This window comes from Proteus sp. MB838 (genome assembly GCF_054767435.1).
The window spans coordinates 57,672-173,014 of record NZ_BAABMO010000002.1 but is presented as its reverse complement, the minus strand read 5'-3'; the positions used below and the strand labels follow the sequence as shown (position 1 = coordinate 173,014).

Genomic DNA, 115,343 nt, shown 5'->3' with positions numbered 1-115,343 from the left:
TCGGCTCGATTAAATGACTGTCCAATCAATTCAGAGCCAATCAGTTTATCGTCCTGATAAACCAGTGAACCATTTGCTTGCCAAGGAAAAAACAATTGAGCTAATCCGGTTATAAATAAAGGATAGGCTAATCCAGTGATAAGTGTCAGTAATACTAACATCACTAAAGATGAACGAAAAAGATGCATAGTATTCTCCTTAAAGCCCAATAATAGCTAAAATCATATCGATGAGTTTAATGCCTAAAAAAGGAACAATTAACCCACTTATTCCGTATAAAGAGAGATTACGGCGTAATAATGAATGAGCAGAAACAGGACGATAATGCACACCTTTCAACGCTAAAGGGATCAAAAAGACGATGATCAAAGCATTAAAAATAACGGCTGATAACATCGCGGATGCCGGGGAGTGTAATCCCATAATATTGAGCATATTCAATTGCGGATATGTCACCGCAAAAGCTGCGGGAATAATGGCAAAATATTTTGCGATATCATTGGCAATACTAAAGGTGGTTAGGGCGCCACGGGTCATAAGCATTTGTTTACCAATATGAACGACTTCAATTAATTTGGTGGGATTTGAGTCCAAATCAACCATATTGCCTGCTTCTTTAGCGGCTTGCGTTCCTGAATTCATGGCCACAGCAACATCGGCTTGCGCTAAAGCCGGCGCATCATTAGTACCATCTCTGGTCATAGCGACAAGTCGACCTTCTGATTGATATTGACGGATCAACGCCAGTTTAGCCTCTGGAGTGGCTTGCGCAAGAAAATCATCTACACCGGACTCGGCAGCAATGGCCGCCGCAGTAAGATGGTTATCACCGGTGATCATCACGGTTTTAATGCCCATTTGGCGAAGTTGAGCAAAGCGCTCTTTGATACCCCCTTTGACGATATCTTTAAGTTCAACTACACCAAGGATATTTTGATTTTCAACGACGACTAATGGCGTAGCACCAGCTCTTGCGACTTGCTCGACTATGGTGTTGACTTCTTCGGGAAAATGACTATGACTAACTTCGATATGGCGACGAATAGCATCAACCGAGCCTTTACGTATAATACGCTCGCCAATATTTACGCCACTCATTCTGGTCATCGCTGAGAATGGAACAAAAGAGGCTCCCATCGAAGTTAAATCTCGTTCACGTAAATTAAAGCGCTGTTTGGCTAATATAACGATGCTACGACCCTCAGGTGTTTCATCTGCTAAAGAGCTTAATTGCGCCGCATCTGCCAATTGTTTTTCAGTTATTCCTGATAGAGGAATAAAACGAGAAGCTTGGCGATTACCTAAAGTAATTGTCCCTGTTTTATCGAGTAATAAAACATCAACGTCTCCTGCGGCTTCTACTGCACGTCCACTCGTCGCGATCACATTAGCGTCTAACATCCGGCTCATACCTGCCACACCAATAGAAGAGAGTAGTCCGCCGATGGTTGTAGGGATCAGACAAACTAATAATGCGATTAACGTTACAACAGAAATAACCTCACCATGCTCTTGGAATTGCACGGCAAACACACTAAAAGGATAGAGTGTGGTACAAGCGAATAAAAAGATCAGCGTTAGGGCCGTTAATAAAATAGTTAATGCAATTTCATTCGGCGTTTTTCTGCGTTTAGCCCCTTCCACCATACCAATCATACGATCGAGGAAAGAATTACCTGCTTCAGCACTACAACGAATAATCAACCAGTCAGATAACACACGAGTCCCTCCAGTAACAGAAGAAAAATCGCCACCTGACTCACGAATAACGGGAGCTGATTCACCGGTGATCGCACTTTCATCAACAGAAGCGCCACCTTCAATCACTTCACCATCACAAGGAATTACCTCGCCAGCATTGACCAAAACAATATCGCCTTTATGTAATAAAAGTGAATCAATGATTTCTTGGGGAGCGTGAAGATCAGCATGCTGTAAGCGCACCGCTTTAGATTGTTGTTTCGCACCTCGTAAGCTTGCCGCCTGTGCTTTACTACGACTTTCTGCTAAAGATTCAGCAAAATTGGCAAATAGTAGGGTTATCCATAACCAAAGCATGACTTGAAAAGTAAAATGATTATCTGGTGGTAGATACCCCAGTAAAACGGCAAACCAAATACCCGTAGTGAATAGTGCACCAACATAAACAATAAACATCACCGGATTATGCCATTGGGCTTGAGGGGTGCATTTTTTGATAGCATCCAAGAAAGCTGACATCATTGTTTTTCTATTAAAAAGAGGTGTTTTTTTCATGATGAGTGTCCTTATTTAGCCCATAACAACTGTAAATGCTCAGCAATAGGGCCTAGTGCTAATGCCGGAACAAAGGTGAGTGCACCAATCATTATTACTGTGAGGAACAATAGAAAAATAAATAGCGGTGAAGTAGTGGACAATGTGGCTAAACTTTCGGCTTGGCGTTTTTTTATTGCCAAACTACCGGCGATAGCTAAGACAGGCAACATGACACCAAAACGTCCGACAAGCATAGTGATACCTAATAACAGATTATAAAAAACAGAATTAGCATTCAGTCCGGCGAAAGCACTGCCATTGTTATTGGCAGCTGAAGTAAAAGCGTATAAAACTTCACTAAAACCATGAGGACCAGGATTTAAAATCGCTTCGCGACCTACTTCGCTAAAGAGGGCAAGTGTTGTACCTAATAAGGTGATTGCTGGTGATATTAAAATAGCGACAGCAACCCATTTCATTTCTGCTACACCAATTTTTTTGCCGAGATATTCAGGTGCTCGACCCACCATTAATCCAGCGATAAAAACAGCTAACAAAACATACAAGATCATGCCATAAAAACCAGAACCAACACCGCCGAAGATGACTTCTCCAGTTTGCATTAACCACATAGGAACCATACCTCCTAATGCAGTTAATGAATCATGCATGGCATTTACTGCACCACAAGAAGCAGCTGTAGTGACGGCAACAAATAACGCACTGCCTATTAAACCAAAGCGACTCTCTTTACCTTCCATATTTAATGAACTATCCGCACCCATTAACGTAAATTGTGGGTTACCTCGCCATTCAGCCCAAACAATCACGCTAACCGCAACAATAAAAATCAATGTCATTACCCAAAGTAAGGTATAGCCTTGCCGTTGTGTGCCACTCAGTCGGCCAAAGGCGAAGCATAGCGCGGTAGGTAACAGGAATATGGCAAGTATTTGCAAAAAGTTACTGAAAGAGGTTGGGTTTTCATAAGGATGAGCAGAGTTTGCTGCAAAATAGCCTCCTCCATTGGTTCCTAACAGTTTAATTGCCTCTTGAGAAGCAACGGGGCCCATTGGTAACCATTGCTGATTTTCAAGTCCTTGGCTTAATAGCGCGGGATGGAAATTTTGGATCACGCCTTGGCTAACAAATAACAGTGACCAAATAATGGCTAAAGGTAGTAACAGATATAGGGTAATACGACCGATATCTACCCAAGCATTACCAATGGAATGGCAAGAAGATTGTGTTAATGCTCTGATCAATACAAAGGCAACAGCGATCCCCGTTGTTGCTGATAAGAAATTTTGTACTGTAAGCCCCATCATTTGGCTTAAATAGCTGACGGCTGTTTCACCGCTATAGGCCTGCCAATTGGTATTAGTAATAAAACTAATGGTGGTATTTAATGCTAAATCCCAACTCATATTAGGTGCAAACTGTGGATTTAAAGGTAAATAACCTTGATTAAGTAAAATTACCAATAATAAAAGTGCTCCCATTGAGTTAAAAATTAACAGGGCGAACATATAGTGATACCAACTCATAGGCTGAATTGCTTTGCCGGCAGGTTTAAAACCACAGCTACGCCAAATAACCTGTTCTGTTTTTGTTACCCAATGAGGTAAATCACCTTCTATGAGACGAGCAAGATAATTGCCAATCACTTTTCCCATAATCAGTAAGACGGTGAGAAAAACGGCAATATAGATCAACGTTGTTGTTGCCATTTTTAAAATGCCTCTGCATGAAACAACACATAAATAAGATAAGCAGTGAGCACAATAACTAATGCCACAGCACCGAATATCAACATTTGAACTATCCTTTTGCGATTTAGATTGAGTAAAGCTACTGAAAGAGGTGTAAAGATGTTGATAAAAGCGCTCTGACGGATGTAAAAAAAGTATAAAAATGCTGACCAAACCTAAATCAAGGCTTAATGGTGGAATATTTTATTCCTCAATGGGTTGAAATAATGCCATCCCTTTGTTAGATGTAATAAATAGTCGAATAATCTGCTGATTAAGCAGGCTGAAAATACCCCTTCACGAGGAGAGATTGAATGAATGCTATCTATTTAAAGACCAAGTGGTTTTTCTACTTCTTAGGCCTATTAATGGTTTCATCTATCTTTATGGTAAAAGCAATGGCAAATTCTGATAAAGCAGATCTAGTAACACTGGCACAAGAGGGAAACTTGCCAGAATTAAAGCGCCAGATAGCGCAAGGAGAGAATATTGAACAACGAGATATCAAATTGCGTACACCGCTAATGGCGGCTACTCATGCGAATCAAATTGAGGTGGCAAAATACCTGATTGAACAAGGGGCTAACGTCAATGCCCGCGATGCTATCTATGATTCACCTTATCTTTATGCTGGAGCGAGAGGATTGCAGGAAATTTTAGCTTTAACCTTAGCCCATGGCGCAGATCTGAATAGCATCAACCGTTATGGTGGTACGGCATTGATTCCTGCGGCGGAGCGCGGCCATGTTGCCACAGTAAAAACCTTGATTGATGCCGGTGTAGATGTCAATCATGTTAATCGCCTTGGTTGGACTGCGTTAATTGAAGCCATTATTTTAGGTGATGGAAGTCAAAAATATGCAGATATCGTGACGTTGCTGATCGATGGTGGGGCGGATGTTAATTTGGCTGATGGATCTGGACGTACACCATTAACCTTAGCGAAAGATAAAGGCTATACCAATATCATCAATATTCTTCAACAAGCAGGGGCAAAATAATGTCAGATAAGCAATTTATACAGCAAGCCATTTCGCTTGCCACAGAGAATGTGAAAGTTGGTGGGCGTCCCTTTGGCGCGGTGATCGTGAAAAATGGCCAAGTGATTGCTCATGCTGTTAATCAAATTACAGCGACAAATGATCCAACTGCACATGCAGAATTATTAGCATTACGAGAAGCCGGAAAAGTGTTAGGACGAGCAAAATTGGATGATTGTGTGGTTTATGCCAGTGGTCAACCTTGTCCAATGTGTTTGGCGGCTATGCGTATGGCGGGGATCTCACAAATATTTTATGCTTACTCTAATGATGATGCCCAGCCTTATGGATTATCGACAGCCAATATTGCTAAGGCATTAAGAGTCGCTCCGGAGCAACAAGAAGGGTTGCAATTTGTGCAAATAAAACCTGAAGACGAAAAACAACCGGCACTTTATCAGCTGTGGTCTCAACAATCTTAACTAAAAATAACAGCCCAATTAGGGCTGTTCTTCTTTTGATCAAATCAGTCGATTAGCAAAATAGCTGTTTTTTAACAGGAGTAATCGAGAGTAGGGATTGCCAGCTTTTAAGCGTTAACGTTGCTAACATGGCAAGACCTTCATAATAAGGGAATGCCCCTTGTAATGACAATTTCTCTAGATAGCGATAAGCCCAAGGTAATAAATGTTCAGCAAGTAGTTCAGTTAATTTTTCAGGGCGTGTTTCTGCAACCCATGCCACCATCATCACCATTAAACCAAAGTGATCTTCAGGTTCATTTTGAGTCAAGGCAATATCAATACCATTCTCCAGCATCCATTCACGTAAATCTAAGGTTGAATCACCAAATAAGACATTCTCATGATCAAGATACACCGATCCCCAAGGTGGTGCAGGTAGCGCATAAGGCCCAATAAATAAACGTTGATAGGCTTGTGCTAATGTTTCATCTTGATAGGTAGTTTGCGCCAATAATGAGGCAATGCGTTGTTTTTCTTCTTCAGAGCCATAAGGCCATTCAGTTAACCATTTGCCGCTTGAGAGTAACTCAACAATGTCACTTTTTTCAGTTGGTGGGTAATAGAAAGCAGCCCCAATAATACGGGCAGAGAGAGAAATATCTGTAATAACTTGTTGTTCCATAATATTTTTATTATCCGCTGAAATGTATATTATCTATAATAGGTTATTCCCTATATAAACATAATGACTAAGATTAAAAAAGGGTAACACAGTAAAAGAAAACCGCCATTACGGCGGTTTTTAAGGATAAATAGGTTGATTAACCTACAACAGCCATTCCTACTGTCATATGTAAGCCATAGAATACGCCACGACCAATAAATTCACCAACAAACACCAAAATAAAACCTAACACCATTAAAGAAACAGAAGGATTATTTTTGCGTAATAACGGTGCTATCCAACAAGCTAACCCTAATGTCAGTGCAATCAATTTAATGCCCATTAAAAAACCGTAATCAGGAACTAAATCAACCGCTTTTTGTACGGAGGTTTGAATTGAACCCAATTCAAAGCCTTGAGAGGTAGCCACAATAGCACTGATAATAATGGCGATGACACTTAATAGCGGTAATGCACTAATACAATTTAAGTTAAAACCGGCAATACGCATTAACAGTGCCGCTAAAATAGGGCCACCAATAAATGCGGTTAGTACGAAGTTAACTGTGGTATAGCCATTATACCAAGTAGGTACAGTATCAATTTGATAAACTCGCGAAATAGCCGTGATAAATAGCACCGCAAGTATCATGACAACCACTAGCCACAATTTACCTAATGCAGCGGGCATTTTATTTAACACACTAATTAGCCAATATAAGCCACCTAAAGCAAAGAATGTGGCACCACTGGCAATTTCATTACTTAATGATGAATGACCAAAACGGATAAAAGAGTTAAAGGCACGCATTGGGGTTCCCATATGGATCATGGAGAGTAAAAAACCAATCCCCATTAATAACCACAAACCAAACATGCTGTAATGCACTTTGCGATTTAACGCTTCAGGCAGTTTGCCTGAAAGAATGGCGCAACCCATAATAATAAAGGCGCCAGCCACACTTTGACCAATAACGGTAAAGAACATCAGTGGCCATTCATGTAATCCCATGCCCATCTTAAACCTCCTCTGGGTTAGCCAGATGCCCGGTGGTGTCACCTACAGGTCGGCTATTGGCATTTAATTTAAGAACAATATTCGGTTTAGTGTATTTCGCAGATGGAAGAGGGGCTATTTCAGCAAGATCACCATATTTAGCGCGTAACTCTTCAATCGGTGCCATATCTAATGCACGCAATGGGCAAGATCCGACACAAATTGGCTTTTTACCTTCAGCAACACGCTCATAACAACCATCACATTTGGTCATGTGGCCTTTGACTTCATCAAACTGCGGTGCACCATAAGGACATGCCATATGGCAATAACGACAGCCTATACACACTTCTTCATTCACCACCACAAAACCATCTTCGCGTTTGTGCATGGCACCACTTGGACAGACTTTTACGCAAGCCGGATCGTCACAGTGGTTACATGAAATAGATAAGTAGTAAGCAAAAACGTTTTGCGTATACACACCATCTTGCTCGGTCCAATCACCACCGGCATATTCATAAATACGGCGGAAATTGACCTCAGGGGATAAATTTTTAAAATCCTTGCACGCGAGTTCGCAGGTTTTGCAGCCGGTGCAACGACTTGAATCGATATAAAAACCATATTGCGTTGACATAACCAGACTCCTTACGCCTTGACGACTTCAACAAGATTACTGTGAGAAGGATTACCCTTAGCAAGTGGTGAAGGGCGTTGGGTCGTTAACACGTTAATGCAACCTGCATGATCAATACGGTTACTGTCTGGGTTATACCAAGCCCCTTCACTTAATCCCACAACGCCCGGCAAAATACGTGGTGTCACTTTAGCCTTGATACGTACTTCACCGCGATCGTTATAAATACGAACTAAATCGCCGTGTTTGATACCACGTTTTGTAGCATCAACAGGGTTTATCCAAATTTCTTGTGGACAAGCCGCTTTTAATACATCTACGTTGCCATAAGTTGAGTGGGTACGAGCTTTATAGTGAAAACCCGTCATTTGTAATGGGTATTTATCCATAGCAGGGTCGCCATAGCTTTCAAAACCTGCGGAGTAGATTGGCAGTGGATCAATCACATCGTCTGCCGCTAATTCCCATGTCGCTTTAATTTCTGCTAATTGCGAAGAATAAATTTCAATTTTTCCTGACGGCGTTGTCAGTGGATTGTTGAGTGGATCAGCGCGAAATTCACGGTAAGCCACATGATGGCCTTGTGGATCACGTTTTTTAAAGATACCTTGTGCCCGAAATTCTTCAAAGGTAGGCAGTTCTGGTAAATTTTGACGAGATTGCTCATAAAGATGGCGTAACCACTCTTCTTGGGTACGATTTTCGGTAAATTTCTCACCCACCCCCATACGTTTAGCAATTTCGCTGGTCATCTCATAGATATTGCGACTTTCAAAACGTGGCTTAATCGCTTGGTCAGCGAAAATCACGTAAGCCATATTCCCCGCAGAAGCATCCATACAGAAATCCATTTGCTCTGATGCCGTGCAATCTGGCAGTAAGATATCTGCATATTTTGCCGATGCGGTCATATGATTATCGATAACCACAATCATTTCGCATTTTTTATCATCTTGTAGGATTTCATGAGTACGGTTTATTTCTGAATGTTGGTTAACTAAGCAGTTCCCTGCATAGTTCCAGACCATTTTAATAGGTACATCCAGTTTATCTTTACCTCGCACGCCATCACGTGTTGCGGTCATTTCAGGGCCACGTAAAATGGCATCTGTCCACATAAACATAGAAATACTGGTCGTGACAGGGTTAGTTAAGGTTGGCATACGGACAAAAGGAATGCTGTAAGAGCCTTCACGGGCACCGGTATTGCCCCCATTTATTCCCACATTACCTGTTAAGATAGCGAGCATTGCAATAGCGCGAGAGGCTAATTCGCCATTTGAACGGCGTTGTGGGCCCCAACCTTGAGTAATATAAGCCGGCTTAGCACCGGCGATTTCACGGGCTAATTTAACAATACGTGCCGCGGGAATGCCGGTAATTTGTGCTGCCCATTCTGGGGTTTTGGGTTGACCATCTGCGCCATCACCTAAAATATAGGCTTTATAGTGGGCGTTTTTAGGTGCCCCTTCTGGCATCGTGGTTTCGTCGTAACCTACGCAGTATTTATCTAAGAAGGGTTTATCGACTAAATCTTCTTTGATCATGACATAAGCTAACGCATTAACTAAGGCTGCATCAGTACCTGGACGAATGGGGATCCACTCATCCTCACGACCTGCACCCGTATCAGTATAGCGAGGATCAATAATTATCATGCGAGCATCTGATTTTTCACGAGCTTGCTCAACATAATAAGTTACACCACCGCCACTCATACGTGTTTCGCCGGGATTATTACCAAACATAACAACCAATTTAGTATTTTCGATGTCTGAAGGACTATTGCCGTCAGCCCATCCCCCGTAGGTGTAATTTAAGCCTGCAGCGATCTGCGCAGTACTATAATCGCCATAATGGTTGAGATAACCACCACAGCAATTCATTAAACGGGCAATAAGGGTTGCTCCTGGTGGCCAAGATTTTGTCATGGTGCCACCGAGGGTACCTGTACCGTAATTTAGATAAATAGATTCATTGCCATAGTCTTTTATCAAGCGTTTCATGGTGTCGGAAATAGTATCAAAGGCTTCATCCCAAGAGATACGTTCAAATTTACCTTCACCACGTTTACCTACGCGTTTCATGGGATAACGTAAGCGATCTGGATTATAAACACGTCGACGCATAGAGCGACCACGTAAGCAAGCTCGTACTTGATGGAACTCGTCGTAAACGTCATTGCCGGTATTGTCTGTTTCAACGTACTTAATTTCGCCATCAACGACATGCATACGCAATGGACAACGACTACCGCAATTGACGGTACATGCACTCCAGACGACTTTTTCTTTATTGGTAGATGTCGGCGCTGTTTGCTCCGAAGCCATGGCTTGGCTAAAGGGGAGAGATAATCCACCCGCCGTTGCAACTAATCCACCAGCAGCTCCCACTTTGACAAAGCGTCGGCGAGATAGGGGGGTGGAAAGTAACGCCATCTCTTTGATGTTTTTCATACATTACTCACTTAATTATATTTTTAAGAAGAAAAATAAAGAGCTTATATAGAAATTATTGTTATCATTTTTGTTAATAAATAAGCATGCTAACGTAAGATAATAAAACCCAACTGTTAATGTGGATATTACTTACTTATAAAAAGTGGTAGTTGCTTTACATCAAAGAAAGATGATTTATTACGAAGGTTATCAGTTGTCGCTGTTTTCTTAACCCTATGTATTATTTAAAATTAATCAATTGATTAACATTGGTATATAATTTAATACATATCGATTAATAAGAAAAAATAAACTAAATAACTAAAATAGCCTAATAAAGTCCAATTTATAATGTGTAATATACAGAATCATTAACTCATTATTTTTATCAATGATTACATCTGTGTTTTTTTTATTATTGTTATTTAACAAGTGTCATTTGATATCGAGTAAACATTAAAAAATGTCGGGTAGCTTGAACTGCGTATCAATAATCTCTTATGTAATAAAACAAATAAACCTTCATTTAACATGGTATTTACAAAATCAGCTGGTTCTAAAATAGAACATTGAAAATCAATGCACTTATAATAGACTGATTTTTCTTACGCTTAACAAACTGCTCATCAGATAAAGATTCGTTTCATCTCTCATTTTCCAGCTATCACAATTGAATTACTGTTAAAAAAATGTGATCTAAGTTGTTCGGATTTGGTTTTGCTTCCGTTTTTGGTTTTTTGTTTTGAATGTTATCGCAAAATCATCGGCTGGATATCCTTATTCTCGTATTAATGATACGGAGGCACTTTATATGTTTTCAGAAGAAAGACGACAGGAAATCTATAGCATTATTAGGGAACAGAAAAAAGTTAAAGTGGCTCAGCTAGCGGAAAGATTCAACGTCACATTAGAAACGATCCGCAGTGATTTGAAATACCTCGAAAATGAAGGGTTGATCAAACGTTGTCATGGTGGCGCCATACTAGGGAAACAAGAAATAAAAAAGATCAGTAAATTTAGTGATAGTTTTGATATCTCATGTTTACTACACGATTTATTGATCGTCAAAGAACATAAAAAGAAAACACCAGAAGGTAAAGTGTGTGTATTAGGCTCTTTTGTGGTGGACATTATTGCTAATGTTGATGCATTTCCTCGTGTAGGGGAATTGGTAAATTCAAAAGGAAACTCAATAGGTCCGGGTGGAAAAGGGACGAATCAAGCCATTTCTGCCAGTTTTTCTGATGCAAAAGTACATTTAATTACCAAAGTCGGTGAAGATCATTTTAGTAAGTACGCTTATAAATATTTGCAAGAGAGTGGTATTGATTCATTTACTATTTTTCAAACAGAAATAGAGCCAACAGGTAGCTCAATTAGCTATTTAGCAGATAAAACCCAAAATAATATTACGGCTACCTATTTAGGCGCAAATAACACTTTTACCCTGCAAGAGGTCGATATATCACTGCCTTATATTAGTGAAGCTGACGTGTTATTACTACAAGGGGAAATTAATATTGATGCTAATGTGAAAGCCGCTTCTTTTGCTCATTCTATTAATAAAACCGTCATACTTAATGTCGCTCCGTATAGCGATGATTTAAAACAACTTTATTTATATGTAGATTTTATTACGTTAAACGCTTACCAAGCTTCAGATTGGTCAGGTATTGAAATTAATACGATTAATGATGCCAAGCAAGCCGTAGAGATTATTGCCGGTAACGAAAAGAAAAAAGTGATTATCTACATAGATGAATTAGGCGTGGTGTATTTTGATGGGAGGAATACTTTTCATATTCCGCCACTACCTTCTCTACGTGTTGATACGATGGCAGCAACAGATGCTTTTAATGGTGCATTTGCCTCAAAAATAGCCGCAGGAGGCACAATGCCAGAAAGTGTTTTATTTGCTAGTGCTTTCTTGTCTGCATTTATAGAACAAAAAGGGGTGACTTCAATGCCTTCACTATCACAAGTACAAGCCCGTCTTAAATTAAGAATTGAAGATATTCGACCACAAGTAATCTGCAATGAGAAAAGGTGCATATAATGAAAAAAACTCTCTTAGCTCTGACCCTATGCAGTTCTGTTTTTACTGTTCCTGCTTTTGCACAATGGCCTGAAAAACCTATTACGATTATTGTTCCTTGGGCTGCTGGTGGCAATACCGATACCGTTGCTCGTTTAGCAGCAAAAGGATTACAAGAAGAATTAGGTGTGACGGTTAATGTCGTTAATAAGACCGGAGGAAGTGGCGTTGTTGGACATGATGCTATTAAAAATGCCAAGCCAGATGGTTACACATTAGGTATTGCCACGGTTGAAATTGCGATGATGCATCATCAGGGGATGACTAATTTAACCTATCAAGATTATACCCCGATCACACGTTTAGCGGTAATCTACGGTGGATTACAAGTTGCAAAATCATCGCCTTTTAATAATGCACAAGAAATTATTGATTATGCCAAAGCCAACCCAGGGAAATTAAAAGCGTCAGGGAGTGGATTAAACTCTATCTGGCATCTTAATAATATTGGTATGTTACGTGCAGCAGGTTTACCTGATAACGCAATCCGCTTTATTCCTTCCCAAGGAGCCAGTGCGGCATTACAAGAGTTAGCTTCAGGGGGCGTTGATATTGTAACGTCTTCATTAGGTGAGGCTGACAGTATGGTCAAAGCCGGATTAGTCAAACATATGGCCATTATGTCTAATGAAAAATCGGCATTTTATCCTGATGTTCCTCTCTTTAAAGAAGCAACAGGTTATGATTGGGATTTACAAGCATGGAATATGTTAGTTGCCCCTAAAGGACTTGATAAAGAAGCACAAGATAAGCTTACCGCAGCAATGAAGAAAGTTTATGCTTCAGGTGAATTAGCAGAGTTTGCTAATAAACAAGGATTTGAAGTCATTGAATTGTATGGTGATGATGCGACACAATTTATGGCCAATGAAGATAAAAAGTTTGGCGAAATTATAAAAAAATAACTGAGGAAACGGCTGATAATAGCCGTTTTTATGCCTATGCTAAATCGTCATATATTATCATTTATATTTTGCCTATTTGGATTATTTCTTATTATTTATAGCGCCTATTCATTAGGTGATTTTAGTGAATATGGTGCGGCTTTTATGCCTTCACTAATTGGTGGAGGAATGATTGTTTTTTCATTATTAGATATTTTTGCAAAAAAGCAGCAAATGGATACACCTTTGGTGACATGGCATGAAATAAAATTTGTGTTATTAATTATTGGTATCATTCTATTTTATGTGTTTTTTGCTGAATACCTTGGTTTTATTGTTACGGGATTTATTGTTATTGCACCATTAATGATGAAATACGCAAAAGTAAAACCGATATTTAGTTTTATTATTTCTGCTGGAATTGTATTAGGCGTTTACTATTTATTTACTGCTGTACTGTTAGTACCGCTACCTCAATTATTTTAATAAATAGAGAAAAACAGTATGGATATATTTATTAGCGCATTAGCTTATATTGATTACACGACAATACTTGTTGTCATAGGCGCTTGCTTATTTGGTTTATTTGTTGGAGCAATTCCGGGGTTAACATCAACCATGGCAATTGCTTTAATGGTGCCTTTTACTTTCTTTCTTGATCCAATTCCTGCATTAGCACTGATGATCTCCGTAGGTGCATCCTCGATATTTGCCGGCGATATTCCAGGGGCATTATTAAATATTCCCGGAACACCCGCCTCTGCAGCTTATACTAACGATGCCCATACATTGGTTAAAGAAGGTAAAACTAATCGTGTATTAGGGATGTCATTAACAAGCTCCGTTATTGGTGGGGTGATCGGCACAATTATTTTAGCGTCAACCGCTCCGTTGTTAGCTGAGTTTGCACTTAAATTTAGCTCTTACGAATATATGTGGCTTACTTTAATTGGATTAAGCTGCGCCACTATTGTTTCTGGCGCTCAAATTAGAAAAAGTTTGCTAGCACTGTTTTTCGGTATTGCTTTAGCCACTATTGGCTACGATGAATTTACAGGACAAGCCCGTTTTACCTTTGGTGAAGTCTCTTTAATGCAAGGTGTCAGTTTTATTCCCGCCATGATAGGGCTATTTGCTATCTCTGGTGCGATTAAATATTACGTCGATCGCTGGAAAGAAAAGCAAATTAAATTAGCAGTTAATACAGATAATAGCTCATATAATATTTTTAAAGGGGTGGGAAAGGTTGTTTGCCAACGTAAAGGGGGCATTTTCCGTAGTGGTATTATTGGTACATTGATAGGTGCTTTACCCGGTGCTGGTGCCGATATCGCTGCGTGGATCTCTTATGCAGTATCTAAAAAATTATCAAAAAAACCGCAAAAGTATGGGCAAGGCTCAGAAGAAGGTATTGTTGATGCATCAGCAAGTAATAATGCTAGTTTAGCAGGAAGTTGGATACCTTCATTGGTTTTTGGTATTCCCGGTGATTCTGCGGCAGCTATTATCATTGGTGTATTGTATATGAAAGATATGCAACCTGGACCAACTCTCTTTTTATTTAATCCAGATAAACTGTACGCCGTTTTTATCATTTTCTTTATTGCGAATTTAATCTTATTACCTATAGCTTTTATTGTTGTTAATTTTTTAAAGAAAATTGTTGCTATTGATAATGCAATTCTTTATCCAGCAATTATTTTATTTAGTATTGTCGGTTCATTTGCTATTACTAATACGATGTCATCCATTGTGGTTATGATGGTGATGGGAGTTATCGGCTATTTTCTTCAACAGCGTAACTTTCCAATCTCACCGATTATATTAGGGATGATTTTAGGACCGATGCTAGAGAAGAATTTACTTTCTTCGTTGATGAAATCGGACGGAGAGCTAATTAATTTTGTTAATAGACCTATTTCAATTGTATTAGCCAGTGTTTTCCTATTAATTGTCGCTATGCAAATTAGGAGCGCATTTAAAACCAAATAACTAATAAGCTATTTATTATTTTCAAAAATATACACATATTCTATCCAATACCAGGGAAAATGCTTCTTAAATAATTAATTTTTAATTTAAGAGGGCAATATCCGTAGATAAATAAAAATATCGGGTGTTTTTATGAAAAAGATATTAAATAAACCAGAAAATTATGTTGATGAAACATTAGCTGGCTTATGCCTTGCACATAATGATATTTATCGTCAACCACAACCACGTTTAATTACGCGAGCTAACAGCTCAGATAAAGCTAAAGTGGGAATTGTTACTGGCGGAGGATCAGGGCACCTTCCCGTTTTCACCGGATATGTAGGTGAAGGTTTATTAGATGCCGCCGCAGTCGGTGATGTATTTGCCTCACCGTCAGCAGATCTAATGGCTGATGCGATACGCGCTGCGGATAATGGGCAGGGGGTATTACTGCTCTATGGTAATTATGGTGGCGATATTATGAATTTTGATATGGCCTCTGAAACGGTAGATTTTGAAGATAATATTCGATGTACAACGGTGTTAGCGACAGATGATATTGCTTCTGCAACACCAGAAGAAGCGCATAAACGTCGTGGTGTGGCTGGAATGATTTATGGTTTTAAAATAGCAGGGGCCAAAGCTCAAGAAGGGGCATCTCTTGATGAGGTGACCCGCATTGCTCAAAAAACCATGGAAAACACGCGAACAATAGGCTGTGCCTTAACATCTTGCACCTTACCCGCTGTTGGACATCCTACTTTTGAAATAGCTGACGATGAAATGGAAATGGGAATGGGGATCCACGGTGAACCAGGAATTTGGCGCGATAAATTACGTAGTGCAGATGATATTGCTGAAGAAATGTTTCAACGTTTACAAACCGAATTATCACTAAAAAAGGGTGATAAAGTCTCAGTACTAGTCAACTCGTTAGGTGCAACGCCTTTAGAAGAACTCTATATTTTATATAATAAAGTTGTTCAACTTATTGATAATACAGGGGCGACTATCATTCATCCATTAGTCGGACGTTATGCAACATCAATGGAAATGACCGGTGCTAGCTTAACTTTTTGTAAACTTGATGATGAGCTTGAAGCTTTATTGAATGCACCTGCTCACTGTGCATTTTGGAGAGTGTGATGATGACTAATATTACACTCGATAATATAAAACTTGCTGTACAACGTATCGCGATTGCCTGTGAACAGTCTCAAAATAGACTATGTGAAGCAGATAGCCAACTTGGTGACGGTGATTTAGGGGTAACCATGCAAAAAGGATGGCGACAAATTGCTAACGATGCCCAAGATTGGCCTGACGATTTAAGTAAAGCGCTTTTTCAATGCAGCAAATCATTACAAAAAGCCTGTGCGTCTTCTTTTGGTACTTTGCAAGCAACGGCTTTTATGGCAATAGCCAAATATTGCAAAGAAAACCACCTGCAAGAAATAGCGCTTACTGATATTTCCCCACTATTGACGGTCGCATACCAAAGCATGATGGCGAGAGGAAAAGGGGAATTAGGGCAAAAGTCAGTATTAGATATTCTTTATCATTTATCTGAAGATCTAGCGTCAATCTCATCTCTGACTGAACTAAAACCCACTGCTTTAAAAAGTATTAATAATACGCTAAATGAATTTCGCCCTAAGCCTAATTTATTGGGACGTGCCCGTATGTTCCCAGAAAAATCGATAGGATTAGACGATCCCGGAATGTTAGCGATTAACGTTATTGTTGAAGCAATTTGATTGAATAAATAAAAGGCTCTTACATGAAAAAATTATTTGGCGTTACAGTGGCGATGGTTACTCCGTTTGATTCAAATGATCATGTGGACATCAACGCGTTGTCTGCATTAACTAATATGTTGATCACTAAAGGTGTTGATTGTCTTTATCCTTGTGGCACGACCGGAGAAATGTTGCGTTTATCTGCATCAGAGCGTAAAAGTGTGGCACAAACCGTAGTAGAGACGGCAAATAAACGTTTACCTGTTTTTATTCATGTTGGCGCAATGACGGTAACAGAAACCATTGAACTCGCCAAACATGCTGTAGAAATTGGTGCCGATGGTATTGGTGTAGTGACGCCACAATTTTTTGCTGCCACAGACAGAGAATTAGAGCACTATTTTGTGACTATCGCCAATAGCGTACCAGAGAATTTCCCAATCTATCTTTATAACATTCCACAATGTGCGGCTAATAATATCAAGCCTGAATTAGCGGCTAAAATTCAGCAACAATGCAAAAATGTGATTGGTATAAAATACAGTTTTGCCGATAACAATACGACACTTGGCTATTTAGCGGTTACAGATAATTTTTCAGTACTTCATGGCTACGATAAATTATTCCTTGGTTTATTAGATGCAGGCTGTGATGGCACAGTTTCAGGATGTGCCTGTGTTTTCCCTGAGCCATTTGTGAATATGTATCAAGCCTATATTACGGGTAATTATCAAGAAGCGAAGCACTGGCAACAATTTTGTGTGAAATTTAGTGATGCTTTGAAATCAGGCGCGAACATGGCGATATTTAAGTCAGCATTAACTATGCGTGGCTTAAATGGTGGTCATATGCGTTTACCTCAACTTGATTTATTACCTGAAGAAAACCAACAATTGAAAGAAGATCTAACGCAATTATGCAAAGAAGCGGGGATCGCTTTTTCAATTAATTAACAGAGACTCAGCTTCAAAATATCTTTATTATATTAAGCAGTATAAAAAACAAGCTATACTGCTTTTTTATAATAAATAACATCTATTTATTCAATTATTTTTGTGATAAAAAATGACCATATTGCATAATATCGACATTGCCACCACTGATAATAATGCCAATTTTTTTGCCTTTTAACTTATCACCAAATTGACGAGCTGCAGCTAAACTTAAACAGCCTGTAGGCTCTACAATGATTTTCATTCTCTGAGCATAAAATTGCATAGCAGAAATTAGTTCTTCATCTGTTGCTGTTAAAATATCGTCTACGTTGTTGCGAATGATCTCAAAAGTATAATCGCCTAAATGCTGAGTTTGTGCGCCATCTGCAATAGTTTTTGGCGTATCAATATAAATTATCTCACCTTTGCGTAATGATTGTTGTCCGTCATTTCCCGCTAAAGGCTCAACACCAAAAATTCTACAATGTGGCGAAAGGGCTTTGGTTGATAATAATGAACCTGAAAGTAAACCACCTCCCCCTAAGGGAACAAACAGCATATCTAACTCACCAACTTCCTCGAATAACTCTTTAGCTGCAGTACCTTGACCGGCAATAACGTGAGGATGATCGTAAGGTGGTATTAAAGTTAATCCTTCTTCTTGAGCAAGCTTTTGTCCTATCTCTTCGCGATCTTGTGTATAACGGTTATATAGAATGACTCTGCCACCATAACCTTTTGTTGCTTGCATTTTAGCTGTGGGGGCATCTTCAGGCATGATAATTGTAGCTGGAATACCTAATAATTTTGCCGATAGAGCAATAGCTTGAGCATGATTACCTGATGAAAAAGTTATCACACCATTTTTGCGTTGTTCGCCCGTAAATTGTGATAATGCATTCATTGCTCCGCGAAATTTAAAAGCGCCTATGCGCTGAAAGTTTTCGCATTTAAAATAGAATTGAGCACCCGTTAACTCATTAATAGTGCGAGAGGTTAAGATAGGTGTTTTATTAAGATATGGCAAAATACGTTGATGTGCTTCAACCACATCTGGGTAAGTAGGAAGCGCTAATTTATTCATAAAGTTTGCTCCTTGATCACCATGGCTTCAATTTCAATTTTACTGCCAAAATGAAGCTCTTTTACACCCGCGACTAATCTGGCCGGTTTATGTTTACCAATCCATTTTGCATATAACTCATTGACAACAGGCCATTCGTTAATGTCTGTAATATACATCTTAACTTGGGCAATATCGGTTTTTTGTGCTTTTATTCCTATAAGGCAAGCGTTTAAATTTTCAAGCACTTGATTAATTTGAAATTCAATAGGTTTATCCGTTAATGGCACGCCGTTTTTATCTAAAGGTAATAGGCCTGAAATAAAGGACATATTATTGGCTGTAACAACATGAGAGTAGTGCCCCCCTGGCGATGAAAGAGCTTCAATATTTTGCATCACAAGATGTGAACTCATAGTATTTTCCTATTTCACTCTGGTTAGATTAAATGTATAACAACTTATACATTATGTCTAACTCTAGATCAATAGTGTAGTTTTAGCTAGTAAATCAAATAATAAATACGAGGAAATTGACGATAGCTATGATAGCTATATAGAAAGTAGTTATTAGCAAGGTAAAATTAATCGCCACTGTTTGGAGGGAAAGTAATGGCTTAATGGTGTTATTTTAACATAGATAACATAGCGTTAGCATTTGCTTTGTCGTAGGCCTTTTAAAGGTTGAAAAGAAGGTTCAATAACTTGATTGAGCCTTCTTAATGTAGGCGGTTATTCGTTAATAAAGCTTAAATAGTTAAAAAGTGGCTTAAAACCAAATTTACGGTATAGCGCTAGACCATCCGCTGACGCATCTAAGAAACAACGCTCGACACCTTGCTCTCGACAAAACTCTAATACGTGAGTAATTAAATGTGTGGCATAACCATTGCCTTGATAGGCAATATCCGTCCCAATATCGTCAAATCTTGCTAGTTTATCATGTAATGTCAGCGTTAATGATGATACAGGCTGCCCTGCAACTAATAATGCATAATGAAGGATCGTCGCACCATTATCTAACGCTTTTTGGTGATAACGAATATATTCATTAGTTATCGTATCGTCACCAACAGGAAAGGCGGTTTTCAATGGTTGCGCCCACTGTTTAAGATCATGGTTAGTTAAAATAATATCGCACGGGTTATTTTTATAGGGGGGATAAGTCGCATCAGACAATGAGAGATACATAGCGGTTGTCATACCGTCACCCGTATAACCTGCTTTTTTTATTATCTCTTCAAATTCAGGCAACAGAGATTCCGGCAGAACCAGCATGTGACCTTTTTTTTGCGAGGAGAACAGCGTACTTGCTTGTTGGAAAGTATTTTCGCTAGCGCCTTGACGAAGATAGATAAAATTAAAAATAGGCGCGTCCATCGGTGTCATAAAGCAGTGGGTATGATCACCAATACGAATATTGTTTTCACATATCTCTGACCAAAACGCTTTTTCTATAATTTTAAACTCTTTATACAGTTGTGCATCCATAATGGTTCTCTAGATAAATCATGATAAGCGATAAGAGGCTAACAGAGGATCCGCTTGTGTAGATTAATTTGGTTCAACTTACTCACCTAATAAAAGTGACAGTGTCACCAATGTGTCTGTTGCTACATGTAAATCTTTTAGCAAATAGGGCATCGGGCTATAATCGATGTTCCATCTTTAGTAGTCGTTGCTGAGCAATTATAGCCTTTTTATCATACGTTTTCCGGTATCACTAAAGTTACCATAAAAAGTCATCTTAGTGGCTTAGCATTTGCTCAGGGTGATGTATATCACTAATTTCAATGTAATATGTGTAAGATTACGTTATCGGTAATCTACAATAGGGATAGATCTACTAAAGAATAATCACTTTGGTAAATCCTTGTGAATATTATACTCACTTTATGTGCTAAAAAATGCAAAATTTATAAAAAATAATTATTTTTCATAAAGATATATGGTTATTTCTATATAAAAAATGGCTTATAACAGTGATTCTCATCACAAAGAGATAAATGGACTATAACATTAACGATACAATAGGTTGTTCTCCCCATAAATAACCAAAAAACCAGTCAATAATTCTTATTAAAATGCTTTATTAAGAATTTTATCTATATAAAAAAAGCAATTTCAGCACCATACTATTACCCGCATTCAAACCAGTCATATAATCCAAACATAAATGAAAAAATGAATCATTAGACTATATTTAAGCTCTAAAACCAGTTTAATTTACTTATTTATCTTTAAATATAAGTTTATTGTTTTACAAAAAAAATAATATCGATATGATAGCCCACATATACAGCATATTATTTTTTTAAAAAAGGCGTCATATGTTAGAAAGTATTGGTATTTCAAATATTTGGACATACCTTTTAGGCGTTATTTTTATTACACTAGTACCAGGTCCAAATTCAATTTTCGTCCTAACTTCGAGTGCGAAGCATGGCGTGAAAGGGGGGTATAAAGCCGCTCTTGGTGTTTTTACGGGTGATGCATTATTAATCTTTTTGGCATTTTTGGGGGTTGCTTCATTAGTCAATGACTTCACCCGTTTTCTTTATTGTGATCAAGTATGCCGGTGCACTTTATTTAACCTATTTAGGTTTAAAAACACTCTATGCGACATTCCATAAGAAAAAAGAGCAGCCGGAACAGGTTGCAGTAGAGGTTGTAAAAGCGAAAAACGGCTTATATATCAAAGCGCTTTTCTTAAGTTTGTTAAATCCAAAAATGATCATCTTTTATGTGTCATTTTTTATTCAATTTATTGATCCTAAATATGAAAATGCAGGGGTTCCCTTTTTTGTATTAGGTGTAATATTAGAAATATGTAGTATGCTTTACTTATCTGTACTTATTTTTGGTGGCGTTGCTATTACTAATAAGGTTAAGCATAACAAACGATTAGCATCATTATCGAATAGTTGCATTGGTGCTGTATTCTTATTATTTGGTGCTAAACTCGCTTTAACGGCTTAATAGATTGATAAGATTGATGAAAAGGTCACATTTTATGGTGACCTTTTTTTTATACGAAATTTGTATATGATGAAGAATGAGCTAAATGATAACAAGGCCACCTTATGAAAAATACCATTGTAAAAGATCTGAAAACACTGGAAGAGATTTATGGTCAACCTGCCGAACCATCGGTCTTAAAAGAAGTGGATTTTATTCACCCCCTTTATCGCCCTTATATTGAAGCTACACCATTTGTTGCATTAGCCACTTATAGTGCTGATGGTATGGATGTTTCTCCTCGTGGCGATGAGCCCGGTTTTATTCATATTGAAGACGATCATACTTTATTATTACCCGATAGACGTGGTAATAACCGCATTGATAGCATGCGCAATTTGTTAATTAATCCCGCGATTGCTTTATTAGTCCTAGTCCCCGGCATTAATGAAACATTACGAATTAATGGTCATGCGGAAATTTTAATAGATGAAGAAACACTCGCACGCTTTAAATATAACAATGCACTACCTCGCTCTGTCTTGCGCATCCATGTTGAGCGCGTATTTTTCCAATGTGGTAGGGCACTTATTCGTTCAGGTTTGTGGGAAAACAAATATTTAGCTGATAAATCAACTATTCCAGCACCGGGACAAATATTGAAATCCATTTCTCATCAACAATTTGATGGTGATAAATATGATGCACAATTGCCTGAACGTATTATGAAAACATTATATTAATCATATAGTTTGCTCTTTTTATATTAACATTTGCTAAAAAGAGCAAGAAACAGAGTGCATAATGGGGGGGAAGTGCACGCTATACTGTTTTAATAAATACCTTAATTAGTAGCGTGATTTTATGTATTTTCAGTATGGTGAAAAAGAGATCACTTTTTTAAAACAAAAAGATAAGCGTCTAGCCGCGGTAATGGAAAGAATAGGGGAAATTAAACGTCCACTTACTCCTGATTTATTTACCGCATTAATTAAAAATATTATTGAACAGCAAATTTCTGTTGCGGCTGCTACCACGGTTCAGCAACGCTTACTTACCCTATGTGATGGTATTTATACTCCTGTACATATTGCTAGTTTATCAGAGCAAGATATTCAGCAATGTGGAATGACAATGCGTAAAGCCGGCTATATTAAAGGTATCGCTGACTCAGTTATAAATCATACGTTAGATTTAGACCAAATCCCCGCTATGTCTGATAAAGCGGTGATCAATACCCTGATAAAATTAAAAGGTATTGGTATTTGGACAGCTGAAATGTTATTAATTTCATCACTTAATCGTCCTGATATTTTAAGTTGGGGGGATTTAGCTATTCAGCGTGGTATCATGCGTTTATATCGCCATCAAAGCTTAGATAGAACACGCTTTGAACGCTATCGTAAACGTTATTCTCCTTATGGTTCAACGGCTTCACTCTATTTATGGGCATTATCTAAAGAAAGCGCAGACTAAAGAGCAATAATCGGAGTGATCTAAATAGAAGTTTATTGATAATGGACTTCATCCAGCATACATAAATGTAGGAACTAAAATGGAAAAGAGACATTATCAACTTATTGAACAAGCCTGCCGTTTTATTGAAGAAAATCAGGGTGATGTTTCTCTTGCCGACATCGCCGCACATATTCAATCCAGCCCATATTATTTCCATCGACGATTTAAATCTATAATGGGAATTACACCTAAAGAGTATGCGAATGCTTATCGGCACAAACTAATTAAGAAAGCATTAGCTGGCGATAAAACAATTACAGATGCGATATATCAATCAGGCTTTAATGCGAATAGCCGATTTTATGAAAATGCGACGGCCATATTAGGTATGACGCCAACCCATTGGCGCAATGGTGGACAAAATATCGTGATTTTTTTGCTGTAGGGATCTGCTCATTAGGCCATATCCTTGTAGCTCAAAGTGAAAAGGGCATTTGTGCGATAACACTTGGCGATGATCCTGCGTGTTTATTAGAAGAATTACAAAAACAATTTCCTCAAGCTGAACTTGTTGGTGCAAACCAAGAGTTTGAAAAATTGGTTGCCCAAGTCATTGGTTTTGTTGAACTGCCAACACAACCTTTGGCATTACCACTTGATATTCAAGGAACAGTATTTCAACAAAAAGTTTGGCGGGCATTATTAGATATTCCTTTTGGTTGTACCATGACATATCAAGAAATTGCTCAAAAAATTGGTTCGCCAAAATCTTATCGAGCAGTGGCGAATGCCTGTGCATCAAATAAACTAGCAGTGGCGATCCCTTGCCATCGAGTTATCAGACAAAATGGTGAAATATCTGGATATCGTTGGGGGATTGAGCGCAAAGAAAAATTATTACAAAGAGAAAAATCCCTTCATCATCAGCATGATAGATTGGCTATTAGCAAGAGCGATTAACCGTTATAATAAACATAATATCAATTTATAACAGATGAAATAAAATGGCATCAACAGCGATTGTACCAACAGATATTACATTTTTTGAGCGTTTAATCCCTTCAATTTTAGCTGGTATTAAAGTGATCACAATTAGGGATGAAGCAGAAAGCCACTATAAACCAAACACTATTGTTGATTTATTATCTAATGAACATGGCACTTATTATGGAAAGTTACAAATTATTTCTGTATCACCCTTAAATTTTAATGAGATAAATGAATTTCATGCTCAACAAGAGGGTATGAGTTTGCCTACTTTAAAGGCCTTAATTAAAGACATTTATCCTACAACGGAAAATCTTTATTTAATAGAATATAAATTAATACAATAAGTAGTTCTCTCTTATTAGTTAATACCAATAAAAGCGGAGGAGTTCCTCCGCTTTGTATTATAACTTAAAATCAATAGGGTAATCGTTAGAAAAATTAAGCTAAATCAAGTTGTTGCTTTAAGATCTCTATTTCTGCTTGCCATTGAGCCTGTAATATAGGCTTTTGATGAGCAGATTTTCTTGCTAAATCAGCATTCAATTTATCTTCAAGTGCTATCAATTTCATTAGCAATTCATCTTCATTATGATGTTTTACTATTTCAACAGATGGAGCATGATGGCCATTTTGCTCATTAGAGACCGATGACATATCTTGTTGAGAAATAAGCTGATAAATTGTTTCAATATCATGATGTTCGCTAAGAATACCATTGTGAATATACCAAAAACGATTACAGCTTTTCTCTATCAATTCTCTATCATGGCTGACGAGTAAAATTCCCCCTGAAAATCGTTGAATTTGCTCAGCTAATGCCTGTTTACCTTCCATATCAAGATGGTTTGTTGGTTCATCTAGCATTAATAATGAATATTTTGCCAAACTGAGACCAATAAAAAGTAAACGAGCTCGTTCACCACCACTTAATGACTTTACTTGCTGATTATGGCGAGAATAAACAAAACCTGCATTTATTAATGCCATTTTCCTTTGCTCATCTAATAGCGGTGCAAAGGGCTTTAGTGCATCGGCAAGGGTATCATTATCATTAAGTTGTGCGAGGCTTTGATCGTAATAACCTAACTCAACTCTGGGATGAAGCCTGATCATATTTTCTGTTGATGTGGTTGAACCATGAAATGATGACCAAATCATTTTTAATAATGATGACTTACCTGTCCCATTAGCACCAACAATAGCGACTCGATCACCACTTTTGATCCGTTGATTATCGATGGTATATAAAATCGGTGCATCTGGCGCAGGGATCACTGAAAGCTGATGCAGCTCAAGCAATCTATCTGCCCGTAATATTGTTCCTGATAACTGTAACGTCCATTGATTGCCTTCTGTTACATCGACTTGTTCGTCTTTTAAACGAACAATTTGTTTTTCCATTTGTTTGGCTTTACGTGACAAACTTTCGTTATCATACACTTTTCCCCAGATGGCCAATTGCTTCGCACTTTGTGCAATACGATCTATCTCTTTTTGTTGTGCATCACAACGATGTTGCGCACTGATATCTTGTGCTTCTTGCTCTTGTCTTGCCTGAGAGCAGGGCAAGCGAAAAACAGATAGGGTTTTATCACGAATGATCCACGTACAATTGGTCACTTTATCTAACAACCTATTGTCATGTGAAACAAGAATAAAACTTCCTCGCCACTGTGTTAAAAATGTTTCTAACCACAAGATAGTCGGTAGATCTAAGTGGTTACTTGGCTCATCTAATAGCAGTAAGTCTGGTTGTAAAATCAATGCTCTCGCAAGTAATAAACGAGTATGTTGACCACCACTTAATTGTGAGGCTAATAGATTGATTTCATTGGCTTTAAATCCCATTTCACTTAATAATAATTCACTGCGCCAACTTTCAGATATGCGTAGCTCTTCAGGTAATTTATGAAGAACCGCATCAATGAGACGCATTGACTGTAGCTCACTTGGTAACTGTTGTTCGACATAAGCCATAATGACTTGATTGGCGATAGTAATAGAACCATCTGTTGGTATTAATTGGTGTGATAAAAGTTTTAATAGGGTACTTTTTCCACAACCGTTGTAGCCAATTAAACCAATTTTCTCACCTTTAGTGAGTGCCAAAGAAATATTACTCAGCAATATACCGTGATTATTATGAAAAGAGAGATTTTGTGTAGATAATAATGTGCTCATAGCTTACTCATTTTTTAAGCATAAAAATGCTTTGGGTAATATCACGCGATAACCCAGTAAGCTGAGGAGAGGTAATAGTTAACGTCGCTCAGGCAGGTTAACGCAGTAAAGAACTGTGAAAGCCTGAGCTATGGCGATTACCAAAGAAGTGTGAGTATTCAACAAGATCACACAACAACATAATTAGCCTCCTTTTAAAATTTATCAGTTAATCGGTAAAGTGAGTTTAGCAAGACAGGTTTCTTGATTGCAAGAATGTAATGATGAGAAACCGTGTCTTTTTGTGTGAAAGAGGAGGGAATAGGCGTTGCTGAATTAATATCAAAAATAGTTATTTTTTGCACACTAAATCATAGAATTTCATCATTTTATCGTAAATTTTCCTAGATAAGAACTATCTCCCTACATTGCGTGTTTTTATCATGATATATTGCTATTTATTCGCTATAGCTGTCCTATTAAAAGGTTAGAAAATGAGTAAATTAAGAGTCGCTATTATTTTTGGTGGAAAATCAACCGAGCACCAAGTTTCATTACAATCAGCAAAAAATATTATCAATGAATTAGATCGAACGAAATTCGACCTTTGTTTAATTGGGATTAATGAACAAGGGCAATGGCATGAATATGCTGAAGACAATTATTTAATTAATAGCGATAACCCCTCAACTATCTCATTAAGCCAACCTTTGCGTCCAGTGGCTATTATTCCTGGCAGTACCCGTCAGCAATTTATCTCTTTAACTGATGGGCAACCTCTTGCACAAATAGATGTGGTATTTCCTATTGTGCATGGTGCTTATGGTGAAGATGGCACCCTACAAGGACTATTACATATGATTGATATGCCATATGTAGGCCCTAATATCATGAGTTCTGCAGCATGTATGGATAAAGATATCACTAAGCGCTTACTGGATGATGCAGGATTAGCGGTTGCACCATTTATTACACTGATGGCTCACCAATTAAATGATATTTCCTATAATGAAGTTGTTGAACAATTAGGGCTCCCTTTATTTATTAAACCAGCAAATTTAGGTTCTTCTGTTGGTATCAGCAAAGTCAATAATGAAGCCGAGTTTAATGCTGCATTATCCATGGCATTTGAATATGACCTTAAAGTGATTATCGAAAGTGCTATTGTTGGCCGTGAAATAGAGTGTGCCGTTTTAGGTAATGAAGAGCCTGAAGTTAGCCCTTGTGGTGAAATTGTGTTAAATGATGCTTTTTATGCTTATAACACAAAATACATTGATGACGATGGTGCAAAAGTAGTAGTACCTGCTGATTTAGATAATGCGATTAGCTTACATATTCGCCAAACGGCATTGAAAGCTTACCAAGTTTTAAACTGTTTAGGTATGTCGCGCGTTGATGTATTCTTAACCGAAGATAATCAAGTTATTATCAACGAAATTAATACCTTACCAGGTTTTACTAATATCAGTATGTATCCTAAACTGTGGCAAAGTACGGGATTAGATTATCAATCACTCATCACGAAATTAATTGAATTAGCGCTAGAACATCATAAAAAAACAGCCGTATTAAAAACTAAGTGTGAGCTTTAATCACAATAATACTCTAATAGCGAAGTGAGGTTCAGATGAAAATTACACACCTTGATCATTTAGTATTAACCGTGGCTGATATCGAGGCGAGTTGTCATTTTTATCATAATGTATTAGGTTTTGAGATAATTACCTTTAAACAAGGGCGTAAAGCCCTTGCTTTTGGTCATCAAAAAATCAATCTTCATCAGCTAGGAAAAGAGTTTTTGCCTAAAGCTGCTAAACCAACGGCAGGCTCTGCGGATTTATGTTTTATTACTGAAACGCCATTGTTAGACGTGATAGAGCATATAAACCAGCAGGGTATCAATATAGAAGAGGGTCCTGTACCAAGAACAGGGGCTACAGGGCCTATTATGTCAGTTTACTTACGTGATCCAGATAATAACTTATTGGAAATTGCTAATATTATTGAATAGATTAACCACATATTCTAAATAAAATATAATAATATTTAGCTAAAAAGCTACAAGTGTTCTTTTTAGCTTAAATATTCTAAATTATTTATATTCAAAAAATGAACCCTCCAAATATGATAGTAATAAATAGACCTATTTGTGGCTATTTTCGCCTGATTAAAATAAAAAATAATAGATATAATTTAATAATATAGCCTTTCTTATTATAATAATGTTAGCATTATTCAATTATTTTTCAGGTAACAATGGATGGTATGATGAAAAAAGTTATTTTTGTAAGTGCAATATCAGGGGGGATCTTATTTTGGTCAATACATTTACAAGCGGATAATTTTGATTGTCGTAATGCGGAAACACAAACAGAAATTAACCAATGTGCATACCAAGATTTTCAACAAAAAGATGAAGAGCTGTCACAAATTTATCAACAATATTATGTGAAATTAGAAACTAAACGACAACAACAGTTACAGCATGCACAGTCAGTTTGGATGACATTTCGTGACCTCTCATGTCAATATGAGGCGGACTATTACCAAGGTGGCAGTTTGGCTCCGATGGTTTACAGTAGCTGCTTAAAAGATAAAACCATAGAAAGAATTAATGATCTGAAAAACTATATTGCCTTATATTAAGACTAAAGAACTTCTTATCTTGAAAATAGGCTACTCATTTTAAAAGTATTGTTTTTTATCAAAATCTATCGTTTTTAGTTATATAAAATTATTATTTTTGTATTATTTTGAAACATTAAATAACTTGACTAATCCCACCTGTAAAGTACTCTAAATTATAAAGTAGCAATTAAAAATAGAAGATATGATATGAATATAATGACGAAATTAGGCGCAGCAGTATTGCTTACATCCTTATCCACTATTGCTATTTCTGCAGATATAAAACTAACATACGGTATTAATTTGATTGATTTTAACGGTGATGGTGTAAAAGATATTGTCGTTAAATCTAAGCGTATATTAAATGATGCATCATCAATTAATATGGTCACGGTTTATATAAAAGATGCAGATGAACAAGTTTATATTGTACCTTCAATTTATGATAATGCTCTTAGCTTATTTGATAATAAAGCTGAAAACAGCGATATTAAAATCTCTAACTTCAAATTTATAGAGAAAAAAAATCAAGTTATCTTAGTCAGCGGTGAGAAAATAGGTAATGATATGTTACAATCAACACCTATACGTTTTTCAAGTTACACTATCACGAAACAAGATAAACAATATAAATGGGCATTTTCTGCATATTGCGTAACCAATTCTACTTATCTTAATGTTGATGATGCTTTTGTTGATCCCTGCATAAATAAATTAATTCGAGATTGATACATGCATAGGTTGTAAATGCATTGACTTTATTGAATTATTTTTCTTTTTAATATCAACCAATTACCTTATTTCCTCTCATATACCTCTCTTTATATAGTACGATCACTTGTATCATTTGGCATTCCTTGTTATTAATCTACACTTAGGATATTTCTTAATCATCAATATGCTGATAATTTTGTGTTTGTCATGTTCCGTTTTTAAGAGGGAGTTATGAAGGAAATTATTACAGGTTTGCTTCTAGCCTCAATAAGCTTATTTTCTGTCTCTTGTTCGCAAGAAGATACAGATGTCGTCAAAGTAGCAATCAATACTGGACCAGACCAAGTCATTTGGGATGAAGTGATCCGTTTAGCTAAACTTACCGAAGGATTAAATGTTGAAGTTATTGCATTTAACGACTATGAACGTCCTAATAAAGCCCTAGAAAATAGAGAAGTAGACGTAAATGTATTTCAATCTATTCCTTATTTACAATCAGAGATAAAAGCCCACAATTACAAATTTCATATTGCCAGCAAAACGTACATTTTCCCGTTAGCCGCGTATTCAAAGAAAATAAGCGATATTAGCGAACTCGAATATGGTGATGTGGTTGCCATTCCTAATGAAGCAAGTATGAAAGGGCGAGCTTTATTATTACTTGCAGAAAATCACCTCATTTCTTTAAAAGAGGGAGTTGGTTTTTTACCTTCCGTTGAAGACATTATTGATAATCCTAATGCCTTGATATTTCATGAAGTTGAAACTCCCATGTTAGTTGAAGCCCTTGATGATCCTGAGGTTACGATGGCGGTTATCAACAATAATTTTTCCTCTCAAATTGGCTTACTTGCTACCCGCGACGGTTTAATTATGGAGAATAAACATTCGCCTTATGCCAATGTTGTTGTTACTCGTATAGATAATATGAATGATGAAAAAATAAAGAAATTAATTACTGTTTTACATTCAAGACAAGTCGAATTAAAGGTGCAAGAAATGTATAAAGGGGACGCGGTTAAGGCGTGGTAGAACATATTTCAGGTTAAAAAACAAACAGTTCAATATAACTATGAGTTTCTATACCTAATAAAACAATCTAACAATATGAAGTTTTTTCAGTATGATGATAGAAACTTTATAATTCATAAATAGTAGAAATAAAAAATGTCTAGTTCTCAACTGAAAAAACAATATATTGGTGAACATCAATTATCTCCAGAAACGTTAATGATGAGCTATGGATACGATCCATTGTTATCGGAAGGCTCTGTCAAACCTCCTGTATTTTTAACATCGACATTTATTTTTAAAAGTGCAGAAGAAGGGAAAAATTTTTTTGATACGGTAAGTGGAAGAAAACCCCTTCCAGAAGGAGAAAAAGCGGGTTTAGTCTATTCTCGTTTTAACCAACCTAATAGTGAGATCGTTGAGGATAGATTAGCAGTTTATGAAAACACAGCATCATGTGTCCTCTTTTCATCGGGAATGTCAGCTATTACAACGACATTAATGGCTTTTACACAACCTGGCGATGTTATTTTACATTCTCAACCACTTTATGGTGGAACAGAAACATTAATAGCCAAAACATTCGCTAAGTTCGGTATTCAAGCAACACCATTTACAGATGGTTTAAATTTAGCACATATCCAATCGCAAGCTGAAATGGCTAGCCAAAAAGGGAGAGTTGCGGTGATATTTGCCGAAACTCCCGCCAATCCAACTAATTCACTGGTTGATATTCAAGCGTTAAAAATCGTTGCGGATAAATTAGAAACAAGCCAAGGCTATCGACCTATTATTATTTGCGATAACACCTTATTAGGACCTGTTTATCAACATCCTATAGAGCAAGGCGCTGATATTTCACTCTATTCATTAACAAAATATGTGGGTGGACATTCTGATTTAGTCGCCGGTGCTGCAATGGGATCACGCGAGCTTATTAATCAAGTTCGCCTATTAAGAGGTGCAATAGGGACACAACTTGATGCGCATTCTTGCTGGATGTTAGGCCGCTCTTTAGAAACATTGCAAATTCGCATGGAAAAAGCCAATCAAAATGCGCTATTAGTTGCACAATTTCTACGTGACCATGAAAAAGTGAAAGTGATCCACTATTTACCTTTTGTAGATGAAAATAGTATTGAAGGTCAAGTATTTGCTAGACAATGCACAGGCGCAGGATCAACATTCTCCTTTGATATTGTTGGTGGTGAAGCAGAAGCTTTTCGTTTTCTCAATGCGATGAAAATATTTAAATTAGCGGTGAGTTTGGGAGGAACCGAGTCATTGGCATGTCATCCTGGCTCTACCACACATTCAGGTGTTCCTATGGAATTACGCCACAATATAGGTATTCAAGAAACAACCATTCGTTTATCTATTGGTATTGAAAATCCTTATGATCTTATTGCTGACTTACCTCAAGCATTAGATCATGTTTAATGGATAAACAATAGCAAAACAGCGGATTATAAGATTTATAATCCGTTGTTTTTTTGCTTTGCTGTTTTTTATTGTTGTTTTTGCCATTCACTTTTGGTTAAACGACAAATAACTTCTGTTCTTATTTCGTCTAAATACTCCACATACTGATCTTTAATTATGTGATGATATTTAAATCCACACTTTTCTTGTACTCGCTTCGAGTTTACATTGTCTGCAAAATAACCACACCATAGATTATCTAATTGTAGAGTCTCAAAGCTATGACAAATAAGCGCTTTCACTGCTTCAGGAATAAGTCCTTTCCCCCAAAAAGGAGTACCAATCCAATAAGAAATTTCGGCATCATTATCCCCTATAGGGAAATTGCTCTCATGGCAAAAAGATAAGCCAATTAAACCAATCGCTTTATCATCATCGAGCAATGTGACAGCATAAACTTCATCACGCATAAATATAGTCTGGATAATTTCGGTACTTTCAGCAACACTTTTATGTGCTGGCCAGCCAGCGATAGGGCCTACTCGCTTATCCCTCGCATAATAATAGAGGCTCTCTGCATCTGATATTCGCCATGGACGTAATAATAATCGTTCTGTTTGTAATTTTTTCATACAATTTAGCTCTGTTATAACGTATGTTTCATTATGTTAGGATGATCGTATTTTAAAGAGAGCCAATATAAAACTGAATGGATTAATTAAGGTGTTATCGGTACTTTTGACAACTAAATCCATTAATGCTCTTGTGATTAACATTGAGATCATTAAAAATAAAAACAGTAGCAATATGCAATAGAGTGAATAATTTATGTTTAGTCAATCATTATTAAAGTTAAATATCCCTTCGGAGTATGCCGTTATTGGTGAAAGCGATATGCATAATGAATTAGGCTATCCATTAGCATTATCTTATGTTGTGGTTATTATTTGTTTAGATGGCAGGGCTGTTATTAATATAGATTTTCAAACAAAAACCATTAAAGCGAATGATATAGTGATACTCGGTGATAATAGAATGGTCACATTGCAACGTAAATCAGCTAATTTTCGTATTTTTTATTGTTTTCTTAAGAAATCTTTTGCCTCTGAGATCGCTTATGCACTTTCAAATAGTTTGTTTACATTTTTGCATGAAAACCCCATTTGTCGCCCTTCAACGGTTCACTTAAACGCCATAAACAATTGGGTGGAACAATTAAAATATATAGATAAAAGTTATACTGATCATAGAAAGTTAATGTTGAGAGGGCAGTTACAAAATCTTTTTTTTGCGATAACAGAATTAATACCATCTCATTATTCCTTATCTAAAAAAGAATTCAGCCGTAAAGAGCACTTATGTTGGCAATTTTGGGAATTAGTTATAAAACATAGCCACCAGCACAGAGACGTTGCCTATTATGCAAATCGCCTTAGCATCACACCGTTTTATCTATCACAGCTCACTAAACAATATTTTAATGATGTTCCTAAGACGCTGATTAATAGACAAGTAATTCTTAAAATAAAAGCGTTATTGACGCACACTACGCTATCAGTAAATGAGATCGCCATAAAACTCCATTTTGACGATCCCTCATATCTATGCCGTTATTTTAAGCGCGAGACTGATTGTTCCTTATCTGGATATCGCCAACAATATCAACGGCAATAAAATATATTAAGCAGCTATTCTTTTTTCACTGTAGTTCATACCTTGCAACATACAAAGCCAAGCTAGTACTGCGATCCCCATTAAAATAGCGAATAACGAAATAGGGGGCAAGGTTGTCAGGATATAACCACTAGCAAGTGGATTTAATGCAGCACCTAACCAACCTAGAGATTGTGCAGAGAAATAACTTGCTTTCATTCCTAACGGCGCAATATTATCGATCATCATATACTCACCAGGTGCATAAATCAGTTCACCAAAGGTAAATATTGCTATCGCCATTGCCCAGAAAATTAAATTATCACCCGCCAGCATAAAGCCCGCTAATCCTAAGATAAAAAAGAGTGTGCCTAAGGTCATTAATTTACGTAGTCTTTCAGCAACCACTTGTTTACCGACGATATATTGTAATGAGACGACAATGGCCGCATTGACGGGGAGGATCACCGCAATAGCAGATTCAGCCAATTTAGCATCATAAACAACTAAAAGGTATTGCGAAATACACGAAGCAAATGTACCAAAAGTTAATGTGCCAAAAAAAGTTGAAAGCACAAACCAGCCTAATGCTTTATCTTTTAGCATTATTTTCGGATCCCACTTTACACTATTTTCTTCTGTGGAATGGTCTACCACTGAACGTTGCACAAAACATTGGATCATAAATAAAGGAATACTGGCGGATATTGCAGCTAACCAAAAAGGTAATTGAGTACCATACATTAATAATAATGTGCCAATAGGTGGGCCAACCGTCCACCCGATATTAATAAAAGTATAGTTTAGTGAAAATATTTTAGGCTTTGCTGATATTGATAAAGTTTCAGAAAAATAAGCTTTCAATACCGTAGAAAAGACTAAATAGGAACAGTTAATAATTGAGAAAAAGATAACCACTAAAATAGTACTATTGACCATTGGGATAGCAGAAAATGCGATAATAAAGGTAATAATAGAAAAAACCATATAACGTTTTTTTTCAAATTTATCTGCCAGCATACCAAAGGCAAGGCTGAATACTATCCCCGTAGTCAGTGAAATAGACATTGCGATACCAATATCATCAACAGGCAATTTATATTGTCGTGATAAGTATATCGCCATAAAAGGCAGTGTTGCACCTCTTCCTATAGTCAGAATAAGTGATGAAAACAGTAGTGCAGTTGTAGAACGAGATTTTTTTGAGAACATATTATCATTTTAATTATTTGTATTAATGGATTATTGTTGTGTTTGGTAATTTTCTGGTGAAAACTGTCCAGCTGTATATTTATACATAACTTATAAATAACTGTATAGAGATAAAAGCTAGAAAATAAATTTTTTTAACCACTACCTATTTTATTATCCCATTTTTGATAACACTGTTTATCAAAAATATCTCTATAACAATAAGTTAGTTTTCTCTAGACTAAATAGTTTGATATAACCCGATTTAGCTAAGAGGCAAATTATGTCTATTATTCATCTTGAATTTGAAAAGCCTATTGTTGAATTAGACGAGAAAATAGATGCATTACTTGCATTTAAACAGTCTCAAGATGAAACAACGGCAGTTGATATAGACGAAGAAATCGCCAAACTTCGCCAAAAAAGCCTTTCATTAACACGCTCTATATTTTCTGATTTAGGGGATTGGGAGATCGTACAGTTAGCACGTCATCCTATGCGCCCTTATACATTAGATTATATCAAAGCTATTTTTACTGATTTCCAAGAGTTGGCCGGCGATCGTGCTTATGCTGATGATAAAGCGATTGTTGCAGGGTTAGCGCGTTTAGATAGAAAACCAGTGATGATTATCGGTCAACAAAAAGGGCGAGACACTAAAGAGAAAGTAAAAAGAAACTTTGGTATGCCATCACCAGAAGGTTATCGGAAAGCATTACGCCTGATGAAAATGGCTGAACGCTTCCATTTACCAGTGATTATTTTTATTGACTCCGCGGGTGCTTATCCGGGGGTTGGTGCTGAAGAGCGGGGGCAATCAGAAGCCATAGCACGAAATATTCTTGAAATGTCCCGATTAAAAACACCGATAATTTGTACAATAACAGGGGAAGGTTTTTCTGGTGGTGCATTAGCAATAGGAGTGGGGGATCGAGTAAATATGTTGCAATATAGTACTTATGCTGCCATATCGCCCGAAGGCTGTGCCTCTATCTTATGGAAAAATGCTGATAAAGCGCCTATTGCCGCCCAAACCATGGGAATGACGGCACCTAAATTACAGGCATTGGGTATTATAGACTCAATTATTCCTGAACCATTGGGAGGCGCACATCGCCACTACCAGCAAGCGGCTGAATTTGTAAAAAAACAGCTTCTCGCAGATTTAACAGAATTGAATAGTTATTCTAAAGAAGAACTGCTTGAGAAACGTTATCAAAAATTAATGTCCTATGGTTATTGTTAATTCTTTTCAAGTGAGAGAGCAATCAATGTTACACTGCCTATATTCAATACTCCCCATATAGGCAGTATTTTTATGTCAATTGACCTTAATTTATTACGTATTTTTTCTGCGGTTGCAGAGCAAGCACAGTTTGCCAGTGCTGCACGATCGCTTTCTATGCCAACATCTAATGTCAGTAGAGCAATAAAACAGCTAGAACAACAGCTTAACTGCCGATTAATTGATAGAACCACGCGAAAAATGCGTTTAACTGAGCAAGGGAAAATCTTGTATCAGCAAGCCAAAAAGACCTTATATGAATTAGATAATGTTGTAGAACATATAACGAGTGATGGACCATTAACAGGAACCTTTAGACTCACGATACCCAGTGAATATGGCAGTGAGTTACTTGCCGATATTTTAGCGGATTTTGCTGCACTTCATCCTAACTTAACCATTCAATGTGATACGCAGCTAATGCCAAGAAATGTTATAGAAGATGATATTGATTTACTTCTAACATTTCATCGTGGCCAATTAGCCGATAGTAGCTACCATTCACGTCTCATAAAGTCGTGGCGTAGTATTGTTGTTGCCTCAGAGAGCTTATTAGCAAAAACGGGTATCCCTACAGATATTGAACAACTAAGCCAATTACCTTGTATTTCCAGTTTAAGTGCATTAGAAGGGCAGCCGTGGATCTTTATTGATAAAGAGCAGAACCCTGTAAAAGTGACAATTAATAGCTGTTATCGTGTAAATAGTGCTATCTTAGCCAAAGCTGCCGTATTAAAAGGTTTAGGTTTTGCTATTTTAGCTGAACATTGTTGCCTTGATGCGATAAAGGCAGGCAAATTGCGAGCCATTTCTTTTCCTCAACAGCCCGCATCAATTAGTTTAGTCGCGATATATGCAAGTCGTCGTTCGCTTTCACGTAATATTGAACATTTTCTTGCATTTTTAACTCAGCGTTTATAATAATTAATCCGCTATCTGCTGAGAAAGTGCACCTTGTTTCTCTTTGCAAGGAAAAAGCATAATAAACAGAGTAATAAAACAGGAAAGTCCTGCGGTTAGCATGGCATAGGCAAATCCTGAATTAAATGCTTCAGGTAATAGGGCAACCAACTGATTATCTAGGGAAGCAGTTTTATTTTCTGTTACTAACGTAATAATATTAATCGGTTCTGCCACTATTCCTAATGCTTGACTTTGTATCATCATATAATTAATTGCTTGCTGTATCATTAATGTACCTAATAACGCAATTCCCATTGTCATACCGGTTTGTCTTAATGCATTCATGGTTGCAGACGCCATGCCCGAGCGAGACGGTGCTACACTTTTCATCACTAAAACTCCGATTGCGGGTGTCGCTAATCCCATTCCTGCACCCAAGATAAATAAATAGCTTCCTGTTATTGCGTAAGGGCTATTTGTTGCTAATGTTGCCAATAAACAAGAAGATATTGCAATCAACAAAAAGCCAAAGATCATTAATTTTCTGACAGATATATAACGAGAGAACCGTCCAAATAACATAGAAAAAAGAGCCATGGCGATAAACTCAGGAGCCATTCTTAAACCTGTTTCTAATGCACTCCAGCCTTGTGCTTTTTGTAGGAAAAAAGCGATAAAAAAGACATTACTATAAGTGGCAAATCCCAAAGTAAAAGAGGAAAGGTTATATTGGAAAAACGAGCGATCTTTAAATAACGATAGCGGTAATAACGGGCGTTCAATACGTTTTTCGACTATAACAAACAGGGTAATAAAAATCAGACCGACAATTAATGCGAATACAGTACGATAATCAGACTAACCTACAGAGCCAGCTTCAATAAAACCATAGGTTAGTAAACCTAATCCCAAGATACTGGTTAATTGTCCTAGGGGATCTAACGCAACATCCTCAGGATCGGCACTTTCACTTAATCCATACCAGCCTAGTAATACTGTAATAGCACCAATAGGAATATTAATAAGAAATATACTTGCCCAACCACTGGCATGAACTAATGCACCACCAAGGATAGGGCCAATAATCAGCGATAATGCACTAACCGAAGACCAAATACCAATAATACGGATACGTTCAATATCAACAGGAAAGGCATGTGTAATAAGTGATAATGCGCCAGGAATAAGGGCTGCAGCTGCAATACCTTGGATAATACGCCCAAGGATTAATATTTCATGTTGTTGTGCAATAGCACAGATAAGGGAGCCTAGAGTGAAAATAATCACCCCCCAGAGCCACACTTTTTTTCGTCCGAAACGATCACTTAATGGCCCTGAAGACAAAATACAAGCTGATAGACATAGTGCATAAGCATCCACAATCCACTGTAATGTAGCCATATTGGCATTAATATCATTCTGAATAGTAGGTAGAGCAACATTGACGATACTAATATCAAGAGTGGCCATAAATGTGCCTAAACAGATAGCACAAATAAGTGACAACCGTTTTGTATAACTCATAAGTTTTATTACCTTTATGGTGAAATAATAGTAGTATCATAATATCCGACTGACCGTCGGTCAATTCATTAATGATAATAAGTTTCATTTACGGTTATTGTGGCTATTCTCAATATGGAGTACCCTTTAACAGCCACTTAGAGGGAGATGAGCAATGTCATTAGAAGAAAAAAATATCGATAAACCAAGAACAAAGCCAGCCGAAGTTCGTTTAGAAGAGTTAATGAACGCCGCAGAAACACTATTTCTTGAAAAAGGATTTGATGCCACAACCGTCAGCGATATTGTAAAACAAGCGGGGGTCGCTAAAGGAACGTATTATCACTATTTTACGGCAAAAACAGATATTCTCGACGCACTGCGAACTCGATATATGGATTGGTATATTGATAAAATTGAGCAAGCAATGGCAAGCTGCCAAATTCAAGATTTTCGCGCTAAATTAAAACAGTGGTGTGAAACTAGCGTTATTGCTTATGTTGAAAAACAAGAATTACACGATATGCTTTTTCATCAAGTCTTTCATCAAAGCGGTAATATTCATGAAAATAGGGCGCTACAGCAGTTACAAAAGATATTAATGGGGGGGACAGAGAATAAAACGTGGCAAGTCCTACAGCCTGAATTAACCTGCACGCTTATTTATCATGGTATGCATGCTGCCGTTGATAATTTAGAACACAGTACGGAATACACATCACAAACATTAGGTGCGCTATTATATCGACAATTTACACAATTATTAAGTTAACCAGACTATTAAATAATGAATATTCTGGTTGTTGATATAAAATAGGCGTGACACTGTCACAAAAAAGAAAATTGGGCGCGATTAACAACTGAAATCATTTGTGGTGTTTCTAATATTGTTGCATCACTTTTATGCGGTTGTCTATTTCTTAGCAACATAATCATAAGGTAGGACTTCAAAAGAGCAACATGATAATTTCATCAAAAATGAAAGGGGATTATGATTGACTCGTGGTTGGTAACATATAACAACAGAATGTTAAATTTCAAACAAAAAAACATGTATTAATCTTTATATATTTAAATGCCACATGAAATTAATATTACCTATATTTTTAATATAATGATGTAATTAAAAGATAAAATAAAATATTTTTCTAATATAAATAAATAGAAGCATTTCAATTAATATGTAATTATCATTAAGGTGTTATATGAGTAAATTAATAATTGGCGGAGTGAATATATCAACTTCGCAAATAAACAAATTATCACACGCATCTAAAGCTAGAGATGCAATGTCTATTTGGGAAAAAATAAAAGATTGGTTTAATCATGGTCAAAAAGAACATGTGCTTAAATTACTTTATCATACCTATTTCAATCCTAAAAATTCAATATTTGATAAGGTTGATTGCTTTGCAGAATTATATTCTATGACAGGGGCGCAATATAAAGATAATTTTCATTTATATTTAAAAGATGGTTATGATTTAAAAATGAAATTTGTTATAAAAAACGTTTATAATGGTGAGGTATTATTAGATAATTTAATTAAAGACATGATGGATCGGATACATAATAAAAACCCAAGCATAGAAAAAGACATAGGTAATATAAGAAGTTATATAAGAAGAAGACTACATGAAATTCCTAATTATGTTAATTATGATATTAATCAATACAATTTCTATTTATCCCAAATAAAAAATGACTTACTACCAAATAATTATTTTAACGTAGAGCGTTATTTGGATGGTGTAACAGATTTTGTTCGTTTATATAATATAAATAATTATAGAATTAGTGTAGACGATAAAATTGAAGATCGTTGTAAATTACAAAAACTTATGAATATAATACAGCATATCGATATAGAATATAGAAAAAATATTCAAATAAAACTTTTGATGAATACTGTTTCTTTAAATATAAAAGATAAAAATTCAAAAGAGTTTTTGAATTTAATTAAAATCAAATTATTGTCATTCTGCAATCCTCATGTAGATATAGTAGAAGGATTTATAGAACATGGAATGGAAACTTTATTTAAAGATGAAAACAAAAAAGAAAAAGCCTGTAGATCATTAAGGAAAGCTATTATTGATTATAACTATCCATTTATTAGAACACTTGAATTCAATGTTACTGATGAGACTATAAATAATATTTATATAAATAATCTAGTACCAAGTGAGTATATCTCCTTCCGCCAATAACAAACGCCCATAATTACAATGAATTAAGTGACAATAGCTACAGCTACAGCTACAGCTACAGCTACAGCTATAACTCTATCTTTAAATAAAATAAAGGCTTGGAACGTAAAATAACACCAAGCCTTTTATTTTTTATATTAATAAATAAGGGGGGTACTAACCATCAATCCCTTTCTTAGCCAAGAACTCATCATAAGTGCCTTGGAAATTAGTCACTTTTTCAGGCGTAATTTCAATAATGCGGTTAGCCAATGAGCTGACAAATTCACGATCGTGAGAAACAAAAATTAACGTCCCTTGATAGAGTTCTAACGCCATATTCAGTGACTCAATAGATTCCATATCTAAGTGGTTGGTAGGTTCATCCATAATCAGAACGTTTGGTTTTTGCATCATTAATTTACCAAACAGCATTCTGCCTTTTTCACCACCAGATAATACTTTGACTGATTTTTTAATATCATCTTGTGAGAAAAGAAGGCGACCTAATACACTACGCACCGACTGTTCATCATCTTCTGGCTTCATCCATAAACTCATCCAATCGAAAACGGTCATATCAACTTCAAAATCAGTGGCATGATCTTGTGCATAATAACCTATAGTGGCATTTTCAGACCATTTAACGCGTCCATTATCAGGCGTTAATTCACCCACTAATGTTTTGATCATGGTTGATTTACCCACACCATTGGTGCCTAAAATCGCCACTTTTTCGCCCACTTCCAGCATCATATTTACGTCTTTAAATAAAGGCGTATTTGCTTCATAACCTTTAGCAATATTCTCTACTTCTAACGCATTACGAAATAATTTCTTCTCTTGCTCAAAACGAATAAAGGGATTTTGTCGGCTGGAAGCTTTAACTTCGGTTAATTGAATTTTTTCAATTTGTTTTGCACGCGAAGTGGCTTGACGAGACTTTGATGCATTAGCACTAAAGCGGCTAACAAAGGATTGTAATTCATTAATTTGTGCTTTTTTCTTTGCATTATCAGCGAGTAAACGTTCACGCGCTTGTGTTGCCGCTAACATATACTCATCATAATTACCTGGGTGAACTGTTAATCCACCATAGTCAAGATCGGCCATATGAGTACACACCATATTTAAAAAATGGCGGTCATGGGAAATGATGATCATAGTGCTATTACGTTCATTTAATGTTTGTTCTAGCCAGCGGATCGTATCAATATCTAAGTTATTCGTCGGTTCATCAAGTAATAAGATGTCAGGATCAGCGAATAGGGCTTGTGCAAGGAGCACACGTAGTTTCCATCCTGGCGCCACTTCACTCATTGGGCCATTATGTTGCTCAAGTGGAATACCAACGTTTAATAATAATTCACCGGCACGTGATTCAACGGTGTAACCGTCCATTTCACCGAATTTCACTTCAAGATCGGCAACACGTAAACCATCTTCTTCACTCATTTCCGGTAAGCTATAAATACGTTCACGCTCTTGTTTAATTTCCCATAACTCAGCGTGCCCCATAATTACCGTATCAAGCACGGTAAACTCTTCATAAGCAAACTGATCTTGTTTTAGCTTACCCAAGCGCTCATTAGGATCAAGGAATACGTTACCGCTAGTAGGCGTGAGATCACCACCGAGAATTTTCATAAAGGTGGATTTACCGCTGCCGTTAGCACCGATTAAACCATAGCGATTACCGCCACCAAACTTAACAGAAATGTTTTCAAACAGTGGCTTCGAACCAAACTGCATAGTGATATTATTACTTATTAACAAGACGAATACTCATGATTAGTGAATGATAAAGATAATGGGGCGGCATTATGCCATAAACTTACCTCATTAAGACAGTAGAGTAAGGTTAGCCGATGACTTATTTTACGATATCATGCACTTTTACGCGTTAATCAGTTAACACTTAACTCAAACAGACTATGTGATTTATCTGCTTTAAATAACGATATGAGTGGGAATGTGTTATTTTAATAGGATTAATTTTCAAAAAGAAACAATCAAAGAGAGTTACTATGCCGATATGGGTTGATGCTGATGCCTGTCCTAAAGTTATTAAAGAGATACTTTATCGGGCAGCAGATAGAGAAAAAGTGGTGATCACTTTTGTGGCAAATCAGCGATTAAGTATACCCGCATCGCCTTATTTGCGCACATTGCAGGTTTCTGCAGGTTTTGATGTGGCTGATAATGAAATTGTACAACGTGCAAACCAAGATGATTTGGTGATCACTGCCGATATTCCTTTAGCGGCTGAAGTGATCGAAAAAGGGGCTATTGCACTAAATCCTCGAGGTGAACGTTATACAGAGTCAACAATCCGCGAACGATTAAATATTCGTGATTTTATGGATACGATGAGAGCAAGTGGCATTCAAACAGGAGGACCAGCAAGTTTATCACAGCGCGACCGGCAACTTTTTGCTAATGAGTTGGATAAATGGTTACTACAGCAAAAACGTAAAAAATAATAAATTATCAATAAAATAATAAACTTTTGAATATTCTTACCATCCGAGAGGTAGTTATGTCATTTACTAAATCAATGCTTGCACTCGCTGTTATGGCGGTTTCTTTTACTAGTCACGCAGCCAAACAGGCTGATTTAATGATTGTCGATGGCACAGTGTTAACAATGGACGCACAAAATCAGGTTATCGAACAAGGAACGGTTGTTGTAAAAGAAAATAAAATTATCGCCGTTGGGGGGCCTGAGTTAACACAAGAATACCAAGCCAACAAAGTGTTAGATGTGGATGGTGATATCGTGATGCCAGGATTAATTAATACCCATACACATGCATCAATGACGGTTTTTCGCTCTTTAGCTGATGACGTGCCAGACCGATTACATCGCTATATTTTCCCTTTAGAAAATAAAATGGTGTCTCGCGATATGGTTCGCGTGGGAGCAAACCTCGCCAATGTTGAAATGGTAAAAGGGGGAGTAACTACCTATGTTGATATGTATTATTTTGAAGATGAAGTTGCTAAAACGGTTGATAAGATGGGAAATAGAGCCATCTTAGGTGAATCAGTGATTAATTTTCCGGTGGCTGATGCACAAACCCCTGAAGAAGGCATTCAATATGCTGTCAATTTTATTAATGAATATAAAGATCACCCGCGCATTATTCCTGCCTTTGCACCTCATGCACCTTATACCAATACCACAGAGAACCTGCAAAAAATTGCTAAACTCTCGGTAGAGCTTGATGCCCCTGTGATGATCCATTTAGCAGAAACCGATAGAGAGAAAGAAGAAATTGCAAAACGAACCGATGGTAAAAGCCCAGTTCAATATATGGCAGATATTGGCGCTTTAAATAATAAAGTCATTGCCGCTCATGCGATTATGGTTGATGAGCAAGATATTGATTTATTAAAAAAATATGATGTAGGTGTGGCTCATAATATTAGTGCTAATACCAAATCAGCCAAAGGTGTTTCGCCCGTTGTTGCCATGCTAGAAAAAGGTGTTCGTGTTGGTTTAGGGACTGACGGTCCAATGTCGAGCAATACACTCACAACGATGAATGAGTTAAATTTAGTAGGCAAAATTCATAAATTAGAGAATAAAGATCGCGCCGCAATGCCACCATTAACCGTCGTTGAAATGGCAACAATAGGCTCAGCCAAGGCATTACATATGGAAGATAAATTAGGCTCTTTAGAATCGGGAAAACTTGCTGATATTATTGTTGTTGATACTAAAGCTCCTAATATGGTGCCTATGTATAGCCCATATGCAGCATTAGTTTATGGTGCGAATGGAAGTAATGTTCGTCATACCATTGTAGATGGTAAAATTTTGATGGAAGATCGCCAACTGTTAACCGTAGATGAACAAGCGATTATCAGTGAAGCTCAAAATTTCGCGAATAAAGTACGCCAAACCGTTGTTGATAGTGGTGAAGTCGTTAAATAGATTATACTAATATAGCGTTAATAAGTTTATAAAAGGTGATTTGATATCAAATCACCTTTTTTATTATTTTAAACTATCAGATATCGGAGGTTTGTTGGTTAATACTTTTTCTTATTGTATTTCTTAACCATATAATTTTTGTATTATGGCTATTACGCTTATGCCATAACAAAACAAAAGGTAGATGAAGCTGTTCTAAAAACACAGGGGGGAGAGGGATAGGTAATGTTACAATATCAGGAAAATGTGTTTTCACATAATAACGACAATATCCTGGTGCACAAGTAATTAATTGATGGTCAGGTTGAGATATCATAAAAAGAGATTGCTCAAAAGAAGTATAAGTAATTGCTATCTGACGACTTTTGTTCATTTCTTTTAAGATATTATCCAAAGCCCAATGACTTTGTTTGTCATATTCTGTACTCACCTGAGAAAACGATAAAAAATTATTAAGATCCCACTTCATTTTCATTAACGGATGATTTTTGTGTAGATAAACGAGTGGGATATCATCAAATAATATTTCATAATCAATCACATCAGGAAGTAGCTCTAGTAACTCTTTTGAGCGTGAATAGTATTCTCGTCCAACAAGCCCAATATCAACTTCTCCATCAATAATATTAGAAAGGGAATTATATTCCCAATTTTTTATCTGAAGTGTGGATTTTGGGTAATGAGATAATATTTGTTGTGGTAAAGAAGGTAACATGACCTGATGTAACGGTGTTTCTAAAACTAAATTAAATTTAAGTCCAACAGGAACTTCTGTATTACGTTTATTGGCTATATGGTGGCTAATATTAATAAAATCAGATAAAGAATCTTCAATACTTAACGATAATGGTGTTGGGATCAACCCTTGTGGACTACGGATAAAAAGAGGATCATCAAACCATATCCTTAATTTGGCTAATGCTTTACTCACAGCAGAAGGAGAAATGGATAACCACTTAGCGGCCAAGGTGACACTGCGCTCCTGTAAAAGAATTTGAAATATGACTAACAAATTCAAATCAATTCTATGTAATGGTTTGTTAGACATTATATTTAACCTTTTTTTGTTCTGTGAACCGAGGAAAGCATAGAAAAAGAGTACCTACAATACAACTGATAAATAAAATAACCACCAACATATTTATTGAGGATACTTCAATCCACCCCATTACCCAAATATAAAGTGAAGAAAAACTTAATTGTGAAATACCCAGCACAGAGCTCGCAACGCCGGCTCGTTGGCTAAAGGGAGAAAGTGCTTGGCTCATAATAATCCCAAATAATAACGCAAATCCTGAGCCGCATAATGCAAAGGTAATAAAAAACCAACGCATGTCACTCTTTTTCCCTATAAAAAGGAAAATAATACCTATTCCAAAACATATAAACCCTACTGATAAAATATGCTTATAGCGGTATTTCATTAATATTTTTGGCATTAAAAAAGAAATGGTCATACTTATCATTGCTAATGATGTCATTAATATTGAATACTCTCCTGTTGAATAATTCATTTGTTGCATCACTACAATAGGGGAAATATTGACATAAGTAAGAATAACGGCCATTCCTAAGCAGGAAATAAGTAAACGACTTAAAAAATAGCGAGTGAAAAAAGAGTCTGTTGTTGGTTTTATTACAGATAGATTTACTTTTTTATTTTTAATTTCTTTTTTATGGTAAGTCTCTTTTATCCCCAAAAAACAAAAGATAAAAACCAATAGGGAATAAGCCCCCATAAGATAGAACATCATTGACCATTCGCAATATATTAAAATAATAAAGCCTAGAACGGGAGCTAATACCGGAATAATACAAGTAATACCATTTATCATAGAAAGTACTTTAGCACGTTGTTGTTCTGTTAATGTATCTCTTAATATCGCAAAAGTAACAACGTAACAAAAACCTGAGCCACTACCTTGAAAAAATCGTGAAATTAAGAACTGTTTTTCCGTTATCGAAAGCCCAGCACTTAATGACGCTAAGAAAAAAATCAGAGTACCAAATAAAATAACAGGCTTACGACCTAAATTGTCACTGCACCATCCAGCAATTAACATGGATGACACCATTCCCATCAAATAAATTGAAAATGCATGGTGTAATGTCACTTCAGAAGCATTTAAATCGCTAGCAATTGCTGTTAATCCAGTTAAGTATAGATCAACACCAAGAGGATAAATCAATACTAAAAAAAAACTAAAAATAACATATTTAGTCATAAACCACCTCGTTTTAGAAAGTGGCATTCTAGTAACTAAAAAAAATAAAACCTAATGATAAAAGAGCAATCGCTTATTTCCATAATGGAAATAAGCATGCTTTTAGTTTTTATATCCTTTATTTTCTACTTATCTTTAGGGATATATACTAAAATTCGATTATATTTTTCTAAATCAAATGCTAATGAGGTGTATTCATAACGCTCGTTTTTACCAGCAAAATTTAATGTTCTTACTCCATCACAGGGAGGGTAGATCTCATGTTTTTCCCACATATGCTTAAATTCTGGTGATGAACAGTTTAATTTAGCAATTAGCTTACGAATATTTGGATCATTTTTAGCTCTTGCATGGTCACGCCGGAAACTAGCAAGTAATCTATCCGCTGTATGCTCCCAATCATTGATGCGTGTTTTGTATCTAGGATCCATAAATAACAAATAGAGATAATTACGATTTTCAGTACAGTAGTCCGAAAAATGGAAGTATAGATCTGCTTTTTGATTATAAGCTAAAACATCCCAGTGTAGATTTAAAACATAGCAAATATATTCTGGAGGAAAGTCAGCTAAAATTTTTAAAATCGTATCAGGAACTTGGTATTCCACTATGCCGGTTTCTGTCGGCTCTCTCATATGTGATAATAAGTAAAGATGCTGCCTTTCCGCGCTATTTAAGTGTAAAGCTGTCGCTAAATTATCTAGAAATTGACTTGATACTCCAATATCCCGCCCTTGTTCAAGCCATGTATACCAAGTTAATCCGACACCAGAGAGTGCAGCTACTTCCTCTCGGCGTAAACCAGGAGTGCGTCGACGCCCTGTACCAGGTAAACCAACTGACTCAGGTGAAATACTTTGTCTTTTAGTACGTAAAAAATCAGCAAGCTCGGGGCGTGTTCTTTTTCTTTCTGTCATAGGCTATTGCTTTTAGTAATAGTATAAATGGTTAAATTGTATCAGGATAAACAACTTATTATAGTCTTATTTTTTCATCATTGAGATAAGAAATGAGCAAACAACAACGTATCGCTTTATTTGTTTTATTATTAGCTGGATTCGTTACTATCTTTGATCTATTTGTCGTTAATGTCGCTATAGTTAATATTGAACAAACACTTAACGCCACACTCACCGAACTCACATTGATTATTGTCGGATACGAATTAGCATTTGGCTTGCTATTAATCACAGGTGGACGATTAGGTGATATTTATGGACGTCGAACACTCTATCGCTTTGGAATGTTTGGCTTTACGTTATCATCTGTATTATGTGCAATTTCTCCAAGTGCTGTTTTACTTGTTATTGCCCGTTGTTTTCAAGGACTAACTGCAGCCTTGTTATTCCCTCAAGTATATTCAAGTATTCGCCTTAATTTTGATAGCTCACAAGCCAAAAAAGTATTCGGCTTACTTGGTATGACGTTAGGTGCTGCCGCTATAGCAGGGCAAGCCTTAGGTGGATTATTAATATCATTAAATATATTTGGGTTAGCGTGGCGTACTATTTTTTTGATAAATCTTTTTATTGGTGTGATCGCATTATTTTTTTCGCGCTATCTTACCCAAAATGAATTATCCGATCATACCAAATTGGATATAGGAGGAGTCATTTTATCTACACTTAGTATATCATTTACGTTATTACCATTGTTGATGCTTCCTATCTGGCACTGGCAATGGTTTAGTTCATTATTTTTTCTTGTTGGAATAAGTCTATTAATACTATTTTTTTGTTATGAAAAAAAATTAAAATACCAAGGGAAGCAACCTCTATTTGACCTGATACTCTTTACTAATCATCAATATGTTATTGGGCTCATTATTGTTGTTTTTGTTTATTCAACATCATCTGCTTTTCCTATGATAATGTCGATATTATTACAAAGTGGGTTTAATCGTACGGTTTTTGATTCTGGCTTAATGTTTGTTCCTGCAAGTATCGGTTTTATACTTTCCTCTTTATTCACACCGAAGTGGATCAAAAATATTGGCGAACATGTTATCTATTGGGGCGCAGTCTGTTATGCCTTCAGCTATATTTTGCTTATTTTAGGCGTCTATTATTTGATTACCCCTAAGAACACTACATTAATTATTCCTTTCTTATTGTTAGTTGGCTTTACACAAGGCATGATTATGACTCCTATGCTGAATTTAGTGTTAGAAAAAGTGAAGCCTGAACTTGTAGGGATTGCTTCCGGATTAACGGCAACATTACAACAAATTGGGGCTGCTATAGGGGTAACATCTGTTTCCATCATTTTGCAATTTAGCCTCACACAGGTTATATCAAGGAATATAATTGAACATTATAAGATAGCGTTTAGTTTTAGTATGTTGTTTAATTTTATAATGGCTATATGTGCGGCTTTTTTCTTGAAAAAAATAACAAACCATAAGAATACGTTATAAAGTTAGTCATCTTGTTATACGTTTTAACAGAACTATTTGGTTATTTTACTGTTTGTGTAAAAGAAGTGAATAGTCGTAGAACTAAGAATATTAATTGTCAGTTAACTCTTTTGATTTAGAGAAAATAGTGCTTTTTTAACAAAAATAATTAACCCCCAATATCTATTGGGGGCTTTATTTTAGTACAGAAAATCTAGGGAGTTAATGGTTAGCAAACCATTGTTCAACTTCTTCATAGCTACCCGTATAGATAATTTTATCTTGTTTTTTACTTAACTGGTAACGATACATAGGATCGTAATATTCTTTTAGTAAAGGCGATAACCATGAAAAATGCACTTCTGTATTCGCACTTATTTTTTGTGCGGCTAAAGCATTATCAAGTAATTGGGTTAACTCCGCGGCTCTTTGAGCACCTAATCGACGTCGAATAGCATACAATCCATGATGCAAATAATCACTGTATTCTTGCCAACCTTTTTCTTCACCATACGCTTCAATAAAGTCATGAGTCATACGATCAAAATATTCTTCTTTGAGTCTTGCCATACGCCGCTCAAATGGATCATCCACCACAACCAAATGGGCTGTTGCCATTTGTATACGCAAACTTTCCGGTAAACCATTAGCACCTATAGCACGACCTTCGTCTTCGAGTACCCAACGCGAATGATAGGGGGATTTTTTTAACATATCGACAGCAAGGTAGTTTTCGAAAGTCGCTTGAGCAAACTGAGCCTCAACAGTGCGACCAAATGAGGAGCCTCGATGATGAGCGAATCCTTCTAAATCAATTCCCTCTGGTAAAGAGCGTACTAAGGTTGTTTTACCATTACCTGTACAACCACCAATTAAGATAATAGGGCGTTGTACTAGCTCATTGGTCATTTCGATCGTCGCTTGTCTTAACGCTTTATATCCACCTTCAATTAAAGGATAATCGATGCCTATTTCAGCTAACCATTTTTGAACAATGTGTGAACGCATACCGCCACGAGCACAGCAAATAAATCCGGAAGGAAAACGCTCGCAAGCCTCACGCCAAGCAGCAACGCGATGTGCTTTTATCTCGCCTTTAACTAATTGATGCCCCAACTCTACCGCTTTTTGAGAGCCATGTTGTTTGTAGCAAGTCCCTACAGCCGCACGCTCTTCATTATTCATTAAAGGTAGATTTATTGCGTTGGGCATCGCTCCTTGATTGAATTCTATTGGCGCACGAACATCAATAATTGGTGTTTCATTGGCAAGGAGTTGGCGTATATTTTGAGCAGAAAGCGTTGATTCCATAATAAAAACTATAATATCTAAACAGGCAGAAAGATTGTCTACTATACTCTTAAAATTACCTAATAGCACACACAGAGCATGTTTTTGTGAGTAATAAAATCAAACTCTATTTAACCAGCACTGCGGCATTATTTTGAAAAGCGTATTTAAAATAAAGAAAATTGAATTGATCATAAATAATTCAACTACAATAACCTTATGCTATTTTTGGCAAAATAATATAAGTCACTTTATTACAACTAAAAATATTATAGTATTGATAGCTATGAATGGATTTAATCATAAAATGATAGGTGTATTACCTTGAACTTAATAAAAAAACATCATCAAATTATCAGCTTAACTGTGATGACTGTATTGTTGACGGGCTGTTCACAAGGGCATTCTCCTTTTATTCCTATGCTAGGTGCTTATTTTCCCTATTGGATGTTATGTACATTTATTGGCCTATTAGGTGCTTTTTGTCTACGGGTTTTACTTATCTACTGGGGAATTGATGATAAATTGCCAGTACCTTTGTTATTTTATTTTGCGATTATGTTATCAATTTCTTTAACTATCTCCTTACTTTATTTTACTTATTAAACTATGGATAAAAAAATTAAAAAAAGCCTAGCACGCGTGATCACCATTATTGTTTTTTTGATAACGCTCATTTTATTATGGCAAAGTATTCATATATCGGCATTAAATCCTCTTAGTGAAGATGCCATCATTGATGCAAATAAAATTAATATCTCAGCCTCGGTGCCTGGACGCATTGCTGCTGTTTATGTCAAAGAAAATAGTAAAGTCAAAAAAGGCGATTTACTGTTTACACTTGATCCCACAATGTACGCACTCAGGGTAGAGCAAGCAAAAGAGCAACTACAGATTGCACAAGCGACATTAAGCAATAAGCAACGTATTATTATTGCGGAAACATCCAATTCAGAAGTGGCACAAGAGCAAATAAAACGTGCGCAGGTCAATTTATCATTAGCCACACAATCATTAAATCGATTAGAACCTTTATTAGCAAAAGGCTTTGTCACAGCACAACAAGTCGATGATGCTCGGACGTTAAAACATGATGCTGAAGTGACATTAAAACAAGCACAGAAACAGAATGAGGCATCTGAAGCACTTATTAATAATACCGATTCAGAAGAAGCATTAGTCAAGTCATTAAAAACATCGCTTGCCATGGCAGAGTGGGAGTTAAGTAATACTGAGGTAAGGGCGCCAAGTAATGGATATATCGCTGGGGTCGTTTTATCTCCCGGTGAATTTATTTTGTCAGGGCAATCTGTTTTTACTTTAATTGACTCTGATACTTGGTTTGCTTCGGCTTATTTTAAAGAGACAGATTTAAATAATATAAAAATTGGTAGCTGTGTGGTGATTTACTCCATGATTGATAATCAACACCCCATTAAAGGTAAAGTTGAAGGAATTAGTCGGGGAGTCATGTCGACCGATCTGATTAATATTCCAAGAGACTTACCTTATGTACCTAAATCATTAAATTGGGTTCGGGTTGAGCAGCGTTTTCCTGTCAAAGTCATTATTACTGAACCACCAGAAGCACTCATGCGCATCGGTGCCACTGCTACTGTAAATATTGTACCTAACGATGATGACTGTTAAATCTTCGCTGATAGCAAAACAAGTCAAACAAGATTTATTACCTTTTGACTATCGATTCGCCACTACGTGGCGCATAGCGTTACTGTGTGCCTTAATGGCCGTGATCGCTATGGTTTATGAAATTCCTGAATCAGCAATCAGCTGTTATTTAATTATCTATTTGATTAAAGCGGATGCGGTACAAAATATATTACTCTCCCTTGGGGTCATTATTTTATGCTCCATTGTGGTTGGTGTGGCGTTAGTGCTGTTTAATCTCACTATTCAAAATATTATTTTACGCTTCTTTTTTATGGCTTTTTTCTCAGCCATTTTTATGTATTTAGCTTCAGCAAGTAGTCTTGGTGATATAGGCAATTTAGTTGCTTTGGTGATCGCCTTTTTAATGACGCTAATTGAAGATATCCCATTTGGTGATGCTGCAACCAGAGGATTGCTTTATGCGTTATTAATGGCCGTTTCACCGATGCTATTGGTGATTGTATTCAATTATTTTTTTGGTATTAGCCCACGGAAATTACTGCTTAATAAAATTTCAACGCGCTTTATGGCAGCCCATGATTTTTTCTTAGGGAAAAAAACTAACCAGATAACGCTGAGTGAAATACTAGGAACACAAGCAGAATGCCAACGTTATTTGATGGTTATGAAAATCCTTTATCTATTAGGTAAAGAAGATATCCAATGGTTAGAAAACATGGTTGATAACTCCTATGCAATATTAGTTATGTCAATAACAATGGATGACAATACCTCAACATCGTTACGTTTTATGTTAGCGAAAAGATGTAAATATATTGCGGACTGTTTTGCCAATCACTCGTTAGATAACATTAAAGATAGTGTGCAACGTCTTCAGCCAATAAATAGAATTGCTTTATTGGATAAATTTAATACTATTTTGCTAACAAAACGAACCACTAAACCCATTAAAAAAGCCACACCCTTTTTTGTAAGCGATGCATTTAGTAATCCTAATCATAAATACTTCGCTATTAAAACAACTCTTGCCGCTATTTTATGTTATTTGTTTTATGATTATTTTAAATGGCAAGGTATCCATACAGCGATGATCACTTGCTATGTGGTTGCACTTACTTCAGTGGGCGAAACGGTTCATAAACTTACACTAAGAATAATAGGGTGTCTGATTGGCGCATTAATTGGCATGATCTCACTGCTTTATATTATTCCTAATATTTCTGATATTTTTCAGTTGATGGTATTGATCTTCTTCTGTCTTTTACCTGCAGCCTGGGTTGCCGCCGGTAATGAACGTATCTCTTATGCTGGCGTACAAGTAGGTTTAGCCTTTTTGCTAACGACACTACATGGCTTTAAACCGAGTTTTGATATGGATGTGGTTTCCGACCGTATTTTGGGTATTTTATTAGGCAGTATTGTTATGTATGTCATTTTTACTCGAGTCTGGCCCGCGAGTATCGTCAATACAATATACAAACAGCTCGCCACGATTTTAGATGACTATACAAAGTTAAGATGCTCTACCAATAAAAGTGAGTGTTTAGATTTAGTCGCCTCTATTAATGAGACTATTGCACAATCTAAAGATAATATTGATTTACTGCTGTTTGAGAGAAAAGATAAAGAAAGAAACAAAGTATTCACCTTGTTTTTTAAACAGTCATTAAGCAAGATTTCTTACATTAGTCGCCATAGTTATGCTGATAGGTTTATTTTTGATGATAATGGTGAGTATTCCGATACACTGCCTTTATCTCCAGATGATTTTAAGAAAAATGTCTTAACTGAAGAAATAAAAATGTTGCCCATCAATGAAAGAGAACAAGTATTTAAACAGTTAATAAGAGAAAATAGATGATGATAAAATCGGCCATTAATCATAAAAAATATATTCTATCATCGTGGTTAAGTTTATTACTTGTTGGATGTATTGATACTAGCGATTATGGGAAATACTCAGCACAACAACCGATGCCTTATAATAATACAAACTATATGGCAGCTTCTGAGCAATACCTCGCCACACCTCAGCAAGAGCAAACCACTAAAACGAGCTATGGATTGGCCGAGCTTATCGATCTTGGTCAGCAAAATAATCCTGAAACACGGATTGCTTGGTTATTAGCGAAAAAATCAGCCACCGATATTGGTATGGTAGAAAGTACTTATTTGCCGATTATTACCGCAACGGCATTGGCAGGTTATCAAAGAGGAAAAGTAGATTTACCCGCCAATCCAATTGTTGATGATATTAAAACATCAAACAGTGCTTTTATTCCAGCATTAACCTTTAGATGGCTTATTTTTGACTTCGGTAAACGAGGAGCTTTAGCCGATGCCGCTAAACATGCTTCTTTGGCAACAAACCTTAATTTTAATCTGATGCATCAAAAAATAATTCATGATGTTTCTGTTGCCTATTTTAGTTATGGTGCGGCCCTTAAAAAAGTCACTCTTACCCAAGAGGCACTGCAAAGAAGCAAAGATATTTTATATGCCATAGAGCAAAAACGTGCGCGGGGATTAGCAACCGTATTAGATGTTGCTTTAGCCAAACAACAAGTAGCCCAAGTAGAATTACAACATGTGTTAGCTAAAGGTCATGAAAAAGATCAATATCAGTTATTACTGTCTGCAATAGGTGTCTCTCCCTTTGAAAAGATAAAAGTGAATTATGATAATGACGCGCGCTTACCTGATGATATTTCCCCATTGACTCACGATGTGATAAAAAAAGCGTTATCACAACGCCCTGATATTTTAGCTCACTATGAATTAGAGCAAGCGGCATTAAAAACGGCACGCTCTGTTGAATCTGACTATTTTCCTAAAGTGTATCTCGCCGGTGCTCTTGCTGGTGGTTCGGGGCATTTTGATGTTCAGGGGTTACCTGAAATTAGCCAACGAACTTCATCGTCGAATATTTTAATTGGCGTGAGTATTCCCTTATATGAAGGGGGCATGCGTCAGTCGCGAATGAGCAATGCTCAATCAGATATCCAATTAGCACAAGAAAATTTGCGCAAAAGCCAAGATACGGCAATCAAAGAGATCTCTCTCAGTGAGAATGCGTTAAGATCGGCCCTTGAAGCAAACAAAGCGGCTAAAAATCTCGTTGATACCGCACAATTAAGTTATACCGCCAGTGTCGATTTTTTTAACAATGGACTAGGTACAGTAACGGAGATTAATACTGCAGAAATTGCACTATTAAATGCGCAGCTCTCACATATAGATGCTTATACAGGCTCATTAATTGCCGCAGTAGATTTAGCCTTTGCTTTAGGGGATATTGATCAGGGCTTATCTAATATACACCTTGATAAATAGAGATAATCACCTTATAAAAAGGGCTGCCTATCAAATAATAAAGTAATAGAGACTTTTGTGATCTTTGAAATCGCCAGAACAATAATACATTATGGTTTACATTTTTTAGCGCCAATAGCACTCGCTTATCTATTTTGGGGTAAAAACTGGCGGCTTGCTGCGCTTCTTATGATGAGTACGATGGCAATAGACATTGACCATTTGTTTGCAACGCCAATCTTTGATCCCAATCGTTGCAGTGTTGGTTTTCATCCATTGCATACTCTATGGGCTGCCATTGTCTATATCGTTTTATGGTTTATTCCTTCTTGGAAATGGAAAGCCATTGCCGTTGGGTGCTTATTTCATCTATTAACCGATTCTGTTGATTGTTATTTAGGTGGTTTAAAACCTGATATGGCTATAACAATAAGCTGTAATAAACTTTATTCGCCAGAAACGCCATTCGAATATTAAAAGACAAAACACCACAATCTGGTAGTAATTACAATAAGCTTGATGTAGAGTGCTCAGTCTTTTTTTTAACGAAGTCTAGCTGGGAGGCGATATGTTTATTGGCTTTGACTATGGAACATCAAATTGTTCTGTGGCAATGATGAAAGAGGGGAAACCAACGCTATTACCTTTAGAAGGTGAGAATGTTTATATTCCATCCACTCTTTGTGCGCCAACCCGTGAATCTGTTTCCGAACATTTATTTCGCCACTTAAATATTAAACCTACCAACTCTATTGGCGAACAACTATTAAGAAAATCAATCGCGTTTAATCGTGATGAAGATATTGAATTAGTGCCTGAGGATATTGTTTTCGGTCAGGCAGCATTAAGTTTGTATCTAAAAGATCCCCGTGATGTTTATTACGTCAAATCGCCTAAATCTTTTCTTGGTGCCTCAGGTTTACATGAGATACAAATCAGCTTTTTTGAAGATTTAGTGTGCGCCATGATGGCCAATATAAAACAACAAGCGGAACAAAGCACCCAAGAAACCATTACTGATGCCATGATTGGTAAACCTATTAATTTTAATGGGTTAGGGGGAGAGGCTGCCAATAAGCAAGCCGAGCGTATTTTAATTAATGCAGCTAAACGGGCCGGCTTTAAACAGGTTTTATTTGAATTTGAACCAGTAGCCGCAGGTTTAGAATATGAATCCACATTAACCAAAGACCAAACAGTCTTGGTAGTTGATATTGGTGGTGGTACAACGGACTGCTCATTGATTCAAATGGGCCCTAGCTATCGGGGTAAAACCGATCGTGCCAGTACACTATTAGCGCATAGTGGACAACGTGTGGGTGGTAATGATCTTGATATCTACCTAGCTTTTAAACAGCTAATGCCTTTATTTGGCATGACAGGGCTAACTTCATCGGGCATAAAATTGCCGTTAAAACAATTTTGGGATCCTATTGCCATCAATAATGTTGAAGCACAAAAAGATTTTTATTCTCAACAAAACTTAGCGGCATTAAATCAACTACGTCGTGATGCTCAAGAGCCAGAAAAGATAAAACGCTTAATTGAAGTCTATAATGAAACACTAGGATATGGCATTGTCCGCAAAGCGGAAGAGGCGAAAATGGCATTATCAGATTGCCATACCTATTTAGCCAGCATCGCGTTATTAAGTGAAACATTAGAAACCAATATCACTCGCCAGCAAATGGTTGAAGCCATTGGATCCCCTAAAGATAAAATGATTGATTTGGTCAATGATGCCGTACAACAAGGGGGCGTGGTACCTGATGTGGTGTTTATGACAGGAGGCTCTGCGCGTTCACCGATTTTATGTCAAGCTATCGAGCAACAGTTACCTAATGTGCCTATTGTAAAAGGTAATGATTTCGGCTCAGTAACCGCAGGATTAGCCCGTTGGGGTGAAGTTTGTTTTAAATAGGCGGTTTTAAATCGCTCTATTTTTAAATATATTAGACTCAGCATGTGGTGTTTATTTGATAATTTGTCAATTAAAGGCCATATGCTTTTCTTTTATCTATAATAGACAGACCAAACACAACATAAATAGGAGTACACGTGTACCGCTTCCAAAATGATTATAATGAAATTGCACATCCTGCGGTCATGAAGGCAATTACAGATACAGTAGGTCAACGTTATGATGGTTATGGTATGGATACCCTTTGTCATCAAGCTAAAGAATTAATCAAACAGCGAATTAAACAACCCGAAGCGCAGATCCATTTTTTTAATGGTGGCACCATCACTAATTTAACCGCTATTTCTCACTTTTTACGCCCACATCAAGCAGTAATTTCTGTCAGCACCGGGCATATTGCGACTCATGAGACGGGAGCGATTGAGGCAACAGGCCATAAAGTGATCACCACTTTTTCTGCTGATGGTAAATTGACCCCAGATTTATTGAAGCCGATCCTCGCTGAACATAACGATGAACATTGGGTGCAACCTAAACTTGTTTATATAACCAATGCCACTGAAATTGGTACGGTATATCGTAAAGCCGAATTACAAGCGTTACGCGAATTTTGTGATGCACATAATTTATGGTTATATCTTGATGGCGCACGTTTAGCGACAGGGTTGATGTCTGATAACAGCGATCTAACGATTGAAGATATCGCACACTTAACTGATGCTTTCTATATTGGCGGCACGAAAATTGGTGCTATGTCAGCAGAAGCATTAGTGATTCGTCATCCTGCATTAAATTCTGATTTTCGCTTTAGCTTAAAACAAAAGGGCGGATTACAGGCAAAAGGTTGGTTATTAGGGGCACAATTTGCGGCGTTATTTAGCGACGATCTCTACTTTAAATTAGGTAAACATCTCAATGAGATGGCCTCACAATTAGCCGCATTCTTTATTGAGCATGGTTTTGATTTTTTAGCACCACCAGAATCTAACCAAGTGTTTGTCATTTTACCTAATGATATTGCAGAAAAGCTAACGCAGCAGTTTGTTTTTCATCGCATATTACTTGACGATCCACAGCTAAGCTGTTTGCGCCTTTGTACTTCTTGGGCAACAACACAACAAGATATTGATGATTTTAAAGTTAAATTTCTTAAACTTATTTAATCGGTCTATCTGTTAGTTTAATCCTTCACTCACTTTATGATATTACGCGTGTAATAAGCGCGTAATATCTATCTCGATCGCGTTTTACTATCAAAAAAGCAATTGATTGATTGTGAGTCGTTGAAATGATGTTATATTAAAGACTCCTTTCTCAATACAGGGTGTGATTGTATGAAAAAGCTGACTCTTCAAGAGATGACAGATGCCCAACAGATGCGCGTTAGAACCAGAATCGGTCAAGAGAGAAAGAAATTGGGGCGTGAATTAACTAACGCCGAAATGAATAAAGTGAAAGATGCTATTATTACCGAAATCTCCCTCGAAGTAGAAAAAGCCAGCAAAAAAGCCCTTTCCCAGAAGAAAAAACAGAAATTAGTCTCTAGTGATGAAACCTATAGCTGGTCTGCCCAAAACCATCGTCGCGGGTATCGTTAGCAATAGCTATTATATTAGCCCTAATATATCAATATATTTATTAGGGCTAATAGTTATATTTTCTTGAAAGGTATCAGAATAATATATTTGTAGGGCAGGTTATATCTTCTAGTAATAAGTCACCTTCAATTACCTTATTATATAATATCGTTATTTTAACTTATCATACCGTAGAAAATTCCATATAATAGAATAAAAGCTGAAACTTATCCATATGGATAGACAAATTCCTAAAATAATGAATTTCTCTAGCGCTAAGTATTACCATTCCTATAAAATTAAGCACTAGTTGGTAAATAAAAAAAGAAAAGCCAATTTAATATCTCCTTATTCATTATTTATTGATTAGAATTTTATATATGACTTTCGACATTTTTTTATCATTAGCCATATTTTCATTTGTTACTTCAATTACACCAGGCCCGAATAATATTATGCTTCTAGCATCAGGTATTAACTTTGGCTTAAAGCGTACAATGCCTCATGCTATCGGTGTGTCTCTCGGTTTTTTTGTGATGTTATTGGCTGTGGGGATAGGCATAGGAGCACTTATTAAATCATCGCCCATTATTTACAATATATTAAAATATCTCGGAGCACTGTATTTATTGTGGTTAGCTTGGAAAACGGCAATTAGTCATTCTGTTGAGCAAAATAGTAATAGACAAGGCTCACCGTTAACCTTGTTAGAGGCTGCATTATTTCAATGGATTAATCCTAAATCATGGATGATGGCGATTTCAGGGATAACATTATATACCTCACCACAATATCCTTATATTTCAATGTTGTTAGTTGCTATTATTTTCACATTAATTAATTTTCCTTGTGTTGCTATATGGGCCACTTTTGGTCATAGCTTACGAGAGCGATTAAAAAATCCCAAAATATTAAAACTATTTAATTTTATTATGGGTGGTCTATTAGCATTAAGTGCTATTTCTGTATTATTCCAATAAATAGAAAAGGGCAAGTATCATCTCGCCCTTTGTATAATCCTGATGTTAACACAATATTGTTTTATATTTTCATTGTTTCAATAAGTGTGTAGAGCTTTTTAAAGGCATTATATTTATCTTGATATGCCTTATGTTTTTCTAAATTGGGAACATGACGTGTTTCAAGTTTTGGCTGAGAAAGAATAATTTGTGATAAATGAGCCGGATTTATCGCTAATTGTGCCAGTCTAGCAGCTCCCAGCGCAGGACCAACATCACCACCTTGACGATAATCCAAGGTTTTTCCTGTAATATCAGCTAGTAATTGTCGCCAATATTCACTTCTTGCCCCTCCACCAATTAACGTTATATTGTCTGCGTGTTGTCCAGCCTTATCCGCCACTTCAATTCCTTGCCTCAACGCAAAACTAACACCTTCTAACACCGCTCGACATAAATCCGCACGCTGATGTTGGTGAGTTAACCCCCAAAATACGCCTTTGGCATCCGCATTGTTATAAGGTGTCCGTTCACCAGAAAGATAAGGCAAAAAGAGTAGGGAACTATCAGAATGTGCATGCTGTTCTATTTCTTTAAACATTGCACCAACATCACTGATCCCCGTTAATTGGCATACCCAATCTAGACAAGAAGCCGCACTTAATATTACCGACATTAAGTGCCAAGTTTGTGGCAATGCATGGCAAAAACTATGTACCGCATTGTCACTGTTTTGGAGAAACTTTTCACTGACAACAAAATAGACACCGGATGTGCCCAAAGAGAGCATTCCTTGACCCGGTTGATATACTCCTACACCAATTGCACCCGCAGCATTATCACCACCGCCCGCTATAATCGGTACTTGTTTCATTTGCCATTTTTTAGCAATTTCTGGCAGTAAGTAACCCGTTATCTGGTTACCTTCAAATAGTGTCGGCATTTGACATCGAGAAAGCCCCGTTGCCGCTAATAATTCATCACTCCAATCGCGTTTTTGCATATCCAACCACAGTGTACCCGCCGCATCCGACATATCACTGGCAAAATTACCACTCATTTTCCAACGTAGAAAATCTTTTGGTAATAGCACATGAGCAATCTGACAAAAGATCTCCGCTTCGTTTTCTGCGACCCATTGCAATTTAGGCGCTGTAAACCCAGGCATAACTAAATTGCCCGTGATTTCTTTAAATTGAGGGTATTGCTTTGCCAGTCGTAAACATTGTTTCACACTGCGGCCGTCGTTCCATAAAATAGCAGGGCGTAATATATTTTGCTGCGCATCAAGTAATACCGCGCCATGCATTTGACCACTGAGACCAATGGCTTGGATCTGTTCCATAGGTTGAGTACGACTCAGTTGTTTTATCGCTTCATCAGTTGCCTGCCACCATGCTTGTGGATCTTGCTCTGACCATTGAGGATGAGGGCGTGAGAGGGTTAAAGGTATAGAATGACTGGCAACGACATCACCTTGCTCATTCATGATGATCGCTTTAACACTTGATGCGCCTAAGTCTAGCCCTAAATACATGACGTTTTACCCCATGATCTTATGTTAATTAAATCAATAAACACAGCGCTACTCTGCTGTGTTTATCTTTTTATACCCTTAACCAAAAATATAACGATTCACTAAACTCTCTAGCATCTCTTGACGCCCGCTTTGTAAGCAGGGCGCTAAGGTATTGCTTTGTGCATATTTTGCCACTTCTTCAAGACTTAATTTGCCTTGTAGGATATTTTGGCCAAGTTCAGCACTCCATCCCGCATAACGTTGAGCAATAAATTTATCAAGTCCACCGTCTTGGATCATTCTTGCTGCAATACGTAATGCCATTGCCATGGTGTCCATTCCGGATATATGCCCATAGAAAAGATCGTATTTATCATTACTTTGACGACGTACTTTGGCATCAAAGTTTAATCCACCAGTCGTAAAACCACCGGATTTGAGAATTTCATACATAACTAATGCATTTTCTTCTACACTATTGGGGAATTGGTCTGTGTCCCAACCTAATTGTGGATCACCTCGGTTAGCATCGACTGAGCCTAAAATACCTAATGCAATAGCTGTGGCGATTTCATGATGGAAACTGTGACCCGCTAAAGTTGCATGGTTAGCTTCTATGTTCACTTTAACTTCTTTTTCTAAACCAAATTGTTTTAAGAAACCATAAACTGTCGCAGTATCATAATCATATTGATGCTTAGTTGGCTCTTGTGGCTTCGGCTCGATGAGCAGTGTACCTTGGAATCCAATTTTATGTTTATGCTCAACAACCATCTGCATAAAACGACCAATTTGTTCCCGCTCTTGGCGTAAATCAGTATTTAATAATGTTTCGTAACCTTCGCGACCTCCCCATAACACATAGTTTTCACCTCCCAGCGTTTTTGTTGCTTTCATCGCTTCACAAACTTGAGTTGCCGCCCAAGCAAATACTTCTGGATCAGGATTTGTTGCAGCACCAGCCCCGTAACGAGGATGAGTAAAACAATTTGCAGTTCCCCATAATAATTTAACGCCCGTTTCTTGCTGTTTTTGCGCTAATACCTCAGTTATTGCTGCCATATTGGTGATATATTCATTAATGCTATTTCCTTCAGAGATAACATCAACATCATGAAAACAGTAAAAAGGTACATTGAGTTTATGGAAAAATTCAAAAGCAACATCCGCTTTACGCTTTGCTTGTTCTAGTGCTTCTCCCGGTGTCTGCCAAGGTCTATCAAACGTACCAATACCAAACATATCCGAACCATTCCAGCAGAAGTTATGCCAATAGCAGGCAGCAAATCGCAGATGATCTTCCATTCTTTTCCCTAAAATAATTTCATCTGGATTATAGTAGCGAAAAGCGAGAGGGTTATCGCTGGTGGTACCTTCATATTGAATTTGTTCAATTTTATCAAAGTAAGACATGGAACCGTCCTTATTTAGTATCAAGTTGTAATTCTGAATGTGATCCAAGCTCAGCAGTCATTTCTTCCTGCTCTTCTGGTGTTAATTTAGCAATGCCAAAACCGGTGAAACCCCATAACATGGCAAAGAAGATGCCACTCCAGCACAATACAGCCCAAGGTAAATAACTTAGGGTTGCAACACCTAATGTGCCCGCCATATAAGCGCCGGCAGCAGTCCAAGGTAAGATAGGCTCAAAAATAGTGGCGGAATCTTCAACGGTACGAGCAAGGTTTTTAGGGTGTAAACCGCGTTCAATATACGCACCACGTAACATTTCGATAGGAATAAGAATAGAGATTTGTCCATTGCAAGTAACACCAATCATGGTCAGTCCACAGGCAATGGTCGCTAAGATCATCGATCCCGTTGAATGCACCATTTTTAGCAGTGCATGAACTATCACTTCTAATGCACCGCTTAAAGATAGAGTCCCCGCAAAGGAGAGTGCGCAGAAACAGATAAGTAGGGTGCTCATCATGGAGTTCATACCACCACGATTTAATAAATTACCTAATAATTCAGGTACTTCTTTACCTTGGATCATGGAGACATTAAAGCCATCAACGGCACTTTTTACGATATCATGTAAGCCAAATCCTTGAATAAGATAAGCATTCAACATCGCAATAGCGGCAGAGGCTAGCATAACTGGAATAGTCGGTTTTTTCGTGACCGAACCATATAAAATGACTAATACAGGAATAAGCAGGATCAAGTTGAAGTGATAAATATTCTCCAACCCATTGGTAATTAAGGTGACTTTTTCAGGCACTCCTTGTCCTGCTAAATCGCCATTCATACCATAAACAGTCATGATAATCGCTGTGAGGATCAAGGAAGGTAATGTGGTATAAAGCAGGTGACAGATATGTTGATAAAGATCTATTCTGGCCGCCATTGCAGCGAGGTTAGTATCCCCTGATAGCGGTGAGAGTTTGTCACCAAAGTAAGCACCAGCAACAACGGCACCCGCAGTTGCTGCAAGATTAGCCTCCATACCGACAGCAACGCCCATAAAAGCGACGCCAATAGTGCCCGCCGAGCCCCATGAAGTACCAGTACAAACTGATACTAATGATGTCACTAGCAGTGCTGTAACATATAGCATTTCAGGACTGATCATCTTTAATCCATAGTAGATCATCAGTGGAATGGTTCCTCCCACCATCCATGTCCCGATTAATAAACCAACGCTAATTAAGATCAGCAAAGCCGGCATCGTTTTGGCGATTTTTTGTGAGATAGCCGTTAAGATTTCGTCGTAACGATAGCCTAATCGTTTAACTAATAATGCCGCGACGACGGTTGATAACACCATTAGTGGTTCGGGAGGTAAATCAAAAGCGGCGTAACCTCCGCCTAATAGCACCACCATTGTAAATATAGGAAACAGTGACTCGAGAAGTGTAGGGGTTCTCGGATTATTTATCGTTTGCGTTTTCATTGTAATTTATTCCAAACTGGCGTGAGGTGAGGTACGAATAAGCCGAGTAAAAACGGTTTCTAATATTGAACGAGGTGTAGCAATATTAATGCGGAAAAAACCATCCCCAGCCGCACCAAAACCGCTTCCCCAACTCATTTCTACTTCGGCTAATGAAACAAACCAATGCTTTAATTGTTGTTCGGTTAACTGCATTTTTTGATAATTGATCCATAGCATGTAGGTGCCATGGCTTTGAGTGATAACCCAATCAGGAAAATAACGTGCACATTGCTCTTTTACCCACTGCCTGTTTTCAGCAAGGTAATGTTTAAGCTCCTTGATCCATTGTTGACCTTGTAAGGTATAAGCTTGTAAGAAAGCAGGGACAGAGAAGTAACCAGGATTATGAATACCTGCGGCAATTAAGCATTGTTTAAATTTCTCACGATATTCTGGATTAGCAATCACAATATTGGCTATTTCAAGCCCCGCTAAATTGAAGGTTTTAGCCGGTGATGTGCAAATAAAAGAGTGTTGCTCTACATAGCTACTTAAAGTTGATATAGGACGATAAATGGCATTATCAAAAACAAAATCAGCATGAACGTCATCAGAAATAATAAAAACTTTATATTTTTCAGCAAGTTTAGCAATTTTTAATAAATCAGCTTGTTGCCATACTGTTCCGGTTGGATTATGGGGAGAGAGCAATATAAAACAGACAGATTGTTTAAATTTATCTTCTAAATCGTCAAAATCTATTTCATAGCACCTATTATGATAAATTAATGGACTTTCTAGTAGCTGGCGATGATTTACACAAACTGTATTGCTAATAGGATGATAAGCAGGTGACAAAGTTGTCACTTTATCGCCAATTTGAGTAAAATTTTGAATATAGAGAGAGACGGCTTGGATAATGCGAGGGCAAAACACCACAGATTCAGGTGTAACATGCCAAGCATATTGAGATTTAAACCAATTTACCGCAATATTATTCCAATCAGAGCTAAGATCGGTATAGCCATAAATACCGGTTAAATTAAACTGACTGAGTTTGTTAATAATAAAATCTGGTGCAGAAATATCCATATCGGCAACCGATAATGGAATAACATTGGCGTTACTGTTGCACCATTTAGCACTGTAGGTATTTTGCCTAGAAATTAATTTATTAAAGTTATTCTGATTCATGAAAATCCCCTCGGCAATGTGGTTTAACAACAAAATACTCGTTGTACTTACTCTTGGTTATTCCTATTTTTTACTTTGCTATTACGAAATCTGACTTGTGTGATAGTAATCACATAGCCACGAAGGAGAATGCTGGCAAATACAAAGCTGTGGTTTAATGGCCAACATGGAAGAGTGGGTGATCTAATATGAAAAAAGATAAATACTTTCGTATCGTGCTGTTATTCAACGCTAATAAAGTCTATGACCGACAAGTTGTTGAAGGGGTAGGTGAATACTTGCAGGCGTCACAGTGCCATTGGGATGTATTTATTGAAGAAGATTTCCGCACTCGCCTTGATAATATTAATCATTGGGTTTGTGACGGCATTATTGCAGACTTTGACGATCCCATTATTACTCAACATTTAAGCCAATCACCCTTATCTGTTATTGGTGTCGGTGGCTCTTATCATCAAGCAAAAGATTATCCTTCTGTGCCATATATTGCTACTGATAATTATCAATTGATTCATCAAGCTTTTTTACATTTAAAGCAAAAAGGGCTTAAACATTTTGCTTTTTATGGATTACCGGCAAAAAACTACCCGCATTGGTCTAATGAGAGAGAATATGCATTCCGGCAATTAGTTACTCGCGAAAAATACCCTGGCATCATTTATAACGGTATGGATATCACACAAGAGAATTGGCAACATGCACAGAATCGTTTATCTGACTGGATACAAACGTTGCCACCACAAACTGGCATTATTGCCGTCACCGATGCCAGAGCGCGTCATTTACTACAAGTCTGTGATAACTTAAATATTAATGTGCCTGAAGAAATCAGTATTATAGGCATTGATGATGAAGATATGACACGTTATTTATCACGTATAGCGTTATCTTCTGTAGTACAAGGTTCACGACAAATGGGATATTTAGCCGCGAAGCTTCTGCATCAAATATTAGAAGGGCATCCAACCGAACAACTACCAAGAATATTAGTTCCTCCAGTAAAAATCATTGAACGTCGCTCAACAGACTTTCATTCATTTAGTGATCCAACCGTTGTACAAGCAATGCACTATATTTATTACAATGCTTGTAAAGGAATAAAAACTGAGCAAGTGTTAGACGCTGTAAATATGTCGCGTTCTAATTTAGAACAGCGTTTTAAGAAAGAAGTAGGGAAGACTATCCATGCCGTGATTTATGAAGAGAAGCTGAAAAGGGCGAAAAACTTATTAGCCACAACAACATTATCAATACAAGAGATTTCTTTGATGTGTGGCTATCCGTCGTTACAATATTTTTACTCTATTTTTAAAAAAGAGTTTGGCATGACACCAAAGGATTTTAGAGATGAGAATTAATAAAAATAACAATTATTTTTTATAGCGACTATTTGCCCAAGGATCACTTTCAGAATAATTGATTGTATCATCAAGGTTTTCTTCAACAAGATTTAGATATAGTGCTTCTACCTCAGAGCGCGCCCAAGGAGTTCTGCGCAAAAATTTCAAACTCGACTTTACACTTGGCTCGTTTCTAAAACAGTTAATTTTGATTAGTTGGCTTAATTTAACCCAACCATATTTAGCCACTAACGCATTAACTTGCATTTCAAGCGTGATACCGTGTAGTGGATCTTTAGAACGAGCTTCTGTCATGGTTTACTCAAATAGGTTGATAATAAAGCGTAGCAGAGTACAAGAAAGTAACACAAGAGACAACCAAAGTATAAAGCCATTTATATTGTTATTATGGTTAAAAATCATAAATTACAATCCATATTATAGGGAGAGAAATCCGGATTTTTATTTTTTATCCAATCGATAATAAGTGGTAATGAACCTTCAGTGTAAGCTTTACGGCCAGCCCACAGAAATTGTAATTGACGGTATATTGGCCAATCACTTTCTAATTGGTAATTAAATTCAGGCACACGGAGTAATCCATGACTAGCATGAGGGAAAACAACAATATCAGCTTGATGATGAGTATTTAATATTGCACGATAACGACAAGCATTAAGCTGAGCATTAACGTTTAAGTCATTATTTCCCCATACCGCTAATATACGACCATTCATTTTTCTTAAATAACTTGATGAATCACTTAAGTAATTTTTAACAACAAAATTAAATCGATCTTCACTCATATCATTGCGCCGAGTGCGATCTTTTGTACCATGTAGTCCAAAAATATCATCATTTTCTTTTTGTTCTTTTGCCAGCAATTGTATAATTTCATCCGGTGTTTTTCCTTGCTGTTCATAACGCAATTTTTGATAATATTGTCCTTGTTCTCGCCAATTGACAGCACCACCAATAATCACAGAAAAAGCTGGTTGTGATTGACTAGCGGCGATAGGAATAACCCATCCTGCTTGTGAAAACCCTAAAAAACCTACTTGAACTTCGGGATAACGAAGTTGCATTAATTTTAATGCAGCTACCGCTTCTTCAGCGCGAGCTTCCATTGATTGATGTAGCCAGTTTCCTTGACCATCACCAATGCCTGCTTTATCCCACGAGAATATCGCGATATTTGCATCCAAAAATGTATTGAACAGAGGGTTGTAGCCACCATTTGAATAACGATCTTGAGGCCCATCACCATGAATAACAACGATAACCGCTGACGGAGTCTTATGTTGAGGAGTAAGAAGAGTTCCTGATAGCCTGTTTCCTTGAGATAGAAAACTTAATTCTTCTTGATCTTTGTTTTCATAGTCAAAGTCTTGAATATGGCTTGTAAAAAATAATAGGGTGGTGATAACAAGCAGTAATAGAATAAATATAGCAATTATATATTTACCTACAGCATAATGAACTTTCATTATTTTTCTCTTACGTTATGTTTTTGCACATAAAAATCTGATAATACTACATTTTTTGTTATAAATATAACAAGTAACAAGTGCTTTTAAAGATATCATTGCTTAATAAAGATACTAACATCATTTCTACTCTACATTCAGTACGGAGTAACATTTCAATAGGTATCGAAACGTTTATTATTTTCCTTGTTATCCTGCTTATTCTTAACAAGGAGAATAAAATGATCGCTGTTATTTTTGAAGTTCAAATAGCCACAAGTAAGCAGGGGCAATATTTATCTTTAGTATCTCAACTAAGACCATTACTAAACAACATTGATGGATTTATATCTATTGAGCGCTTTCAAAGCCTAGCGACGGAAGGAAAGCTATTATCGCTTTCTTGGTGGAAAAATGAAGATGCTATACTGCAATGGAAAAATAATATTTTGCACAGCAAAGCACAGCAGAAAGGTAAAAAGAGCATTTTTGATTTTTATAAAATAAGTATAGTTAAACTAGAACGTTGTTATGAGTTTACAAGTACTCACACGTAATTGCACCATACTGGACAATAGAGCCGTTATAAGATGAATAATTACAAAACGGAATATGAGCATACTTTGGAGTCAGCAATAGCCGCGGTTGGAGCCGCTATTGCGGATATTTCCAGAGTAAAAATACTCTGTGCTTTGATGGATGGAAGGGCGTGGACAGCCACCGAATTGAGCATTGTTGCGGATATCTCCGCATCTACCACAAGTAGCCATTTATCAAAATTACTCAGTAGCGGCCTTATTTCTGTGATCTCTCGTGGTAAATATCGCTATTTTCGATTAGCTAGTGATGATATAGCAAAAGTTATTGAAAATTTGATGAGCTTCTCAACAGTTCATGTATCACAAGCAAAAATTACCACCCCAGAACATTTAAGAAAAGCACGTACATGCTATAACCATTTAGCCGGTGAAATTGCCGTTAAAATTTATCAGGTACTTTGCCAAGAAGAATGGATAACAAAAGATGGAACAGAAATAACTGAATTCGGAGATAAACGCTTTAAATTGATGGGACTTAATTTCCAAGCAAAACATTCGCGCAATATTTGTTGTCCTTGTTTAGATTGGAGTGAAAGACGTTTTCATCTAGGTGGACAAATTGGCAGTGCATTACTTAATCATGCACAGACACAAGGTTGGATAAAACGCCACCAAGGATATAGAGAAGTGACGATTAATGAAAAGGGCAATAAAGCTTTTGCCCAATATTTTAATATAACAATATGATCTAGATGTAGGGGATATCGTGCACAGATTAGAGCTAGGAATGAAGTTATTGGTTATTACATTCTATTTAACATAATATGCATTATGCGAACCATGATAGGTAAATACGGATAGGCGCTGAAATCTCTGTTTTTGGCTGATTAGATTATGTTGGTTGGACCCAATGTTTTTTTGTTTTTTTATCAGATACTACTTTAGAAAGGATTTTAATAAAGCCTTTTTAGATGTTTCTACCGTCAGTTAAATTGATGCCCATGACGCTATCATAAGAATCAAAGACATCTATCCAATAATAATCCTTAATATTTTTATTTATTATTTCAAACTTCTACCGTTGATATTGCTCTTTGCTGTAACTATAAATCTAACCGTAAAATAGCCTTTGGTCTGTTCAATATATTTGTGATCGTTTATCACTTCAATACTGCATAAATCCCTCGCCACAAATAATTTTCTGTAGAGGTAATCATTTACCGCACCCTTTCAGATATCACACTAAAAGCTTTTTGTATTAACAGTTATCACAGATACCTTCTAAGCCACCTTTTCTTCTTGGTGTATAATCATAGAAATATGATATCTGACGCTATTAAACACATAAGAATATGTTATATTAAATTTGACAAAGATTTTTGATGTAAATGATTAATTGGTGTGAGCGTTTTTTAATCACTTATGCAAAAACCTTGGTATTACCCTAAGACTACCCCCGTAGTACAGGATGGGGATTTTAGTTTTCGCTGTAAGATTTTTTTATGGAATCCGTAGACACAATGCAAACTATTTTTGAAGTTATCAGTTTTATTGCATCAATAGCATCTTTAATACTTGCTATTGGAGCGATTTGGTTATCAATTGTATTTTTTAAGATGTCTGAACACGCATCAAAAGAAACAAGTAAATCAGCAGATAAAATACAATCTAGTGTGGATAATCTCGCGTCAAAAATAACCCATAAATGTACTTACAATTCAGATGCTGTATTTGAACAATGTTTACCAAAAATACTGACTTGGGAAGCAAAAATTTATCAATCATATAATGCACATCGTAAAATTTCTGATAGTGAAGCGATAAAATATACAGAAGAAGAATTACGCGATAAGCATAATTACTGGATCAACAAAAAACGCTAACTACCCGTCTGATCCGTTAGATTTAATAGGCTTAGAGTCTGTAAGTTATTTTAAGCCTATTCTTAATATCTCTCATTTTGTAATACAATGCTCATTGTATTAACTAACTTAATCAGATAGTTAGTTATTATTACTTTTTTAATGCTTTTTAATACGCATTTTAGGAGTATTGCACCCTATTCTTCCCGAATATTCTGATGCCAGTACGATTATGATAGCAGTAACTTTATAATGTTCTTTATACTGGAGCTTATAAAAATGAATATCACGTTTAAGAAAATTGGAACAATGTGTGTCGCTTCTGTTCTGCTTTTTTCACTTGCGGGTTGTTCAAGCATGACAAAACGCGATCGTAATACAGCAATTGGTGCCGGTGCTGGTGCTATAGGTGGTGCAATTTTAACAGATGGTAGTCCATTAGGAACCATTGGCGGCGGTGTATTAGGTGGTGTTATTGGCCATCAAGTTGGCAAAAAATAACTATTAGCGTTATTTACTATGCTAAACTGAGCTTATAAATTTTTATAAGCTCAGATTCGAGCAATGACCTATATAGTAATCATAGTTACGAGTAAATGATGGTAAGAACGGCTCTATTGAAAATTAAAAATTTGATTATTTGGCTTTATCATCAGTTTAGCGATCTGCTCCATATCGCGGTGACTTTTGTACTCTGTTATTTTTGCTTTCTTTTATCTCCCACACTTACCATTGCCGTTATAGGCGTCGTGATTATTGTTGTAACCATGTTTTTATTAAGCCTATTTGTTTTGCCCTAGCTTTTTTATGACACCTCTGTATTAAACCTTCTCTACTGTGACACGAAATAAAAACCCCCTTTCAACCCACTTTGAACAGTAGTGAAAAACGTATAACTCAGTGATGATTAAAGTTAAAAATCTTTTACATTGGCAAAGAACCTTATCTTTCCCCTGATTTATCTCAAAGCTGCATTTTTCAACTTGACTCTTGTTAACGTTCGCTTTTTACTTTCAAAGATTAAAACAATGAGGATAAGTAAATGATTATATTTATCACCGGTGCTTCAGCAGGTTTTGGAGAAGCTATTGCTCGTCACTTTATTAACCATGGACACAAAGTTATTGGTACTGCGAGACGTCTTGATAAACTGCAAGCTCTTCATCAAGAACTGGGCGATCTATTCTATCCTTTACAATTAGATGTCACCGATAAAAAAGCAGTCAGTGAAATTTATCACCAATTACCAGAACAATGGCGCTCAATTGATGTATTAGTCAATAATGCAGGACTCGCTTTAGGGTTAAGTACCGCTGATAAAGCCAATCTTGATGATTGGGATACTATGATCGAAACTAATAATAAAGGTTTAGTGCATGTCACTCGTGCATTACTACCCTCAATGGTTGAACGCAATGTCGGGCATATTATTAATATCAGCTCAACAGCGGCTTCTTGGCCTTATATGGGGGGAAATGTGTATGGTGCAACCAAAGCCTTTGTTAAGCAATTTAGCCTAGGCTTACGTGCCGATCTTCAAGGTAAAAAAATACGCGTTACTGATATTGAACCCGGTCTTGTGGGGGGAACTGAGTTCTCATTAGTACGCTTTAAAGGTGATACCGATAAAGTAGAACAAACTTATGCAGGAGCAGATGCGCTTACTCCTGAAGATGTTGCACAGGCGGTTTTTTGGACGGCAACATTGCCTGCACATGTTAATATTAATACGCTTGAGATGATGCCCGTCAGTCAATCTTTTGCCGGATTAAGTGTGCACCGACAAAATTAAACGCACTGAAAACTCATTTTTTGTTAAGGGATCATATATACTTGTTGATATAAAATAGTCATTGTTCAGTGCTACATACTTTTAGAGGATAGCCATTATGATAAATACGTTAACTAAGAAACAAGCAACAAGGACTCTGCTATTTTCACTATTTCTTGGTTTATCCGTGTCTTCTTTTTCTTCTGTTGCAGCTTCAACAAATGTAACCATTAATGGCAATGGCTATGATAATGTTTTAGATAAAGAGCAAGCTCGACAAATGAAAGAAGATTGGGATCAAAAACGCGATCTCCGTAATAAAATCAACCAACGCGAAAAAACTGAGTTTAATAAAATAGATAAAGCTATTGATGAGCGTGATGCTTGTTTAAAAAGCGCCAATATCTATGCTTACTGGGAGCCAGAAACACGTCGCTGTTTAGACAGTAATACTGGTCGCCCAATTAACCCTTAATATAAATAAAACAATGATGTTTTAGAAATCAAGCAAGGAGAGAAATGTTATGAAAAAATATCTATTTGCAGTACTGGCTACATTGTTCGCATTTGCACCTTTAGCCGCAAATGCTGGATGTGATGAAGTCGTTCAAGATATTCAACAAAAAATTGAAAATAATGGTGTTCCTGCGGCTAACTTTACCCTAACAGTGGTTGAAAATGATCAAGTTGCACAGACTGAAGGTAAAGTTGTAGGTACTTGTGAAAATGATTCTAAAAAAATCATTTATACTCGCCATTAATCATTGATTTAATAGAATTAATAGCTAAAAAGGGTACTTTGTGTGCCCTTTTCTTTTTTAACCTAAATAGCGATTAGGCTATTAATATTTAGTATTCATTGTTAAATAAAAAAACACCCAATGAGTTAACCCATTAGGCGTTGATAAGTAATAAGTAAAACTAAATATTAATAGGAAATAAGTTATTGAATAGAAATAACTTATTTTTATTCTCTTTAATTGACCTTAACTAAGCGGGTTGAGCGATTTCTAACTGACTTAAGTCAAGATAACAAGAGAGATCACGTTCTTCAGGGCGTAATAAATACGGGATTTCACCAATCAATGGGGCTGGAATATGTTGAGATAACCTTTCTACAATTTTTGCATAGTGCGGTAACCCAGGATTAATTCTATTAGCCACCCAACCAACTAATTCTAAACCATCATTAATAATAGATTGCGCGGTTAGAATTGAGTGATTGACACAACCAGGTTGGATCCCAACCACTAGAACAACAGGAATTTTTTCTTTAGCCACCCAGTCTGAATAAAAAGTATTATCATCAAGTAAATAGCGCCAACCACCATTTCCCTCGATAACAACGCATTCAGCTTTTTGGCCCAAATTATTTAGTTCACTTGAAATTTGATGGAAGTCTATTGCATTTTCACTTACATAACAATTTTCTAGCAAAATAGGGTTAATTTCGTCGTAGCGAGCGTCAATAGGTGAGGAATTATGAATAATCTGAGCATCACGATTACGATTACCCTCAACCGTTTCATGTAATTCGGTTGCGATAGGCTTAAAGCCCACTGCTGTTGTCCCGCCACGATTTATTGACTGAAGAAGTGCTCGGGTGACAACAGTTTTACCTATGTTGGTATCTGTCCCCGTAACAAACAAGCGTGTTAACATATAATTTACTTCCGTTATGACAGATAAATCAGGTTTACGAAAAATGACAGAGATTAGAGTTTAGGGTAACACTGTTTATGGTGGCTTGAGTTAGCTCAATTTTTTAGTTAATTGAGTAAAAATAGGGTAATGTAAGTGATCAATTGGCCTACTTCTCTATGCATAATACTTTAATTATACTTTATTGTATTATTATTAGCCTTGCATTAACTCAAGTAATAATGAGCCATTATATAAGGCTTCTTTTACTAGTGATGCCGCTGGCAATGTGCCTTTATTGCGCAATTCTGTTTCTTCAATAACCAAGTTATGGGCATATCTAGGTAATACATGGTGTTGGATACTACTAAGGATCAGGGGGAAAAGTGCAGATTTTGCTCTACACAGAGGTGAACCTATTAATATTTTTTGAGGATTAAAAATATTGACCATCACGGCTAAAATAAAACCAAGTCGTTGCGCCACTAAATTAATGATGTCTAATGCTTGTTTATCACCAATTAATACAGCATCACATAGCGTTTCTACCGTAATCGGATATTGATTAAGTATTGAGGTGGGATTTTCTTGCGCCAAGTGCTGTGCTTTTTTAATTAACTGAGGGATCGATATTTCCGTTTCTAAACACCCTTTTGCACCACAATAACATTGCGTCTGTGAATCAATAACTTTTGTATGCCCTATTTCGACGGCACTATGGCTGTTTGAATGTAATGTCTTTCCATTAGTCACAACCCCTGCACCGACAATATCATCAATAACAATTTGCAGAATATCGGTGTTATTTTTGGCTGCACCATAGAGTGATTCAGCCATCGTCCAAGCCGTTACACTGTGTTGTAAGAAAACAGCAACACCTGTTTTTTCCTGAATTTTATCAGCCAGCGGGATATCTTGGATAGCATAGTAAGGAGAGCTATAAATAACGCCACTAATCGGATCAACAATTGCATTCATGGTAATACTAATTGCAGTAAGGCGCTCTACTCTTGATTGATAACGTTGAAAGAATGTATCTATTGCAGCAAGGAAATGATGCAAAAAAGCATCACTATTTTGTTTAGGAAAGTCGAAGGTATCTTCAACAACTAATTGATTATCAAGCTCTCTTAAACTAAAAAGTAGGCTACCATTATTTACTCGAATACATAAAAATTGCCACCCTTTGCTCTCTAACTTTAAACCAACAGCCGGCCGTCCCCGAAATCCCAACCCAGGAAATTCTGTTTCATGAATAAGGTGTGCTTCGACTAATTCTCGCGTAATTTTAGTAATACTGGCAGGCGCAAGTGTTGCTTTTTTAGATAATGAGATACGAGAAATAGGACCATGTTCATCAATTAATCGAAAAACAGTGCCAAGATTAAATTGTTTTACATGATCAATATGGCTAGGCGGGATCCCCATTTCATCTTATCCTTAATAAAAAAGCCGTAATTAATTCGAAGCTCTAAATAATTATTTTTCGATTATGTCGTCAGTTTGTGATAATTGTACAATAATTACATAAAAATCGTGATGGAAAGCACATATAAATCAAGATTTTTGATCTTCTAAGATATTTTTTAGCAATAATTGAGTCAACCTATTGGCCGCAGCGGGGATCGTTCGTTTGTTATGAGAAACTAACCATACTTCAGAGAAAGCATTCGAATTAGCAAAATGCAGATAATGCACACCATCAACTTTCATGCGAGTAAATGATTTTGTCACAATAGAAATACCTAATCCGGCAGCAACAAGCCCCAAGATGGTCATCGCCTCTCCGGCTTCCTGTGCTATCGTTGGTGTAATTCCCGCAAGGCTAAGCAATTGAATAATTTCATCATAAAGCGCCGTTCCTACATCTCGCTCAAAAAATACAAAAGGATATTGCCCAATATCTTGAATATTTACGCCTGTTTCTTTGTATTCAAGTAAAGGATGCCCTTCATAAACTGCCAAAATAAAAGGTTCACGAAATAGGAGCTGGTGGTGCAAATTATCAGGTAACACCGTATTACGCATAATTCCCAAATCGATGTGGCCAGTTAATAATGGTGATATCTGCTGTTTGGTATTCATTTGATGCATATGAATACCGACTTCAGGATAATTTTCCCTAAATTGACGCAAACTTAACGTAACCAAATGCATAAAAGGTGTTGTTGAGGTAAAACCAATTGAAATTTCACCTAATTCTCCTTTTTCCATTCTTGATGCTCGTGTCGCTACCGCCTTAACTTGTGCCATAATTTGATAGGATCCTTTTAAAAACATTTGTCCTGCCGGGGTTAACGAAACAGAACGATTGGTTCTTTCGAGTAAACGAGCCCCTATCTCACTTTCTAAGGCTTGTATTTGCTGACTTAAAGGAGGTTGGGAAATATTTAATCTCTCAGCTGCCTTACCAAAATGTAATTCTTCAGCAACAGCAATAAAATAACGTAAATGGCGAAGTTCTATATTCATAATTTGTATTATTCGTTGATGTAAATGCCTATTGATACTTTAAAAGTCTTATTGCTAATGATTAATATATTAGACAAAAAAATCAAATGTTTCTAACATTGATATAAATCAAATTTAAGTATTGGATAGCCACTTTTTATGGACACTCATGAAATAAGCAGTAAAAACATGGCCCTAAAAGAAGATGTTTCTATCAACACCACTTCTAAACCAAACAGTCCGAAACACTATATCCAGCGTGATGACGCGCTTTATATAAAAGTGACAGTGTCATTTTTTATGGTTGGTTTAGCCACTTTTGCATTACTCTACTTTGTGCAACCTATCTTACCTATCCTATCAAAAGAATTTTCAGTCACCCCAGCAACCAGTAGTCTTGCTTTATCGCTTTCTACAGGTCTTATGGCTTGTGGTCTATTGATTACAGGGCCTCTTTCTGATGCGTTTGGTCGAAAAAATGTGATGGTTATTGCGCTATTTTGTGCGGCTTTTTTCACACTATTAAGTGCCATGATGAATAGCTGGACGGGAATTTTAATTACACGAGCACTCGTAGGGCTATCACTTAGTGGTGTTGCAGCCGTTGCGATGACCTACCTTAGCGAAGAGATCCATCCTGCTTATCTAGCCTTATCGATGGGGCTTTATATTAGCGGTAACTCTATTGGTGGTATGAGTGGCCGTGTTATTACTGGTGTTTTGAGTGATTATTACTCTTGGCGTGTGTCTGTGATTATTTTAGGTATTTTTGCCCTTGTTGCTGCTATCATTTTTTGGCGAATATTGCCGACATCACAACATTTTAGGCCAGCAACCTTAAAACCACGTAATCTTCTCATCACAACTAAATTGCATTTTAGAGATAAAGGACTCCCTCTTCTTTTTATTGAAGGTGGCTTGTTAATGGGAGGGTTTGTAACTTTATTTAATTATATTGGTTATCGCCTATTAGATGCACCTTATTCATTAACTCAAACAACCGTTGGTTTAATTTCAATTGTTTATTTGAGTGGAACTTATAGTGCATCGAAAGCAGGCTTATTAACCAATAAATATGGATTAGGTAAAGTGTTTATTGCCGGTGTTTCTATGATGCTAGCGGGTATATTAATTACACTATTTGACTCTCTAGCAATTATTTTTATAGGTATGCTTATTTTAACTACAGGTTTTTTTGCTGCCCATGCGGTAGCAAGTAGTTGGGTTGGACGTCGAGCTAAACGAGGACGTGCGCAGGCCTCTTCCCTTTATCTATTTACCTATTATGCAGGCTCGAGTATTGCGGGAACACTAGGTGGGATCTTCTGGGGCAATTTTGGTTGGCTTGGTGTTGGTTTGTTTATTGCTTTTTTAATGTTAACAGCACTATTAATCGCACTGCGCCTTAATCGAATAGCACAATAAAAAGTCATAATTTTCTGTCTGTTAATTTATAAAAACCTATTGATAATAAAGAAAATTGTGACTTTACTTTGCTTTTTTTAGTATGGAGTCTCTATTTTGAAAAGGACAACAACCATGACTTTAATAAAATTACCAATAATACTAGCAACACTATTATTTACATCTATATCTGTTGCCACAGTAGACAACTGTCCACCGACTAAGCCAGATTGTGTAGACGAATATACAGCTTTTCATTACCCTCCTGAAGAAGATTAAAAATAAAACCAAGCTAGCTTAAAAAAACCGCATATAACGATATTTAAGAAAAATATCATCAACAAAGTGCCCTTTTATCGCTATACTGTACAAATAAACAGTATAGCGTGATTTTTTAATTTTCACCCTACTAGACGATATACATTCCACTGAAGTTTATGTATTGTTTTTAATAACGGCTAATTGTATGTTGTAACTAAATAAGGTTATAGAGATGAGCAAATATGATGCAATACAGCGATTTAATCTCTGTTTTCAACAACTTGAAACAGAAATCAATGCTCTTACCGATTTTCTTCGTCAGTTAAAGCAACTTCCTTCTGCGGTTTTTGAATTACCTGAGGTAAGTAAAGAAGATGAACATGATGAGATAACAAATGTTACAGTGTCACCTAGTTATGATCTTGATGCTTTAGAACTCTCTTTAAAATTAATGACCAATCTCTTTATCTATGATAATGCCCCACATGTCAGTAGCAAGCGTGCGATACGTTTACCGGGGGTACTCTGTTTTAGTGTCAGCAATCCTGTATTTAAGAATGTAAAAACACAAGTAGAGAGCATTAATTCATTAAAAAAACAGCTTTCAGATATTGTGACGAAAGAGTCTGGTATTTCGAAAGAAGAACGTTTTGATTTTGTCCATAATCAGCTAAAAGGCTTAATTACACTTAATGCTTATCGCACCCTCACCCTACTTTCTGATCCTGATACAGTACGTTTTGGCTGGGCCAATAAAAACATTATAAAAAACTTAACTCGTAATGATGTGTTAGCTCAGCTAGAAAAAAGTCGAGAAGCCAATCGCGCCGTACCTCCTTATACTAGTGAACAATGGGCTGAACGTATCGATAAAGAGATAATGACCCTTTCACAACTCCCGGAAAATGCCAAATTAAAAATTAAGCGTCCAGTGAAAGTCCAACCTATTGCCAGAGTTTGGTATTCAGAACAACAAAAACAGGTACAATATGCTTGTCCCCTACCATTATTAGCTTTCTATATTGATAAAGCGTCGGATTTTAAGCCCATAATAGGTGAATTAGCTGATTATGATGTGAATAATATTCAAATTCGCCATCGCCCTAAAGCCAAAAAGTTACAATTAATTATTCCACGCTTACATTTATATCTTGAAAAATAAGCAATAGAAAAAAAATCCCGCTATCTGGGATAGCGGGATCCAATATTGTACTAGATAAAATAAGCGTATAATTGCTTATTTTTTCATACTACCAACCATATCTTCTGGACGTACCCAGCTATCAAATTCTTCTGCTGTCAGGTAGTTCAGTTTCAGTGCAGATTCTTTCAGCGTTAAGCCCTCTTTATGAGCTTTCTTCGCGATCTCTGCAGCTTTGTCATAACCGATATGGGTATTTAATGCCGTAACCAGCATTAAAGACTCATGCAATAATTTATTAATACGCTCACGGTTTGGTTCAATACCAATAGCACAATGCTCGTTAAAGCTACGCATACCATCAGCCAATAAACGCACTGATTGTAGGAAGTTATCAATAATCATTGGGCGATATACGTTCAGTTCAAAGTTACCTGAAGCACCACCGATATTGATAGCAACATCATTACCCATAACTTGAGCGCACAGCATGGTCAACGCTTCACACTGAGTTGGGTTCACTTTACCTGGCATAATGGAGCTACCTGGCTCATTTTCTGGAATAGAAATTTCGCCAATACCGCAACGAGGGCCAGATGCTAACCAACGTACATCATTAGCTATTTTCATTAATGAGGCAGCTAAACCTTTTAACGCACCATGAGAATGAACCAGTGCATCACAGGTTGCTAATGCTTCAAATTTGTTAGGAGCCGTGACAAATGGCTGACCTGATAATTCAGCGATACGTTTAGCAACGCGAACTGCGTACTCAGGATGTGTATTTAATCCTGTACCAACCGCCGTTCCTCCCAACGCAAGCTCACACACATGAGGAACTGAATCTTCAATATGTTTGATATTATGCTCAAGCATCGCCGCCCAACCGGAGATTTCTTGGCCTAATGTAAGTGGTGTCGCATCTTGCAGGTGAGTACGACCAATCTTGACGATATCATGGAAAGCTTCTGCTTTCTCTTTAAATACTTTCAGTAATGATTTTAATTCCGGCAGTAAATCCTGACGTAATGCGATAACAGCAGCGACATGCATGGCCGTTGGGAACACATCATTTGAACTTTGACTTTTGTTAACATCATCATTCGGATGAATTTTGCGTTCCATGCCACGGATACCACCTAGTATCTCACTACCACGGTTAGCTAACACTTCATTCATATTCATATTTGATTGAGTGCCAGAACCGGTCTGCCAGATTGCTAATGGGAATTCAGTTGGGTGTTTACCTGCCAGCACTTCATCAGCAGCAGCAATAATTGCATCTGCACGTTCTTTAGGTAATAACCCGAGATCCATATTGACACCGGCGGCGGCTTTTTTGGTTAAAGCAAGCGCGTGGATCAGTGCAACAGGCATTTTTTCTACTGAAATACGGAAGTGTTCTAGAGAACGCTGCGTTTGAGCTCCCCATAACTGGTCAGCTGGTACTTCGATTTGTCCCATTGAGTCTTTTTCAATGCGAGTGGCTGCCATTTCAATCTCCTTAAGTACACAGAATAATTGATTAGTTCCGAATTACTTTCTAGTAAATAACTCGGATACAGCTATCATGCCATAAATAGAATAATAAATATGAGAGCTAAAGCGAGCTTATGAAATTTATAACAGAATGAAATTGGTTGATTTTTCTGATTAAATGAGGTTGGCTCACGATAATATTGGTGTTTTTGCTCTCTATTTATAACCATATTAATTACAAGCTTTTATTCTGTATCATAAATACAAATATGGCTTAAATAAATATACTTTTAATCCAAAAAAGACCAAAAAACGACATTTTTATCTTTAATTGCCTTATTTAAGTTATCTATAATTATTTCTCTTTAAACTCATTGTGTTAGCTTATAACTAAGTAAGTTCTGATTGCGTTCTCATTTCACTAAATCTATATTTACAGAGAATATAGATAGCAATTAATATACGCTAATTATCTATATTCATATTCAGAGTATTGATAACCAAAACCAATTTGTTGGATTGTTTAAGGGTAGCAAAACAATCTTAAGAACGTATGCTACAAAGCATACACAGAGGATGGACTAGAATTATGAAGAAATCGCTTGTCGCTGTTGGTGTTATTGTTGCACTAGGTGTTGTTTGGACCGGTGCATCATGGTACATGGGCAGTAAAATTGAAAGCCGCTTACAGGAAGAAACCAAACGCACTAACGTTCAATTAGCGCAACTTGCTAAAGAAAGCCAATTAGGTGCGGATATTAAACTTGAAATTCGTGACTATAAGAAAGGCGTCTTTACTTCTACTGCTGATCTTGCGGTTGTGATTTCAGAGCATGCCAAATCAGATGAAGATAAAAAAGTAGAAGAAGTGCTCTTTAAGACGGATATTGACCATGGGCCATTCCCTCTTTCTGATATTGCTCAATTTAATCTAGCTCCTAAGTTAGCAGCAATGAATAATACTTTAGTGAATAATGAGACCACTAAAGATCTATTTAAGTTGACCAAAGAGCCATCATTTATTGATATGCACTCTTCTTTATCGTTTGATGGCAGTGTATCAGGTAAAGTTAACATAAATCCTATTAATTACAGCAAAGATGGTAGCCAGTTAACAACATCTGCGTTTCAGATTGATTTTTCTTCCGATAAAAATGCAACAAACATCTCAACAGCAGTAAAAGGTGATGAAGTCATTGTTAAGAAAGGTAATGATGAAACCTTTACGCTGAAAAATATTGCAGGCTCTGTCGAAGGAACTAAAGTTAAAGACGATCAATATCTATTTGATACACAAACACTGAACTTTGGCGATATTACCTTTACGAGCCAAGATAAGTCATCTAATTTCACTTTAAAAGATACTTCTCTTGCTACTAAGAGCCAAATTAAAGATAAATTATTCTTTATCACTCAAGATTATAGTTTTAAATCTCTTAATGTTGGTGGTTTTGATTTTGGTGCGGGTAAATTTGCTTACTCAATTGATAAAGCAGATCCAGATGCGATGTTGCTATTAACAAAAGTTTATAACAGCACCTTCTTACCTTGGAATCAAAATAAATACGATAATTCAGCGATGATTGAGCAAGCTGTACGTGATGTTTTGGAAAAAGGTTTAGTATTCCGTATCGATGAAGCATCGCTTACCAATAGCAGTGGCGCAAGCAAGCTAAACTTTAAGTTAGATTTAAATGCGTTCAATGCTGATGCACTGAAAAAAGAAAACAAGGCGCCTTCAGTTCTGTTTAATGAATTGTTTAATAATATCGATTTTAATATCGATCTTTCTGTACCAATGCTAACGGAGTTCCGTAGTACCACACAATACCTTGATGTTATGCGTTATTCTGAAAAAGGCTTAACAGACGAAGATAAAGCTGAAATTCAGAAAACAACCGCTAACGACATGGCACAGTTAAAAACTGAATTACAGCAAAATATCAATCAAATTTCTCAAGACGAGAAAGATGCTCTGCCATTGATGCTGTTATCACAAGACGGTAATAAACTGTCTTTAAACCTGAACTATGCTGCTGATAAATTTACTATGAACGGTAAAACTTACAGCTTTGATGAGTTTATGGAAGTAACACAAGCCCCTCAAATGTTAGGTTTAGCGGCGATGTTATTCGGTGCGGGTGCTTCTTCTTATGATTATGATGACTCTGATTATCCTGAATATTCAGAAGAGCCAGATCAAAATGATGCAATAGAAGAGCCACAAATTGAGATCCCAGCAGCACCTGCTGAAAACAATTAATTTTAGTCACTGAGAGCATACAGTCACTAATCAATAAAGCCCCCTATCACCATTCTTATGATAAGGGGCTTTTTATTGTTATTAACAATCACAATTAGGCTTAAATACTTCGCGTGTGCCCCAATCATCTTTACAACATGAATCAATCGCTTTATGCATTATTTCTGCAAGGGTATTAACTGTTGATATAATAGTAGAGAGCTCTTCACAAACATGACGACACGTTGAATTATCTTTATTCAGATCAGGAAGTTTAGGTAATGTTAAACTGTCACATAGAATTTCTTGCAGAACTAAAGAAAAATTAGCGATACCTGTTGTGTATATATAAGAGCGTCCTCCCGTCATCTGCGCTAAGCGCACATACTCTTTCGTGACGTTATCTCTATCAGCAATAGTAGGAAAGCGATCCACATTAGAGGGATCATCATTAGGCGTTCCCTGATAAGTATATACTTTTACTTTTTCGCTTCTAGCAACCACTATTGCCTCATTGTTTTTAAGCACAGCGGCTTGTGTTAATACACCTCCGCCACCTTCCATACCTTCATCACCTAAGACAAAAATTGCACGACGAGCGCCATCTCGCCAATCGAAATATTTACACACATCAATGACGGCTCGGCATAAATCTTCTTTATTTCCAGCATGATCTCGTCCATCAGCCTCTTTAAATGGCGCTCTTGCTTGTAATTTGTGAGCAGATACACCTTGTGTCATTAAATAGTCAGTCACTGAGCGATCGAACTTAGTATTATCCCACGTACCTTCTATTCCTAAAAAAGTGACTCTTAAACTTGATGGGCAACGTCCTAATGCCTTTTGAACAGCATCATCTATTTGTTGACTTAAATCAGAAGATTCATCAGCCATTGAGCCACTTGTATCTATTACCACAACTAAATCTAAAGCAACATTGCCATCTCCTGTCTCCATTTGTGAACTTAAAGTAGGGTTAGCAGTTGGTGGCGGAATTATTGGTTTAGCTATTTGTTTATTACTATCATTATTTATTAAACTATTATTTGATTTTCCATTCATATTCTCGCTCCAATATATGCGATATTAAAAATAAAGTGATTAGCCTTTTTCTAGCAAGAATATATTATGATTTTATTTTGTTTATTCACTTCCTTATTAAATATAATAGATTTGTTGTTTTTTAATATCCCAATATTATTAACAATAATTAATAAAACAATCACTTTATTTATAATTAGATAATCAGCCCTTCCGCCAATAGACATTCTTAATTCTTACCAACACCTATCAATATATCTGATAGCTTATATCAAAAACAATGATATGTTTGTTTTTAAAGGAAAAATTACATTTTCAGCCAGGTTGATAAGAAGCATCAACTATACTGAAAAATAAACATAATAAATGTACAGTATTAATTTAAAAATAATTTTTATCATCGAAAAATACAAAAAAAACGCCTCTTTATGTATTAAAAATAAACAACTTCAGTTTAATTTATAGTGAATCAATTGAAAATCATTCATAATAATAGGCAATTTATTACTTTATTCCCCTTAAAAGAAAGTCACCATAACAAGTGGATTTTCATTATTATTATTAAAAAGGAAAATAACACGTGATTGACACACAGTTGCCTTTAACCGATTTGCACCGCCATTTAGATGGAAACATCCGTCCGGAAACAATTTTAGATTTAGCACAACAACATAATATTGCCCTACCTGCCTATGAGCTAGAAACATTGCGCCCACATGTGCAGATAACTAAAAATGAGCCTAGCTTAGTGAGCTTCTTACAAAAGCTAGATTGGGGCGTTGCTGTACTCGCCGATTTAGACGCTTGTCGCCGTGTTGCTTATGAGAACGTCGTCGATGTTGCTAATGCAGGTATTGATTACGCAGAATTACGCTTTTCACCTTACTATATGGCCATGAAGCATCAATTACCGATTGAAGGTGTTGTTGAAGCAATTATTGATGGTGTACAAAGTGCCTTACACACTTATGATGTTGAGATCCGTTTAATCGGCATCTTAAGCCGTACTTTTGGTGAAAATGCCTGCCAGCAAGAATTAAATGGTCTATTAAAACATCAAGATAAAATCACCGCACTTGATTTAGCTGGCGATGAATTAGGTTTCCCTGGGCATTTATTCCAACCTCACTTTAACCGTGCTCGTGATACTGGCTGGAAGATCACCGTTCATGCAGGTGAAGCGGCTGGTGCTGAAAGTATTTGGCACGCGATTAAAGAATTAGGGGCAAGTCGTATTGGTCACGGTGTTAAAGCCATTGAAGATCCCCGTTTGATGGATTATCTCGCAGAGCACCAAATTGGTATTGAATCTTGCTTAACCTCAAATATTCAAACCAGTACTATTGCCTCTTTAGCACAACATCCTCTTAAGAAGTTCTTAGAGCACGGTATTATCGCCTCGCTCAATACTGACGATCCGGCCGTGGAAGGTATTGAGTTAAAACATGAGTATACTGTTGCTGCTCCTGCGGCGGGTTTAACTGCAGCACAAATTCGCCAAGCACAAATTAATGGTCTTACTATGGCTTTTATTAGCCAAGCTGAACGTGATGCATTAATTAAAAAAGTGAGTTTAGGTTAATATTAACGAAAAATACCGCCTTATTGCTAAGGCGGTATTTTTATCTTTTGCTCTATTTTTACAGTGACTACTGATGGTGTTTTTTAGCTTGATTGGCATAACGCTGAGCTAATATGGCACAAACCATTAATTGAATTTGATGAAATAGCATCAGCGGTAATAGCATGATCCCCACCGTTGCTGCGGGAAATAGTACATTTGCCATGGGAACCCCATTCGCCAAGCTCTTTTTCGAGCCACAAAATACAATCGTGATTTCATCGGCTTTATTAAAGCCAAGCCATCTTGCACTATAAATATTAATAACAAGTACAATAGCCAGTAATACACAACTGACAATGGTGATAGTCAATAACGACCAACCGTCAATTTTATGCCAAATACCTTCAACGACGGCTTCACTAAATGCAACATAAACCACCAGCAAAATAGAAGAGCGATCGGTTCTATTCACTAACATCTTATGATTATCAACCCAACGGCCAATTAATGGACGAGATAAATGACCGATAATAAAAGGCACCATCAGTTGTAATAAAATAGATTGTATCGCCCCCGCAGTATCAAAATGCTCAGCAGAGCCTTGTGTTTCCATTAAAAAACCCACCAGCACAGGGGATAAAAATACCCCTAAAATGCTTGATGCTGATGCACTACAGATTGCCGCTGCTACATTACCACCGGCAACAGAAGTAAAGGCAATAGCGGATTGTACTGTCGCAGGTAAAGCACAAAGATATAAAAATCCCATATAAACGGTAGGTGACATCCAGTCAGGCACCATAAACTGTAGTCCCAACCCTAGTAATGGGAATAAAACAAAAGTACTAGCAAAAACCACTAAATGTAAGCGCCAATGACCAAGTCCTGACAATATCGCCTCTCTAGAAAGCTTTGCCCCATGCAAAAAAAACAATAAGGCGATCGCAGCCGTAGTGAGATGTTGAAAGATGACTTTTATCTCACCTTGCGCAGGTAATAATGTTGCGAGTATGACCACCAAGATCATAATCATTAAAAAAGAGTCAATTTTTAGCTTTTGCCACCAAGACATGGTTTTCGTCACTCCCTAATGTTTACAGCTTAATTGTGGTTTTTGATTGATTTGAAAGGCTCCCGGCTTCAATTAAACGCATAACATTAATGGCTTGTGACACAGTAACAGGACTCTCTTCACCAAATGCAATCGCACGATAAATTTGCTGATAATAAGCGGGATAATTACCTGATAGAGTCGGTAACTTTGTTGTTACTAATTCACCACTCTCTGTCGATAATGTTAATTCACCCTCTTGAGGATCAGCCCCCCAGTTATACATTTCCGTCGGAAGATAACCCGCTTTTAATGCATCTTCTTGGGTATCTAAACCATATTTTACATAACTGCCTTTGGTCCCATGAATAGCAAAAATAGGCGTAGGTGAGGCAACCAACATAGAGGCATGTAAAATAACTTTCAGATGACCATAGTCTAATAGTGTATGAAAGTAGTCAGCATTTTTAGCATTAGGGCGCAACTGAGCAATATCAGCAGTGATTGCATAAGGTTGACCAAAAAGACATACCGCTTGGTCTAGTAAATGAGGGGCCAGATCGTACCAAAGTCCTCCACCAAGTCCGGCATCTTCACGCCAACGTTGGCGCACAGCGGGTCTAAAACGATCGAAATGCGCTTCATAGGCACTGACTTCACCTAATGTTTTATCGGCGAATAATTTTTGAACAGTAAGAAAACCGGCATCCCAACGACGATTATGAAAAACTGAGAGTAATCTCTTAGCTTCTTTCGCTTGTTGTGCCAATTTTTCTGCTTCATCGAGTGTCAAAGTAAAAGGTTTATCGACAACAACATGTTTACCGTTTTTTAAGGCTTGTGAGGCGTAGGTATAGTGAGTGTTATTAGGTGTTGGAATAACAATTAAATCGATGTCTGGATCATCAATCAGTCGTTGTGGGTTGGCATACACCGTAATATTAGGAAAATCAGCGATAACTTTACTTTCATCAGAGCTTGAAATGGCTGATAGTGTTAACCCCTCAGTGGTACAGATCAGGGGAGCATGAAAGGTTTTACTTGCATAACCATAGCCTATAATCCCCACGTTTAAATTTTTTGTCATAACCCTATCCCGCTTTTATCTTTTTATTCTATAAATGAAAAATGACTTTCACTTCTACAGCTAAATAAATAATAACAAAGTTTGTGATAATATCTCGTTTAGAACTTAGTATAATAGTAGGATCTTTGATTAATGAAATTAAAACCTCAGACAAGCGTTTTGCCCCAGCAATCCCCTAAAGCCCCTATTACGGGTTGGTTACTTGCCCCTTTGGCTTATTTGCTGTTGTCGATAGTGGGCTTAGGTTTAATGTCTGTTTTATATTTAATACGATATTTTTCAGATTTTTCGATTATCCACCAGCTACCTTTTCATGTGGTATCAAGCTGGTATCTTTCCGTGTTAACAACATGGGCGATGTTTGCATTTACCGCTTATTTATTAAGACAGTTCTTTTACCGCGCTAAAAATTTTCCTCGTTTATTTATTATTTGGTTATTAATTAACTTATTGTTGGCGATAAAAAGTTTCGGTTTTGCCCCTGTTGATGATCAAACCGCGGTTAAGTCACTATTATGGGCCGTTATGGCAACTGTCTGCTTTGTGCCTTATATCAAATATGCTAAGCGTGTCCGTGAAACTTTCACACAAGATCGATAACTTCATACATTTCAGCTTGATATTATACTCGCCCGTTTAGCCTCTTTATTTTATGAGGCTTTTTCTCCATTTTTTAACAATTTTGGCATAGCAATGACTGATTACTTGCTTTTATTCGTTGGTACCGTCTTGGTGAATAACTTTGTACTCGTCAAATTCCTCGGTTTATGCCCATTTATGGGTGTATCAAAAAAATTAGAAACCGCGATAGGAATGGGGTTTGCAACAACGTTTGTCATGACGATTGCCTCTATTAGCTCTTGGCTAATGGATACCTTTATTTTAGTTCCCTTAGACTTACTCTATTTACGTACACTCAGCTTTATTTTAGTGATTGCTGTTGTGGTGCAATTTACAGAAATGGTCGTAAGAAAGACGAGTCCAACGTTATATCGTCTATTGGGGATTTTCTTACCTTTAATTACCACCAACTGTGCCGTATTAGGGGTCGCATTACTGAATATCAATCAATCACATACCTTTATGCAATCAGCAGTATATGGTTTTGGTGCTGCGGTAGGATTCTCCTTAGTTATGGTGTTATTTGCAGCCATTAGAGAAAGACTGGCTGTCGCCAATATTCCTGCTCCTTTCAAAGGCTCTTCTATTGGCTTAATTACTGCGGGTTTAATGTCTCTTGCCTTTATGGGTTTTAGTGGTTTGGTGAAACTGTAATGAATTCTTTATGGATAGCAATTGGTGTACTGGGTGTACTAGGGCTTCTATTCGGCCTGATTTTAGGTTATTCCGCTCGTCGCTTTAAAGTAGAAGAAGATCCTATTGTGGAAAAAATTGATGCCATATTACCACAGAGTCAATGTGGTCAGTGTGGTCATCCTGGTTGTCGCCCTTATGCAGAAGCGGTAGCTAATAATGGAGAAATGATTAACCGTTGTGCACCGGGTGGTGAACAGGTTATGTTAAAAATTGCCGAACTGATGGGGGTTGATCCACAACCACTTGATGGTGATGAAGAAGCATTAAATCCGGTGAGAAAAGTGGCTTTAATCGATGAAGACAACTGCATCGGGTGCACAAAATGTATTCAAGCATGCCCAGTGGATGCCATCGTCGGCGCTACTCGTGCAATGCACACCATAATAGAAGATCTCTGCACAGGGTGTGATTTATGTGTTCCACCTTGTCCAACAGACTGTATTACTTTAGTTCCTGTGAAAATGACGACCTCTAATTGGAAATGGGATTTAAATACTATCCCTGTAAGAAATATTCCTGCAGAGCCAGAAGAAACACCCGAAGATGAACCGTCATTAAAGACGGAGGATAACGCTCATGTTTAATCTCTTTTCGTTATTTAAAAAAGATAAAATTTGGGATTTTAAAGGCGGCATTCATCCTCCCGAAATGAAATTACAATCAAGTCGCACGCCTATGCGTATAGCCCAGTTACCGGATGAGGTTACCATCCCTATTCATCAACACTTAGGTACTCCTGGGCAACTTTGCGTTAAAGTGGGTGATCATGTTTTAAAAGGCCAAGCCTTAACTCGTGGCGTAGGAAGAACATTACCTGTTCATGCTTCTATATCAGGTACGGTCACGGCAATAGAGCCATTTCCAAGCACTCACCCTTCTGGTCTGCCTGAAATTGCAGTGAAAATTGTCTCTGATGGTAAAGACGAATGGCGAGAAAAATCACCGCTAGTTGACTATCAATCACAAAGTAAAGAAGTATTGCTTACCCGTATTCATGAAGCAGGCATTGCTGGATTAGGGGGAGCGGGTTTTCCAACAGCCACAAAATTAAAAGGTGGTGGTGATTTAGTTAAAACGCTCATCATAAATGCCGCTGAATGTGAGCCTTATATCACAGCTGATGACAGACTTATGCAAGAGCACGCAGATGAAGTTATTGCGGGTTGTCAGATATTAATGCATATACTGTCACCGGATGAAGTGCTGATTGGTATTGAAGATAACAAACCTGAAGCTATTGCCGCCTTAAAACAAGCATTAGCAGCACTCACAAATGAAAAACGTATTTTTATTCGGGTGATCCCTACCAAATATCCATCTGGAGGCGCTAAACAGTTAACCAAAATATTAACGGGCAAAGAAGTTCCTTCTGGCGGTCGCTCCTCTGATATTGGCGTATTAATGCAAAATGTGGGGACGGTAGTGGCAATTAAACGTGCCATTATCGATGATGAACCTTTAATTGAACGTGTCGTCACCGTAACTGGACAAGGGACTAAAACCCCAGGCAACTTTTGGGCGCGTTTAGGTACTCCTATTTATGCACTTATAAAACAAGCAGGCTTTGTTGCTGGCTCTGAGCAGATGGTCATTATGGGGGGGCCTTTAATGGGCTTCACCTTACCTGACTTAAATGCCCCCGTTATAAAAATTACTAACTGCTTATTAATTCCCTCTCCAGAAGAGATGGATACAGATAATATTGAAGAAGCCTGTATCCGTTGTGGTCAATGTGTTGACGCCTGCCCTAGTGGTTTACTACCACAACAACTTTACTGGTTTAGTAAAGGGAAAGAGCATGAGAAAGCGCAACAACATAATTTATTTGACTGCATTGAGTGCGGGGCTTGTGCTTTTGTCTGCCCTAGTAATATTCCATTAGTGCAATATTACCGCCAAGAAAAAGCAGAAATACGAGAAATTGATGCGGAAGCTAAGCGAGCGGCTGAAGCTAAGGCTCGCTTTGAAGCGAAAAAAATCCGTATGGAACGAGAAAAGCTTGAACGTGAGGCAAGACATCAACGTGCTGCAGTTAAGCTTGATGATCACCAACAAAATGAAGTGCAATCTGCACTTTCTCGTGTAAAAGAAAAACATAGCATTGGCAAAATTATTGCTGTTAAAGCAGGAGAACAACCTGACAACGCAGCGGCTATTGCTGCACGCAAAAAACGTAAAGAAGAAGCCCGAGCAAAACAAGCTGCTAAATTGGCACAACAGGTACCACAAAATCCCCATACCACCGCCGATGCAGAAAGTGATCCACGCAAAGCCGCTGTAGCGGCAGCATTGGCTCGGGTAAAAGCTAAGAAAGCTCAACAAGCGCAGGCAACTGCAAAAGTAGACACACCGGCTGAAACTCCAGCTGAGGTGGAAACCGATCCGCGTAAAGCTGCTGTGGCTGCTGCTATTGCTCGGGTAAAAGCTAAGAAAGCTCAACAAGCGCAAGCAACTGCAGAAATAGACACTCCTGCTGAGGCTCAGGCTGAGGTGGAAACCGATCCACGTAAAGCTGCTGTCGCCGCTGCTATTGCTCGGGTAAAAGCTAAAAAAGCCCAACAAGCGCAAGCAACTGCAAAAGTAGACACACCGGCTGAAACTCAGGCTGAAGTGGAAACCGATCCGCGCAAAGCCGCTGTCGCTGCTGCTATTGCTCGGGTAAAAGCTAAAAAAGAAGCACAGCAACGCCATGCTAAAGAAGAAGTGACATTGGATTAATACAAATGAAATTTAGACCAATACAAAATAACAATAGCAAATTGAAAATCGCCAGCTCTCCATTTACTCATAATCAACAATCCACCAGTCAAGTGATGTTGTGGGTAATATTGGCCGCTATTCCAGGTATTCTATGCCAACTATACTTCTTTGGTTTAGGGACGCTATATCAAATCATCTTGGCAATCATTGTCGCGCTATTGGCGGAGACTATTTGTGTCAAACTCAGAAAAGAAGATCCACTTCTATACCTAAAAGATAATTCCGCTTTACTAACAGGTATCTTACTAGCAATTAGTATTCCTCCTTTAGCGCCTTGGTGGATAATTGTTTTAGGGACATTTTTTGCGATTGTTATTGCCAAACATATTTATGGCGGATTAGGTCAAAACCCATTTAATCCCGCGATGGTCGGTTATGTGGTGCTATTGATCTCCTTTCCTGTACAAATGACATCATGGATGCCCCCCATTGAATTACAAGCCGTATCTTATAACTTTATAGATAGCTTAAGTATTTTCTTTACCGGACATACACCCTCAGGACTCACCCTTGAAGATTTAAGGCGCTCTGTAGATGGCATTACCCAAGCCACACCACTTGATAGTTTTAAAACCGGATTATTAACCCACTCTATTGATGAAGTATTAGCAACGCCAATCTTACAGGGTGGATTTGCGGGAATGGGTTGGCAATGGGTGAATGTTGCCTATCTGGTTGGGGGCGTTATCTTGTTATATAAACGAATTATTAGCTGGCAAATTCCTGTTGCCATGTTAACGCTGCTTGGTGTTTGTTCGCTGATCAGTTGGGGGATCGATGCTACTCGTTACTCTCAGCCACTATTACAGCTTTTCTCAGGTGCGACGATGTTAGGGGCTTTCTTTATTGCCACCGATCCTGTTAGCGCCTCCACCACACCAAAAGGGCGATTAATCTATGGTGCAATCATTGGCCTATTAGTGTGGATTATTCGTGTCTATGGTGGCTATCCTGATGCCGTGGCCTTCTCAGTCCTATTAGCTAATATTGCTGTACCGCTTATTGATAGTTATACCCGTCCTCGGGTTTATGGACATTAATGGAGATAATGATGATCGAGATACTAAAACGTCATGGGTTAACATTAGCTATCTTTGCGGCCTGTACCACAGGGTTAACGGCTGTCGTCTATCACTTGACGGCGAATACTATCGCAGAACAAGCGGCTTTAGAAAAACAGAAATTATTAGACCAAGTGATCCCAACCTCTCTCTACAATAACCATCTCGCGCAAGATTGTTATATTTTGACAGATAAAACATTAGGTAATGAAAAACCACATAAACTTTATATTGCTCGTTTTAATGGTAAACCTGTCGCCGCCGCATTAGAATCAACGGCACCTGACGGTTATTCAGGGGCGATTGAATTATTGGTTGGTGCTGATTTTAGTGGCAAAGTACTCGGTGTTCGCGTGACAACACATAATGAAACACCAGGGCTAGGTGATAAAATAGAAACGCGTATTTCAGATTGGATTTACTCATTAAGTAACAAGTTTATTACCAGTGCTCATGACTCACATTGGGCGGTAAAAAAAGATGGTGGTGATTTTGACCAATTCACCGGAGCAACTATCACACCAAGAGCCGTCGTTAATGCATCAAAACGCACTGCATGGTTAATACAATCTTTACCTGAAAAATTAGATACCCTTTCAGCTTGTGAGGCGAATTAAAATGAGTATGATCAAAGAACTGTTTTCACAAGGATTATGGAAGAATAACTCTGCTTTAGTTCAATTATTAGGGCTGTGCCCATTACTGGCAGTGTCTTCTACCGCGACCAATGCTCTAGGCTTAGGTCTAGCCACAACATTAGTATTAGTTTGTACCAATGTGGCAGTGTCGAGTTTACGTCGTTGGGTTCCCTCTGAAATTCGTATTCCAATTTATGTTATGATTATCGCATCCGTTGTTAGTGCGGTACAATTGCTTATCAATGCCTATGCTTATGGTTTATACCAATCGTTAGGAATATTTATTCCTCTTATTGTCACTAACTGTATTGTGATTGGTCGTGCAGAGGCGTTTGCAGCTAAAAATGAAGTTTTCCCTTCAGCAATTGATGGCTTTGCTATGGGATTAGGTGCAACAGCGGCACTCTTTGTTTTAGGGGCAATGCGTGAAATATTAGGTAATGGCACTTTATTTGATGGTGCTGATTTATTATTAGGTGAATGGGCGCAAGTATTAAGGGTTGAGATAGTACATTTAGACTCACCTTTCTTACTGGCTATTTTACCACCCGGTGCCTTTATTGGTTTAGGTTTTATGCTGGCCATAAAATACCTGATTGATGAAAAACAGAAAAAACGCGTTCCATCCACGACCAAAACCTATGAAAAAGAACAAGGTTGTGGCAGTCATATTGTTAAAAACTAATTTGTGAGCATAATGAATCAAGCTAAACGTATAGAAATTTTAACTAGGTTGCGGGATAACAATCCGCATCCTACTACTGAGTTAAGATTTAACTCCCCGTTTGAATTATTGATCTCCGTGTTACTCTCTGCACAAGCCACCGATGTTAGTGTTAATAAGGCAACAGCAAAACTTTACCCTGTTGCCAATACACCTCAAGCAATGCTGGAATTAGGTGTTGAGGGGATCAAATCCTATATTAAGACCATTGGCCTATTTAATACAAAAGCTGAGAATGTGATTAAAACCTGCCAAATATTGGTAGATAAACATCATGGCCAAGTTCCTGAAAATAGAGAGGCTTTAGAGGCATTACCCGGTGTCGGTCGTAAAACAGCGAATGTCGTACTTAACACCGCTTTTGGTTGGCCGACCATTGCTGTTGATACACATATCTTTCGCGTGTGTAATCGCACTAAATTTGCACCGGGAAAAAATGTTAATGAAGTGGAACAAAAACTGCTAAAAGTGGTACCGGCAGAATTTAAAGTCGATTGCCACCATTGGCTTATCCTGCATGGTCGTTATACCTGTATTGCCAGAAAACCACGGTGTGGCTCTTGTATTATTGAAGATCTCTGTGAGTATACCGAAAAAACAGATCCACAATAACATTGTGCAAATTTCTCTGTTTTTCTGATGCATATTACTTGCGTCATTACACACAATCGAATAAAACTATTGCCCACTTTTATTATTAAAATTGCCGACTTTCCGGAAAAATATGTTTCAAGACAATCCGCTGCTTGCTCAGCTAAAACAGCAACTCCATGCCCAAACACCGCGCGTGGAAGGCCTTGTAAAAGGGACAGATAAAGGCTTTGGCTTCCTTGAAGTTGATGGTCAGAAAAGCTATTTTATCCCTCCTCCTCAAATGAAAAAAGTGATGCACGGTGATCGCATTATTGCTGCCGTACATACTAATAATGATAAAGAGTCCGCTGAGCCTGAAGAGCTGGTAGAACCCTTTTTGACTCGCTTTGTCGGCCGTGTTCAGAAAAAAGAAGGTGATAATCGTCTATGGATTATTCCTGATCACCCTCTACTCAAAGATGCCATTCCTTGTCGTCCTATAAAAAGCTTAACGCATCCATTTGCCGATCAAGATTGGGCAGTGGCGGAAATGCGCCGACACCCTCTTAAAGGTGATAAACATTTCCAAGCTGAATTAACTGATTTTATTACCGATAAAGATGACCATTTTGCACCTTGGTGGGTGACATTAATGCGTCATCAATTAGAGCGAAATGCACCTGAAGTAGACAGTGAAACATTAACCTTACATGATGATCTACCACGTGAAGATTTAACCGCGCTCTCCTTTGTGACCATCGATAGTGCTTCAACCGAAGATATGGACGATGCGTTATATATTCGTAAAGAAGAAAATGGCCAACTTTCACTGTATATCGCTATTGCCGATCCAACGGCTTATATTCAGCCTAATAGTGAATTAGATACCATTGCAGCACAACGAGCGCTAACAAACTATCTACCGGGCTTTAATATCCCGATGTTACCTCGTGAGCTATCAGATAATCTCTGCTCATTGCGCCCTAATGAAAAACGCCCTGCGTTAGTCTGCCAAGTGGGTATCATGGAGGATGGTGCATTAACCGATGAGATCCACTTCTACTCAGCATGGGTAGAATCAAAAGCAAAACTGGTTTATGACAATATTTCTGATTGGCTAGAAGGTGAAGAAACACAGTGGGCACCTGAAAATGAGATTGTTCATGAACAAGTCATGCTATTAAAAGAGATGAGCGAGAAACGTCATGTATGGCGTGAACAACATGCTCTCGTCTTTAAAGAGCGTCCTGACTATCGCTTTATTCTTGATGACAGTGGCAACGTATTAGATATCGTGGCGGAAAAACGTCGTACTGCCAACCGTATCGTGGAAGAAGCGATGATCACCGCCAATATTTGTGCGGCAAAGGTACTTAGTCGCAATCTCGGTTTTGGTATTTATAACGTTCATACTGGTTTTGATCCGCTCTATATTGATCAAGTCTCACAAACCTTAAAAGAGCACGGTATTGAAACCAACGCAGATGAGTTATTAACCCTTGAAGGTTTCTGTCGCTTACGTCGTGAACTGGATAATCAGCCAAACCAATTCCTTGATAGCCGTATTCGTCGTTTCCAAAACTTCGCTGAAATAAAAACAGAGCCAGGCCCTCATTTTGGTTTAGGCCTTGAAGCTTATGCGACATGGACATCACCGATCCGTAAATACAGTGATATTTTAAATCACCGTTTATTAAAAGCGATTATCAGCAAAAGTGTGGCAGAAAAACCGCAAGATGAAGATTGTGTTCGTATTGCCGAACGTCGTCGTGCTAACCGTATGGCCGAGCGCGATGTCGGTGATTGGTTATATGCGCGCTTCTTAAAACCTTTTGCTGGCACTGAGAGTACCTTTAATGCCGAAATTATTGATATTACTCGTGGTGGTATTCGGGTACGTTTAGTTGAAAATGGGGCTATTGCCTTTATTCCTGCACCATTTTTACATGCGGTACGTGACGAAATTCAATGCAGTCAAGAAACTGGCTCTGTCATTATTAAAGGCGAAACAGCCTATAAGCTCAATGACATTATTCCGGTACGTATTGAAGATGTGAAACTAGAAACGCGTAATATTGTTGCTCGTCCGATTTAACAGCTATTTAGCGTAATAGATATTATCAAGCTGATAACCTTACTCAGGTTATCAGCTTTTTTATTTATTGCATTTTGCGACTCTACAGATATATAAAGTGACGCTGTCACTATTGATGCTAGTTTGCTAATAATAAAAATGCGCCGACCTTCAACAAGATAAGCGCACTATATGTAGAATACTAGGCTTCAATCGATGATTGGGGTTGTGATAAAGAACTACCTTAGCCTCCGGCCAATTTCACTTTCATCCCTTTCGCTTCTAATAAAGATTTAATTAAATCCCGTTTATCACCTTGGATTTCAATTAATCCCTCTTTAACACTGCCACCACAACCACATTTCTTTTTTAATTCAGCCGCTAATTTAGCCAGAGCTGCATCATCCAAATCAATACCGGAGATAACACAAACACCCTTACCTTTACGGCCACTGGTTTGACGTTGGATACGCACAATACCATCACCGGCGGGGCGTGTAGGTTTCTGCTCTTCTTCTTTAATCCGACCAATATCAGTAGAATAAACCAGCCGAGAATTATTATCCATGTTGCACAACACCTTGTATAGAACGATTAATTTGCTGTAAAGTTTCCAGTGGATTTTCACTGCGTGTAATAGGTCTGCCGATCACCATATAATCCACCCCAGCCACTATCGCTTGCTCTGGCGTCATAACTCGACGCTGATCACCCACTTCGCTCCCCGCGGGTCGAATTCCGGGAGTGACCAATAAAAAGTCATCACCACACACTTGTTTAAAACGAGTGGCTTCATGGGCCGAACATACCACACCATCAAGACCACAGGCTTTAGCCAGTAATGCTAAGCGTTCGGCTTGTTCTGCTGGAGTTAGGTTAATGCCCAATTCAGTGAGATCGGATTGATCCATACTGGTCAACACAGTGACAGCGGTTAATAGCGGTGCCTCTTTGCCAAATGAGCTTAAGCTCTCCTTTGCCGCACGCATCATACGACTACCACCACTCGCATGCACATTTACCATCCATACCCCTAAATCGGCAGCTGCGGCAACTGCTCTCGCCACCGTATTGGGTATATCATGAAATTTTAAATCTAAGAAAATATCAAACCCTTGCTGTTGCAATTGCGTTACAAATTGCGGTCCAAAGCGAGTAAACATCTCTTTACCAATTTTAAGGCGACAAGATGAAGGGTCGATACGTTGTGCAAAATCGAGTGCACTTTTTTGGTCTTCATAGTCTAGTGCCACAATAACGGGCGCGCAGGTAGAGCTGGGCGATTTTTTATCACAATCAAATGACATTTTAAGGCCTTTATTTATCAAGAGACTATTAAAAGTGACATCGTCACTGACCATCTAAGCCACGTATCGGCTTAACGGTATCCCAAGAGCGACAGGATGGACAATGCCAATATAATGCATGGGAGGTAAAACCACATTTATGGCAACGGTAATCAGGTTTTGTGCGGATCTGCTCACCGACCATATAACGTAATAAGATCAGACTCTCTTTTGCGCGTCCTTCTTCTGCTTCAGCTAAATGATAGCGCATTAAACGATAGAAAAGTCGCATGGTAGGATGACGTTCTAGTTGGCGATTAATATATAACTGTGCAGCTTCAATGCCCTCTTTCTCTTCAATAATATCGGCAAGATAAAGCTCTGCAATAGCACCACAATTACTCTCGACACATTGACGTAGATAGGCTTCCCAACGTGCGGGATCACCTTGAGATTGGAAGCATTCAAAAAGCATTGGCAAGGTCTCACTGACCATCTCTTTATCTTGCTCAATCACTTTCATTAATACATCAATGGCTTTATTTTTTTCATCGCGCGCGATATAGATACGACCATACATAATGGAAACACGGGCACAAAGTGGATCCATTTGCCCGGCTTTTTGTAGAAAACTTAGCGCATTATCAAGATTATCACTGCTCATTTCTTGCAATGCGAGTTCACAATAGAAATGAGCAATTTGCTCTTTAAGTTCATGTTGACCCAGTTTTACCAATTTCTCTGCGGTTTCTATCGCCTTACCCCAGTCACTGGTAAGTTGATAAATGGCTAGGAGGGATTGTAATGCACTTTGACGAAAATCCTGCTCATCAATCAGCTGTAAAAACATATGTTCAGCGCGATCATAAACCCCTGCTGCGACATAATCACGGCCAAGTTGCTGAATAGCGAGAAGACGTTGTTCAAAAGAGAGTGCCGCGCTCTCCATTAACGATTGGTGAATACGAATCGCACGTTCAACTTCACCACGAGAGCGAAATAGATTACCTAAAGTAAGATGTGCTTCAAAGGCTGAGCTATCCTCTTTAAGCATTTCAAGGAACAGATCAACCGCTTTGTCTTGTTGATCAGAAAGTAAAAAGTTAACCCCTGCCACATATTCACGTGACAGGCGATCGGCATTTTGCTGTTTATCCTGTTGCGCACCACGACGCCCCATATACCAGCCATAAGCCGCAGCGACCGGTAATAACAGAAACAGCAACTCAAGCATCTATTCTCGTCCTTATTTTACAGTAGAAACGGCTGTAGAACGATTTTCTTGGCTTTCTTGTTTGGTTTGCTCACTTTCAAGGCGCTTAATTTTACGCTTTGCTCTTACTAATGATAAACGTACTCGCAAGTAAAAAACGCCACTGACGATCCAGCCCAGTACAAAACCAACACCAAACAGCGTGGCTAATAAAGTAGAGATACGATATTCACCTTGAGCAATAAGATAATTGAAGGTGATCACCTGATCATTATTTGAACCTAACGTCATGGCTATTACGACAATAGCTAGCACCAGAACAACCAAAATAAAAAGTAGAACTTTCTTCACATTATTTCCTTTTTATTCTCTTTTCTTTGGATAAGGGATAAAGGTAGCATTTTCACCACTCACAAAGAAAGTCATTTCTTAGAATCATCTGATTTTCGTATATTTTTTCACATAAATAGTGAAAAATAAATTCGCTATCTCAAAAAGAAAAACGATTATCAAGGTTTTAACAACAATCGTCGTTCAATCATCCAAAATGCACACCACACCAACACAGCACTAATCAGAATACCGACAATCACATCAGATGCCCAGTGCATACCTAATATTATTCGTCCGACAGTCACATCAATACCCCATAATATCCCTAAGCTGGCTAAAAAATAGTGGCGTCGTAACATACACAGCACAAACACAAATAAAGCCAGTGTTGTAGAGAATAAGCTGTGTCCAGAAGGAAAGGCATAACCGGTTTCTGCTCGCCAATGGCTTAATTGCCATTGAGGGATCAGCGACGAATGAGATAATCCATTATGCAACAGTTGCTCACGCTCAGGACGAGACACTTGGTAAAAATGTTCTGGTGATATTGATAGTTGGTTACTGACCCAAACCACATAAGGTCGTGGCTCTTTAACGCTATTTTTTACAACCACTTTGATCAACTGCCCCAACATCAAAGTCGCGACCATAATAATTGCCAACTGAATAAATGCTTTTTTAGGTAGTTTAAGAATAAAAAAGAGCAAAACAAGGCAAAGTAATATAGTTAAAGCTCCCCAAGGTTTAGCCGCACTATTGGCTATCCATAAAGTGCTTTCGCCTCCCAGAGGATGTGCTGATGGTTGCCATTGCCATCCCAGAATAAGCACCACAATAGGTACAATCAAAAGCAATCCACTTCCTAAAAGCATCAATACTGATATTTGCTTATTCAATCTATTTGTCCTTATCTATTCTGTATGCACTGTTTTTATTTACTGATGATTAACTGATATAAATGATTAGTATAAACAATACCAGTTTAGCAATAAATAATTATGCAAGTAGGCTTAAAATCTGATAATTTGTTTAGGTGTGATTTATTAAGTGTGTGTTATCAAATTCCCTGCCGATTTAGACAAGGAACCATTTCAGTGTTTTATTTCTCTTTGTCCTCGTTATAAAGTGTATAATCTTGAACGAGAGTATCACCTGAAATTATGAGTCAAAAATAATGAAATTAAGACGTATCGCAGAAGCAAAACTCCCTACTCCTTTTGGTGAGTTTTTAATGGTGGGTTTTGAAGAAATTGCCACAGGAAAAGATCATGTTGCCCTCGTTTTTGGTGACATTTCTGGCACAAAACCCGTTTTATCCCGTATTCATTCTGAATGTTTAACTGGCGATGCACTATTTAGCCTGCGTTGTGATTGTGGTTTTCAGCTAGAAGCTGCCCTTTCACAAATTAGCAAAGAAGGCCGTGGTGTATTACTTTATCATCGCCAAGAAGGTCGCAATATTGGTTTACTTAATAAAATCCGCGCTTATGCATTACAAGACCAAGGATTAGATACTGTCGAAGCTAATCTAAAGTTAGGATTTAAAGCCGATGAGCGCGACTTCACCCTTTGCGCTGATATGTATAATCTATTAGGCATACATGAAGTACGATTATTAACCAATAATCCAAAGAAAATCGAAATAATGAAAGAAGCTGGGATCAACGTGGTAGAGCGTGTTCCATTAATCGTAGGACGTAATCCAAGTAATGCTCATTATCTTGATACTAAAGCGGATAAAATGGGACATATGTTATTTAAAAAAGCGCAATAACATAAATATCGGATAGATTATCAGCGTTATTATTCAATCCGGGTGATTTAGCCCGGATTTTATTTTCCTGCACTTACCCCTATCAAGCTACTGACTATTTTCAAGATGATTTTTTTATCCTTTAATTATTAAATTATATCATGTGAAATTTTATCATATGGCAAGCTGTTGACTCTTTAACTGGCTTTAAGCTATTTATAACTAAATAATTTTTAATAGGAATAGCATAATGCCATTACATCTTTCTGGTAGGATTTTTGCGTCTCTTTTATTAGCTGGGACACTATTAACAGGTTGCGATAACAATGATAACAACCGTTATGCAATTAAAGTGGGGGTGATTAATGGTGCAGAGCAAGATGTGGCAGAAGTCGCTAAAAAAGTGGCTAAAGAAAAATATGGTTTAGAGGTTGAGCTGGTGGGTTTTAGTGGCTCATTGTTACCTAACGATCCCACTGCAAACAAAGAATTAGATGCCAATGTGTTCCAACATCGCCCTTTCCTTGAGCAAGATAATCGTTCTCGTGGTTATAACCTCGTCGCGGTAGGCAATACCTTTGTTTTTCCTATGGCGGGTTATTCAACCAAAATTAAACATCCTCAAGAATTAAAACCCGGTGATACAATAGCACTGCCCAATGATCCAACCAACTTGGGGCGCGCATTATTATTGCTACAAAAAGAGAAACTGATCACCTTAAACCCTGACAGTGGCCTATTACCCACAACACTCGATATTATTGATAATCCACTTAAATTAAATATTATGCAATTAGAAGGTGCGCAACTACCACGAGTATTAAACGATCCCCAAGTAACGGTTGCGATAATTAGCACAACTTATATCCAACAAATTAATTTATCACCAACCAAAGACAGTATTTTTATTGAAGATAAAAGTTCACCTTATACTAATATTATTGTTACAAGAGAAGATAATAAAGAAGCAGAGAATGTACGCGATTTTATTAAAGCCTACCAGTCACCCGAAGTGGCAACAGCCGCTGAGACTATTTTTAAAGGTGGTGCTATTCAAGGGTGGTAAACACGACTTATAATTTATCAGGTCACTTATAATAAGTGACCTATTTATTAATAGTTATGACCCAAAATAAAACTTTAATTTATTATTTTCATCTGCTTTAATTGATACTTGAAGATCATTACCATATTGATCATATATAATACAATTCATTTCTTCATCTTTCCTACTGGATGTAAACGCTTTTCCATATTCTATACTATAGCTCCAGAAACATACCCCATCCTCATCATTTGCTGATGTGACCGGAATTAAAGTATCTGGTTTAAAATGGAATTCCTTAGTGTAATAATGAGGCTTTAATGGAATTTTTTTAATATATTTATCAGTCGATGTGCTAATAATCTGATAATGACCTTTTTGAAAATAATGAAAAGATTTATTTTCTTCATACTCTACACTCTTAGTTATCGTTCTATTATTACCGTTAAACCTTAGATAATATTTCGTCAAGACATCACCTGATGTTTCTACATCTTTTTCTATTCTAGGATTTACCAGCGGTTCTATGTCTACATCTGCTTCTGTAAATATTTTTTTTGGTGCAACGTCCAGAATGATAAAATTTAAATAATCACTGTAATTATTTTTAAAGGCTGTAGTATACTCTTTTCCTTTAATGTGAGTCTGTGCACAAATTCTAAAGGTATCTATCACTTTATTAACAGAAAGATAAATAACACAAGTAGATGCATCAGGGGAGTTCAATGTTGCTTCTTCACTGCTTGGAAATACAAATCCATTTTCTTTATCAGATAAAGAAATATCATTGCGGTCAATAGGAAGATTTTTTTCATTTACAATATGTGTATTTCTATAAATATCTTCTTTGGCTATTTTTATGATACGACCATTTTTATCTAAAGCCTCTATATAAATAGTAATAGGTACCTGATGTCTACCATTAACATATGCAGTCGCTGTACTGTTATATCTATTAATATAAATATAAAATGCTCTTAGTTCATCAATATCATCCCAAGAGCCAAATTGGCTCTTAATAACCTCACCTTTCGATACAATTGTATTTCCCTCAACAGTCGCATAACCAGTCACCCAACCATTTTTTTCAACTATTGCATCACCACGAACAATAGCATATTCTGATACTTTAGCATTATCTTTAATAACAGCATTATCATATATTACAGCATCGTCAGATATTCTCGCATTATCTTTAATAACTGCATTATCATATATTACAACATCATCAGATATTGTCACATTATCTTCCACTAGCACATTACCATAAATCTCTGCATTGTCTTTTACTTTACTATTTCCCTTAACTATTGCATTACCGTAGATCTTCACATTATTTCTTATAATTGCATTATCTGTAACTTTAGCATTACCAAATACCATTACATTATCAAAAATAAAACAATTATCATCTCTACTTAAATTACTTTCATTTTCTATCCATCCTCCTGGACTATCTGTATACACTCTTCTAATTCTATATAAAGTAACACCATTATATTCTTTTGTTTCACTCGTTATTTTATATTTCTTCATAAACACCTCCATAATAACACCCTGTTAATATTGTTATATTAACTTGATACTCATTAAAAATACGTTTAGCATTTAATGGTTAGTTTATAGTATTAGATGAAATCATTTGTCGATATTATGAAATATAAAAATATTCTATTATAAAAAAGAAAGCGAAGAATTAATTCATCATTCTTCGCCAACTAATTAATACTTACTAAATTATTTTACAACATATTACGAATAACATAATGCAAGATCCCGCCATGTTCAAAATAAGCCAGCTCAGTTTGCGTATCAATACGACAACGAGCCATAATAGTTTCTTGGCGACCATCTGCAAAAGTAATATTGACAGCGACATCTTGACCCGGTGTTAGCGAATTAAGCCCCGTTATCTCAATTTTTTCATCACCTTTGAGCCCTAAAGTCTGGCGTGATACACCGTTAGGAAATTCTAAAGGTAATACTCCCATACCAATCAAATTAGAGCGGTGAATACGTTCGAACGATCCGGCTATCACCACTCGCACACCTAATAATCGTGTACCTTTGGCGGCCCAGTCACGGCTAGAGCCTGATCCATATTCATTACCGGCAATAATGGCTAAAGGCGTATTTTCTTGCTGATAACGCATCGCCGCATCATAAATGGCTAACGTTTCTCCCGTTGGAATATGTTTTGTAAAGCCCCCTTCGATCCCCGGCACCATTTCATTACGAATACGAATATTTGCAAAAGTTCCTCGCATCATGACTTCGTGATTACCACGTCTTGAACCGTAAGAGTTAAAGTCTTTTGGTTCAACACCATGCTCTCGAAGATAACGCCCAGCAGGGCTATCAGCTTTAATATTCCCTGCAGGTGAAATATGATCGGTGGTCACCGAGTCACCTAATATAGCTAAAATACTGGCTTGGTGAATATCTTTAATCGCCTCAGGTGTTTTTGTCATACCTTCAAAAAAAGGAGGATGGCGAATATAGGTAGAATCAGGTTGCCAAGCATACACCGGGGTATCTTGTATTTTTAGTGATTGCCAAGTTTCATCACCATCAAATACCGCAGAATACTCTTTATGGAACATCTGCGTTTTTACTTTTTCCACCGCATCGGCAATGGCTTTACTGTCAGGCCAAATATCTTTCAAATAGACTGGATTGCCCTGCTTATCTTCACCTAATGGCTCTTTGGTCAAATCAATATTCATATTACCAGATAGCGCATAAGCCACGACTAAAGGAGGAGAAGCAAGCCAGTTGGTTTTCACTAAAGGATGGATACGACCTTCAAAGTTACGATTACCCGATAATACAGCGGCTATAGTTAAATCATTATCTTTAATCGCCTCTTCAATCGGGGCTAATAAAGGCCCTGAGTTACCAATACATGTGGTACAACCATAACCAACCAAATTAAAACCAAGTTTATCTAAATAAGGTGTTAATCCTGCCAGTGCTAAGTAGTCAGTCACCACTTTAGAGCCGGGGGCTAATGACGATTTGACCCATGGCTTACGCTGTAGGCCTTTTTCTACCGCATTTTTAGCCAGTAGACCTGCGGCCATTAAAACATTAGGGTTAGAGGTATTGGTACATGAGGTGATCGCTGCAATCACTACCGCACCATCCGTTAAGGTAAAAGGAGGCTGATTATCAATAGTGACCTGAGGATATTGAGCAAGAGGTTTTTTATTTGTTTCAAGCTCTACAGCAGCTTTAAATGCTTTTGGTACATTCAGCAAGTTAACTCTATCTTGTGGACGTTTAGGGCCAGCAAGACTTGCTTCCACAGTACCCATATCTAACGATAAGGTTGAGGTGAAAATAGGTTCATCACCGGCATGACGCCATAAGCCTTGCTCTTTACTATAGGCTTCAACTAATGCAATTTCTTGCTCTTCACGCCCGGTAAGACGTAAATAATCTAGTGTAATTTCGTCAATAGGAAAGAAGCCACAGGTTGCACCATATTCAGGTGACATATTGGCAATCGTCGCTCGGTCAGCAAGAGGCAAAGAAGCTAGTCCATCACCATAAAACTCAACAAATTTCCCTACCACACCATGTTGACGTAACATTTGCGTTACGGTTAATACTAGGTCAGTCGCTGTGATCCCCTCACGTAGTTTACCCGTTAACTTAAAACCTACCACATCAGGGATCAGCATTGAGATCGGTTGGCCTAACATCGCAGCTTCCGCCTCAATGCCACCAACGCCCCAACCCAATACACCCAGACCATTGATCATAGTAGTATGTGAATCGGTTCCAACCAAAGTATCAGGGTAAGCAATATGTCGACCATTTTGTTGTTCAGACCATATCGCTTTACCTAAATATTCTAAGTTAACCTGATGGCAAATGCCCGTTCCAGGAGGTACTACACGAAAACGTTCAAACGACTGTTGCCCCCAACGTAAAAAGAGATAACGCTCATAGTTACGCTGCATTTCAATTTCAACGTTTTTCTCAAAAGCATCATCACTGGCATATTTATCAACCATCACCGAATGGTCGATAACCAAGTCAACAGGAGAAAGTGGATTAACTTTTTCTACATTTCCCCCCAAAGATTTTACGGCTTCACGCATAGCGGCTAAATCAACAACGGCAGGTACACCCGTAAAATCTTGCATTAATACTCTTGCTGGGCGATAGGCAATTTCACGGGAGGCGTGGGCATTTTTTTGCCAATCTACCAATGCCTTAATATCATCTTCAACAACCGTATCATCATCAAGATAGCGGACTAAATTTTCTAGCAGAACCTTTAACGATTTAGGGAGACGAGTGATATCCCCTAATTGACGAGCAACTTCAGAAAGACGGTAATACTCATATTGATGAGTACCTACAGAGAGCGTAGAAAGACTCTCCTTTTTCAGACGTAACGACATAGCTCCTCTCCTTCTTATTTTTATGCTGACAGCAATCACAAACTATCAAAATAGGTAAGGTTATCTATTAACCATATCATAGAAAGAGAAATTTCGCTTACGGACCACACGATTTGTTAATATGATGTTATTGAGATTATATTACTAACAAAACTTAATCTCTTTCTTTTAACTTAATTAGGATTTAATGGGGGTATTATTGCAAATAAAGGATAATGTATATGAACAATCAACAAGCCGAACAACTAAAAAAGATTATGATGGCTGATAGTTATTTTGCACAACCTATTACGCCCCCTTTTCCACAGCCTTTAGCAATAAAATCATTACAACAGACACTTAATATCAAAGATACAGAAGGACTTGTTCAATTTATTATCGCTTCACCTAAACGTTTTAACGAATCAGAAAAAATGATCATGACACAGCTGAAAGATATACAAATTGCCTTAATCTCTATTATGTCGAATCATCTTTCAGTATTAAAAAAAGAAGATAGTGAAGCTTATTATCAACCAGAGCATTGGCTAGAAACCCTTAATCATTTGCCTTTGCTTAGCCGTAATAAAGTTGAAAGCAAACGACTTGATAAGCAAACATTTGATTTTTCAATTGCTCAAGCCTTTGTGCAACTGTTATTAGGTGCAGCCATTAATGCAGCTTCACCGTCATTAGCCGAGTTTATCGATTTTTTACGCAATCAGGGACAACAAATTGAACTAGGAATACGCCAATCCTTTGATAGCTATAAAACGATAACTATTGCAGGTGTGACGGAAATCCTTAATCATAATAATCAGCTTATTTTTGTACCTAAATTAAAAATAATGAGTCTACGTTTCTCACATCGAACAGCCAAAATGTTATTAGCCAGTTGTTCGGGGCGAAAATTTACGATTTCAGTAGAATACACAACAATCACCTCAATTTTTGATATTGGTGCACTTAATGATCCGCTGATTAATCGACAATTTTATGCTTTTTTAAATAAGTTTCGTCAGTTGAGTATTACTCAATCTGATTCATTTTTTAGTGGGGACTTTTTATTGCAATAGCATTAATGTTATAAGTTACATAATGGTAAAGGGCGGGATAATATACCCGCCTTTGCGTATTAAACTAAAGGTAACTCGATATCTTTAAATAACTCTTCAATTTCTTCATTGGTGCGTAAAGCTGTCGCTTGTTCCACCAAATTACGTGTTAGATGTGGGGCAAAACGCCACATAAAGTCATACATATAACCGCGTAAAAAACCACTACGTCGAAATGCAATTTTTGTGGTGCTATAACTAAATTTATCACGCATATCAATAGCGACTAAATCGCTATCAAGCATCGGATCAAATGCCATACTCGCAATCACACCAATACCTAAGTGTAGCCTGACATAAGTTTTTATTACATCCACATCCGTTGCAGTAAAAACAATTTTAGGCTTTAAACCCACTTTACCAAAGGCTTCGTCAAGATCAGAGCGCCCAGTAAAACCATGGGTATAAGTAACGATATCGTAAGTTGCAAGCTCTTGTAAGGTAACTTCACGCTTTTGCGCCAATGGGTGATCTTTAGTTACCACCACAATACGATTCCAACGATAACAAGGTAACATCACTAAATCGTTATACAGATGTAGTGATTCTGTCGCTATAGCAAAATCACTTTTACCACGGCAAACATCTTCTGCAATTTGTGTCGGTGAACCCTGATTCATATGTAATGACACTTCGGGATAACGTTCTATAAAACCTTTAATCACTGGGGGTAAAACATAACGCGCTTGTGTATGAGTGGTGGCAATAGAAAGCGAACCGCGATCAGGATAAGTGTGTTCCCCTGCAGCCGAACGGATAGCTTCTGTTTTGGATAATATCTCACGAGATAATCTGACAATTTCTTCCCCCGCTGGCGTCACATGTGTTAAGTGCTTACCACTGCGAGAGAATATTTGTATACCCAACTCATCTTCTAGCATACGAATTTGTTTACTGATCCCCGGCTGAGAGGTATATAAACGCTCTGCTGTCGTTGAGACGTTTAAATCGTTATTCACCACTTCAACGATATAACGCAACTGTTGTAATTTCATAGAAGCACGATCCCTTTACAAAAGACTTATTATTCTGTTATTCCGCTCATATTCATATAACTAAAAAGAATAATAAATAAGCAATATATAACCACTATATCACTTATTTCATTTCGGTCTAACGTAATTAATAAGGTTATTTAGGTTTTATTATATCGAATAGTTATAAGCTATAAAAATCGGTAGAAATCTTGCTGTCTCTGGATGGTCTTGATTGTATTGTGATAATAACAATTTACTGATTCGATTTGCTGTTAAAACCACTGTACTATTGCCTAGTAAGCGTTGGAAAGTACAGTAAACGGTCAGGAGCAACAGAATCATATTTAACGTAATGTACATACATAGAAGATGATCACCATCGAAGGTTAGCTCATATCAAATAAATCTATAAGATTGCATAGTTAAATTAAATAGTTGAACTAGATAGTAACCTATTGATTAATCAATATATCGAACAAAAGAAGTAAACGCTTTTTCATCACTATTCTCGATTATTTCATTAAAACCAATCATTTTACTATAAGTCGAACCACTCAGTGTTTTAATATTACCGTTAGGGAAAATAGCTTTTTTATCATTTGAGATGATAGTCGTGGTTAATTTAGGTTCAACTTTATAATTAAAATAGATTTCTCCATTTGATTTATTAGATAGTTTTTTCTCACCTTCCGTGCTCGATGATGAATAATAGATCGATTGCTCATTCTTGTCTTCTAACATTACAGGAGCTAATGTAGCAAACAGTTCTATTTTTGAATGCTTATTATCGGTAATTGGAATAACCTTACTAAAAACCATATAACTTTTATAAATAGTAGAGACTGGGGCTATATCTATTTCTACTAGCTTCCAATTACACCATCCCCCTCCATCAATAGGCACGATATAGGTTGCGGTTTTATTATCCTCTGCTATTTTACGCTCTGCTTCCACTTGTTGCGTTAAAGAGGAATAAGTGACTTTAGTATAAGAAGCATTAAAATGAGAACGTTCACACTTATTTGACGTATAAGTACCAATAACTTCCACTGCTGTTTCAGGGGAAATAGTTGAATAAACCGTGATTTTTTTGCCATCATTATTCATATTGACGGGGAATTTATTATCAAGATATATATTGATAAGCCCACTACAACCACCTAACAATAGATAAGGAATAAGAACAAATAATTTAATCATTGTCATTAGCATAGTTAATCCCCATTCAACTCCGTTCACCTGCTTAAAATCGCAATCGCATATCCCTTCTTACACTTTAGACAGAAAAAACTACTTACTCCCCCAAACAGATTAATCAATCAATATATCGAACAAAAGAAGCAAACGCCTTTTCATCACTATTCTCGATTATTTCATTAAAACCAATCATTTTACTATAAGTCGAACCGCTCAGTGTTTTAATATTACCGTTAGGAAAAATAGTTTTTTTATCATTTAAGATGATAGTCGTGGTTAATTTAGGTTCAACTTTATAATTAAAATAGATTTCTCCATTTGATTTATTAGATAGTTTTTTCTCACCTTCCGTGCTCGATGATGAATAATAGATCGATTGCTCATTCTTGTCTTCTAACATTACAGGAGCTAATGTAGCAAACAGTTCTATTTTTGAATGCTTATTATCGGTAATTGGAATAACCTTACTAAAAACCATATAACTTTTATAAATAGTAGAGACTGGGGCTATATCTATTTCTACTAGCTTCCAATTACACCATCCCCCTCCATCAATAGGCACGATATAGGTTGCGGTTTTATTATCCTCTGCTATTTTACGCTCTGCTTCCACTTGTTGCGTTAAAGAGGAATAAGTGACTTTAGTATAAGAAGCATTAAAATGAGAACGTTCACACTTATTTGACGTATAAGTACCAATAACTTCCACTGCTGTTTCAGGTGAAATAGTTGAATAAACCGTGATTTTTTTGCCATCATTATTCATATTGACGGGAAATTTATTATCAAGATATATATTGATAAGCCCACTACAACCACCTAACAATAGATAAGGGATAAGAACAAATAATTTAATCATTGTCATTAGCATATTTGAACCTTTTCATCGCCGTTATGCCTTCTGGCATCAATAATGTGGGTAATATATTACTGACAGGATCTGCCGTGATGTTACCTTGTGTTTTCCCTTCAATGGAAATATAGCAAGGTGTTGGCATAACAATATCCTTTTATCAAAAATAACAAATTAAACTAAACGATTACACTAAAAACACTTCGTCCGTTATATCCGCTATCTTAGCCAGTGCGTACAATAAGACTTGAATAAAGGATAATAAAAGCTTATTAATAAACTGTAAACAGCTCCCATATTTAGTATCTCTCTAGCATAAGTCACTTTGCGTAAAATAATTGAAATATCACTATATCATGCTACATAAATAATCATAAAAAGTGTTTGTCAATATAAAATATGAGCAATAAACAAACAAATTACTCATAACCCAATAAATACTGGGTACAGTAAAATATATTTTGTTTCCAATATGGAAAGCTCAAAAAATAGTTCATAATACATTGATTTTTAACAGTTAAAAATTAATCACATTCAATTTCATTACCTTGCCACTTTAAATAACTCAATTTTATCAATATATTTAGCTAATAAGATTGGTTTAATTAAAATATAATTCTAAATAAGCCATTTATTTTATTTAGCTTATATAATATGTCTATTTTTTAATCTTCTTTTGGGCTTTTTATATTCATTTTATGAATAATGATAAAATTCGGATTGCATAAATAAGGAGAAATGAAATAAATAAAGATTCATATTATGTTAGATATATTATTTTTTATAAATAATTAATCAAATAAGTAATAGTAGAAAATGACGGGGAAAATAGAAAAAGAAAAAATGATATAGTTAACACCAAAAAAACACATAAGAAAAACCGCTTAAAGCAGTCGTTTTTTAATCAACATTAAATGTGATTTCATCACATTGCGATGGGATAAAACTATGCACTATTTTAGTGAGTATAACCATTAACCCAAAAGCCATCATCAGATAGCTTTTGGATTATAAATAAATGAATTATTTAATCACACCACATGCCATTCTAGCACCACCACCGCCAAGCGCTTCTGGGTTATCTGAGTAGTTATCTCCCCCAACGTGAACCATTAAGGCTTTATCTTTAATTTGATCAAGCTTAGTCAATCTAGGAGCAAGAACGGCATAATCAGCGTCACCTTTACTATTGGCAACCAAACCAGGTAGATCACCTAAATGCCCTTCTTTGTTATAAGGCCCTAAGTGAACACCTTTATTTTCAGGATCAAGATGACCACCCGCTTTTAATGCTGGAACAAGTTTTCCATCTTTCATATCTGGCTCACAAGAGCCATTAGCATGGATATGAAAACCATGAACACCCGGTGTTAACCCAGTAAGTTTTGGCGTAAATAATAGCCCATAATCGGTTTCGGTAATAGTGACAACACCAATATCATCACCCGCCCCTGTAGGTAAGGCTTCTTTTAACGTAACATCTAAGCTCGCCGCACTGGCAACCGATGTAAAGAGTAGTCCAGAGAGTAACAAAGGTATCAGTTTCATAGTATCTTCCTCTTATTATTTATGCTCAGCATAAAGTCGTCGATAACAACAAATAGAGACTCACCATTAATACTGTTTCAATGTACGTTAATTAGCATATCGTCTTAATGCAAAAAAAGCGACTTATGTCAGTAAGTCGCTTTTTTATCTTAAAATATCAATAACTATCGATATTATTTACTTTTTTCAACCCATTTGCCATCAATATAAAAGGCTGACCAACCTGTTGCTTTCCCCTCTTTTTCAGAAGAGACATATTGCTGTTTAGTTTTACGACTAAAACGTACTATGGTTGGATTCCCTTCAGGATCGGTTACAGGTGCTTGTGCTAAGTAGCGCATTTTTTCCGATAATCTATCTTTAAAACGTACTAACTCAGCCACTTTCGGTGCACGGGTTTCCCTTGATTTAGGGAACGTATTGGCCGCAAGGAAAATACCCGCCGCGCCATCACGTAACACAAAGTAAGCATCCGATTTTTCACAAGGCAACTCAGGTAGTGGAACCGGATCTTCTTTTGGTGGTGCAATTTCACCACTCTTTAAGATCTTACGTGTATTTTTACACTCTTCATTGGTGCAACCCATGTACTTGCCAAAACGCCCCATTTTTAGATGCATTTCAGCGCCACATTTATCACACTCAATCACTGGGCCTTCATAACCTTTTAAGCGGAATTCACCTTCTTCAACTTCATAACCATCACATGCAGGATTATTACCACAAACATGTAATTTACGATGAGTATCAATAAGATAACTGTCCATTGCCGTACCGCATTTCGGACAACGACGACGGGCACGTAATGCATTAGTTTCCGCATCATCTCCTTCCAAGATATTAAGTAATTCATCTTCAGGAATAAGATTTATCGTTTGTTTACAACGCTCTTTTGGTGGTAAAGCATAGCCCGAGCACCCTAAGAATACCCCTGTCGTCGCTGTTCTAATTCCCATATGACGAGAACAAGTAGGACATTCAATAGAAGTAATAACCATAGGGTTAGGTCGCATTCCTCCTTCTTCTGGATCTTTTTCAGCGACTTCTAGTTGCTGACTAAAATCTGTGAAGAATGCATCTAATACCGCTTTCCAGTTTTCTTGGTTGTTGGCAACATGGTCGAGATGATCTTCCATTTGAGCCGTGAAATCGTAGTTCATCAAATCACTAAAGTTTTCTTCTAAGCGATCGGTAACAATCTCACCCATTTTTTCTGCATAGAAACGGCGATTTTCAACTTTGACATAACCTCTATCTTGAATGGTAGAGATAATTGAAGCATAAGTTGAAGGTCGACCAATACCTCGTTTTTCTAGTTCTTTAACTAATGTAGCTTCACTAAAACGCGCTGGTGGCTTAGTAAAGTGTTGCGTTGGCGATAACTCAGCTAACGCTAATTGCGCCCCTACATCAACCGCTGGTAATGTTTTATCTTCATCTTTACTGCGCATTGCTGGCATGACTTTTATCCAACCCGCAAAACGTAATGTGCGACCTTTAGCGCGTAGTTTATAATCCCCTGATGCAACCGTAAGTGTGGTTGAGTCATATTTTGCCGGTGTCATTTGACAGGCGACAAATTGATCCCAAATCAGTTGATATAAACGCTTCGCGTCGCTATCCATATCTTTTAAAGATTCAGCCGTCACATTGATATCAGAAGGACGAATAGCTTCGTGCGCTTCTTGTGAGTTCTCTTTACTTGAATAAACATTCGGCTCTTTAGGCAGATATTTTGCACCAAATTTATCGTGAATATAATCACGTGCCATTTGGATTGCATCCTGACTCAGGTTGGTAGAGTCAGTACGCATATAGGTGATATAACCTGCTTCATAAAGACGTTGAGCCAACATCATGGTCTTTTTCACCCCAAAGCTTAAGCGAGTACTTGCCGCTTGTTGCAATGTAGAGGTGATCAAAGGTGCACTTGGTTTACTGGATGTTGGTCTATCTTCACGGTTTTTAACGATGAAAGTGGCATTCTGTAACGCCTTAACCGCCACCTGAGCTTCCTCAGAGGAGACTGGTTTAAAGGCATTATCTTGATAGTGCGTCACTTCCATACGCAAGGGTTGTTCATCGGGTGTCAGCAGTGAAGCGTGTAATTGCCAATACTCTTCTGGCACAAATGCTTTAATTTCACGTTCACGCTCGACGAGTAGGCGTACCGCAACTGACTGTACACGCCCCGCAGATAAACCACGCGCCACTTTTTTCCATAACAGCGGAGAAACCATATAGCCAACCACACGATCCATAAAACGACGTGCTTGTTGCGCGTTAACACGGTCAATATTCAGCTCACCCGGTGTTTGGAATGCTTGTGTAATGGCATTTTTCGTAATTTCATTAAACACGACACGAC

104 protein-coding genes and 3 pseudogenes (2 of these 107 cut by a window edge) are annotated in these 115,343 nt (G+C 37.3%); 62 read left to right on the top strand and 45 right to left on the bottom strand.

Features of this window, described 5'->3' with window-relative positions:
• The 3 genes in view from kdpC to kdpA are tightly spaced (at most 11 nt apart) and all read right to left on the bottom strand, a layout consistent with a single transcriptional unit that may run on beyond the window.
• Positions 1-188, bottom strand: the beginning of a protein-coding gene (gene kdpC, locus ACYUCW_RS01680; protein ID WP_004248042.1) for a potassium-transporting ATPase subunit KdpC. 406 nt of this gene lie to the left of the window's left edge; only the first 188 of its 594 coding nucleotides appear in the window; it begins with the start codon at positions 186-188; its stop codon lies beyond the left edge, outside the window.
• A gap of 10 nt (positions 189-198) precedes the next feature.
• Positions 199-2,256 (bottom strand): potassium-transporting ATPase subunit KdpB, encoded by a 2,058-nt coding sequence (kdpB, locus tag ACYUCW_RS01675; RefSeq protein ID WP_460408141.1) that lies wholly within the window; start codon positions 2,254-2,256, stop codon positions 199-201.
• Positions 2,257-2,267: 11 nt separating this feature from the next.
• Positions 2,268-3,968, bottom strand: a complete 1,701-nt coding sequence (gene kdpA, locus ACYUCW_RS01670) for a potassium-transporting ATPase subunit KdpA (protein WP_004242886.1) — start codon at positions 3,966-3,968, stop codon at positions 2,268-2,270.
• A gap of 335 nt (positions 3,969-4,303) precedes the next feature.
• On the opposite strand from kdpA, the gene ACYUCW_RS01665 reads away from it, so the two are divergent.
• Positions 4,304-4,990: an ankyrin repeat domain-containing protein gene (locus ACYUCW_RS01665; RefSeq protein ID WP_004242887.1), complete on the top strand. Its 687-nt coding sequence runs from the start codon at positions 4,304-4,306 to the stop codon at positions 4,988-4,990.
• Positions 4,990-5,451: a nucleoside deaminase gene (locus ACYUCW_RS01660; protein ID WP_004242888.1), complete on the top strand. Its 462-nt coding sequence runs from the start codon at positions 4,990-4,992 to the stop codon at positions 5,449-5,451. The genes ACYUCW_RS01665 and ACYUCW_RS01660 overlap by 1 nt, the downstream gene beginning before the upstream one ends.
• 52 nt (positions 5,452-5,503) lie before the next feature.
• On the opposite strand, the gene dmsD is transcribed toward ACYUCW_RS01660, so the two are convergent.
• The 4 genes from dmsD to dmsA all read right to left on the bottom strand — a co-directional run bounded on the left by dmsD (position 5,504) and on the right by dmsA (position 10,190).
• On the bottom strand, positions 5,504-6,115 hold the full coding sequence (gene dmsD / locus ACYUCW_RS01655) for a Tat proofreading chaperone DmsD (protein ID WP_460408139.1): 612 nt from the start codon (positions 6,113-6,115) through the stop codon (positions 5,504-5,506).
• A 139-nt stretch (positions 6,116-6,254) separates the two neighbouring features.
• Positions 6,255-7,115 carry a DmsC/YnfH family molybdoenzyme membrane anchor subunit gene (locus ACYUCW_RS01650; protein ID WP_004242891.1) on the bottom strand — a complete coding sequence of 287 codons (861 nt, stop codon included), beginning with the start codon at positions 7,113-7,115 and terminating at the stop codon, positions 6,255-6,257.
• Position 7,116: 1 nt separating this feature from the next.
• Positions 7,117-7,734: a DMSO/selenate family reductase complex B subunit gene (locus ACYUCW_RS01645; RefSeq protein WP_004242892.1), complete on the bottom strand. Its 618-nt coding sequence runs from the start codon at positions 7,732-7,734 to the stop codon at positions 7,117-7,119.
• 11 nt (positions 7,735-7,745) lie between these two features.
• A complete protein-coding gene (dmsA, locus tag ACYUCW_RS01640) occupies positions 7,746-10,190 on the bottom strand; it encodes a dimethylsulfoxide reductase subunit A (protein WP_049205838.1) in 2,445 nt (814 codons plus the stop codon).
• Positions 10,191-10,914: 724 nt separating this feature from the next.
• On the opposite strand from dmsA, the gene ACYUCW_RS01635 reads away from it, so the two are divergent.
• The 7 genes from ACYUCW_RS01635 (at position 10,915) to ACYUCW_RS01605 (ending at position 17,817) form a co-directional block, all read left to right on the top strand.
• Positions 10,915-12,228, top strand: coding sequence for a PfkB family carbohydrate kinase (locus tag ACYUCW_RS01635; protein WP_020945636.1), 1,314 nt, complete (start codon positions 10,915-10,917; stop codon positions 12,226-12,228).
• Positions 12,228-13,172: a tripartite tricarboxylate transporter substrate binding protein gene (locus ACYUCW_RS01630; RefSeq protein ID WP_004242895.1), complete on the top strand. Its 945-nt coding sequence runs from the start codon at positions 12,228-12,230 to the stop codon at positions 13,170-13,172. The genes ACYUCW_RS01635 and ACYUCW_RS01630 overlap by 1 nt, the downstream gene beginning before the upstream one ends.
• A gap of 30 nt (positions 13,173-13,202) precedes the next feature.
• A complete protein-coding gene (locus tag ACYUCW_RS01625) occupies positions 13,203-13,637 on the top strand; it encodes a tripartite tricarboxylate transporter TctB family protein (protein ID WP_012367913.1) in 435 nt (144 codons plus the stop codon).
• Positions 13,638-13,655: 18 nt separating this feature from the next.
• Positions 13,656-15,143, top strand: coding sequence for a tripartite tricarboxylate transporter permease (locus ACYUCW_RS01620; protein ID WP_004248045.1), 1,488 nt, complete (start codon positions 13,656-13,658; stop codon positions 15,141-15,143).
• A 132-nt stretch (positions 15,144-15,275) separates the two neighbouring features.
• On the top strand, positions 15,276-16,271 hold the full coding sequence (locus ACYUCW_RS01615) for a dihydroxyacetone kinase subunit DhaK (RefSeq protein WP_049203325.1): 996 nt from the start codon (positions 15,276-15,278) through the stop codon (positions 16,269-16,271).
• Positions 16,271-16,882, top strand: coding sequence for a dihydroxyacetone kinase subunit L (locus ACYUCW_RS01610; RefSeq protein WP_460408136.1), 612 nt, complete (start codon positions 16,271-16,273; stop codon positions 16,880-16,882). Before ACYUCW_RS01615 ends, ACYUCW_RS01610 begins: the two co-directional genes overlap by 1 nt.
• 23 nt (positions 16,883-16,905) lie before the next feature.
• Entirely contained in the window at positions 16,906-17,817 is a 912-nt protein-coding gene (locus ACYUCW_RS01605; RefSeq protein WP_004242905.1) for a dihydrodipicolinate synthase family protein, read from the top strand.
• Positions 17,818-17,911: 94 nt separating this feature from the next.
• Here ACYUCW_RS01605 and ACYUCW_RS01600 read toward each other — a convergent pair whose 3' ends face one another.
• From ACYUCW_RS01600 to ACYUCW_RS01590, 3 genes are all read right to left on the bottom strand, one after another.
• Complete coding sequence (locus ACYUCW_RS01600; protein WP_004242906.1) at positions 17,912-18,883, bottom strand: threo-3-hydroxy-L-aspartate ammonia-lyase; 972 nt, start codon at positions 18,881-18,883, stop codon at positions 17,912-17,914.
• Positions 18,880-19,278: a RidA family protein gene (locus ACYUCW_RS01595; RefSeq protein ID WP_036905679.1), complete on the bottom strand. Its 399-nt coding sequence runs from the start codon at positions 19,276-19,278 to the stop codon at positions 18,880-18,882. Before ACYUCW_RS01595 ends, ACYUCW_RS01600 begins: the two co-directional genes overlap by 4 nt.
• Positions 19,279-19,593: 315 nt before the next feature.
• Positions 19,594-20,352: a GNAT family N-acetyltransferase gene (locus ACYUCW_RS01590; protein ID WP_004242909.1), complete on the bottom strand. Its 759-nt coding sequence runs from the start codon at positions 20,350-20,352 to the stop codon at positions 19,594-19,596.
• 839 nt (positions 20,353-21,191) lie between these two features.
• Between ACYUCW_RS01590 and leuE the strand changes: the two are divergent.
• The 6 genes and pseudogenes from leuE (at position 21,192) to yqfB (ending at position 24,611) form a co-directional block, all read left to right on the top strand.
• A pseudogene (gene leuE / locus ACYUCW_RS01585) lies at positions 21,192-21,840 on the top strand (leucine efflux protein LeuE).
• Positions 21,841-21,944: 104 nt separating this feature from the next.
• Entirely contained in the window at positions 21,945-22,562 is a 618-nt protein-coding gene (locus tag ACYUCW_RS01580) for a pyridoxamine 5'-phosphate oxidase family protein (RefSeq protein WP_004242912.1), read from the top strand.
• 121 nt (positions 22,563-22,683) lie between these two features.
• Positions 22,684-23,295 (top strand): DNA-3-methyladenine glycosylase family protein, encoded by a 612-nt coding sequence (locus ACYUCW_RS01575; RefSeq protein WP_071233731.1) that lies wholly within the window; start codon positions 22,684-22,686, stop codon positions 23,293-23,295.
• A gap of 79 nt (positions 23,296-23,374) precedes the next feature.
• A complete protein-coding gene (locus ACYUCW_RS01570) occupies positions 23,375-23,722 on the top strand; it encodes a helix-turn-helix domain-containing protein (RefSeq protein ID WP_242494484.1) in 348 nt (115 codons plus the stop codon).
• A complete protein-coding gene (locus ACYUCW_RS01565) occupies positions 23,680-24,237 on the top strand; it encodes a methylated-DNA--[protein]-cysteine S-methyltransferase (RefSeq protein ID WP_460408132.1) in 558 nt (185 codons plus the stop codon). Before ACYUCW_RS01570 ends, ACYUCW_RS01565 begins: the two co-directional genes overlap by 43 nt.
• 44 nt (positions 24,238-24,281) lie before the next feature.
• Positions 24,282-24,611, top strand: a complete 330-nt coding sequence (gene yqfB / locus ACYUCW_RS01560; RefSeq protein ID WP_004248055.1) for a N(4)-acetylcytidine aminohydrolase — start codon at positions 24,282-24,284, stop codon at positions 24,609-24,611.
• A gap of 94 nt (positions 24,612-24,705) precedes the next feature.
• Here yqfB and ACYUCW_RS01555 read toward each other — a convergent pair whose 3' ends face one another.
• A complete protein-coding gene (locus ACYUCW_RS01555; protein WP_163748488.1) occupies positions 24,706-26,448 on the bottom strand; it encodes an ABC-F family ATP-binding cassette domain-containing protein in 1,743 nt (580 codons plus the stop codon).
• Positions 26,449-26,921: 473 nt separating this feature from the next.
• On the opposite strand from ACYUCW_RS01555, the gene ddlA reads away from it, so the two are divergent.
• The 6 genes from ddlA to ACYUCW_RS01525 all read left to right on the top strand — a co-directional run bounded on the left by ddlA (position 26,922) and on the right by ACYUCW_RS01525 (position 32,223).
• On the top strand, positions 26,922-28,022 hold the full coding sequence (ddlA, locus tag ACYUCW_RS01550; RefSeq protein ID WP_004242920.1) for a D-alanine--D-alanine ligase: 1,101 nt from the start codon (positions 26,922-26,924) through the stop codon (positions 28,020-28,022).
• 35 nt (positions 28,023-28,057) lie between these two features.
• Complete coding sequence (locus ACYUCW_RS01545) at positions 28,058-28,441, top strand: VOC family protein (protein ID WP_004242922.1); 384 nt, start codon at positions 28,058-28,060, stop codon at positions 28,439-28,441.
• Between the two features lie 257 nt (positions 28,442-28,698).
• Entirely contained in the window at positions 28,699-29,076 is a 378-nt protein-coding gene (locus ACYUCW_RS01540; protein ID WP_223293445.1) for a lysozyme inhibitor LprI family protein, read from the top strand.
• A 189-nt stretch (positions 29,077-29,265) separates the two neighbouring features.
• Positions 29,266-29,787 (top strand): carbapenem self-resistance protein CarG family protein, encoded by a 522-nt coding sequence (locus ACYUCW_RS01535; protein WP_004242928.1) that lies wholly within the window; start codon positions 29,266-29,268, stop codon positions 29,785-29,787.
• 216 nt (positions 29,788-30,003) lie between these two features.
• Complete coding sequence (locus tag ACYUCW_RS01530; protein WP_004248058.1) at positions 30,004-30,804, top strand: MetQ/NlpA family ABC transporter substrate-binding protein; 801 nt, start codon at positions 30,004-30,006, stop codon at positions 30,802-30,804.
• A 135-nt stretch (positions 30,805-30,939) separates the two neighbouring features.
• On the top strand, positions 30,940-32,223 hold the full coding sequence (locus ACYUCW_RS01525; RefSeq protein ID WP_460408129.1) for a cystathionine gamma-synthase family protein: 1,284 nt from the start codon (positions 30,940-30,942) through the stop codon (positions 32,221-32,223).
• Positions 32,224-32,291: 68 nt separating this feature from the next.
• Here ACYUCW_RS01525 and ACYUCW_RS01520 read toward each other — a convergent pair whose 3' ends face one another.
• Complete coding sequence (locus ACYUCW_RS01520; protein WP_004242934.1) at positions 32,292-32,837, bottom strand: GNAT family N-acetyltransferase; 546 nt, start codon at positions 32,835-32,837, stop codon at positions 32,292-32,294.
• 196 nt (positions 32,838-33,033) lie between these two features.
• Between ACYUCW_RS01520 and ACYUCW_RS01515 the strand changes: the two genes are divergently transcribed.
• Positions 33,034-33,879 carry a helix-turn-helix domain-containing protein gene (locus ACYUCW_RS01515; RefSeq protein WP_036894930.1) on the top strand — a complete coding sequence of 282 codons (846 nt, stop codon included), beginning with the start codon at positions 33,034-33,036 and terminating at the stop codon, positions 33,877-33,879.
• A 6-nt stretch (positions 33,880-33,885) separates the two neighbouring features.
• On the opposite strand, the gene ydeE is transcribed toward ACYUCW_RS01515, so the two are convergent.
• Positions 33,886-35,070, bottom strand: a complete 1,185-nt coding sequence (gene ydeE, locus ACYUCW_RS01510) for an efflux MFS transporter YdeE (RefSeq protein ID WP_004242937.1) — start codon at positions 35,068-35,070, stop codon at positions 33,886-33,888.
• A 262-nt stretch (positions 35,071-35,332) separates the two neighbouring features.
• Here ydeE and accA point away from each other — a divergent pair, with 262 nt between their 5' ends.
• Both accA and ACYUCW_RS01500 read left to right on the top strand, forming a co-directional pair.
• Positions 35,333-36,295 (top strand): acetyl-CoA carboxylase carboxyl transferase subunit alpha, encoded by a 963-nt coding sequence (gene accA / locus ACYUCW_RS01505; RefSeq protein WP_004248063.1) that lies wholly within the window; start codon positions 35,333-35,335, stop codon positions 36,293-36,295.
• A 72-nt stretch (positions 36,296-36,367) separates the two neighbouring features.
• A complete protein-coding gene (locus ACYUCW_RS01500; RefSeq protein WP_004242940.1) occupies positions 36,368-37,255 on the top strand; it encodes a LysR family transcriptional regulator in 888 nt (295 codons plus the stop codon).
• A 3-nt stretch (positions 37,256-37,258) separates the two neighbouring features.
• On the opposite strand, the pseudogene ACYUCW_RS01495 reads toward ACYUCW_RS01500, so the two are convergent.
• Positions 37,259-38,761, bottom strand: a pseudogene (locus ACYUCW_RS01495) (MFS transporter).
• Between the two features lie 154 nt (positions 38,762-38,915).
• On the opposite strand from ACYUCW_RS01495, the gene ACYUCW_RS01490 reads away from it, so the two are divergent.
• The gene (locus ACYUCW_RS01490; protein ID WP_004248066.1) at positions 38,916-39,512 is read left to right on the top strand and encodes a TetR/AcrR family transcriptional regulator; all 597 of its coding nucleotides are present in this window, start codon (positions 38,916-38,918) and stop codon (positions 39,510-39,512) included.
• A 433-nt stretch (positions 39,513-39,945) separates the two neighbouring features.
• A complete protein-coding gene (locus ACYUCW_RS01485) occupies positions 39,946-40,950 on the top strand; it encodes a hypothetical protein (RefSeq protein WP_004248067.1) in 1,005 nt (334 codons plus the stop codon).
• Between the two features lie 156 nt (positions 40,951-41,106).
• Here the strand turns inward: ACYUCW_RS01485 and ACYUCW_RS01480 are convergent, their stop codons facing one another.
• Positions 41,107-42,705 carry an ABC-F family ATPase gene (locus tag ACYUCW_RS01480; protein ID WP_036971971.1) on the bottom strand — a complete coding sequence of 533 codons (1,599 nt, stop codon included), beginning with the start codon at positions 42,703-42,705 and terminating at the stop codon, positions 41,107-41,109.
• Between the two features lie 251 nt (positions 42,706-42,956).
• Here ACYUCW_RS01480 and ACYUCW_RS01475 point away from each other — a divergent pair, with 251 nt between their 5' ends.
• Together ACYUCW_RS01475 and ACYUCW_RS01470 are read left to right on the top strand one after the other, a co-directional pair.
• On the top strand, positions 42,957-43,412 hold the full coding sequence (locus ACYUCW_RS01475; protein ID WP_004251194.1) for a YaiI/YqxD family protein: 456 nt from the start codon (positions 42,957-42,959) through the stop codon (positions 43,410-43,412).
• A gap of 56 nt (positions 43,413-43,468) precedes the next feature.
• Positions 43,469-44,869 carry an amidohydrolase gene (locus tag ACYUCW_RS01470; protein ID WP_004251191.1) on the top strand — a complete coding sequence of 467 codons (1,401 nt, stop codon included), beginning with the start codon at positions 43,469-43,471 and terminating at the stop codon, positions 44,867-44,869.
• 76 nt (positions 44,870-44,945) lie between these two features.
• Here ACYUCW_RS01470 and yidZ read toward each other — a convergent pair whose 3' ends face one another.
• From yidZ to ACYUCW_RS01455, 3 genes are all read right to left on the bottom strand, one after another.
• A complete protein-coding gene (yidZ, locus tag ACYUCW_RS01465) occupies positions 44,946-45,917 on the bottom strand; it encodes an HTH-type transcriptional regulator YidZ (protein WP_004248071.1) in 972 nt (323 codons plus the stop codon).
• Entirely contained in the window at positions 45,910-47,094 is a 1,185-nt protein-coding gene (locus ACYUCW_RS01460; RefSeq protein ID WP_163748615.1) for an MFS transporter, read from the bottom strand. The genes yidZ and ACYUCW_RS01460 overlap by 8 nt, the downstream gene beginning before the upstream one ends.
• A gap of 125 nt (positions 47,095-47,219) precedes the next feature.
• Entirely contained in the window at positions 47,220-48,011 is a 792-nt protein-coding gene (locus ACYUCW_RS01455; protein ID WP_004248073.1) for a helix-turn-helix transcriptional regulator, read from the bottom strand.
• Between the two features lie 92 nt (positions 48,012-48,103).
• Between ACYUCW_RS01455 and ACYUCW_RS01450 the strand changes: the two genes are divergently transcribed.
• Positions 48,104-49,510 carry an MFS transporter gene (locus ACYUCW_RS01450; RefSeq protein ID WP_004248074.1) on the top strand — a complete coding sequence of 469 codons (1,407 nt, stop codon included), beginning with the start codon at positions 48,104-48,106 and terminating at the stop codon, positions 49,508-49,510.
• 201 nt (positions 49,511-49,711) lie between these two features.
• Here the strand turns inward: ACYUCW_RS01450 and mnmH are convergent, their stop codons facing one another.
• Positions 49,712-50,800: a tRNA 2-selenouridine(34) synthase MnmH gene (gene mnmH / locus ACYUCW_RS01445; protein WP_023843561.1), complete on the bottom strand. Its 1,089-nt coding sequence runs from the start codon at positions 50,798-50,800 to the stop codon at positions 49,712-49,714.
• Positions 50,801-51,103: 303 nt separating this feature from the next.
• Between mnmH and ACYUCW_RS01440 the strand changes: the two genes are divergently transcribed.
• The 9 genes from ACYUCW_RS01440 to ACYUCW_RS01400 all read left to right on the top strand — a co-directional run bounded on the left by ACYUCW_RS01440 (position 51,104) and on the right by ACYUCW_RS01400 (position 60,201).
• On the top strand, positions 51,104-51,385 hold the full coding sequence (locus ACYUCW_RS01440; protein WP_049256704.1) for a YtcA family lipoprotein: 282 nt from the start codon (positions 51,104-51,106) through the stop codon (positions 51,383-51,385).
• A 3-nt stretch (positions 51,386-51,388) separates the two neighbouring features.
• Complete coding sequence (mdtN, locus tag ACYUCW_RS01435; RefSeq protein WP_004251178.1) at positions 51,389-52,429, top strand: multidrug transporter subunit MdtN; 1,041 nt, start codon at positions 51,389-51,391, stop codon at positions 52,427-52,429.
• Positions 52,416-54,272: an FUSC family protein gene (locus ACYUCW_RS01430; RefSeq protein ID WP_460408124.1), complete on the top strand. Its 1,857-nt coding sequence runs from the start codon at positions 52,416-52,418 to the stop codon at positions 54,270-54,272. The genes mdtN and ACYUCW_RS01430 overlap by 14 nt, the downstream gene beginning before the upstream one ends.
• Positions 54,269-55,744 (top strand): TolC family protein, encoded by a 1,476-nt coding sequence (locus tag ACYUCW_RS01425; protein ID WP_049216873.1) that lies wholly within the window; start codon positions 54,269-54,271, stop codon positions 55,742-55,744. The genes ACYUCW_RS01430 and ACYUCW_RS01425 overlap by 4 nt, the downstream gene beginning before the upstream one ends.
• A 57-nt stretch (positions 55,745-55,801) precedes the next feature.
• Entirely contained in the window at positions 55,802-56,200 is a 399-nt protein-coding gene (locus tag ACYUCW_RS01420) for a DUF6122 family protein (RefSeq protein WP_004242961.1), read from the top strand.
• Positions 56,201-56,291: 91 nt separating this feature from the next.
• A complete protein-coding gene (gene yegD / locus ACYUCW_RS01415) occupies positions 56,292-57,644 on the top strand; it encodes a molecular chaperone (protein WP_049211711.1) in 1,353 nt (450 codons plus the stop codon).
• 137 nt (positions 57,645-57,781) lie between these two features.
• Positions 57,782-58,807: a threonine aldolase family protein gene (locus tag ACYUCW_RS01410; RefSeq protein ID WP_113976545.1), complete on the top strand. Its 1,026-nt coding sequence runs from the start codon at positions 57,782-57,784 to the stop codon at positions 58,805-58,807.
• 171 nt (positions 58,808-58,978) lie between these two features.
• Complete coding sequence (locus ACYUCW_RS01405) at positions 58,979-59,242, top strand: YjbD family protein (RefSeq protein ID WP_004242966.1); 264 nt, start codon at positions 58,979-58,981, stop codon at positions 59,240-59,242.
• A 359-nt stretch (positions 59,243-59,601) separates the two neighbouring features.
• Positions 59,602-60,201, top strand: a complete 600-nt coding sequence (locus ACYUCW_RS01400) for a LysE family translocator (protein WP_004242968.1) — start codon at positions 59,602-59,604, stop codon at positions 60,199-60,201.
• 61 nt (positions 60,202-60,262) lie between these two features.
• Here ACYUCW_RS01400 and xylB read toward each other — a convergent pair whose 3' ends face one another.
• The 4 genes from xylB to ACYUCW_RS01380 form a co-directional block, all read right to left on the bottom strand.
• A complete protein-coding gene (xylB, locus tag ACYUCW_RS01395) occupies positions 60,263-61,717 on the bottom strand; it encodes a xylulokinase (protein WP_460408120.1) in 1,455 nt (484 codons plus the stop codon).
• 78 nt (positions 61,718-61,795) lie between these two features.
• The gene (gene xylA, locus ACYUCW_RS01390) at positions 61,796-63,112 is read right to left on the bottom strand and encodes a xylose isomerase (protein WP_163748613.1); all 1,317 of its coding nucleotides are present in this window, start codon (positions 63,110-63,112) and stop codon (positions 61,796-61,798) included.
• Between the two features lie 10 nt (positions 63,113-63,122).
• Entirely contained in the window at positions 63,123-64,598 is a 1,476-nt protein-coding gene (gene nhaC, locus ACYUCW_RS01385) for a Na+/H+ antiporter NhaC (protein ID WP_004242972.1), read from the bottom strand.
• A 6-nt stretch (positions 64,599-64,604) separates the two neighbouring features.
• Positions 64,605-65,774: a MalY/PatB family protein gene (locus ACYUCW_RS01380; protein WP_049256708.1), complete on the bottom strand. Its 1,170-nt coding sequence runs from the start codon at positions 65,772-65,774 to the stop codon at positions 64,605-64,607.
• Positions 65,775-65,962: 188 nt separating this feature from the next.
• Here ACYUCW_RS01380 and ACYUCW_RS01375 point away from each other — a divergent pair, with 188 nt between their 5' ends.
• On the top strand, positions 65,963-67,132 hold the full coding sequence (locus ACYUCW_RS01375; RefSeq protein WP_004242974.1) for a XylR family transcriptional regulator: 1,170 nt from the start codon (positions 65,963-65,965) through the stop codon (positions 67,130-67,132).
• 12 nt (positions 67,133-67,144) lie between these two features.
• On the opposite strand, the gene ACYUCW_RS01370 is transcribed toward ACYUCW_RS01375, so the two are convergent.
• The gene (locus tag ACYUCW_RS01370) at positions 67,145-67,429 is read right to left on the bottom strand and encodes a VF530 family protein (protein WP_004242975.1); all 285 of its coding nucleotides are present in this window, start codon (positions 67,427-67,429) and stop codon (positions 67,145-67,147) included.
• Between the two features lie 104 nt (positions 67,430-67,533).
• A complete protein-coding gene (locus tag ACYUCW_RS01365; protein WP_460408118.1) occupies positions 67,534-68,601 on the bottom strand; it encodes an alpha/beta hydrolase family protein in 1,068 nt (355 codons plus the stop codon).
• A gap of 221 nt (positions 68,602-68,822) precedes the next feature.
• On the opposite strand from ACYUCW_RS01365, the gene ACYUCW_RS01360 reads away from it, so the two are divergent.
• The 7 genes from ACYUCW_RS01360 to ACYUCW_RS01330 all read left to right on the top strand — a co-directional run bounded on the left by ACYUCW_RS01360 (position 68,823) and on the right by ACYUCW_RS01330 (position 73,513).
• Positions 68,823-69,137 carry an antibiotic biosynthesis monooxygenase family protein gene (locus ACYUCW_RS01360; RefSeq protein WP_460408116.1) on the top strand — a complete coding sequence of 105 codons (315 nt, stop codon included), beginning with the start codon at positions 68,823-68,825 and terminating at the stop codon, positions 69,135-69,137.
• Positions 69,138-69,170: 33 nt separating this feature from the next.
• Positions 69,171-69,866, top strand: coding sequence for an ArsR family transcriptional regulator (locus ACYUCW_RS01355; RefSeq protein ID WP_049198707.1), 696 nt, complete (start codon positions 69,171-69,173; stop codon positions 69,864-69,866).
• Positions 69,867-70,621: 755 nt separating this feature from the next.
• On the top strand, positions 70,622-71,002 hold the full coding sequence (locus ACYUCW_RS01350) for a hypothetical protein (protein ID WP_460408114.1): 381 nt from the start codon (positions 70,622-70,624) through the stop codon (positions 71,000-71,002).
• Between the two features lie 258 nt (positions 71,003-71,260).
• A complete protein-coding gene (gene osmB / locus ACYUCW_RS01345; protein WP_004248092.1) occupies positions 71,261-71,482 on the top strand; it encodes an osmotically-inducible lipoprotein OsmB in 222 nt (73 codons plus the stop codon).
• A gap of 541 nt (positions 71,483-72,023) precedes the next feature.
• Positions 72,024-72,773: a bifunctional NADP-dependent 3-hydroxy acid dehydrogenase/3-hydroxypropionate dehydrogenase YdfG gene (ydfG, locus tag ACYUCW_RS01340; RefSeq protein WP_004242991.1), complete on the top strand. Its 750-nt coding sequence runs from the start codon at positions 72,024-72,026 to the stop codon at positions 72,771-72,773.
• Between the two features lie 97 nt (positions 72,774-72,870).
• Positions 72,871-73,227 (top strand): DUF1283 family protein, encoded by a 357-nt coding sequence (locus ACYUCW_RS01335; RefSeq protein WP_004242992.1) that lies wholly within the window; start codon positions 72,871-72,873, stop codon positions 73,225-73,227.
• A gap of 49 nt (positions 73,228-73,276) precedes the next feature.
• On the top strand, positions 73,277-73,513 hold the full coding sequence (locus tag ACYUCW_RS01330; protein ID WP_004242993.1) for a DUF1161 domain-containing protein: 237 nt from the start codon (positions 73,277-73,279) through the stop codon (positions 73,511-73,513).
• Between the two features lie 229 nt (positions 73,514-73,742).
• Here the strand turns inward: ACYUCW_RS01330 and bioD are convergent, their stop codons facing one another.
• From bioD to ACYUCW_RS01315, 3 genes are all read right to left on the bottom strand, one after another.
• A complete protein-coding gene (gene bioD / locus ACYUCW_RS01325; RefSeq protein WP_004242994.1) occupies positions 73,743-74,414 on the bottom strand; it encodes a dethiobiotin synthase in 672 nt (223 codons plus the stop codon).
• A 195-nt stretch (positions 74,415-74,609) separates the two neighbouring features.
• On the bottom strand, positions 74,610-75,821 hold the full coding sequence (gene mlc, locus ACYUCW_RS01320) for a sugar metabolism global transcriptional regulator Mlc (RefSeq protein ID WP_004242997.1): 1,212 nt from the start codon (positions 75,819-75,821) through the stop codon (positions 74,610-74,612).
• 129 nt (positions 75,822-75,950) lie between these two features.
• Complete coding sequence (locus ACYUCW_RS01315; protein ID WP_004242999.1) at positions 75,951-76,865, bottom strand: LysR family transcriptional regulator; 915 nt, start codon at positions 76,863-76,865, stop codon at positions 75,951-75,953.
• A gap of 138 nt (positions 76,866-77,003) precedes the next feature.
• Here ACYUCW_RS01315 and ACYUCW_RS01310 point away from each other — a divergent pair, with 138 nt between their 5' ends.
• Entirely contained in the window at positions 77,004-78,269 is a 1,266-nt protein-coding gene (locus ACYUCW_RS01310) for an MFS transporter (RefSeq protein ID WP_049203355.1), read from the top strand.
• Between the two features lie 472 nt (positions 78,270-78,741).
• Positions 78,742-79,671: a DNA replication terminus site-binding protein gene (gene tus / locus ACYUCW_RS01305; protein ID WP_004248095.1), complete on the top strand. Its 930-nt coding sequence runs from the start codon at positions 78,742-78,744 to the stop codon at positions 79,669-79,671.
• A 75-nt stretch (positions 79,672-79,746) separates the two neighbouring features.
• Here the strand turns inward: tus and fumC are convergent, their stop codons facing one another.
• Positions 79,747-81,144: a class II fumarate hydratase gene (fumC, locus tag ACYUCW_RS01300; RefSeq protein WP_004243002.1), complete on the bottom strand. Its 1,398-nt coding sequence runs from the start codon at positions 81,142-81,144 to the stop codon at positions 79,747-79,749.
• A 574-nt stretch (positions 81,145-81,718) separates the two neighbouring features.
• Between fumC and ACYUCW_RS01295 the strand changes: the two genes are divergently transcribed.
• Positions 81,719-83,392 (top strand): YdgA family protein, encoded by a 1,674-nt coding sequence (locus ACYUCW_RS01295; RefSeq protein ID WP_004248096.1) that lies wholly within the window; start codon positions 81,719-81,721, stop codon positions 83,390-83,392.
• Positions 83,393-83,473: 81 nt separating this feature from the next.
• Here ACYUCW_RS01295 and ACYUCW_RS01290 read toward each other — a convergent pair whose 3' ends face one another.
• The gene (locus ACYUCW_RS01290) at positions 83,474-84,433 is read right to left on the bottom strand and encodes a hypothetical protein (RefSeq protein WP_049203356.1); all 960 of its coding nucleotides are present in this window, start codon (positions 84,431-84,433) and stop codon (positions 83,474-83,476) included.
• Positions 84,434-84,992: 559 nt separating this feature from the next.
• On the opposite strand from ACYUCW_RS01290, the gene add reads away from it, so the two are divergent.
• Positions 84,993-85,994: an adenosine deaminase gene (gene add, locus ACYUCW_RS01285; protein WP_004248098.1), complete on the top strand. Its 1,002-nt coding sequence runs from the start codon at positions 84,993-84,995 to the stop codon at positions 85,992-85,994.
• 67 nt (positions 85,995-86,061) lie between these two features.
• On the opposite strand, the gene ACYUCW_RS01280 is transcribed toward add, so the two are convergent.
• Complete coding sequence (locus ACYUCW_RS01280; RefSeq protein ID WP_004243014.1) at positions 86,062-87,048, bottom strand: bile acid:sodium symporter family protein; 987 nt, start codon at positions 87,046-87,048, stop codon at positions 86,062-86,064.
• 22 nt (positions 87,049-87,070) lie between these two features.
• Complete coding sequence (locus tag ACYUCW_RS01275; protein WP_004251127.1) at positions 87,071-88,114, bottom strand: oxidoreductase; 1,044 nt, start codon at positions 88,112-88,114, stop codon at positions 87,071-87,073.
• A 132-nt stretch (positions 88,115-88,246) separates the two neighbouring features.
• Between ACYUCW_RS01275 and ACYUCW_RS01270 the strand changes: the two genes are divergently transcribed.
• From ACYUCW_RS01270 to ACYUCW_RS01230, 9 genes are all read left to right on the top strand, one after another.
• On the top strand, positions 88,247-88,714 hold the full coding sequence (locus ACYUCW_RS01270) for a DUF2569 family protein (protein ID WP_049203358.1): 468 nt from the start codon (positions 88,247-88,249) through the stop codon (positions 88,712-88,714).
• A gap of 93 nt (positions 88,715-88,807) precedes the next feature.
• Positions 88,808-89,389: an electron transport complex subunit RsxA gene (gene rsxA, locus ACYUCW_RS01265; protein ID WP_004243017.1), complete on the top strand. Its 582-nt coding sequence runs from the start codon at positions 88,808-88,810 to the stop codon at positions 89,387-89,389.
• On the top strand, positions 89,389-90,015 hold the full coding sequence (rsxB, locus tag ACYUCW_RS01260) for an electron transport complex subunit RsxB (RefSeq protein WP_004243020.1): 627 nt from the start codon (positions 89,389-89,391) through the stop codon (positions 90,013-90,015). Before rsxA ends, rsxB begins: the two co-directional genes overlap by 1 nt.
• A complete protein-coding gene (gene rsxC, locus ACYUCW_RS01255) occupies positions 90,008-92,149 on the top strand; it encodes an electron transport complex subunit RsxC (protein ID WP_460408105.1) in 2,142 nt (713 codons plus the stop codon). The genes rsxB and rsxC overlap by 8 nt, the downstream gene beginning before the upstream one ends.
• Before the next feature lie 5 nt (positions 92,150-92,154).
• Positions 92,155-93,231: an electron transport complex subunit RsxD gene (gene rsxD / locus ACYUCW_RS01250; RefSeq protein ID WP_004251123.1), complete on the top strand. Its 1,077-nt coding sequence runs from the start codon at positions 92,155-92,157 to the stop codon at positions 93,229-93,231.
• 11 nt (positions 93,232-93,242) lie between these two features.
• Positions 93,243-93,869 (top strand): electron transport complex subunit RsxG, encoded by a 627-nt coding sequence (rsxG, locus tag ACYUCW_RS01245; protein WP_036908005.1) that lies wholly within the window; start codon positions 93,243-93,245, stop codon positions 93,867-93,869.
• 1 nt (position 93,870) lies between these two features.
• Positions 93,871-94,575 (top strand): electron transport complex subunit E, encoded by a 705-nt coding sequence (locus ACYUCW_RS01240; RefSeq protein WP_004243024.1) that lies wholly within the window; start codon positions 93,871-93,873, stop codon positions 94,573-94,575.
• A gap of 12 nt (positions 94,576-94,587) precedes the next feature.
• Positions 94,588-95,226 (top strand): endonuclease III, encoded by a 639-nt coding sequence (gene nth, locus ACYUCW_RS01235; RefSeq protein ID WP_004243025.1) that lies wholly within the window; start codon positions 94,588-94,590, stop codon positions 95,224-95,226.
• Positions 95,227-95,338: 112 nt separating this feature from the next.
• Complete coding sequence (locus ACYUCW_RS01230; RefSeq protein ID WP_163748787.1) at positions 95,339-97,282, top strand: exoribonuclease II; 1,944 nt, start codon at positions 95,339-95,341, stop codon at positions 97,280-97,282.
• Positions 97,283-97,505: 223 nt separating this feature from the next.
• Here ACYUCW_RS01230 and yciH read toward each other — a convergent pair whose 3' ends face one another.
• From yciH to pgpB, 5 genes are all read right to left on the bottom strand, one after another.
• Positions 97,506-97,829, bottom strand: a complete 324-nt coding sequence (gene yciH / locus ACYUCW_RS01225) for a stress response translation initiation inhibitor YciH (protein WP_004248106.1) — start codon at positions 97,827-97,829, stop codon at positions 97,506-97,508.
• Complete coding sequence (gene pyrF / locus ACYUCW_RS01220) at positions 97,822-98,568, bottom strand: orotidine-5'-phosphate decarboxylase (protein WP_004251116.1); 747 nt, start codon at positions 98,566-98,568, stop codon at positions 97,822-97,824. The genes yciH and pyrF overlap by 8 nt, the downstream gene beginning before the upstream one ends.
• A 43-nt stretch (positions 98,569-98,611) precedes the next feature.
• Positions 98,612-99,781 (bottom strand): lipopolysaccharide assembly protein LapB, encoded by a 1,170-nt coding sequence (gene lapB / locus ACYUCW_RS01215; protein WP_004243030.1) that lies wholly within the window; start codon positions 99,779-99,781, stop codon positions 98,612-98,614.
• Between the two features lie 12 nt (positions 99,782-99,793).
• Entirely contained in the window at positions 99,794-100,111 is a 318-nt protein-coding gene (locus ACYUCW_RS01210; protein ID WP_004243031.1) for a LapA family protein, read from the bottom strand.
• 158 nt (positions 100,112-100,269) lie between these two features.
• On the bottom strand, positions 100,270-100,989 hold the full coding sequence (gene pgpB / locus ACYUCW_RS01205) for a phosphatidylglycerophosphatase B (RefSeq protein WP_049256631.1): 720 nt from the start codon (positions 100,987-100,989) through the stop codon (positions 100,270-100,272).
• Positions 100,990-101,267: 278 nt separating this feature from the next.
• Between pgpB and ribA the strand changes: the two genes are divergently transcribed.
• Both ribA and ACYUCW_RS01195 read left to right on the top strand, forming a co-directional pair.
• Positions 101,268-101,867, top strand: a complete 600-nt coding sequence (gene ribA, locus ACYUCW_RS01200) for a GTP cyclohydrolase II (RefSeq protein ID WP_004243033.1) — start codon at positions 101,268-101,270, stop codon at positions 101,865-101,867.
• 229 nt (positions 101,868-102,096) lie between these two features.
• On the top strand, positions 102,097-102,912 hold the full coding sequence (locus ACYUCW_RS01195) for a MetQ/NlpA family lipoprotein (protein ID WP_049203370.1): 816 nt from the start codon (positions 102,097-102,099) through the stop codon (positions 102,910-102,912).
• 54 nt (positions 102,913-102,966) lie between these two features.
• On the opposite strand, the gene ACYUCW_RS01190 is transcribed toward ACYUCW_RS01195, so the two are convergent.
• On the bottom strand, positions 102,967-104,427 hold the full coding sequence (locus ACYUCW_RS01190; protein ID WP_004251102.1) for an LbetaH domain-containing protein: 1,461 nt from the start codon (positions 104,425-104,427) through the stop codon (positions 102,967-102,969).
• 206 nt (positions 104,428-104,633) lie between these two features.
• The gene (acnA, locus tag ACYUCW_RS01185; protein ID WP_004248112.1) at positions 104,634-107,306 is read right to left on the bottom strand and encodes an aconitate hydratase AcnA; all 2,673 of its coding nucleotides are present in this window, start codon (positions 107,304-107,306) and stop codon (positions 104,634-104,636) included.
• 221 nt (positions 107,307-107,527) lie between these two features.
• Here acnA and ACYUCW_RS01180 point away from each other — a divergent pair, with 221 nt between their 5' ends.
• On the top strand, positions 107,528-108,361 hold the full coding sequence (locus tag ACYUCW_RS01180; protein WP_004248113.1) for a hypothetical protein: 834 nt from the start codon (positions 107,528-107,530) through the stop codon (positions 108,359-108,361).
• A 59-nt stretch (positions 108,362-108,420) separates the two neighbouring features.
• Here the strand turns inward: ACYUCW_RS01180 and cysB are convergent, their stop codons facing one another.
• From cysB to topA, 6 genes and pseudogenes are all read right to left on the bottom strand, one after another.
• Positions 108,421-109,395, bottom strand: a complete 975-nt coding sequence (gene cysB, locus ACYUCW_RS01175) for an HTH-type transcriptional regulator CysB (RefSeq protein ID WP_460408099.1) — start codon at positions 109,393-109,395, stop codon at positions 108,421-108,423.
• A 441-nt stretch (positions 109,396-109,836) separates the two neighbouring features.
• Positions 109,837-110,589, bottom strand: a complete 753-nt coding sequence (locus ACYUCW_RS01170) for a hypothetical protein (protein WP_196549065.1) — start codon at positions 110,587-110,589, stop codon at positions 109,837-109,839.
• 103 nt (positions 110,590-110,692) lie between these two features.
• Positions 110,693-111,445: a hypothetical protein gene (locus ACYUCW_RS01165; RefSeq protein WP_104731654.1), complete on the bottom strand. Its 753-nt coding sequence runs from the start codon at positions 111,443-111,445 to the stop codon at positions 110,693-110,695.
• Positions 111,446-111,497: 52 nt separating this feature from the next.
• A pseudogene (locus ACYUCW_RS01160) lies at positions 111,498-111,572 on the bottom strand (hypothetical protein); the annotation flags it as partial.
• A gap of 878 nt (positions 111,573-112,450) precedes the next feature.
• Positions 112,451-112,975, bottom strand: coding sequence for a superoxide dismutase family protein (sodC, locus tag ACYUCW_RS01155; RefSeq protein WP_163748621.1), 525 nt, complete (start codon positions 112,973-112,975; stop codon positions 112,451-112,453).
• Positions 112,976-113,148: 173 nt separating this feature from the next.
• Positions 113,149-115,343, bottom strand: the 3' portion of a protein-coding gene (topA, locus tag ACYUCW_RS01150) for a type I DNA topoisomerase (RefSeq protein ID WP_460408097.1). The gene runs 403 nt beyond the window's last position; only the last 2,195 of its 2,598 coding nucleotides appear in the window; its start codon lies off the right edge, out of view; its stop codon occupies positions 113,149-113,151.

Coding starts and splice junctions, on each gene's coding strand:
- kdpB (WP_460408141.1), bottom strand. CDS start 2,256: ATGAAAAAAACACCTCTTTTTAATAGAAAAACAATGATGTCAGCTTTC.
- kdpA (WP_004242886.1), bottom strand. CDS start 3,968: ATGGCAACAACAACGTTGATCTATATTGCCGTTTTTCTCACCGTCTTA.
- ACYUCW_RS01665 (WP_004242887.1), top strand. CDS start 4,304: ATGAATGCTATCTATTTAAAGACCAAGTGGTTTTTCTACTTCTTAGGC.
- ACYUCW_RS01660 (WP_004242888.1), top strand. CDS start 4,990: ATGTCAGATAAGCAATTTATACAGCAAGCCATTTCGCTTGCCACAGAG.
- dmsD (WP_460408139.1), bottom strand. CDS start 6,115: ATGGAACAACAAGTTATTACAGATATTTCTCTCTCTGCCCGTATTATT.
- ACYUCW_RS01650 (WP_004242891.1), bottom strand. CDS start 7,115: ATGGGCATGGGATTACATGAATGGCCACTGATGTTCTTTACCGTTATT.
- ACYUCW_RS01645 (WP_004242892.1), bottom strand. CDS start 7,734: ATGTCAACGCAATATGGTTTTTATATCGATTCAAGTCGTTGCACCGGC.
- dmsA (WP_049205838.1), bottom strand. CDS start 10,190: ATGAAAAACATCAAAGAGATGGCGTTACTTTCCACCCCCCTATCTCGC.
- ACYUCW_RS01630 (WP_004242895.1), top strand. CDS start 12,228: ATGAAAAAAACTCTCTTAGCTCTGACCCTATGCAGTTCTGTTTTTACT.
- ACYUCW_RS01625 (WP_012367913.1), top strand. CDS start 13,203: ATGCCTATGCTAAATCGTCATATATTATCATTTATATTTTGCCTATTT.
- ACYUCW_RS01620 (WP_004248045.1), top strand. CDS start 13,656: ATGGATATATTTATTAGCGCATTAGCTTATATTGATTACACGACAATA.
- ACYUCW_RS01615 (WP_049203325.1), top strand. CDS start 15,276: ATGAAAAAGATATTAAATAAACCAGAAAATTATGTTGATGAAACATTA.
- ACYUCW_RS01610 (WP_460408136.1), top strand. CDS start 16,271: ATGATGACTAATATTACACTCGATAATATAAAACTTGCTGTACAACGT.
- ACYUCW_RS01605 (WP_004242905.1), top strand. CDS start 16,906: ATGAAAAAATTATTTGGCGTTACAGTGGCGATGGTTACTCCGTTTGAT.
- ACYUCW_RS01600 (WP_004242906.1), bottom strand. CDS start 18,883: ATGAATAAATTAGCGCTTCCTACTTACCCAGATGTGGTTGAAGCACAT.
- ACYUCW_RS01595 (WP_036905679.1), bottom strand. CDS start 19,278: ATGAGTTCACATCTTGTGATGCAAAATATTGAAGCTCTTTCATCGCCA.
- ACYUCW_RS01590 (WP_004242909.1), bottom strand. CDS start 20,352: ATGGATGCACAACTGTATAAAGAGTTTAAAATTATAGAAAAAGCGTTT.
- ACYUCW_RS01580 (WP_004242912.1), top strand. CDS start 21,945: ATGAAAAATACCATTGTAAAAGATCTGAAAACACTGGAAGAGATTTAT.
- ACYUCW_RS01575 (WP_071233731.1), top strand. CDS start 22,684: ATGTATTTTCAGTATGGTGAAAAAGAGATCACTTTTTTAAAACAAAAA.
- ACYUCW_RS01570 (WP_242494484.1), top strand. CDS start 23,375: ATGGAAAAGAGACATTATCAACTTATTGAACAAGCCTGCCGTTTTATT.
- yqfB (WP_004248055.1), top strand. CDS start 24,282: ATGGCATCAACAGCGATTGTACCAACAGATATTACATTTTTTGAGCGT.
- ACYUCW_RS01555 (WP_163748488.1), bottom strand. CDS start 26,448: ATGAGCACATTATTATCTACACAAAATCTCTCTTTTCATAATAATCAC.
- ddlA (WP_004242920.1), top strand. CDS start 26,922: ATGAGTAAATTAAGAGTCGCTATTATTTTTGGTGGAAAATCAACCGAG.
- ACYUCW_RS01545 (WP_004242922.1), top strand. CDS start 28,058: ATGAAAATTACACACCTTGATCATTTAGTATTAACCGTGGCTGATATC.
- ACYUCW_RS01540 (WP_223293445.1), top strand. CDS start 28,699: ATGAAAAAAGTTATTTTTGTAAGTGCAATATCAGGGGGGATCTTATTT.
- ACYUCW_RS01535 (WP_004242928.1), top strand. CDS start 29,266: ATGAATATAATGACGAAATTAGGCGCAGCAGTATTGCTTACATCCTTA.
- ACYUCW_RS01530 (WP_004248058.1), top strand. CDS start 30,004: ATGAAGGAAATTATTACAGGTTTGCTTCTAGCCTCAATAAGCTTATTT.
- ACYUCW_RS01525 (WP_460408129.1), top strand. CDS start 30,940: ATGTCTAGTTCTCAACTGAAAAAACAATATATTGGTGAACATCAATTA.
- ACYUCW_RS01520 (WP_004242934.1), bottom strand. CDS start 32,837: ATGAAAAAATTACAAACAGAACGATTATTATTACGTCCATGGCGAATA.
- ACYUCW_RS01515 (WP_036894930.1), top strand. CDS start 33,034: ATGTTTAGTCAATCATTATTAAAGTTAAATATCCCTTCGGAGTATGCC.
- ydeE (WP_004242937.1), bottom strand. CDS start 35,070: ATGTTCTCAAAAAAATCTCGTTCTACAACTGCACTACTGTTTTCATCA.
- accA (WP_004248063.1), top strand. CDS start 35,333: ATGTCTATTATTCATCTTGAATTTGAAAAGCCTATTGTTGAATTAGAC.
- ACYUCW_RS01500 (WP_004242940.1), top strand. CDS start 36,368: ATGTCAATTGACCTTAATTTATTACGTATTTTTTCTGCGGTTGCAGAG.
- ACYUCW_RS01490 (WP_004248066.1), top strand. CDS start 38,916: ATGTCATTAGAAGAAAAAAATATCGATAAACCAAGAACAAAGCCAGCC.
- ACYUCW_RS01485 (WP_004248067.1), top strand. CDS start 39,946: ATGAGTAAATTAATAATTGGCGGAGTGAATATATCAACTTCGCAAATA.
- ACYUCW_RS01475 (WP_004251194.1), top strand. CDS start 42,957: ATGCCGATATGGGTTGATGCTGATGCCTGTCCTAAAGTTATTAAAGAG.
- ACYUCW_RS01470 (WP_004251191.1), top strand. CDS start 43,469: ATGTCATTTACTAAATCAATGCTTGCACTCGCTGTTATGGCGGTTTCT.
- yidZ (WP_004248071.1), bottom strand. CDS start 45,917: ATGTCTAACAAACCATTACATAGAATTGATTTGAATTTGTTAGTCATA.
- ACYUCW_RS01460 (WP_163748615.1), bottom strand. CDS start 47,094: ATGACTAAATATGTTATTTTTAGTTTTTTTTTAGTATTGATTTATCCT.
- ACYUCW_RS01455 (WP_004248073.1), bottom strand. CDS start 48,011: ATGACAGAAAGAAAAAGAACACGCCCCGAGCTTGCTGATTTTTTACGT.
- ACYUCW_RS01450 (WP_004248074.1), top strand. CDS start 48,104: ATGAGCAAACAACAACGTATCGCTTTATTTGTTTTATTATTAGCTGGA.
- mnmH (WP_023843561.1), bottom strand. CDS start 50,800: ATGGAATCAACGCTTTCTGCTCAAAATATACGCCAACTCCTTGCCAAT.
- mdtN (WP_004251178.1), top strand. CDS start 51,389: ATGGATAAAAAAATTAAAAAAAGCCTAGCACGCGTGATCACCATTATT.
- ACYUCW_RS01430 (WP_460408124.1), top strand. CDS start 52,416: ATGATGACTGTTAAATCTTCGCTGATAGCAAAACAAGTCAAACAAGAT.
- ACYUCW_RS01425 (WP_049216873.1), top strand. CDS start 54,269: ATGATGATAAAATCGGCCATTAATCATAAAAAATATATTCTATCATCG.
- yegD (WP_049211711.1), top strand. CDS start 56,292: ATGTTTATTGGCTTTGACTATGGAACATCAAATTGTTCTGTGGCAATG.
- ACYUCW_RS01405 (WP_004242966.1), top strand. CDS start 58,979: ATGAAAAAGCTGACTCTTCAAGAGATGACAGATGCCCAACAGATGCGC.
- ACYUCW_RS01400 (WP_004242968.1), top strand. CDS start 59,602: ATGACTTTCGACATTTTTTTATCATTAGCCATATTTTCATTTGTTACT.
- xylB (WP_460408120.1), bottom strand. CDS start 61,717: ATGTATTTAGGGCTAGACTTAGGCGCATCAAGTGTTAAAGCGATCATC.
- xylA (WP_163748613.1), bottom strand. CDS start 63,112: ATGTCTTACTTTGATAAAATTGAACAAATTCAATATGAAGGTACCACC.
- nhaC (WP_004242972.1), bottom strand. CDS start 64,598: ATGAAAACGCAAACGATAAATAATCCGAGAACCCCTACACTTCTCGAG.
- ACYUCW_RS01380 (WP_049256708.1), bottom strand. CDS start 65,774: ATGAATCAGAATAACTTTAATAAATTAATTTCTAGGCAAAATACCTAC.
- ACYUCW_RS01375 (WP_004242974.1), top strand. CDS start 65,963: ATGAAAAAAGATAAATACTTTCGTATCGTGCTGTTATTCAACGCTAAT.
- ACYUCW_RS01370 (WP_004242975.1), bottom strand. CDS start 67,429: ATGACAGAAGCTCGTTCTAAAGATCCACTACACGGTATCACGCTTGAA.
- ACYUCW_RS01365 (WP_460408118.1), bottom strand. CDS start 68,601: ATGAAAGTTCATTATGCTGTAGGTAAATATATAATTGCTATATTTATT.
- ACYUCW_RS01360 (WP_460408116.1), top strand. CDS start 68,823: ATGATCGCTGTTATTTTTGAAGTTCAAATAGCCACAAGTAAGCAGGGG.
- ACYUCW_RS01355 (WP_049198707.1), top strand. CDS start 69,171: ATGAATAATTACAAAACGGAATATGAGCATACTTTGGAGTCAGCAATA.
- ACYUCW_RS01350 (WP_460408114.1), top strand. CDS start 70,622: ATGGAATCCGTAGACACAATGCAAACTATTTTTGAAGTTATCAGTTTT.
- osmB (WP_004248092.1), top strand. CDS start 71,261: ATGAATATCACGTTTAAGAAAATTGGAACAATGTGTGTCGCTTCTGTT.
- ydfG (WP_004242991.1), top strand. CDS start 72,024: ATGATTATATTTATCACCGGTGCTTCAGCAGGTTTTGGAGAAGCTATT.
- ACYUCW_RS01335 (WP_004242992.1), top strand. CDS start 72,871: ATGATAAATACGTTAACTAAGAAACAAGCAACAAGGACTCTGCTATTT.
- ACYUCW_RS01330 (WP_004242993.1), top strand. CDS start 73,277: ATGAAAAAATATCTATTTGCAGTACTGGCTACATTGTTCGCATTTGCA.
- bioD (WP_004242994.1), bottom strand. CDS start 74,414: ATGTTAACACGCTTGTTTGTTACGGGGACAGATACCAACATAGGTAAA.
- mlc (WP_004242997.1), bottom strand. CDS start 75,821: ATGGGGATCCCGCCTAGCCATATTGATCATGTAAAACAATTTAATCTT.
- ACYUCW_RS01315 (WP_004242999.1), bottom strand. CDS start 76,865: ATGAATATAGAACTTCGCCATTTACGTTATTTTATTGCTGTTGCTGAA.
- ACYUCW_RS01310 (WP_049203355.1), top strand. CDS start 77,004: ATGGACACTCATGAAATAAGCAGTAAAAACATGGCCCTAAAAGAAGAT.
- tus (WP_004248095.1), top strand. CDS start 78,742: ATGAGCAAATATGATGCAATACAGCGATTTAATCTCTGTTTTCAACAA.
- fumC (WP_004243002.1), bottom strand. CDS start 81,144: ATGGCAGCCACTCGCATTGAAAAAGACTCAATGGGACAAATCGAAGTA.
- ACYUCW_RS01295 (WP_004248096.1), top strand. CDS start 81,719: ATGAAGAAATCGCTTGTCGCTGTTGGTGTTATTGTTGCACTAGGTGTT.
- ACYUCW_RS01290 (WP_049203356.1), bottom strand. CDS start 84,433: ATGAATGGAAAATCAAATAATAGTTTAATAAATAATGATAGTAATAAA.
- ACYUCW_RS01280 (WP_004243014.1), bottom strand. CDS start 87,048: ATGTCTTGGTGGCAAAAGCTAAAAATTGACTCTTTTTTAATGATTATG.
- ACYUCW_RS01275 (WP_004251127.1), bottom strand. CDS start 88,114: ATGACAAAAAATTTAAACGTGGGGATTATAGGCTATGGTTATGCAAGT.
- ACYUCW_RS01270 (WP_049203358.1), top strand. CDS start 88,247: ATGAAATTAAAACCTCAGACAAGCGTTTTGCCCCAGCAATCCCCTAAA.
- rsxA (WP_004243017.1), top strand. CDS start 88,808: ATGACTGATTACTTGCTTTTATTCGTTGGTACCGTCTTGGTGAATAAC.
- rsxB (WP_004243020.1), top strand. CDS start 89,389: ATGAATTCTTTATGGATAGCAATTGGTGTACTGGGTGTACTAGGGCTT.
- rsxC (WP_460408105.1), top strand. CDS start 90,008: ATGTTTAATCTCTTTTCGTTATTTAAAAAAGATAAAATTTGGGATTTT.
- rsxD (WP_004251123.1), top strand. CDS start 92,155: ATGAAATTTAGACCAATACAAAATAACAATAGCAAATTGAAAATCGCC.
- rsxG (WP_036908005.1), top strand. CDS start 93,243: ATGATCGAGATACTAAAACGTCATGGGTTAACATTAGCTATCTTTGCG.
- ACYUCW_RS01240 (WP_004243024.1), top strand. CDS start 93,871: ATGAGTATGATCAAAGAACTGTTTTCACAAGGATTATGGAAGAATAAC.
- nth (WP_004243025.1), top strand. CDS start 94,588: ATGAATCAAGCTAAACGTATAGAAATTTTAACTAGGTTGCGGGATAAC.
- ACYUCW_RS01230 (WP_163748787.1), top strand. CDS start 95,339: ATGTTTCAAGACAATCCGCTGCTTGCTCAGCTAAAACAGCAACTCCAT.
- yciH (WP_004248106.1), bottom strand. CDS start 97,829: ATGGATAATAATTCTCGGCTGGTTTATTCTACTGATATTGGTCGGATT.
- pyrF (WP_004251116.1), bottom strand. CDS start 98,568: ATGTCATTTGATTGTGATAAAAAATCGCCCAGCTCTACCTGCGCGCCC.
- lapB (WP_004243030.1), bottom strand. CDS start 99,781: ATGCTTGAGTTGCTGTTTCTGTTATTACCGGTCGCTGCGGCTTATGGC.
- ribA (WP_004243033.1), top strand. CDS start 101,268: ATGAAATTAAGACGTATCGCAGAAGCAAAACTCCCTACTCCTTTTGGT.
- ACYUCW_RS01195 (WP_049203370.1), top strand. CDS start 102,097: ATGCCATTACATCTTTCTGGTAGGATTTTTGCGTCTCTTTTATTAGCT.
- ACYUCW_RS01190 (WP_004251102.1), bottom strand. CDS start 104,427: ATGAAGAAATATAAAATAACGAGTGAAACAAAAGAATATAATGGTGTT.
- acnA (WP_004248112.1), bottom strand. CDS start 107,306: ATGTCGTTACGTCTGAAAAAGGAGAGTCTTTCTACGCTCTCTGTAGGT.
- ACYUCW_RS01180 (WP_004248113.1), top strand. CDS start 107,528: ATGAACAATCAACAAGCCGAACAACTAAAAAAGATTATGATGGCTGAT.
- cysB (WP_460408099.1), bottom strand. CDS start 109,395: ATGAAATTACAACAGTTGCGTTATATCGTTGAAGTGGTGAATAACGAT.
- ACYUCW_RS01170 (WP_196549065.1), bottom strand. CDS start 110,589: ATGCTAATGACAATGATTAAATTATTTGTTCTTATTCCTTATCTATTG.
- ACYUCW_RS01165 (WP_104731654.1), bottom strand. CDS start 111,445: ATGCTAATGACAATGATTAAATTATTTGTTCTTATCCCTTATCTATTG.
- sodC (WP_163748621.1), bottom strand. CDS start 112,975: ATGAAACTGATACCTTTGTTACTCTCTGGACTACTCTTTACATCGGTT.